Genomic DNA, 115,343 nt, shown 5'->3' with positions numbered 1-115,343 from the left:
GACCAGTTCGACCTTCTTGTCCGCCAGCGTCCGCGCTTCTTCATAGACGTCGGGCATCAGGTACTGGATGCCGACGAGATCGTAGTCGCCGGTCTTGAACTGGGTGTAGAAGACGCTGAAGTCCGGGATGTACTTGAAGATGGCGCCCTTCAGGTGCGGGCCGTCTCCAAAATATTCCGTGTTCGCTTCCAGTTCGACGTGGTCGCCGGCAATGCGGTTCTTCCACTTGAACGGACCGGTGCCGATCGGCGACTGGTCGAACGGCGCTTCGTTCAGATTGGTGATGCCGTCATAGGCATGCTTCGGGATGATCGGCGTCGAGGCCAGGATCGCGGCATAGGGCGCATAGGGACGCTCGAGGCGGAACGTCAGTTCGGTCGGCGAAACGACCTTGAGATCGCGCACCAGCTCGTGACCGGTCTTGCGCCAAGAGGCGAAGTCCGGATTGACGAGCAGTTCGATGTTGAATTTCACGTCTTCGGCGGTGAACGGCTTGCCGTCATGCCACTTGACGCCGTCACGCAGCTTGATCGTCCAGTTCAGGCCGTCAGCCGAAATGCCACCGTTTTCGATCGTCGGAACGGTTTCGGCGAGAACCGGGTGATATTCACCCTTTTCGTCGATTTCGACCAGCGTGTCGTAAAGCGCGGCATGTACGGCCTCATCGGCTTCGATATGCGGCTTGTGCGGATTGAAGACCGTCGGCTCGCCGGTGAAAGCGATGATGACACGGCCTTCCTGGTCCGTGCCTGCGGCACGGGCGACCGAATGGCCGAGCGTCGTCGATGCGAAGGCGGCTGCGCCCGCCAGACCCATCATCTGCAGCGCACGGCGGCGCGTTAGTTCAAACCCAGTAGTTTTCGTCATTTCGCTCCCCTTTACGCTTCGGGAGCAATCTGGCTCCCTCTGCAATCATAGAAATCGTTACGGTCCCTGCGTCGGCGAACGCAGCTCTCGGCGTGCCGGAGCGGCGATAGGTGCCGCTTACAGCCTCCCAAGGATCGGAACCGCTCTTCTTGTGTGGCGCCAATTGTTCACTCGCAATGGTGCAGACTGACCAATGAAAGTATCAATTCGCTCATTCCGTCGCCGTTTCGACCGCGCTGCCCCAAGGTTTGGACATCCCGCGAGTGCGTTCCGCAAAAACCCTTATGGCTCCTCGGGCTCAAAGCCTTGCTCGCGAACCTTGCGCTGGAAACCTTCGTAGGCGCTGCGCAGCAGGCGAAGCAGTTCCTGCCTCTCTTCGGCCGGGATGAAGTCGTAAAACTCGTCTTCCTGCCCCTGAATGACCTGCCGAATTTCCTGCGCCACTTCGCGCCCCTTTGGCGTGATGAAGAGGCCTATGCTGCGTTGGTCCGCATTGTCACGCTGCCGCTCGAGGAGGCCTTCCGAAACCATTTTGTCGAGCATCCGGCCGGTGGCGGGACGGTCGCGCATGAGAAGCGTCGCAATCTCGGAGGGGGTGACGCCCGCAGTTCGGTCGATGACGAGGATGGCGGTGATATGGCCCTTGCCGCGCGCGATCGGAAGATGCGCCATGCGCCGTTCAAGTTCGCGCGTAACCCAGAAATCGAGCGCGCGGATGTAGAAGCTGAACGCCCCCGCGAGAACGTCCTCGCCAAAGCTCACATCCGCCACCTCGTCAAGCGTTGGTTTCATGCTCTCCTGCCCCCTGTTGGAGACAAGTTTTCATATTTAATTGTGTTTTACAACTACTTTGTGAGAGGCGCGCACGGATGATGTCGGATTGTCCCCGGGGGCGGGCGGACGCCGGTGGCGCATCGATGTCCGCTGATCCTCGTCCGGATCGAGTAATTGCTGACCGAATATCAACTAAGTGCTTGAAAACAGCCCAAGCTCGGGAAAACCAAGGGCAACCCCTTGAGGTTTGACAGCCGGCGCATATCCGGTTCGACCTTCGTCAAGGTGAAGACGGCGCTATCGTAGTCTCGCCTACCGCCAATCAAGGCTTTCAAGTTGTTCTCTAAAAGCAAAGCGCAGGAGATGCGATTCGATTGCGGATTGAGCCCAGGCGCGGGTCTCGTCCTTCTCCGCCGTTACCCGCATTCGAAGACCTTCCGCAGTCGCATCAAAGACTGCAATGCCGCCCTCGAAGCGGCATTCGCCGTGGGTATCGGAATAGTCGACCTCGATCTTATGCGCGAAATGCTTGCACATCTGAACGAGGTACTTCGCCCCAAACTCGGTCTCTACATATGCGGTCGCTTCCATCATGCCTCTCTTCCATTCACTGATTGTTGCGCCCTGGGGCGAGGGGATTGCCGTGCGTTCGGCTATCGGATCACGATCAAGGGGCCGATCCGCGTCACTTTCAGGTCCAACGCCTTTCGGATGAACGAAAGCGCGGCGCCCGTGTCTGAAACCGTGATCGTGCCGCTCACCCGCCGATTGGCAACTGCGCTGCCGGCAAGAACGATCCGACCCTGGAAATGTCGGCTCATCTCCTCGACCACGTAGGAAAGCGGCGCGTTTTCGACGGCGAGTTGTCCGCGCTGCCAGGCAAGCGCCACGAGGCCATCGACGGGTTGAACCTTCGTCTTCCCGCTGCCGCGCTCGTATGTTGCCTGCTCGCCCTCGGAAACCTTCAGGGAAGAAGGGTCCGCGCTTTCGAGTTCAACGAGAACGGCGTGTTCCGTGACCGTGACCTCCGTATCGGTCGCGCCGAAGCGGACATCGAAGGCGGTGCCCAGTGCGGTCACGCGCGTCGTCCCTGCTTCGACCGTGAAAGGTCGTTCGGGCGCCGCGGCGACCTGGAAGAACGCCTGACCGCGAAGAAGGCGGATGCTTCGCTGTTTTGCATCGAAGTCGATGGCAATGGCCGACGACGCATTCAACTGCACCGTGGAACCATCCTCGAGAGTGAGAACCGGCATCTCATTCGTTCCGGCCATGGCATCCGCCTGCAGCCGCATCGGGCCGTCCATAGCCAGGAAAATCGCCCCCGCGCAGACGAGAAGAACCACGGACGCCATGACGGATTTGGCCCGACTGCGCGGCTCGAGCCTGAGGCCGCGCAGCGTCGGGTCGGACTGGATCGCCGTCCGGGCATCGCCCATCAAGCCCTCTGCGGCCTGGTAGGTGCGACAGTTTTCGGGGTCGCTCAGCCAGTGCTGGAAAAGGGCCTTGTCATCCCTGGATTGCGCGGGATCGCTGTTGCGCAGAAGCCAGTCGATGGCTTGCCTGTTGCGTTTTCTCTGCGCTTGTATGGCACGGTTGCCCGGCATTCACTTCTCCCGGAGCGTTTCGTCCTGCCAGGTAGACGATTGGCATCGCCCTTTCGGGACTCTTAATCGATCCAGAGAAGGCGGTCGAGGCAATGGGCAAATGCGCGCCGCAGGTGGCGGTCGACCATATTGCGGGAAATCTTGAGTTTCAGCGCAATCTCATCCGGCGAAAGATGATGCAGGCGGTGCAGAATGAAGACGACACGGCGCCGTTCCGGCAGTTCTGCGATAGCCTCGCGGAGGATGGCCACGCGCGCCTCTATTTCGAGCGCCAGATCGGGCGCAGGCCCGAGGCTGGCGACGGCCATGGCCTCCTTCTCCGTTCCGGAGAAAAGGCGCGCCTCCCTGTTTTCCCGCCGCTGTCGGTCGATGCCGAGGTTGATGGCAGACCGGCAGAGAAAGGCTTTTATCGACCGCTTGTTGCGCAGGACGTCGGGCTGAGCGGCAAGCTTGATATAGAGGTCGTGAACCACGTCTCTGGCGGTGGAAAGCGGATGGCCTTTACGGCGAACAGCCCTCGTGATGTCGGCATAATGATCCTCCATCGCTCGGTTCAGGAGGTCGTTGGCGTCAAGGACGTCCCAGGCGAGTGGAGAGGAGGAGCGCGACATCGGCAGTCTGTTCCAGATCCAGGATAATGAACCAAGCTCGGACGAGCCGAACGTTTTCATGGCGATGCAAAATGGCTATCCGTTCGAGAAAATCGCTGCAAGTGCAATAGCTTACAATATTTTCCCCTGGCCGGTGCCAGCGCAATTAAAACAAGACAAAAAAACTCATCTTTATATCTGATTTTGTTGCCAGAATCCCGCACCGCATTGGGTAAGCCGGTACTGCGACCCATGATGAAAAAGCCGGCCGGCGTGGCATTTCCGCAACGCTCTTTCGCGCCGCCAAGCCTGCTATAGCGGCACGCAAAGAGGTGTGCCTGCGACCGGATCGCGGATGATGACCGAGTGGACGCCGAAGACATCGGCAATCGCGGCTTCCGATATCACGTGCTCAGGGCGGCCGGCCGCGGTGATCTTTCCGCCTTTCAGCATAACGATATGCTCGGCATAGCGGGCCGCCTGGTTGAGATCGTGCAACACCGCAATGACTGTCTTGCCGTGATCGCGCACCAGTTTGGTGATCAGGTTCATCAGCTCGATCTGGTGGGCGAGGTCGAGATAGGTTGTTGGTTCGTCGAGCAGCAGCACCTCGCCTTGCTGCGCCAGCGTCATGGCGATCCAGGCCCGCTGCCGTTGACCGCCCGAAAGTCTTTCGAGTGGTGTGTCGGCCAATGTCGTCGTGCCCGTCAGCATCATGGCGTCTTCACACGCCGCCTCGTGTTCTGCAGACCAGCGCCCGAAAAGCGAGCGATGCGGATAACGGCCCTGTTTGACGAGGTCGCGCACCGTCAAACCCTCGGGAGCGACCGGCCCTTGCAGGAGTACGCCCACGCGCTTTGCCATTTCCTTCGTGGAGAGGATGTCGATGCTTCTGCCGTCGAGCAGGATCGTTCCCTTCGTCGGGGCCATGAGCCCGGCGAGAGCCCGCAGGATGGTGGATTTGCCGCTGCCGTTCGGTCCGACGAGTGCTGTGAACCGGCGCTGCGGTACGATGAGATCCAGGTTTTCGACGATGCGCTGTTCGCCGTAAGCGATGGATACCTGCTGGCCGGCGAGCTTCGCCGACATGGTTGCGTCATCCGCGGGCATGCTGGCGCCCCCATAGAAGATAGGCGAAGAACGGCGCGCCGATCAGCGCCGTGACGATTCCGGCCGGCAGCTGAACCGGCGCGAGGGCCAAACGCCCCAAGAGATCGGAGGCCATGACCAGGATCGCTCCGCTGAGAGCGGCAACCGGAAAAATCCTCGCATGGGACGGGCCAACCAGCCGACTGGCGATATGGGGGGCAACAAGACCGACAAAGCCGATCAATCCGGCGGCAGCAACCGCAGCACCGGAAATGAGCGTGCACAGGACGATCATCAAACCCCGAACAAGATCAACCGGCTGGCCCAGGCTTCGCGCCGAGTTGTCCCCGAAGCGGATCACATCCAGCTCGCGAGAAGATATCCAGGCAAAGGCCATCGGCAGGATCAACCAGAAGAACAGCAGGCGAACCTTCACCATGTCGGCTTCGTAAACGCTTCCCGCGAGCCAGATCATCGCGCGCTGGACATCGCCGATCTCCCCGAAGGCCGAAAGGAAGGTGGTAATGGCGCTTGCAAGCGCACCGAGGCCGATGCCGATCAGGATGATCCGCAGCGATGATGTGCCGTTGCGCCACGCCAGAAGATAGACGGCCGCTGCCATGACCACCGCACCGACGAAGCCGGCAATAGGCAGCAGGACCACCGGCGGCCGCGGCATGAGAACGATAACGGCCATCACAGCCGCCGCGGCGCCGCTGTTGATACCGAGAACGCCCGGCTCGGCGAGCGGATTGCGCATGACGGCAAGCATGATCGTCCCAGCCGTCGCCAGCGCCGCGCCGACGAGAAGGGCGAGCAGGAGACGCGGAAGGCGCAGATCGAAAACGATCATCGCGTTCTGCGGGGTTGCGTCCGGCGATCCCGAAAGGGTTTCGAGCAGGTCGCGCCAGGACAGGGATATGTCACCAAGCGCCAGACTTGCAGCGACCAACCCCAGGAGGAGGACGACAAGCAGCGTCGTGAGCCGCATCATACCGCCTCCCCTGCCCGATTTCGTGCCAACCAGAGGAAAAACGGCGCGCCGATCAACGCGATCGTCACGCCGACAGGGAAACTCTGGCTGGCGAAGACCATGCGTCCCGCCGTGTCTGCTGCGATCACGAGCAACGCTCCACCAATCGCGCAGAAGGGCAAGATCCAGCGGTAGTCCACGCCGACCGTCAGCCGCGCGATATGCGGAACAATGAGCCCGACAAACCCGATAGGACCGGCCAGCGCAACGGCGCTGCCGGCAAGCAGAATGACGATGGCGATGGCGACCGCGCGCCAGACCATCGGATTCTGGCCAAGCGACCGGGCCGCATCGGCCCCGAGGCTCAGCGTCACCAGGTGCCGGGCAAGGAAAAACGCCGCAATCAGACCTGTCAGAATATAGGGTGCAACCGCGGCGACCTGGGCGGTGGTGCGCCCCGCCAGGGAGCCCGCCGTCCAAAGGCGAACCGCATCCAGTGTGCTCTGGTCGAAGATCAGCACGGCGCTTGTCAGCGCCGTCAGGAAGGTTGCGACGATAGCGCCGGCTAGAATGAGCCCGGTGGTGGAATGTCCCGCCGGACCGAAAGAGCCAAGCGCATAAACGAACAGCGCCGCGCAACCGGCGCCGCAGAATGCGAACCACATATAGACGTCGCCGGTCCCCGCGCCAAAAAATGTCATCATCAGGACGACGGCAAAGGCTGCGCCGGCATTGATGCCAAGCAGCCCCGGCGAGGCAAGCGGGTTATTCGTCACCGCCTGCATGATCGCGCCGGAGACCGCCAGCGCGCTGCCCGCAACCAGGCCGGCAAGCACGCGCGGCAAACGGATCGTCGTCACAAGCAGATGTTCACGCGAACCATCAAAGCTGAAAAGCGCGTTCCACACGGTGAATGGCGAGATACGCATCATGCCAAGCGTGACCGCCCACATCGACATGCCAACGAGCATGCAACACAGGAAGAGCAAGACAAACAGCCTCTTCCCGTCGTTCGTATCAAAACCGCAGATCATCGATCCGCCAGGATGTAGCGTTCGATGTCATCGAGGATGCGGTTGGCGGAGGCGATGCCGGAAAAGCTCTGCCAAGGCCCACGATCCACCCGGTAGGCGCGGCCGTTCTGCACGGCCGGCAGCAGATGCCAGAGCGGGTTTGCCGTCACCTCTTTCTCGAGCGCGTCGTCCGGTCCATCCTCGAAACCGCTGGCGGAGACATACAGGAGAATGTCGCCGTCGAGATTGGCGAGCTCCTCCCAATCCGGCCGCTTGACGATCGTACCGTCCGTCACCGTCTCGTAGGCGGAGCGCGTCACGCCGGCCTCGCTCAGAACCGAAAAGGGCGCGTAGGCGGCGGGACCGTCGACAAAGACAACGAAACGACCCGGCGCAAAGCGCACGGTCGAAACGGTCACGTCCTTGTCCCTCACCCGCTTTCGGATATCGGCGATGCGCTTTTCGTAGGCAGCGAGTTCGTCATCGGCCGCACCCTCACGGCCGGTGATTTCCGCCAAACGCCGACGATATTGCTTCCAGTCGGTATGATCCAGGAACACCGTCGGGGCGATTTTCGAGATCATCTCGTAGATCGGTGCATGTGCCTCCGAACTGCCGATGATGAGATCGGGCTTCAGGGCCGCTACCCGCTCAAGGCTGGGTTCGCGCGGGTTGCCGAGATCCACCAGCTTTGCGTGCTTGAGGTAATCGAGCACTGCTGCGTCCTGGATACCCATATAGGGCGTTGCGATGACGGGCGCCTTCAGCTCGATGAGGAGACCGAGCGTTATAAGGGGATCGAGCGTGACGATCCTCTTGGCTTCTGCGGGGATACACAGCGGCGCATTGTAGACGCCCTCCGTAACCTCCTTCCCCTGGCACGCGGCGCTGGCCGCGGAGACGGAAAGGAGCAGAAAGACGAGGGCAATATAGCAGCGCAAGACAGGAACCACTTCAGATCGACACAGGAAGGGGATTGCGGGGCTTTGCCCCGCAATCCGAAGCTCAGAACTTTGCCCGCAGGTTCAAGCCGAAGGAACGCCGCGCACCGGCCTGACCGAATGCCAACGCGGCATCCGGATCGACGATGGTGAAGTATTTCTCGTCGGTTAGGTTTTCCGCGAAGGCGGTGATTTCCCAGTTGTCCTTCTTGAAGCCCGCTTGCGCGTTCACGAGGAAACGGGAGTCGATCTTGTACATGCCCTTCGTACCGAACCGCGAATTGTAGTCCGTGGTGTATTTGGCATCCGCACCGATATAGACGCCATTCTCGAACTCATACCGGCCACCGAACCCGACGGTCCATTCCGGTGCTTCCGGGAAAGACTTGCCCGCCTGATCCCCGAGACCGCCATGGTTCCATTCCAGGAACTTGGTGTTCAGGTAACCGATCGACGCAAATGCCGAAAACTGTTCGGTGACCTGATAGGTCGGTTCGATCTCGAAGCCCCAGGCACGCGAGGAGGCGGCATTCTCCGTGACGCGATAACCCGGTATGTCGGAGCGCGGCCGGATTTCGATCTGCTGGTCCGTATACTTCGTGTAGAAGAGGTTGGCGTTGAGCGTCAGCAGGTCGTCGAGCAGCATCCCCTTGTAGGACAGCTCGTAGCTTTGCGAGTATTCCGGATCGTAGGTATCGATCGTGTAGATGGGCGCCTGACTGCGGTTGACGTAGGAGCCGCCCGAACGGAAGCCCTGGGAATAGGTGATGCCGACCTTGTGGTTGTCGCCGAATTCCTTCACCAGACCGACCTTCGGCACGAAGTTCACTTCGTTGAAGGACGAGGTTCCATTTGGCGGCGACCAGACCGGGTCCATCCCGTGGAGGACCATGGAGTTCAGTTCGGTGTTCTTTTCCTTCAGATAGTCCAGGCGGCCGCCGAGGGTCGCAAACCAGGTGGGTGCAAACTCGTACGTCGCCTCGCCGAAGACCGCGAGGTTCGTCGTCACGCGCCTCTGGTCGTCATCGAGCTGGTAAATAACGCCCGGCATGAAGTCGGGATAGGGCTCCGCGATGAAGCGCGACGAGCCGTCAAAGACCTGGTGGCTGCCGAAGACGCCCGCGACCCATTTCCAGCGGTCCGCCTCATAGTTCAGGCGAAACTCCTGGGTGAAGATCGAATCGTCATCCGTGCCCCAGATGCCGGTGACATAACCGGGCGTGTCGCCATCGACCGAACGCCGGTTGTTGATGCCGTACTGGAAGCCCGTCTGCGAGGTGCCGCGCAGCGTGTCGGAGAAGTCATGCGTCACTTCGAGGCCGAGATTGTGGACCTCGGTCCAGCGAAACTCCGTGTAGGTATCGGGATTGTTGTTGAAATCGCCACGGCCGCTGTAGAGGCCGACCAGCCGGTCGTTCGGCCGGTCCTTCGAATAGGAGTAGGTCGCGACCGCGCGGGTTTCCGGCATTTCGGACGGCGTGATGAGCACCTTGGCGCGGATGGTGCCGCTGATATCGGTCGTCAGGTCGTCATAGCCGGCATAGTGCTTGAAGTTCGAATAGCTGACATCGGAACGCGAGCGCTCGAATGCGCCGGCAATGCGAAGTGCGATCTGGTCTTCGACGAGCGGCGTATTCACCATGAAGGCCGTTCCAACAAGATTGTTGTTTCCGACGGTGCCTGAAAGCTCGACCTCCTTGTCGAAGGTCGGATCCTTCGACTTGATATAGACGGCACCCGACATGGCGGCGCGGCCGGAGAGTGTCGACTGCGGGCCGCGATAGACCTCGACCTGCTCGACGTCCCAAAGGTTTCTGGCGCCGAAACGGGCATTGTATCGGGTCTGGAGAATGCCATCGACATAGAGCGAGCCGACCGGCGCGCCGCCCGGAACGAAGCCCTCGGAACTCATGCCGCGGATGACGAAGCCGGAATTGACCGTCGCACTGTCCAGCACGTTGGCAAGCCGGCGATAGGCATCCTGCGTATGCCGGATCTGTCCGTCCCGGATCGCTTGGGAATTGACGATGCCAACGCTGGCAGTTGTGTCGTTCAGTGTCGTCGCCTCGCGTGCGCCATAGAGCGTGATCGCTTCCAGCATGGTCGCATTCTCGTCGATCTGGCCCGTCGTGGCGCCCGTTCCCGTGGGATCGACACTCAGCGTCACCTGATTGCTGCCGGCAAAACGCGCATCGACGCCGGTCCCCGCGAGCACCGTGTTGAGCGCCTGCTCCGGCGTCAGGTTGCCGCGCGCGCCCGTCGTCGATTTTCCTTCTGCAAGCGATGCGTCATAGAGGATCTGCAGGCCTGTCTGGGCGGCAAGACTGTTCAGGGCGGGCGTCAACGCTCCCGCCGGCACCGTGATCGACCGCGCCGCCGTCTGCGACTGCGCAGGCTCCTGCGCGACGGCCGGCATCATCAGGGCATCCCCCAGAACGGCGGTACCCGCTAACAGCACGGCCCGCAGATAGGCCCTGCCGGAAACATTCTTCTTCATCAAAACCCCCAATCGTACGGCGTTCAAGGCGCCGCAGTCCCATCACGACAAGCGGATTGAATCGCGCTCACTGGGTCTGACGATTGGAGTTCTCAATTTGGGACTCGCGGCTTGCGAAAATTAAACCGTCCCGGATAGCGGATGTTCTTCCTGTGCGTTCAAAAGCGGCCGCGTATGGACGCGCTGAACATACGCCCAGGCCCGGGCACGAGCGGTGCGACGTCCACATCTTCATCGAAGACATTCGATACGCTGAACGACAGCGAAAGGTGACGATCTTCCGATTCCCAGCCCGCGCCCATGTCCGTGACGAAGGCGTCATCCATCCACACCGTCTCCCCGGAGGCGCCGTGAACGTCACGGGTGAAGGACATCCTCTTGCCGATGTAGCTTTCCGCGATGAAGAATGTGAACCGCTCCGGGCTCATGTAGTTGAAGCCGATGCGGCCGGTATGTTCGGGTACCGTGGGCAGCCAGTCGTTCCAATCCGGAATCGGGTTTCCACCCCAAATGCGCGAATAGTTCGCAAAGAAGGTGACGCCGCCGCCGATCCAGACGTTCGCGTTCAATGTCAAACGATCGATCTGGGCTTGGGGCAGGTCCAGAGAATAGGAGTAGACTGGGATGCCGACCGAGAGGTTCTCGATATCCTGATGCTGGTACTCGACCGCGGTGAAGAAGCGATCGTTCCATTCCGCATCCCAGCGCAAAATCCCGGTCTTGGTTTCCCCTGAGGCCGGAGGAATGTCTGCTCTGAGGCCCACGATGGTCAGCGGCGAAAGCGTGCTTCGCTCGCTGAGCGGCGTGCGCTCCGCATAGGCCGCTCGCAGATATTGCCCTTCCGCCACTTCCCATGCCGCGCCGATATGCGGATTGAAGCTCGTGTCCTGCGAGCCGTTCTGATCGTACCAATCGAGAAACAGGTTGGCCTCCACCTTTATCTCCGGTGTCAGTTCGGCCATGCCGCCGATCCAGGCGCGGACGTTCTCGCCCTCGACATGGGTTGTTGTGAAAGGATCCCGGACGTTCACGGTCGGATCAAAAATGAAATACCGGAGCAAGGAGGACGATACCTCGTATTCCGACCGACCGCCCTCCACGCCCCAACGCAGGGTGACGTCATCCGTGACCTCGACGATATGCGAGACGCCAAGCTTCAGGGAAAACTCGTCCTCGTTCACGTCCTGATCCTCGCCCACCGGATCAGCGCCTGGCCAGTATCGAACGAGAGAGTTTCGACCGGACCTGTCGATGATCGAGCTGAAGAGCCCGACATTGAGGACATTGTGATACTCGAAAGTGTGGCTCCAGCCGAGAAACATGTCCAAGCCGTCGGCATTGAGCGTGTCTCGGCGGGTTACGTCGAACCCGTCGCTGATGGCGCCGTCGATTGACACTCCGCCTTCGACATGCACGCCGTTCAGGTAGCCGACGATCCGGTCGTCGGGCGTTAGTTGGGCGCCGAACACGGTGAGGGAGTTCAGGTTCTGCGCAGTCTGGTCGGCAAAGGACGGGTTCATGTAGGAGTAAGTGAGATCCGTCGTCAGTGCATAGGGTAGCGGATCATAGCCCAGCTTCTGGTAGCTCGCCGTACCCGTCAACTGGATGTCGCGGCCCATTGTCGTCATGCCGACGCCCACCTCGGTTTCCTCGAAGGGGAACCGGTAGAAAGCTGGCCGGCGGCGGGGGCTGACGATGGCGAGCGGATCGAGCAGTGCGCCCTGGATGTAACCGGAAAACGCGGCATCGTCGCCGGTGTTGGGCTCGGTCACCGCGACGAGACCCGGCGCCGTGGCAAACGGCGACACGCTGCCGGTCAGGTTCTGATCGAAGTAGCTTGCGCCCTGGAACGGATCGAAAGCGCGGTCGCCCCAATAGCGCGCCCATGCATTGAGGGAGGCCGTTCGATAGATGCCGCCGAGCGTCGAGCCGAAATCGTCACTGGCTTCGACCGAGCTGTAGTCGCCACCTCGCGCCCGCGCCCGTGCAACCGACTCCTGACCCAGCTCGATCGCCCGATCCAACTGGTAGTTATAGAGCTCCAGGAGCGCTCGATACTGCGCCATGATCGGCGATGTCGGATCGAGCCTATCGGCAAGCTCGAAAGATTGAGCGGCCGGCTCCATGTCACCGCGCGAGGCATAGGTTGCGCCAAGCGCAATCAGGCCGCGCCCATAGGTGGGATTGGCCGCGGTTGCGCGCAGCATGTCATCAAGCCCGCCATCCGGATCACCGGACTGGAGCTTCGCCCGGCCGCGGTGATAGAGGGCGAGTTCGAAAGAACTGTCACCCGCCAGGGCTTGATCGACCAGGCGGCGTGCCTCGTCGTTGCGCCCTGCATAGAGCAGAAGTCCGGCATAGCTTGCGAGCGTCTCCGGTGCGTCAGGGTCGAGTTCGATGGCCTTGCGATAGGCTGCCTCAGCCTCTCTGGTTGCGAGCCTGCCGACCTGTTCCTGTCCCAGGCTCAGCCAATATTCCCATCTGCCGGGCGAGCTGGCGACCGCTGCCTCCAGGTCGCGCACGGCACCGCGCACGTCGCCCTCCACATGCGATCGATATTGCGCCCGGATATGGAGAAGCGCCGGATCGCGCGCGTCAATCTGCTCCGCCTTGCGAATTGCGCTCAATGCCGCGCCGAAATCAGCCGTTTGCATGGCCCTTTCAGCAACTGCGATCTGCAAACGAATATCGCCGCCAAAGCGTGGCTCAGCCGCTTGCAGAAACTCCATCGCATCGCGGGGAGACTGCAGCATGCCGAGGATCGTCTCCTCGCCCATCAAGGATGCGAAGGAGGACGAAACGGGCCTGGGCTTCGGATAGATGACGGTGGGGTCGGCCAGCGAATGGGCGAAATAAGCGAGGTATCCGGCGCTGATACGGTCTTCGCCGGAAAGGCCTTCCCGCGCCCTGTCAAAAAGCTTCGCGGCCTCGGCATAGCGGCGCGCGCTCGCAAGCACTCTGCCCTCGATATAGTCGAGCCGGGCCCGCTGTGTCGTAGAGAGCGGGCCTGAGCGGGCGGCGGCAATCGCTTCGATCGTGCCGGCTTTGCCATGCTGCTCGAAACTAGCCTCGGCCGCCGCGACCTTGTCCCTGGCGGATGGCAGCGCGTCTCGCGAGAGCCCGAACGCGTCTTCATCGTCGTCGACGGCGCGGCGGCGCGGCTTGACGATCCCGCTCCCGCCGAAGGCCTCGCGAAGGCTGAGATTGTAGAGCATCTGCTGCCTGATATCGCCACCCGCTATCACGACCTTGGACGGCGCGCCGCCGAGGGTGGCAACCGCTGCCTCGCCGGTGGCGACGCTGACCAGGCCGCCGGCATTGGACAGGTCAACCAGGCCCTCGATGACGGTGAGCGTGGTGCGCTCCGCGACGACCGTCATCGTCCAATCCGTTCCGCGGATCGCTGCGGTCGCGGCAGGTGTCTCGACGGTGACGCCGGAGCCCCCGCGCGCTGCGCGACCGTAGAGCTGGCCGCTGCGCAGCTCCAGCGAAACGCCGCCGTCAGCGCGCACATCCTTCACGACGAGAACCGAGTTACGGCCGACCCGGACCTGCGTTCGATCTGCGAAGACCAGGGCGATCTGGCCGATCTCGTTGGTGCGCACAACGTCGCCCGCCTTCACATCCTGACCGATTTCAAGCGGCTGGACGGCGGGTGTTTCGATAAACGAAATGTCCTCGCCGATCCGCGTCTGGATAATCTGCCCGCTGATTAGCGGCGTGCGCGGCTGCGGCTCGGCGAAAGCCATCGCCGGTATCGCAAGGCCAAACGAAATCAACGCCAGCCGCCGGGAATCAGGTCTCATTTTGCCGCACCGCTAATCGAGATCGTAACGAACAGAGCGGCAGCTAGTCGCCGCTATTTACGATTGTCAACGAAAGCGTGAGCAAAGGTCGTGGAAGGACGTGCAGCTTGCTTTATTTGCTCGTCAGTGTTGCGCCATGTCAACGATCCCGCCGGCTGTCGCGGCGCGGCCGGGCCCGCTTCCGGGGCGTTCGAGCTCGTCGTGTTCCCCGGCGCTGGTTATGCCGTTATCTTCCTGCGGCCATACGCAAGCAGGACGAATCCGGAAGCGTACATGAGCAGACCGAACAGTGCGGGCGGCACGGCTACCTCTGGCGAGCGCATCATGGTGATGGCCAAAACCATGCCGATCGCCGCGTTTCGGATGCTGATGGACAAGGCGACCGTTATCGCCTCTGCAGACGACAGGCCCAGCAGGCGCGAGCCAATTAGGCCGACGGCTATTCCGCTGGCAGTCAACCCGATCACGGCCGGTCCGGCGGTGACGAGAATGGCCACCCATCGGTCCTTTACGGAAGCGCCTATCCCGATGATAAGCGCGACCAGTACAAGGACACCGAAGACAGCAACGAGCTTTTCGGCCCGAGCCGCGAAACCGGGAGCCTTGCGTCGTATGCCCATTCCCAGCATGACGGGAAAAAGGATGATCAGAAGCATCATCCCGATGGTGCGCAGGATGGGAAGATGCACCTGCATGTCGCCATCGCCGAAGTAGTCGATTGCGAAGTTCGCGAAGAGGGGGAGCGTCGCAATCGCGACGAGGCAGCCGATTGCGCTGAGCGCGATCGAAAGGGCGACGTCTCCGCGCGCAAGGTAGGAAAACAGGCTGGTTGTCGTGCCGATCGGGCAGGCGGCGGTGATGACCAGTCCGATGGCAATGTCCCGCGGTAAATCGAGTATGACGGCCAGTGCTAGACCGAGAACCGGAAGAATAATGAGGGCGGCCGTAATGCCCCAGATCAAGGCTTTTGGCCGCGTTGCCACACGCTCGAAATCTCGGGGGGAAAGCGTCATGCCGATGCCGGCCATGATGATGAACACGACAGCCGGCAAGCCGATATCAATGAGAGCAGACTGCTCCATGCTGTTTCTCCACCCTAGAGATATGATGCATCCCGTCCACAAACTACCAACGTTGTGTGTGCGAGCCATTAACTCGGATGGCAGGCAATATGGGGTCTCAAATGTGCGGGCGGCGTCTTTTCCCGTTGTGTGCTGAAAACTCAGCTGCCGAGGCGGAACTCGACGTGCTTGCTTGGTTTCTGGCACCGGACCGCGTTGCGGTCCCGGTTGCTCTCTTCCAGGGCATAGTGCAGGGCGGCGTCCTCGGTGACGAAGATGCCGCCGACGCGGCCGAGGCGGTCCTCGACGACCCACCAGCCGTGATGATCGCGCCCTACCGTGAAACGAGGCGGCTCGATAGGGGCTACGGGACGGCGTGGGCGATGGTGCCGGGCGCGGGAACGCATGGATATTCCTTTCGTTGATGGGGACGGCGCGGCTTTGCGCGCTCAAGGATGCGGGAGAAACTGCTGCGCGATGCCGGCGGCGGCGAGGATCAGGCCGACGCGGATCAGAAGCGCTAACATGGGCAGGGGCGGTTTCGGCTGTGGCAAGGCGACGGCAATCGCTGCCGTTTTACGGGATTTCTTGTTGGCCATGTCGGTCGCTCTCAGCTTGCCCTGGCCAGCGGTACGGCGCATTCCGGCAGGCCGACAAGCGCGCTGCGTATGGCCGCCGCTTCCGACGACGTGACCGGCACGAGCGGCAGCCGCACTGTTTCGGAAAGCCCGAGGACGGAGGCAAGCCCGTGTTTGACGGCGGCGGGGTCCGTCATGCCACCAAACGCGGAAAAGAGCGGCGCAAGACGATCCTTCAGATCGAGCGCAAGGTCGACGTTGCGGGTGCGCAGCGCCTGGTGCATGGCGCTCGTCAGGCGCGGCGCGAGGTTCGCCGCAGCCGAAAACGTTCCGCTGCCGCCAAGCACGTTGAAGGCGAAGGCCGTCGTGTCGTGAGCGGAATAGAGCACCAGCCGCTCGCGCAGCTTGCGATCGATCACGGCAAGGCGCGCGATGTCGCCCGATGCGTCGATGAAACCGTGGATGCCGGGAATCTCGCCGAGGGCGACAAGGGTTTCTGCTGTGACGTCCGAGCGGGTCGCAGCCGGATCGGCAAGGACGAGGATCGGAAGCGTGCAGGCTTCGGCCACGGCGCGCATATGCGCGATGATGCCCTTCTGCGTTGGCTTGCTGTAGTACGGCGTGGTGACGATCAGGGCATCCGCGCCCTCCGCTTCCGCATCGAGGGCAAGTGTTATCGTCGCCTCGGTCGCATAGGTGCCGACGGAGGCAAGGACCGGCACGGCAAGGCCGGCGGCCTGCACGACGGTGGCAAGCACGGCCCGTCTCTCCTCGCGGCTCAGTGAGGAGGCTTCGCCAAGCCTGCCGCAGACCGCAAGGCCGGTAACGCCGCTGGCGATCTGCCAGTTGACGAGGGTGGCAAGCCCCTGAAGGTCCACGCCGCCATTTGCAAAAGGCGTGACAAGATCCGTTACGAGACCCTGAACGGGGATACGGCGCCGAAAATCGGGCATGACATGGGTTCCTTTCAATGTTTGACCGGGCGGGAACGGTCGAGCGTCACGAGCGCGGCCATGATGGCCGCCACCCGGTCGATATGGATGGCGACGGCGCGAGGCACGGCCCCATCCGACAGGATGCGGGCGACCCAGCAGCCGTCCACGCTTTCCAGCCGGTCGAGGCGGCAGGCAGGACGTGCGGCGTCGACGAGGGCCTGGCTTGCGGCCACGAGGTCTTCGCGCTCCATCAGCACGCGGAAGAGGTGCCGGAACTCGCTGTCGTCGCGGGCCTCGGCGAGAGACGGTAGGGTTCGCAGGATTTCCCACAGGTGATGTTCGCGCAGGCGCCGGACGTTGGCGATACGGTCCGCAAGCGCTTCGGCCGGTGGGAGATCGGCCTCCGCCGCATAGCGGCGCACGGCGCTTTGCGATGAGGAAAGTTTAGGCATGGAGGACCCCGAAGACCATCGCGGCGGCGAGAAGGAGAGCAACCAGCCCGGCCCAAGCGGCGAGCGGCAGGGCACGCGCCGTGTCATCTCCGCGCGGGGCATTCAGACGGGTCTGGTCGTGCATGCGCACGCGATGATGGAGAAAGATCATCCGCGTCGATAGCGGTGGAAAATGATGGTCCGTCAGTTCTTTGCGCATGGCGGCACCTCTGCTGTGGTTCGCCGTGACCGGCCGCCGGAATGAGGCGTCGATCACGTCGATCTCAAGCTAAGCGCCGGCGGATAGTTTCTCGATTGGAGTGCCGAGGCAAAAAAATAGGAAAAGCATAGGGGAGCCCCTGCTGCTACGGCCGGGTGAGCAGGACGAAGATTTCTTCTGGGCTCCTGGCAGCGCGAATGGCATGGACCGTGGCATCGTCGCGCAGCTGGCGCGCGAAGCAGGAGAGGATGTTGAGGTTCTGCCCTGCGGCGGGCGACAGCAGCAGGACGACGATATCGACAGGAATGTCGTCCACGGCTTCGAAGTCGATCGGCCGGGCAAGCCGGGCGACAATGGCGAGGGTCTTCGGCAGTCCTTCGACCAGCGCGTGCGGAATGGCGATGCCCCGTCCGATGCCGGTGGAGCCAAGACTTTCACGGGCGGAAAGGGCCTTTGCGAGGATGCCCGCCCCTATTCCGGTCTGCCGGGACGCCGTGTCGGCCAGTTGCTGCAGGAGCTTGTGTTTCGACACGGACGACAGGTCCACGACGACGTTCTCCAAAGCGAGATGGTCGCTGAGTTGCATGATAGGCTCCATGATAAAGTGGGGTGCGTCAGCTCGCGTCAACGAGCCTGTAGCCGACGCCGGTCTCGGTGAGAATGTATTGCGGCTGGTCCGGCGTGCGCTCGATCTTCTGCCGGAGTTGGCGGACATAGACGCGCAGATATTGCACGTCGGTCAGGCCGTCCCAGACATGTTCGAGCAGGTAGCGATGGGTCAGCACCCTGCCGGCATGCTGCACCAGGATGCGCAGGATGTCGTATTCCTTCGGTGAGAGTTTCACCTCCTGGCCCGCAACCTTGACGATGCGCTTGACGAGGTCGACGGAGAGCTCTCCGACCTGAAAGACCGGCTTTTCGCCGTGGGTTTGCAAGCGGTGGCGCAGCGCCACGCGGATGCGCGCGACCAGCTCGTTCATACCGAAGGGTTTGGTGATGTAGTCGTCGGCGCCGAGTTCCAGCGCCTTCACGATGCCGGCCTCGTCGGTGCGGCTGGACAGGATGACGATCGGCAGGTCCAGTCCCTCCCCGCGCCATTTGGCGAGCAGGTCATGCCCCGGCATGTCCGGCAGGCCGAGGTCGAGCACGATGAGATCGGGTTTTTCCGATTTGACCATCTCCACCGCCACCTTGGCGTTCATCGCCTCGCTGATGGCGTAGTCCTGCGTGGAGAGCCCGACGCGCAACAGCTTGCGGATCGGCGGCTCGTCATCGACGATGAGAATGCGGACAGCAGTGTTGGTCATTCGTTGCCTCCCAATAGGGGAATTTCAGCCGGAACCGGCATGCGGATCGTGAAGACGGCGCCGGAACGCTCGGTGCGGTTCGCAGCCGTGATCCTGCCGCCCATGGCCTCCACGAAGCCGCGGCAGATGGAAAGTCCGAGCCCCGTACCGGCCCGCACATGGTCGCCTTTGCGCACCCGGTAGAAACTGTCGAAGATGCGCTCGATGTCATCGGGGGGAATGCCGGGGCCTTCGTCAGAGACGCAGAGTAGAACGGCATTGCCGTCCTGCCGGCCGCTGATCTCGATCAGCGTATCCTCGGGCGCGTATTTGGCGGCGTTGTCGATGAGGTTGAACAGTACCTGCTCGAAGAGCACGGGATCGACCCGCAGCATCGGCAGCGTGTGCGGGATGCGCACCTCGATCTTGTGGTGGGAGATGATCTTGCCCGCGCGGGCGAGCGCCGAGCCGACGATGTCGCCGGCATAGTGCCAGGCGTAGTTCGGCTCCATCGCGCCGGAACCGATGCGGGTCATGTCGAGCAGGTTGGCGATGAAGCGGTTGAGCCGCTCGGATTCGTCGATGACGGTGGACAGAAGCTCGCGCCGCGCTTCCTCGTCAAGCTGCGCGCCCATATCCTTCAGCGTGTCCGCCGAGCCCATGATGGCGGCGAGCGGCGTCTTGAGATCGTGCGAAATGGATGTCAGCAGCGCCGTGCGCAACCTGTCTGTTTCCGCCGCGAGCCTGGCGCTGTCCACATCGGAGACCAGTTGGACGCGCTCGATGGCGAGTGCCGCCTGGTCCGACAAGGCATCGAACAGCCGCTGCTGGTCGGGCGTCAGGATAGGCCCCTGCCGGTCGTTGTCGAGGCCGATGACACCGACCGCCTCGCGCCCGGTGCGCAGGGGAAGATAGAGCCGCTTGGCGCCCGGAAGCGTATCGGCGCCGCGGCCGGCCGGACGATTGTGCTCCCAGGCCCATTTCGCCGCGGCGATATCGGCATCGACCAGCGTGTCATCGGGCGGATAGCCGGCTTTGACCACCACCGAACCGCCTTCCGGCAGCAGGATGACAACCCTGACCTTCAGCATGGAGGCAATCTGGAAGGCGGTCGCCCAGAGAACGTCGTCGAGCGTGCCCGTGCCGGCGAGTTTCTTGGAGAAGAGATAGAGGTCTTCCGTCGTGCGCGCGCGCTGCCGGGCGGCGGCGGCCTGGCGCTGCACGGCAGCGGTGAGGTTCGAGGCCACAAGGGCGACACCGAAATAGAAAAACAGCGCCACGAGGCTTTCAGGGTCGCGAACCGTAAAATTGTAGCGCGGTTCCAGAAAGAAGAAGTTGAACGCGAGCGCGCCGAGCACGGAGGCGAAAAGGCCGGCGCCGAGCCCGCCGCGCACGGAGGCCGCGAGCACCGCCATCAGGAAGACAAGCGCCAGGTTTTGCACGTCGAGCGTCTGGTCGAGCGCGATGCCCGCAAGGATCGCAAGCAGCACGAAGACGACACCGAGCAGGTAGGGCCGGACGCTGAAGGGTTGCGGCGCCTGGGCGCTCTTGACGCCGCGCCGCGGCTCGCCCTCCTTCACCTCGCCGGAAATGACGTGCACGCTGATATCGCCGGCATAGCGGATCAGGTCCTGGGTGACGGAGCCATACCAGATTTGCCGCCAGCGTGACCGGCTCGGCCGACCGACGACGATATGGGTGAAGTTGTTGGCATTGGCATAGGCGATGATTTCGCGTGAGGGCGAGAGCGCGGGCAGCGTCACCGTCTCGGCGCCGAGCTGTTCGGCAAGCCGCATGTTGGCAGCGAGCCGATCCTTGTCCTCGTCCGAAAGACTGATTGCCTGCGGCGTTTCGAGATGCAGCACCGCCCAGGGCGCGCGCAGCCGGTCCGCCTGGCGTCGGGCATAGCGCACGAGGCTGGCGCCCTCGTGGCCGCAGTCGAGGCAGACCAGCAGGCGTTCACCTGCCGCCCATGGCCCGGAAATGGCATGGGCCTGCATATGGTTGAGCAATTGCTCGTCGACCCGCTGGGCGGTGCGCCGCAGGGCCAGTTCGCGCAGCGCCGTCAGGTTGCCGGGCGAAAAATAGTTCTCGATCGCGCGCTTGGCCGTCTTCGGCACATAGACCTTGCCGTCGGCGAGCCGCTTGATCAGGTCGTCGGGCGTGATGTCGATGATCTCGATATCGTCGGCCCCGTCGATGATGGAATCCGGAACGGTTTCGCGCACCCGGATGCGGGTGATCTGCGCGACGACGTCGTTGAGGCTCTCGACATGCTGGATATTGAGGGTCGAATAGACGTCGATGCCGTGGGAAAGGATTTCCTGCACATCGAGATAGCGCTTGGGGTGGCGGCTGCCGGGCGCGTTCGTATGGGCGAGTTCATCGACGAGGACGAGGGCCGGCCGACGTGCGAGGATCGCATCGAGGTCCATCTCTTCGAGCCGCTGGCCGCGATAGTCGATCTGATGGCGGGCGATGACCTCGAAGCCCTCGACGAGCGCCTCCGTCTCCTTGCGGCCGTGCGTTTCGACGACGCCGATGACGACATCGGCGCCGTCTGCCCGCCGTGCCCGGCCGGACATCAACATTTCATAGGTCTTGCCGACGCCCGGCGCCGCACCGAGGAAGATTTTCAGGCGGCCGCGCGCGGCCCGCTCGGCGCGGTCCAGCAGGGCGTCTGGCGACGGCCTGTTTTCACTCTTGCGATTGTCGTCCGGCATGACTTTTCACCCAGTTTCTCCGACCGGCCGGCAGGCCGGTCGGAGACGCCCATTTCAGGTTACGAACGGGCCTCGTCAAGCGCCATGTTGAGGCGCAGGACATTCACCACAGGTTCGCCGAAGAAGCCGAACTGCCGGCCTTCGACGTGCTGCTCGACAAGGGCGCGCACCGCCGTCTCGTCCATGGTCCTTGCCTTGGCGACGCGCGCAACCTGGAAATAGGCGGCTTCCGGCGAAATGTGCGGATCGAGGCCGCTGCCCGACGCGGTGACGAGATCGATCGGTACGTCGGCATTCGGATTGCTCGCCTTGGCGGCCTCGTAGTCCGTCTTCACCCGATCGACCAGCTTCTGGCTGGTCGGGCCGAGGTTGGAGCCGGACGAACCGGCGGCGTTGTAGCCGTCGCCAGCCGCCGAGGGCCGCCCGTGGAAATAGGTCTCGCCTGCGAAGGCCTGGCCTATGAGTGTGGAACCAACCACCTGGCCGTCCTTCTCGATCAGGCTGCCATTTGCCTGGGCCGGGAAGACGGCCTGCGCGATGCCGGTCATCGCGGCGGGATAGAGCAGGCCGGTGATGGCAGTGGTGGCGAGGATCATGACGATCGCGGGACGCAGTTGCTTGAACATGGTGTTCGTTCCTTAGACGAGGCCGAGGGCGGTAATGGCGACGTCGATCGCCTTGATGCCGATGAAGGGCACGATGATGCCGCCGAGGCCATAGATGAGAAGGTTGCGGGAGAGCAGAGCACCGGCGCCGACGGCGCGGTATTTCACGCCTCTCAACGACAGCGGAATCAGCGCGATGATGATGAGCGCGTTGAAGATGATCGCCGACAGGATCGCACTCTGGGGGGTCGAGAGGCCCATGATGTTCAAGACGCCGAGCTGCGGATAGAAGGCGAGGAACATGGCCGGGATGATGGCGAAATACTTCGCGATGTCGTTGGCGATGGAGAAGGTCGTCAGCGCGCCACGGGTCATCAGGAGCTGCTTGCCGATCTCGACGATCTCGATGAGCTTGGTCGGGTCGCTGTCGAGGTCGACCATGTTGCCGGCCTCGCGGGCGGCGACGGTGCCGGTATTCATGGCAACGCCAACATCGGCCTGGGCGAGCGCCGGCGCGTCGTTGGTGCCGTCGCCGCACATGGCGACGAGCTTGCCCTTGGCCTGTTCCTCGCGGATGAGCTGGAGCTTGTTTTCCGGTGTCGCCTGGGCGAGGAAGTCATCCACGCCTGCTTCCGCGGCGATCGCCGCCGCCGTCATCGGGTTGTCGCCAGTGATCATCACTGTGCGGATGCCCATGCGGCGCAGTTCGGCGAAACGCTCGCGAATGCCGCCCTTGACGATGTCCTTGAGCTGGATGACGCCGAGCAGCTTGCCGTCGCGTGCAACCGCAAGCGGTGTGCCGCCCGCCTTGGCGATCTCCTCGGCAATTGCCTGCAGTTCGCGCACGACATCCGAGGGCACGGCATTGCCGACATAGGCGAGCACGGCATCGACCGCGCCCTTGCGGATCTGCGATCCCTCGAGATCGACGCCGCTCATGCGCGTCTGGGCGGTGAAGGGCACGAAGGTCGTCTTGAGGCTTGCCATGTCCCGGCCGCGAATGCCGTATTTCTCCTTGGCGAGCACGACGATGGAGCGTCCTTCCGGCGTCTCGTCGGCAAGCGATGCGAGCTGGGCCGCGTCGGCGAGATCCTGCTCGGTGACGCCGCGCACCGGCGCGAAAGCGGTCGCCTGACGGTTGCCGAGCGTGATGGTGCCGGTCTTGTCGAGCAGCAGCGTATCGACGTCGCCCGCCGCTTCCACCGCACGGCCGGACATGGCCAGCACGTTGAAGCGTACGAGGCGGTCCATGCCGGCAATGCCGATGGCCGAGAGCAGCGCGCCGATGGTCGTCGGGATCAGCGTCACGAACAGCGCGACGAGAACGATGACCGGGATCGAGCCGCCGGCGTAGGCAGCAAAGCTCGGAATGGTCGCCGTCGCCAGCACGAAGATCAGCGTCATGCCGGCCAGCAGGATGTTAAGCGCGATCTCGTTCGGCGTCTTCTGGCGCTCGGCGCCTTCGACGAGCGAGATCATGCGATCGAGGAAGGTGGAGCCGGCAGCGGCGGTGATGCGCACCCGGATCCAGTCGGACAGGACCTGGGTACCGCCGGTGACGGCCGAGCGGTCGCCGCCGGATTCACGGATGACCGGGGCGGATTCGCCCGTGATCGCCGCTTCGTTCACCGAGGCGATGCCCTCGACGACTTCACCGTCGGAGGGGATGATGTCGCCCGCCTCGACGAGCACGAGATCGCCGACCTTGAGGCTGGTGCCGGGCACCATCTTGTAATCGGTGGTGCTGTTTGCGGCCAGCAGCTTGGCCTGGGTTTCGCTGCGGGCGCGACGCAGAGAGTCGGCCTGCGCCTTGCCGCGGCCTTCGGCGACGGCTTCGGCAAAATTGGCGAAGAGCACGGTGAACCAGAGCCAGAGGTTGATCTGGAAGGAGAAGCCGAGATCGCCGCGGCCTGTAATGAGGTCGCGCAGGAAGAGCACGGATGTCAGCACCGAGACCGTCGCCACGACGAACATGACCGGATTGCTGGCGAGCGTGCGTGGATCGAGCTTGGTGAACGCGGCACCGATCGCCGGAACGAGAATGCGAGTATCGAGGATGCTCGCGGATTTAACCTGGCTCATAAGAGACTCCAGCGTTGATAGAGGGCGCGGTCAGCCGCGCAGGAATTCGATGATCGAAACGATCGCGATCATGGCGGCCAGCATCACGAGAATGACGTTGGATGCACACCATCGGCGCGGCATTCCGCCCCGGCGTACCGGGGCGGAAGAGGAAGGTCTTGTCACGTGACGCGTCATGGCCGTTCCTCAGAAGGTCTGTCCGGCGAGCATGGCGAGGTGTTCGACCACGGGACCAAGGGCGAGCGCCGGGAAGAAGGTAAGGCCGCCGACGATGAGGATCGTACCGACGAGAAGGCCGACGAAAAGCGGGCCATCCGTGGGGAACGTGCCTGCCGAGGCCGGCACCGTCTTCTTGGCGATCAGCGAACCGGCAATCGCCAGCGCCGGGATGATGACGAGGAAGCGCCCCATCAGCATGCCGAGGCCGAGCGTGATATTGTACCAGGGCGTGTTGCCGGTCAGGCCGCCGAAGGCCGAGCCGTTGTTGGCCGCAGCCGACGTATAGGCGTAGAGGATTTCGGAGAAGCCGTGCGGCCCCGCCGTGCCGATCGACGCGACCGCCGAAGGCAAAACACTCGAAATCGCCGTGAAGACCAGCATGGCGAGCGGCAGGCAGAGGATGGCGAGCACGGCCATCTTCATCTCTTTCGCCTCGATCTTCTTGCCAAGATATTCCGGTGTGCGACCGACCATCAGGCCCGCCACGAAGACGGCGACGACGATGAACAGGATGATGCCGTAGAAGCCCGCGCCGACGCCGCCGACGATGACCTCGCCGAGCTGCATGTTGAGAAGCGGGATGAGGCCGCCCAGCGCCGTGAAGCTGCCATGCATGGCATTGACCGCACCGCAGGAGGCCGCCGTCGTGACGACCGCGAAGAGTGACGACAGGGCGATGCCGAAACGGGTCTCCTTGCCTTCCATGTTGCCGCCCTGCAGGCCGAAGGCGTGCATCAGCGAATTGCCGGAGGCTTCCGCCCAGTAGGTAATGGCGACACCTGCGACGAACAGCACGCCCATGGCGGCGAGGATCGTCCAGCCCTGGCGCTGGTTGCCGACCATGCGGCCGAAGACGTTGGTGAAGGCTGCGCCGATCGCGAAGATCGACACCATCTGGATCATGTTGGAGATGGCATCGGGATTCTCGAACGGGTGGGCGGAGTTCGCGTTGAAGAAGCCGCCGCCATTGGTGCCGAGCATCTTGATGGCAAGCTGCGAGGCGACCGGGCCGAGTGCGATGGTCTGCTTTGCACCTTCCAGCGTCGTGGCTTCCACATATGGGCCGAAGGTCTGCGGCACGCCGAGCGCGACATAGGCCGTTGCCAGCACGATGCAGATCGGCAGCAGGATGTAGAGCGTGGCGCGGGTCATATCGACCCAGAAGTTGCCGAGCGCCTTGCCCGAAGCGCCCGCGAAGGCGCGGATGAGTGCGATGGCGATCGCCATGCCGGTGGCGGCCGAAACGAAGTTCTGCACCGTCAACCCCGCCATCTGGGTGAGGTAGGACATCGTGCTTTCGCCGCCGTAGTTCTGCCAGTTGGTGTTGGCGACGAAGCTGATGGCGGTGTTGAACGACAGTTCAGGGCCGACGGCGGTCATGCCGGCCGGGTTGAGCGGCAGCCCGCCCTGCAGGCGCTGGAGCGCATAGAGCAGCAGCAGACCGGCCAGATTGAACGCCAGCATGGCGAAAGCATAGGTCGTCCAGCGCTGCTCTTCGCGCTCACTGGTCCCGGCCAGCGCGTAGAGGCCCCGTTCGATCGGAACGAGGACGGGGGAAAGAAATGTGCGCTCGCCGGCGAAGACGCGCGTCATGTAGCCGCCGAGCGGTTTGACGAGCGCCACGACGATCCCGCAGAAGAATAGGATTTGCAGCCATCCGATTAGGGTCATGGGAGGAAACTTTCAAAGCCCGGCCGCTTCATCAGAAGCGCTCGGGGCGGATGAGGGCATAGGTCAGGTAAAGGGTGAGGAAAACGGTGACCGCACCGCTGAAGACGTAGTCGAACAGCATGGCGCGCTCCTTACAGCCTGTCGCAGGCTTGGGTGTAGGCAAAGCAGAGGCCGAAGAAGGCGATTGCGGTGCCGATTAGAATGATGTCCATCATCGATCCGGACTCCTTTGTTGTGCACACGCCAAGACAAGCCCGCGTCGCCGCCGGTTGGGCGACGCCGAAGGGGCTTTCTGGCGCGGAGACGATCCCGTCTCGACGCCAGATATGCGTCCGAACCGGATAGGGGTTCGAGAGTGATCGGGGCGGAAAAAAATAGGAATCCTATAGGAATTTCGGCGCGTCACCGAAGGTTGCCTGCGGATCTTGTCGGAATATGCCGGTAAAAATGCCGCCTGCCGCTTGCCCTGGCGCGCCGGTCGGGCCACCTATGGCGGCTTGTCGCTGCTTGTTTTCGGACCCGCCCATGACCGTCGTCGCCGCCTTTTCCTATAAGAACGGAACCCGTGCCAATCCCGTCGAACTTGGCGAAGAGCGCTATGTGGCGGCAGAAGACGAGTTCGTCTGGATCGGCTTGACCGCACCGTCGGAGGACGAGATGGCGAAGCTGAAGGCGATGTTCGGTCTGCATCCCCTCGCCGTCGAAGATGCCTTGAATGGCCGCCAGGTGCCCAAAGTGGAGATCTATGGCGACCAATTGTTCGTGATCGCCAAGACCGCCCATCTGGAAGGCGACAAGATCGCCTATGGGGAGACGTGCATGTTCGTCGGCAAGCGGCACATCATCACGGTGAGACACGGCTCCGCCCGCGCTCACAAGGAGCTTCGCGAACAACTCGAGCAGTCGCCGAAGCTCCTGGAGCACGGGCCGGATTATGTGCTTCATGCGATCATCGACTTCATCGTCGACGGATACCTGCCGATGGTCGAGAAAATGGAAGACAATGTGCTGGCGATGGAAAAGCACATGCTTGCGTCCTTCCTCGAGCGCGAGCAGATCCGCCGGCTGTTTCGCATGCGGCGACAGGTCATCCTCTTCCAGCGTGTGCTGGGGCCGATGGCCGAAATGCTCGGCAAGCTCAGCCATCTCGAGCTTCCCTGCATCGACGACAATGCCAAACCCTATTTCCGGGATGTGCACGACCATATCAGGCGTGTCGAAGTGATGGTGTCGGGGCTTAGGGAGGTGATCACATCGGTTTTCGAGGCCAGCAACCTCCTGGAGCAGCAGCGGCAGGGCACGATCACGCGGCAACTGGCCGCCTGGGCGGCCATCCTCGCCGTGCCGACCGCGATTGCCGGTATCTACGGCATGAACTTCCAGTACATGCCCGAACTTCAAACGCGTTATGGCTATTTTGTCGTCCTGGGGATCATCGGGGTGGCCTGCTCCATCCTCTTCCTGCGTTTCAAGAAGGCCGGCTGGCTCTAGTTTTCGGCTCTGGACCGTGGTTTCGGTGGGAAACGTGCCCATTGCAACGGAATAGCCAAAGACACGATTTGCGTTCCATCTCGCGCTGCACCATATTCGCGCCACCGCATAAACCGACGCCGGAGACGTTTTCAACGTGTCGCACGCCACCTCGCACGATCGCAGTACCGACACCCGAAAGTTTCTCGTTCTTCTCCTCGGCTCGATCGGCGTCGTCTATGGCGACATCGGCACGAGCCCGCTCTATGCCTTTCGCGAGGCCCTCCGGCCATTTGTCTCCGACGGCGTGATCCGCGAGGAGGTCGTCATCGGCCTCATCTCGCTGATGATCTGGACGCTCACCATCATCGTCACCTTCAAATACGTGCTGTTCCTGCTGCGCGCCGACAATGACGGCGAAGGCGGGACGTTGTCGCTGCTGGCGCTGTTGATGAAGAAATCCGGCAGCTACATGCCTGTGCTGTTCTTCGCCGGGGTCATCGGGGCGGCTCTCTTCATCGGCGATGCGATGATCACGCCCGCGCTCTCCGTCATGTCGGCGCTGGAAGGCATGAAACTGGTGACGCCGGCTTTCGCCGACTATGTGCTCCCGCTGTCTGCGGCGATCATGGTGGGGCTTTTCCTCGTCCAGTCGAAGGGCACGGCCGCCGTTTCGAAATTCTTCGGTCCCATCACGGTCGTCTGGTTCCTTGCGATGGCCTGGGGCGGTCTCATCCATATCGGCGACAACTGGACGATCCTGCAGGCCTTGAATCCGCTGAATGCGCTCTGGTTCATTACGCATGCCGGTATTGTGGGGCTCATCGTGCTCGGTGCGGTCTTCCTCACCGTCACGGGCGCCGAGGCGCTCTACGCCGATCTTGGCCATTTCGGCCGCAAACCGATCCAGGTGGCGTGGTTCATCCTCGTCTTTCCGGCACTTGCGCTCAACTATCTCGGCCAGGGCGCCCTCGTGCTGACCCACCCGGAGGCCGTCGAGAACCCGTTCTACCTGCTCTATCCCGACTGGGCTCTGCTGCCGATCGTCATCCTCGCCACCATGGCGACCATCATCGCCAGCCAGGCGGTGATCACCGGCGCGTTCTCATTGGCCCGCCAGGCAGTGCACCTCGGCTTCCTGCCGCGCCTGATGATCAAGTTCACCTCCGAGACCAATACGGGACAAATCTATGTTCCCGCCGTCAACGGCGTGCTGTTCATCGGGGTCATCGTGCTCATCTTCTCTTTCGGCGATTCCGAATCGCTCGCGACGGCCTATGGCATCTCGGTGACGGGTGCGATGGTGGTGACGACGCTGATGGCACACCAGTTCCTGCGGCAGGTCTGGGGCTATTCGGTCGTGACCGCGAGCCTGCTGCTATTGCCGCTGCTCCTGATCGAAGGCGTATTCCTGATCGCCAACCTCACGAAAATCCACGACGGCGGCTGGGTGCCGGTCGTGCTTGCCGTCGCCATCATGCTCGTCATGTGGACCTGGACGCGCGGGTCGAGATACCTCAAGAACAAGATCGCCCAGAGCGATATTCCGCTCACGGATTTCATCGCGGCCCTCGAAAAGAAGTCGAAGCATGCGCCCGCGATCGTATCGGGGACGGCCATCTTCCTGACGAGCGTGCCGGACCGAACGCCTGCCGTTCTCCTGCACAACATCAAGCACAATCACGTGCTGCATGAGCGGAACGTCATCCTCACGGTCTGGACGCAGGACAAGCCCTATGTCCCGGATTCCGAACGCATCCAGATTCAGACCCTCAGCGAGCGTTTCATGCGGATCGACCTGACTTTCGGCTTCATGGAAGACCCCAACGTCACCAAGGCCCTCAGCGCCTGCCGGAAGAAGGGCTTCAAGTTCGAGATCATGAACACCTCGTTCTATCTCGGCCGACGCGTACTCGTGCGCTCGCCCAATGTCGGCCTGCCGGGCTGGCAGGAGCGGCTCTACATCGCGCTTGCCGATTTCGGCATCGATCCCTCCGACTATTTCAAACTGCCCGCCAACCGGGTGGTCGAACTCGGCGAACAGGTTGCGATCTGACGGCTTGACCTCCCGGAGACGAGGTCGGGCGCATCCCTTCATTAGCCACAATGGGGCCGTCGCCGTGTGAGATAGCGCGAGGCCGGGCGGCGGGCAGAGCGGGTCTGCCGCATGGTTGACCTATTAAACTTGACTAAGTTTCTCAACTTAGGCTATGGCGATCTCTCGCAAGGCATGCTCCGGCGCCATCACTCCGCCGCGGGCGCAAGCAGTAGAGGGAACAGGTCGTCTTGAAGGACGGGGACGCGACGGCGTTGCTTTACGCCACCCACAAGCCCGCTCTGGTGCGATACGCCACGCGCATTCTCGGCTCGCGGGAGGCGGCGGAGGATATCGTGCAGGATGCCTTCATCCGGTTTGGCCCCGCCAACACGACCGGCACGGCCGCGGGCCAAACGCTCGCCTATCTCTACCGCATCGTGCGCAACCTCTGCTTCGATGTCATCAAGCGGCGGAAAATCGAGATGAGGGAGCGCGACCGTGAGCCGCCCTATTGGTCGATCCCACGCGCGGTCGAGACACCGGAAGAAAACGTCCTTGTTTCACAGGAGTTGCAGGTGATACGCGACGTGCTCGATGGCTTTCCGCTCGATGTGCGGGTCGCGGTCGAAATGCATCGCTTCGGCGGGCATACGCTGGAGGAGGTGGCGGCTCACCTTGGTGTCTCGGTCGCCACCGCGCATCGCCATGTGCGGGCCGCACTTGTCGAAATTGCGCTTCGCCTTGCCGATGCAACCTCGCGATGACGGCGATATGAAAAAAAATCGCGGCTAAATCGTCCCTACGCAGATATTGATTATTCGGCTAGAACTCGCGCACGGCACGGGGAGCCGGGGCACAGGTAGTATTTTGATCAGGGATGACACAGACGGGCGGCGCGCGATGGAAGAGGCCATGGATTGGCTTCTGCGCCTCAAGGACGAGCCGCAATGTCAGGAGGCCGTCCGCGGGCTTCATGCGTGGCTGGAAGCTTCCGAAGACAACCGCGCAGCATGGCAGGCGGCCCTGCGCACGTGGCAACTGCTCGGCGAAGTCAAGCCGCAATACACCGATCTCTGGTCCGTAAAGCCTGCTGAAAACGTTGTTGCTCATCCGGCCCTGCGTCGGCGTCGCTGGATTGCCGGCGTTGCACTTGCCGCGGTTGCGGCGATCGCAGTCGTTCTCGCCGGTCCTGCCCTGCTTCTGCGCCTTCAGGCGGATGTGATGACGGCAACGGGCGAAAGCCGCCTGGTGACGCTGGCGGACGGGACCGAGGTCAATCTCTCGGGCGGAAGCGCGATTGGCGTGGACATCACGGCGGAAGGGCGTCGGGTGCGCCTGCTCGCAGGCGAGGCTTTCTTCGATGTGGCGCATGATGCCGCCCGTCCGTTTACCGTGAAAGCCGGTGGCGCCAAGGTCGTCGTGCTCGGTACGGCCTTCGATGTGGCGCTCGACCCCTCCTCCACGACGGTGCAACTGGCGCGCGGCGTCGTCGGCCTTTCCGGCGCCGTCGCGTCGTCGGTCACGGGAATGGCGCCGGGCGATATGGCGACGGTCGATCACGATACCGGCGAAATCCTGCATGAGACCGTGCCGGTCGGCGAGATCGGGGCCTGGCGCAACGGACTGCTGTTCGTCAACGACGTTGCCGTGGAAAGCGTCGTCGCACGCCTGCAACGTTACCATCCCGCCTGGATCAGCCTGCCCGACCGGGCGCTTGCCCGGCAGCGGGTGACCGGCCTCTATGACCTGCGCGATCCCGACCGGGCTTTGCGTGCCCTCGTCCAGCCCCTGGGCGGGAAGGTCCGCACGGTGTCCGACTACCTGCGCGTGGTCTCGCGTTTTTAAGCTCACGAAAACTTTTCTGAAAAAATCAAGAAATTCGCACCGGACGTGAAAAAGATTCCGGCGCCGGTCGTCATTGCACCGGGAACGCGCGCCGGGGCGGCGCGTCCAAGGGTTATGACACCGGGGGTAAAATGCGTTTGCATATCGATCGAACGAACGGCGCGCGGGCCGGCGCACGGGTTCGCAATGTCTTCTTTGCCAAGCTGATGGTTTCCACGGCCGCCGCACTTCTCTTCAGCCTGCCGCAGGCCGCGTTTCAGCCGGCCGCGGCGCAGGAAAAGACGGCCCGTGTCGGTACGGTGGCTTTCGACATTCCGGCGCAGTCTCTGGCAAGCGCCTTGAATGCGTTCGGTCGCCAGTCGGGCCTGCAGGTTTCGCTTGCGGCGGCGACGTCGCGAGGCGTGACGTCCAGGGCGGTCAAGGGCAGCTATACGCCGGAGCAGGCGCTTGCTGCGCTTCTCGAGGGTACGGAAGCGCGCCATTCGATCACGCCCGAGGGCACGGCGATCGTGACGCCGAAGCATATTTCGCCGCTCGTCACCGGCTCGGTCGAGGATGGCTCGACAACGTTGCAGCAGGTGACGGTCGAAGGGGAAAGCAACGGTCAGGGCGGTGTCGGCAAGGTCAATATCACGGCCAAGGATCTCGAACGCAAGAACCCGTCAAATCTCCAGGACGTCTTCCGCGAGGAGCCCAGCGTCAAGGTCGGCTCGTCGCTGCCCATGTCGCAGAAGGTCTATGTCAACGGTATCGAGGAAACCAACCTTGCCGTCTCGATCGATGGCAGCCGGCAGAACAACAAGGTTTTCCATCACAATGCGACGACGCTGATCGATCCGGCGCTCCTGAAGGCTGTGAGTGTCGATGAGGGTGTGGCGCCCGCCGATGCCGGTCCGGGTGCCCTTGGCGGCGCCATCGCCTATGAGACGAAAGATGCGCGCGACCTTCTCGACGGCGACGGGTTCGGAGGCTTCGTCAACTCCAGCTACAATTCGAATGGCGGTGTTTTCGGCACCGGTGTTTCCGCCTACGGCCTCCACCAGGGTTTCGAGTATCTCGGCTATCTCAATTTCAGCAGGGGCGGCGAATTCTCCGATGCCAATGGCGACAAGGTACTGGGAACGCGTTCGAACTTCCTGAGCGGCCTCGGCAAGGTTGCCTATGAGTTCGAAAGCGGCGACCGTATCGAGATCAGCCACGAGGGCATCAAGGACAATGCACCCAGGCCCTTCCGCGCCAACATGCGCCATACGGACGGCAGCAAGCCGGGCGAACCCGTTGTCCGCGACTATAGTCTCGACCGAAACAACACGGTCCTGACCTATACCGACGAAACCCCTGAAGGCTGGTGGGATCCGAGGCTTGTTCTTGCCTATGGCACGACCGATGTCGGCACCACGGTTTACCTGCCGCCCGGCAGCGTGCCGGAAAAATATCCGATCGAAGGCATGACATCGACTTTTAACGGCAAGTTTGAAAACCGTTTCCATGTCGGCATCGGTACGGTGACGGCGGGCGTCGACTTCTACAGCGATCGCGCGGAACTGGATGATCTCTTCGATCCGGCGGTGGAAAAGGCGCAGAACGTTGGTGCCTATGTGCAGGCTCGCCTGGAGCCGTTCGACCGCGCACGCCTGTCGTTTGGCGGCCGTGCCGACCAGCAATGGTTTACCGGCACAGGCGGTCAGGAATTCGACAATGCCGGCCTCAGCGGCAACATCTCGGGCGAATACGACATTCTCGAAGATTTCCTGACGGCAAAAGCCGGCTACTCCCATGTGTGGTCCGGCATCCCGCTTGCGGAAAACTTCATCATGAACCCGAACTGGGTGTATCTGCCGGAGCCCGAGCCGGCGACCGCCGACAACTACACGGTGGGCCTCGAGGCCAAGTACAACGGCTTCTCGCTTGAAGGCACCATCTTCCGCACGGACATGGAGAATGTACGGTCGGCACGCTACCGCACCGCCTATACGCCTCGCCATGTGGAATCGGAAGGTTTCTCCATCGCTGCCGGCTACGAGTGGAACGAAAGTTTCGTGCGCGTGAAATACGTCAATACGGATTCGCTGATCGATGGACAGCCGGCGGATTCCGACACCGGTACCTATCTGACGACGCCTGTTGGCGAGATCATTACCATCGCAGCCGCCCATACCTTCTCGGACTATGGCGTCACGATCGGTGGCGACGTCGAATTCGCGCTGAAATATGACAAGCTGCCCGCGGCGCCGGTGGGCGAACCGGCCTACAAGCCCTTCAAGGCCTACCAGGTGTTCAACGCCTATCTCGAATACAAGCCGCCGAGCCACAAGAACCTGACGCTGCGTGCCGACGTGAAGAACATCTTCAACGAGGTTTATGCGGATCGCGCGACCTACGGTCAGGAATTCGGCGTGGTCGATCCGCTTTACCAGCCCGGTCGCTCGTTCCTCGTGAGCCTGCGCGCCACCTTCTGACATCATCGTTCCCGGCGGCGCGGTGCCGCCGGGAACGGACCATCGGAAAGAGGAGGACCCTCCATGGAAGCCACCACCCGATTCGAAACCGAAAACAGCGCAAAATACCTGCAGCAGCTCTGCAAGCATTTCGCCCACAAGGTCGTTGTGACGCTTCGCGAGACCAGCGGCGAGTGCCGCTTTTCCTGCGGCACCTCGGTGCTCACCATCGCGGATAACGGGCTCGACATCCATGTCGCCGCCGCGGACGAAGAGGGCCTTCGCGATACCAAGGCCGTTATCGAGGATCACCTCCTGCGCTTCGCCTTCCGCGAGGCTCCGCCGCCGTTTGTCTGGCGCGCTGTCACCTGAGCGCACGCCCAGTCGTCTGAAATCCCGTTTTCAATTTCGAGCCGGCTTGCCGTATTGCGCGGCGCTGTCGGCCGGCGTTCCAGGTGAACCATGGTTTCTGTACAACAGACTGCCGAAGCGGCAACCTTCCAGAGTTTTGCGAACTGCTACCTTCGCGAGATCAATCCCGGCGTTTCCGCCACCCATCGCGATGGTTTGCGCAGCGTCGAATGCATCGAATGGACGCTGGCCAGCCAGCGCCTCGTGCTTCGCGCCGAAATTTCCTCCCGCTCGCTTTGCGGCCCTCTTCATTTCGGCACGATCTGGACACGTCCGGCGGCGGATCCGCAATGGCGCAGCATCGAACCGATGAGTGCCCTGCCTTTCCTCATCCAGGATGCCGGCCGGCTTTTCGAGGGTGGCAGGCGCGAAAGTGCGCGTGCCTATGAACTCGGCCTGATGCAGCGCGTGCTGCAAAGCTATCAGGGCACGGCGGAGAACCTGGCTGCTGCCCGCCCGCTGGCGGCCGACAGCTTCACCTTCCTCGACGCCGAGCGCGCCATCGCCTACGGCCACTGGCTGCATCCGACGCCGAAGAGTCGCGAAGGCATGAGCTTCTGGCAGCAGGACACCTATGCCCCCGAATTCGCCGGCGACTTCTCGCTACGCTATTTTGCGGCGGCGAACGACCTCGTGCGGGCAGACAGCGCAATCGGCCGGTGCGCGGCGGACATCGTGCGCTCGCTCGCTCCGGATGCGCCGCTTGCCCCGGGTGAAACCCTCCTCCCCATGCATCCCCTGCAAGCCGAGGCATTGCTGCTCGACCCGGCTGTGCAGGCATTGATCAATGACGGCGCATTGCGACCGCTGGGTCCGCGCGGTCCGCGCTTTGCCGCGACGTCTTCCGTGCGCACCGTCTACAATGCCGCCCTGCCCTTCATGCTGAAATTTTCGCTTCCGGTGCGCATCACCAATTCGCTGCGCGTCAACCGGCTGCATGAGCTGAAGGCGGGCATCGCCGTCGCGCGGCTCATCGACCGGGCCGGCATTGCCGGACGTTATCCGGGCTTCCACATCGTTCGGGACCCCGCGCATATCTCGCTCGCCCTGCCCAGCCGGGCCGAAAGCGGCTTCGAGGTGATCGTGCGCGAAAACCCGTTCCGTGCCGGTCGCGACCGGGGCATCGTGACGTTGGCGGCGCTGACGGCCGATCCGCTGCCGGGCGGGGTTTCGTTGCTGGAGGCCGTTCTTCGCCGGCTTTCGACGGGCGGTGAGTGGGATCTCCCCCGCGTTGCGGCCATCTGGTTCGAGCGCTATCTCGACCATGCGCTCGATCCGTTGCTGGCGCTCTACGACGACTTCGGCATCGCGCTTGAAGCACACCAGCAAAACAGCCTGCTCGACCTGTCGAGCGGTTTCCCCTCGGCCTATTACTACCGCGACAATCAGGGCTTCTACCTCGCGGAACGGCATCGCTCATCCCTCGCCCGGCTCGTGCCGGAAATGGAAGAGATCGAAGGCCTCTATTTCCCGGAGGCCGATATCCACGATCGCTTTGCCTACTACGCCATCGTCAACCAGATTTTCTCCGTCATCTCACGCATGGGCCATGACGGCCTCGCCGAGGAGGCAGCGTTGTTGAGGATCCTCCATCGGCGCCTCGAAAACCTGGCGCACGTGCTGACCGGAGCCGGCCGGCGTTTTGCCGAAAGTCTCATTCACGCTCCGACCATTGCCGCCAAGGCGAACTTGAGGGCACGGCTCTTCGGTGTCGATGAATTGCAGGCGGAGGATACCCGCTCGCTCTACCGGCGCATCGAAAACCCGCTGTGGAATGCCGGTGCGGCGGAAAGGCTTGGCCATGCCCTTGCCTCTTGAAGACGTAAACCGTCCCGACGACCGCGTCCTGCGCCAGCTCGTCGCCGCGCTCATCTTCGAAAAGCTCGTGGCACCGGTGCACGACCCGATCCTGCCGGACGGCCTCGTCTGGCACCTTGGCGATCGCGCCTATCGGTGCCGCGCCGCCATCGGTCCTTTCGGTCGCTTGCGCATCCAGCCTTTCTCCGTCGAATGCCGGTTTGCCGATGGTTGGGCTGCGGCTGACCTTGCGGACCTCATCTCGGCTCTGCCGGGCCCTGCGGAAAACCGCGAGAAGCTGCTCTCCGAACTGAACCTGACGGTCGCGTTCGCCCGTTGGAACCGTGAGGAAATCATGCTGCGCGACCGCCGCGCAATGTCCTTTGCCGGTATCGAAGGTGCGCTCGAGGAGGGGCATCCTTACCACCCGTGTTACAAAGCACGCAGCGGGTTCACGTTCGACGACAACCGGGCCTATGGGCCGGAGGCGAGCATGCCTTTCCGCCTCGTCTGGCTGCTCATCGCGCGCCGGCACTTGGGGCAGGCGCTGCCCGCCGAGGAGGAAGCCTTCTGGGTTGCCGAACTCGGTACGGAAACTTTTGCCGAGCTTCAGGCGCGCTGCGCCGGGCTGGGCCTTTCCACTGCCGATTTCGGTTTCGTGCCATTGCATCCCTGGCAATGGGGGCATCTGAAGGATGAACGGCTTGCCGATTGGCTGGCGAGCGGCGAGGCGCATTTTCTCGGACCCGCCGGAGACCGCTATGTCGCAAGCCAGTCCGTCCGCTCGCTGCACAATCTCGACAACCCGCGGCGGGCAAGCGTCAAACTGTCACTCGGCATCGTCAATACGTCGTCGCGCCGCATTCTTGCACCGCATTCCGTCTGCACCGCGCCCGTCCTCTCCGACTGGCTCGGCCGCGTTGTGGCCAGCGATCCCCTGTTTACGGACCGCTATCGGCTGACGATCCTCAAGGAATATGCGGGTATCGTCGCCGATCGCGACGGCCCGCTCGCCGGTGAAATCGCCGTCATCTGGCGCGAGAGCGCGGAGGCGATGGTGTGCCCCGGTGAAGCGGTCGTACCGTTCAATGCGCTTGCCGTGTTCGAGGTTGACGAAAAACCCTTCATTGCACCGTGGCTTGCGCGCCATGGCTTCGACGCATGGTTTTCCCGTCTGATCGAGGTCGCGGTGCTTCCCGTGTGGCACCTGCTGGTGAAGCATGGCATCGCCCTGGAGGCTCATGCGCAGAATATGTTGCTCGTGCATCGCGACGGCTGGCCGGAACGGCTGATCCTGCGCGATTTTCATGAAAGCATGGAATACGCCCCGGCCTTTCTGCGCGACCCGCAGCTTGCACCGGGTTTCGCCGCGCTGAATCCTGTCTATGCGGCCGCCGAGCCGGATGACTACTACTGGACGAATTCGCTCGACATGCTGCGCGAGCTCGTCATGGACACCCTCTTCGTCCACAATCTCACCGACCTCACCCATCTCCTCAAAACCGCCGGCCACGCCACGGAAGATGCGCTTTGGGCACGGATCGCCCAACGTCTCGAAACCTACGCCGCCGAACATGGCCTTGCCGACCGTCAGGCAAAACTCGGTCACCGAGCCCGCACTATCCGCACGGAATCGCTGATGGTGCGCAAGCTGCTCGCGGTGGCGCCCGAATATCACCACGCCATTCCCAATCCCTTTGCGCCCGAGAAACGGGCCACAGGAGGACCCATGCTGCAGATTGACGACCGTGCCTACGGACAGGCCGAATTCGAAGACCGTATCGAGACGATGGCCGAAACGGCCGGTCTCGACCGCGCGGCAGGCGGGCGGCTTGCCGTCTGCTTTCCGGAAACGGCCGACTGGCTGGCCCTCTTCTTCGCCATACGCGCCCGCGGCGCGAGCGTGCTGCCGATCCACCCCGGCACGCCCTACGATGCTGCGCTGAAGCTCGCCCGCACAGCAGGCTGCGACCGGCTCTACTACAACAGCACGATCCCGGAGGAGATCGGCGAGCGCATCGGCGGCGAGGGCCAGCTTCTGCAGATGAGTTCCGGCACGACCGGCGCGCCGAAATGCATTGCCCGCAGCTGGTCGGAGATCGACGCGGAGGTGCGCAGCTATGTCGACACCTTCCGTGAACCGGAAACGATGACCCCCGTCGTCGCCTGCCCGACCACCCACTCCTATGGTCTCATCTGCGGCATCCTCGTCGCGCTGGAGCGTGGCCAGACACCGCTCATCCTCAATACCGCCAACCCGAAATACCTGCTGCGCCGCCTGCGCGAGACCGAACGGCCCTTGCTCTATTCCTCCCCGGCAATCCTGCATACGCTCGCACGCCTGACGCCCGAAGGGGAAAAGCTGCACGCGGTGATGACCTCGGGCACGCTGTTACCGGAAGCCTGGTTCGGCACGATCCGTGCGAAGGCAAACCATGTCTTCCAGCAGTACGGCTGCTCGGAAGCCGGATGCATCGCGATCAATCCGGACCTGACCGCCGCTGGCGACATGGGCTATGTGCTGCCGCACCTCTCGCTGGAAATGGGCGGTTCGGCAGATGCGCCCGGCGAGATCGTCGTGACGCGCAACGGCCGGCCGATCGCCACGCGGGACCTCGGCTACCGGCGCGCCGACGGCATGCTCGTCTTCGTCTCGCGGCTCGACGACATGATCAACGTCTCCGGCCTCAACGTCTATCCGGCCCAGGTCGAGGAGGCCGTCATGACGATGCCCGACGTCACCGATGCGGTCGCCTTCCGCCGCGAAGACCGCTTTGCCGGCGAGCGCGTTGGGCTCGTCTTCTCGGCCAGGACCGCCGCGTCACCACAGGATATCCGCGCCTGGTGCATGCCGCGCCTCGCCTCCCACCAACTGCCGACCGAGATCGTGCAGGTCGATGCGGTTCCGCGTCAGGCGAACGGCAAGATCAGCCGGCGCGAGGTCGCCGCGCGCTTTGCGGCCGGCGCGTTCACCCCGAGCAAGGAGGCCGCCGAATGAGCGAGATCGACATCATCGCCGCTGTTCGCACGGTTCTTGCCGTGCACATGAACCATCCTCATCTTGCGGGCTTTGCGCCGGAGGCGCGGCTCAACGAAGACCTCTATCTCGACTCCGTGCTGATCCTGCAGATCTTTCTCAATCTGGAACTCGAGTTCGGCCTCAGCGTGCCGGAGGAAATCATCAGCCGACAGGACATCGCCACCGTCGCGGACCTCGCTGCCCTCTTGGCTCGCGGCAGTGCGCCCGCCCCGCTGCCCGTGGCAGGAGAAGGCGTGCATGGTGAGCTGGACTACGACATCAAGGTCCATTGCTTCGTCAGTTGCCTCTGCGACGGGTTGAAGAAGCGCAAGCTCGATCACCGGCCGTTCTATTTCGGCATTTGGGATACGCCCTTTGCCGTCAGCGAGCGGTCACAACTGCTCTATCATGGTCCCGGCATCACGCAGGACTTCTTCAAGACCTGGTTCGAACGGCTCTACGGCATCGCTGTCGAGGATTGGTACGACGAGGCTCGTTCAAAGGAGCAGAATATAGAGACGCTCCTGACGCGTGTCGCGCACCGGCCCGCCGAGGGCAGTGTCATGGTTATGCTCGACATGTTCCACCTCCCGGAGCGCGAAAACAAATTCAACCAAAATCCCTTCCCGCATTACCTGATGCTGGAAGAATCGGAAAATCCGGCGATGTTCAGCGTGCTCGACCCGGACTACCGCTGGGAAGGCGAGATCGCCCGCGAGACGGTCTTGAATGCCGTGCGCCAGCCGACGGTCGCCGGCGGCTATTCCTTTGACGGAAGTGCTGCGCATCCTCCGGAGGATGCGGACGTGCGCGCCTATTTCGAAGCCTGCTTCCGCCCGCACGACAATCCGCTCGCCGATCGCCTGCGCGAGATCGTGCGTGTCCACCTCGCCGGCCGCGGCGGGCTGACGCTCGGCGATCTGCCGCTTGCCGTGCGCGAGCTGCCGGTCATCACCATTCGCAAATATGCCTATGAGCACGGCTTCGCCTATTTTTGGCGCGCATTGAAGCTGCCGGCGGCAGAATTCGATCCGTGGTGCGACGAGATCGAGATGCTGATTCAGCTTTTGAAAACCCTGCACTATGACTGCATGAAGCTTGGACAAACGGCAGATACGGGTCTTGCCGCCGCCGTGCTCAGGCGCATCGACGAGATCGACGCGCAGGAGTTCAAGCTGAAGCGAAAGCTCGGCGTGATTTTCGAGCAATGGTGCGCGGAACGCTTCCCTTCCGATCTTGCGCCCGAAGCCCGGAGGGCCACACGATGAGGCTTTCGCTCTGCACCATCACCTTCCGCCATCACCTGATTTCGCTCGACGAGATCGCCGCTTTCGCCTGGGCTAACGGCTTCGACGGGATAGAGCTATGGGGCGTGCATGCCCGCAGCCTCGATCACCGTCCCGAGCGGAATGGCGAATGGCTTGCCGCGCTCGGCCTCGGCGTGCCCATGGTGAGCGATTACCTCCCGCTGGATGCCGAGACCATGGAGTTGCGTCGGCGCATGTTCGCGCTGGTGCGTCTGGCCCGGCGCTGGCAGGCGCGCAAGATCCGCACCTTTGCCGGGAGCAAGGCGAGCGTGCGCACCGATGCGGCGGAACGCCGCCTTATCACCATGCGATTGCGTGAGCTCGCCGCACTCGCCGCCGACCACGGTCTGTCGCTGCTCGCCGAAACGCATCCGAACACGCTTGCCGATTGCGGAGCATCGACACTGCAGTTGGTGGAGCAGGTGGATCATCCGGCCTTCGGGATCAATTTCGATACGCTGCATGTCTGGGAAGGGGGCGATGATCCGGTGGCCTTCCACCAGCTGATCCGGCCGCATGTCCGCCACTACCATTTCAAGAACATTCGCGCCCGCGCTGACCTGACGGTCTTCGAGCCGGCGAATGTCTATGCTCCGGCGGGTCGGCGCGATGGCATGACGCGGCTTTTCGAGGGGGCGGTGGATTATGGGCCCTTCCTGGAAACGCTTGCCGGAGATGGCACGGTCGAGGCCTCGCTGGAGTGGTTCGGTGCCGATTGCCTGGATGTACTGCGTCACGACAGGCAGAAGCTCACGGAAGCCAGCGCCGTCCTGCTCCGTACCGCGAGCTGAATAGCCGGGACAACACGACGCGTTGCCGCCTTCGGCTCGGGCGAGCAGAGCGCCAAGGCGAGACTGGACAATGAACTCGTCGCCCCGACCGCGGCCTGGCAGAAGGGGCAGGTCGTCTGCCTGCCCTCGGGGGATTTCTACATCGCGGCCGGCGGCGCGCGCGCCCATGGTGCGAGCCTTCGACGCGATCCCCAGGGGCTTTGGCGAGGCGAACTGACATCGGGTTCGCCATCTCAATACATCTTGACGGCGCTTCCCCACAGGCGCCGTCCGCGGGGCAGATCTTTCGCTGTCCCTCACCGGAAGCGCGTCCCATCGGGACGCGCTTTTCGCTTTCGAACGCTACGGCTGAAGCCTGATATCCAAGAGCTTCTCGATGGAGCGGATGCCGAGTGCGATCAGTTTCTCGACGCCATCGGGCGACTGGCTGAGCCCGGCCTCGATCCAGAGGCCGTCGAGCATCGCATGAACGACCACGGTGGTGCTTTCCAGCTCTTCGGCCGAAAGCGCGCGCCCTTCGGCGGCAAAGACGGCGGCGATCAGCGGTTCGGTGGCGTGACGCAGCGCCAGGTAGCTTTCCTCGCGTATCGCAGCGATCTCGGGATCGACGCGGCTCTGGCTGACGAACGTTGCCCAGAGCGAAAGCAGCCGTGAGTTGGAGGCGGGTGTGTCGAGCGTGGCGACGATGAAGCGGCGCAGCCGCGCGTGCGGCGTGCCGTCGGTGGCTCTCAGTTCACGCATGGAATTGGTGGAAATCAGCTCGATGGTGCGGCGGTAGGCGGCGAGGATGAGGTTTGCCTTGGCATCGAAATGATGGCGGATGAGGCCATTCGATACGCCAGCCCTCGCGGCAACCGCGCGCACGGACGTGCCCTGGATGCCGAGTTCGGCAATGCATTCCAGCGTCGCCTCGATGAGGTCGCGCTGTTTCCCGCTATCGGGAAAACCGTCGTCGGCGCCTGTCATGTCCACGCTCCCTGCATCTATGCTTCTTATAACGAAAGGGCGATCGGTTTCCAAATTTCCGACTATACACTCGCATAGTCCTATGCAACTGTATAGTCGGACGACAGGCCCTGGGGAGGAAAACCATGCGCGATCCACGTTACGACATCCTGTTCGAGCCGGTGCGGATTGGCCCGGTCACAACGCGCAACCGCTTCTATCAGGTGCCTCACTGTAGCGGGATGGGGCATCGCTACCCCGAAGCGGATCTGTCTCTGCGCCGCATGAAGGCGGAAGGCGGCTGGGGCGTGGTTTCCACGCAGGAAACTGAAATCCACCCTTCCTCCGACATTTCGCCCTCCAATCAGCAGCGCATCTGGGACGATTGTGACGTCGATCGGCTCAAGAAGCTGACCGAGGCGGTACACGAGCATGGAAGCCTTGCGGCCATCCAACTCGTCCACAACGGTATCCACACCGCCAATCGCCTGACCCGCATCGCGCCCTACGGCCCTTCGGACATGGTCGTTGACGTCGAGGATCCCGTGCAGGCGCGCGCGATGGACAAGGCCGACATCGCTGCGTTCCGCAAATGGCACCGCGATGCGGCGCTGAGGGCAAAGCGCGCGGGTTTCGACATCGTCTATGTCTATGCCGGCCACGATATGACGCTGCTCCAGCATTTTCTGCTCGCGCGGCACAACTCCCGAACCGATGAATATGGCGGCAGCTTCGAGAACCGTTTGCGTCTGTTCCGCGAGGTTCTGGCCGATACGCGCGATGCCGTCGGCGACCGCTGCGCTATCGCGGTGCGGTTTGCCGTCGAGGAATTGCTGGGGGCCGAGGGCTTGCAGCATGACGGCGAGGGGCGTGACGTCGTTGCAGCACTGGCGGAAGAGCCCGATCTCTGGGACGTCAATCTTTCCAACTGGTCGAATGACAGCCAGACCGCCCGCTTCTCGCAGGAAGGTTTCCAGGAGGCTTATACCGCCTTCGTCAAGACGGTGACGACGAAACCGGTCGTCGGTGTCGGCCGCTATACCTCGCCGGACGCAATGGTGCGGGCGATCCGCAGCGGCGTGCTCGACCTCATCGGCGCGGCCCGTCCCTCCATCGCCGATCCTTTCCTGCCGAAGAAGATCGAGACGGGCCGCATCGACGACATCAGGGAATGCATTGGCTGCAACATCTGTACTGCGGGCGATAACACGGTCGTGCCGATGCGCTGTACGCAGAACCCGACTATCGGCGAGGAAGCCCGCAAGGGCTGGCATCCGGAAATCATCCCGGCATTCTCAAGGCCGCAATCCGTGCTCGTCATCGGCGGCGGCCCGGCCGGGTTGGAAGCCGCGCGGGCGCTTGCCCAGCGGGGTGCGGATGTCACCGTCGCCGAGGCTGGACGCGAATGGGGTGGCCGGGTAACGAAGGAAGCCAGGCTCCCGGGCCTTGCGACCTGGGCGCGGGTGCGCGACTGGCGCATGACGCAACTGCGTCAGGCCCCGAATGTCGAGCTCTATCTCGATAGCCCGCTCACCGCCGAGGATGTGCTGTCCTACGGGATCCAGCATGTGGCGATCGCGACAGGCGCTCGCTGGCGCACCGATGGCGTCGGTCGGATGCACCGAGCACCCCTGCCCTTCCTGTCCGGCAATCGCGTTGTCGGTGTCGATGCGCTTCTCGACAAGGGGGCGGCGGCCCTTCCGGACGACGGCCCCGTCGTGATCTTTGATGACGACCGCTATTACATGGCGAGCGTTCTCGCCGAAATGATCGCGCTGTTGGGCCGCAAGGTGACCTTCGTCACGCCCGCATCCATCGTCGCGCCCTGGACGGATCACACGCTGGAGCAGCGCCGGGTACAGACCCGCCTGATCGAGCTTGGCATCGACATCGTGCTGTTGCATCAGCTTGGCGATTTCAAGCCAGATGTCTTGAGCGTGGAATGCGTCTATTCCGGAAAACGGCGGGAGATCGACTGTTCCACCGTGGTGCCGGTAACGGCGCGCCTGCCGGTTAACCACCTTTGGCATGGCCTTTCGGCCTGCGCGAAGGCCTGGGCGGATCACGGCATCGAGACCGTGGAACGCATTGGCGACTGCCTCGCCCCCGGCATCATCGCCGCCGCCAATTATGCCGGGCATTTCTACGCCCGAAAACTGGCCGGGACGGAAGCCGAGGATTGCAATGCCTATCGCTGAGCGGGAAAGAGAGCCGCGCGGCTCTTGCCAAGGGCGTGTTGCTGGCGTTTGTTGCGCGCGGAGCCGAAGCGCGCCTTCGGCTCTACATGTGCTTACAGACAGGGTAATGGAATGACGATGCTTGATACTGCGGCGCTCGACCGGGCGCTGAACCGCCTTCCCCATCGGTTTCGCGGGCCGGGAGGCGTGGCCGGTATCGTCAAGGATGGCAAGGTCGTGGCACGTCGCGCCTGGGGTTTTGCCGACATGTATCGCCGGCTGCCGATGACGGCGCAGACGCGCTTGCCGATCTGCTCGATTTCCAAGCAGTTCACCTGCGCCTTGCTGCTCGACCAGTTCGGCGATCCCGCCACGCTGGACGACAAGGTCGGCGAATTCCTGCCCAACTATCGCGAGCGGCTGCCGACAGTTTCGGAACTCTGCCACAATCAGTCGGGCTTGCGCGACTACTGGGCGTTGACGGTGCTGCAGGGCGCCTATCCGGAAAACGAGTTTCGCCGCGAGGATGCCCTGCCGCTCATCGCCAGCGCGAAGACCGGCCATTTTCCGGCCGGCGCGCATTATTCCTACAGCAATGGCAATTTCCGCATTCTCGGTGAACTGATCGAGCGGGGCACAGGCCGCGACCTCGCCGACCTCCTTGCAGAGCGCCTGTTCGTGCCGGCCGGCATGTCCACGGCTGTTCTGTCGCCGAACACGCGCGTGCCGCCCGATGGGGTCATCGGCTATGAAGGCAACGACGATGTCGGCTTCCTCCCGGCGGATAACGGCGTCTACTGGTTCGGCGATGCCGGCATCGCCGCCTCGCTGGACGACATGCTCGCATGGGAATGCCATATCGATGCGACACGGGACGATCCGGGCGGCGTCTACAATCGTCTCTCGGCACCCGCCTTCTATGCAGATGGCGCGCCCGCGACCTACGCCTATGGCCTGCGCCAGGATGTCTATCGGGGCTTGAATTTCACGGGCCATGGCGGAGGCCTGCGCGGCTTCGGCTCCTACCGCATGCATCTGGCGAAGGAGCGTCTGTCGGTGGTCGTCATGTTCAACCACGGTACAAGCGCCTACAACGCGGCAACGATGCTGGTTGACGCCGCGCTTGGCTTGGACACCGCGACGGAAACGATCCCGCCGACGGATTGGGACGGGTTGTGGCTGGACGAAGCACAGGGGCTTGTCGTGCGCACCGTAGCGGATGCCGACGGCGTGAAACTCCACTACGGTCCTTCCGCCACCCGAGCGACCGTTGCACCCGACGGCATCGCGCGTGGACAGGATTTTTCACTCGGCAAGGAAGATGGCCGCCTGCTCATGCTGCGAAGGAGCGAGAATCTCACCGTCTCGGCGCGCCAGCTCGAGCCGGTGGAATGGGCGGATGCGACGCTGATCGCCGGTCGCTACTGGTCCGAAGAGCTGGAGGCCTTTCTGGAGATCGAAGCGCGCGATGGCGCAGCCTTCGCCGTCTTTGAAGGTCTATACGGCAGGGGGCCGATGGAGCGCATGTACGCGTTGGCTGAGGACGTCTGGATCGTCACCAGTCGTCGCGCCCTCGATGCCGCCGCTCCTGGCGACTGGACGGTGCTGATCCAGCGGGATGCCGCCGGTGTGGTAACGGGCCTTTCCGTCGGCTGCTGGCTGGCGCGCGGCGTTACATATCGCCGCGTGATTTAGGCCTCCCATACGCCTATCGAGAAAAAACTGCGTGGAGACGCATTTCGCGATTGCTAATCCTCGCTCCACTTAATATGTTGTTAAGTGAGGAGTGAGGCTATGGGCGACATCGCGGTAGCGACGAAGAATCAGGCCGTCATCGGCGAGAAGGTCAAGTCCTTCCGCACGGCCCGACGCATGTCGCTGCGGGCGCTGGGGGATGCGACGGGCACCACCGCGAGTTTCCTCAGTCAGCTGGAACGCGGCCTTAGCGGTGTGAATATCAGTACGCTGATGCGTATCGCCGGTGCGCTCGGCATTAGCCTTACGGACCTTTTCGACGACGGCTCGCCGGCGGTCGGCCGCGTCTTGCGCAAGGACGAGCGTCCGGCCCTGCCGCCGGCGGAGGGCTATCGCAAGATGCTTTTGTCGCGGCGGCCGATCCGCGACATGGAAGTCTATATCGGCGAGTTCGATCCGGGTGGCTCGACGGGTGAAAAGCCCTATAGTCACGGGGATTCACAGGAACTGTTCTTCGTTGTCCGCGGCGAGGTTGAACTCACCCTCGGCGACGAGCGTCATGTGCTGTCGTCCGGTGACAGCATCGAATATCCAAGCTCGGTTCCGCACAAGACCGTCAATATCGGCACGGAAACCGCTGAAGTCATCTGGATGATCGCGCCGCCCACCAGCGTCGCCGATGATCTCGACAAATACCTGCCCCGGCCCGGCTCGTAGCCCCGGCAGGAACAACGTAACGCGAGCGCTACTGGGAGTATCAACATGAAGAGATTTGCGAGGGCTTTGGCCCTGACGATGACGTGCGCCCTGGCGTTGCCGGTATTCGCACAGGACAAGCCGGTCGCCGGCGAAATCAAGGAAGGCTCGCTCAAGGGCAAGACCCTGACCTTCGTTTCCTATGGCGGCATCTATCAGGACGGCCAGGTCGCGGCGCTCAAGGAATTCGTCGACAAGTCCGGCGTGACGCTTTTGAATGACGGCCCGACCGAAATCGCCAAGCTGAAGGCGCAGGTCGATGCCGGTAACGTGACCTGGGACGTGGTCGATACCGCCGACCTGCCGCCCTACGTGCATTGCGGCACGCTGTTCCAGAAGCTCGACTTCTCCAAACTCGACGTCTCCAAGATTCCGCCTGGCCAGGTCGGCGAATGCTCGGTTCCGGCGATGAACTACGGCGTCGTCCTGATGTACAAGAACGAGACCTACAAGGATAACCCGCCGAAGAACTGGGTCGATTTCTTCGATACGGAAAAGTTTCCGGGTTCGCGCGCCATCGATGGCTCGGGCGATCCGACCGGTGGCCTGATCGAGCAGGCCTTCAAGGCGGCTGGCGGCGATCCGAAGGCGATGACGCCTGACGATATCGAGAAGGGCATCCAGAAGCTGCGCGATCTTGGTCCCGACACGATCTACTGGAAGACCGGTGCGGAGAGCCAGCAGCTCGCCGAATCCGGCGAAGCCGACATGATCATGATGTGGACCGGACGTGCCATGACCGCCGTGAAGAACGGCGCCGCCTATACGCCGGTCTGGCAGGATTGGCTGGTCGTGATGGACCAGATGACCATTCCGGTCGGTGTCAAGGATACGGATGCGGCCTACGCGCTGCTCAACGCCTATCTCGGTGCGAACGCTCAGGCGGTGCTCACCGAAAAGACCTCCTACACGCCGATCAACTCGGACGCCAAGCCGAAGGTCGATGATGCGACGGCCGCCTTTCTCACCTCGACGCCGGAGCGCAACGCGCAGGGCTACCAGCAGAACATTCCGTTCTGGGTGAAGAATTTCGACCTCGCCGCCGAAAAGTGGAACGCGCTTCTCTCCGGCAACTGAGCCGCTGATTGACCGCAGGCCCGGTTTTGGCCGGGCCTGCTTCCAACACGGGAGATGTCCATGACCGCCACGCCCGATGAAGGTTTGCGGACCGGCCCCGCCGCCGGTTCCGGCCAACCCGTATTCCTTTCACGTTTCCGGCCGCGCGGTGCGGTCTGGCTTGCAGCACCCGCCGTTCTGGTGCTACTCGTCGTGCTCGCCTATCCGCTCGGCATCGTCGTGTGGCGTTCCTTCACCGATCCCGCACCCGGCATCGAAAACTACGTCTGGTTCTTCCAGTCCGCGGTGAACCGCACGGTGCTGCAACGCACCTTCATCGTCGCCGGCTGGGTCACGCTCGTTTCCCTCGTCTGCGCCTATCCCTACGCCTACGCCATGACCATCGTCGGCAAGAACATGCGGCTGGCGCTCATTCTGTGCGTGCTCGTGCCCTTCTGGCTGAGCGGCGTGGTGCGCACGCTCGCCTGGGTCATCCTGCTGCAGGATTCCGGCGTCATCAATTCCATCCTGCGAGGCCTCGGCCTGTCGCCGGTCAAGCTCATCCGCACGTTGCCGGGCGTCATCATCGGCATGACGCAGGTGCTGCTGCCCTTCATGATCCTGCCGATCTATTCCGTGATGAAGGGCATCGACACGCGCCTGTTGCAGGCCGCCCGCAGTCTTGGCGCAAAACCCTGGAAGGCCTTCCTGCAGATTTATATGCCGCTGTCGCTGCCGGGCGTCTATGCCGGTGCGATCATCGTCTTCATTCTGTCACTCGGCTTCTACATCACGCCGGCTTTGCTCGGCGGACCGCGCAGCATCCTGTTGTCTTCGCTGGTGCAGAACCAGGTGCTGAGCCTGCTCAACTGGGGACGCGGCGGCGCGATGGGTGTGGTGCTCCTCATCGCCACCTTCGTGCTTCTCGCCCTGGCGGCCCCGCTGATGCGCCAGAAGCATACGTCCTCGCGCAGGGAGGCTTGACGCCGTGCCTTCGTTCTCCCGCATTCTGCTCGGTCTTTTCTGCCTGCTCGTCGCGATCCTGCTGCTCGCGCCGACGCTAGTCGTGATCCCGATGTCGTTCAACGGCAACAAGTCGCTGGCCTTTCCGCCTGTCGGATTCAGCTGGCAATGGTACGAGAACTTCTTCAGCAACCCGGACTGGACGACGAGTTTCACCAATTCGCTGATCGTCGCCCTCATCGTTGCCGTGGTCGCGACGGTGATCGGCACGCTCGCCGCCTTCGGCGTCACCCGCGCGGCGGCGCGGACCGGCGGGTTGCTGCGCGCCCTGCTGATCACGCCGATGGTCGTGCCGGGCGTGGTGCTGGCGATCGGCATCTACGCGGTCTATCTCGATGCGCATCTCGTCGGCACCGTTACCGGCTTCGTGCTGGCCCATACCATGCTCGCCATTCCCTTCGTGCTCATCGCCGTGCAGGCGAGCCTCGAAGTCTTCGATCGCCGGCTGGAGACTGCCGCTTCGAGCCTGGGCGCCGGGCGCTTGACGGTGTTCCGAACGGTGACGCTGCCGCTGATCCTGCCGGGCGTCCTCTCCGGCGCGCTTTTCGCCTTCATCACCTCGTTCGACGAAATCATCGTCGCGCTGTTCATCACCAGCCCCTATCTCAAGACGCTGCCGGTGCAGATCTACTCGTCGATCACGCGCGACGCCGATCCGACCGTCGCCGCCGTCGGCACGCTGCTCTTCATAGCCACGTCGCTCATCATCATTGCCGGCCTGCTCCTGGGCATGCGCCGTGGAAGGACCTGACCATGACCGCACCCCAACGCTCCGCCGGTGCCGCGATCGAAATCCGCAAGGCCTCGAAACACTACGGTGCCTTCACGGCGCTCAAGGATATCGATCTCCACATCCGACCTGGCGAATTCATGACGCTGCTCGGTCCTTCAGGCTCCGGCAAGACCACGACGCTGAACCTGATCGCCGGTTTCACGGACATCAGCTCCGGCGCGCTGGAGATCGGCGGCAAGAGTGTCACCGGCCTGCCCTCGCACAAGCGCAACATCGGCGTGGTCTTTCAGCACTATGCGCTTTTCCCGCACATGACGGTTGGCAAGAACGTCGCCTATCCATTGTCCCTGCGCGGCATCAAAGGGGACGACCGTGAGAAACGTGTCAGGCGCGCGCTCGACATGGTGAAGATGGCCGATTTCGCCCATCGTTACCCCAACGAACTCTCTGGCGGTCAACAGCAGCGCGTGGCGCTCGCCCGCGCGCTTGTCTTCGATCCGCCGCTTCTCCTGATGGACGAGCCGCTCGGCGCGCTCGACAAGAAGCTGCGCGAATGGCTGCAACTCGAGATCAAGCGCATCCACCGCGAACTCGGCACCACTTTCGTCTACGTGACGCACGATCAGGAAGAGGCGCTTGTCCTCTCCGACCGCATCGCCGTATTCAATGGTGGTCGCATCGAGCAGATCGGCACAGGCCGCGAACTCTACGACAATCCAGCCACGCTCTTCGTCGGCCGCTTCATCGGCGAGTCTACCGTGTTGCGCGGCGTAGCGGAAGCGTCTGGCGACAATACGATCGTGACCATCAGCGGCCAGAAGATCCTTGCGCATGGTCGTCTTGCCGGCGATGCGCGCCCGGTCATCCTGCTGCGGCCGGAACGCGTGGCGTTGAAGCGCCCGGGCGTTGATGCGATCACGGGGGAAAACCGCCTCACCGGCACGGTGGCCGAAGCCATCTATCTAGGCTCCGGCTCGAAATACGAGGTGCGGTTGGCGGATGGCACCACTGCCGTCGCGCGCAGTCCGCTTGGCGCCGTCGATTTTGCCATCGGCGACACCGTCGATATCGCCTTCCTGCCCTCCGATCTCATCCTCCTCCCAGATGACGCCAGCGCCGACGTGACGCTGACCTGAACCCGAAAGCACTGCCATGGACGTCAAGACCAACGGTAACATTTCCTTCTGGTATGCCGATATCGGCGGTATACCCCAGAAGCGCCCTGCCCTTCCCGGCGATCGCGAAGCCGATGTCTGCATCATCGGGGCCGGCTATACCGGTCTGTGGACCGCCTATTACCTGAAGAAGGCCGACCCCTCGCTCAACATCGTCATCGTCGAGCGGGAATTCGCGGGCTTCGGCGGATCGGGCCGCAACGGTGGCTGGCTGTCGGGCGGCTTCAGCTGGTCGCGCGAAAAATATCTCAAGACCTCCAGCCGCGGCGCCGTCGTCGACATGCAGCGCGCCATGGCCGGCACCGTCGACGAGGTGATCCGCGTCACGGAGGCCGAAGGCATCGACGCGGATATCCTGCGCGTCGACAATATTACCTTCGCGACCAACACGCCGCAGCTCGAACGCGCCCGCGAGGAATACCAGTTCTATCTCGACTGGCAGATGCCGGCGGAGCGCATCGAAATGCTGTCGGCAGAGGCTGCGGCAAAGCGCATCCGGGTTGCCAATGTCCTGGGCGCCTTCGTCATTCGCGACATGGCGCGCGTCCAGCCGGCCAAGCTGGTGCGCGGTCTTGCGAAGGTAGTGGAAGGGCTGGGTGTCTCGATCTTCGAGGGTACTTCCGTCACGGGCTTCGAAAAGGGCCGCGTCGAAACCGATCGTGGCGTGGTGCGCGCGCCGGTCATCATCCGTGCGACGGAAGGTTTCACCGCCGGTCTACCGGGGCACGAACGCACCTGGCTGCCGCTCAACAGCGCGCAGATCGTCACCGAACCGGTGCCGGAGGCGCTGTGGAGGGAGATCGGCTGGGAAGGTCATGAACTGCTTGGGGATGCTGCGCACGCCTATTGCTATGCCCAGCGCACCCGTGAGGGCCGCATCACCATGGGTGGGCGCGGGGTGCCCTATCGCTTCGGTTCGGCGACAGACGTCAACGGCCAGACGCAGCAGGCGACCATCGACCAGCTTCACGGTATCCTCACGCGTCTGCTGCCGCAGACGAAATCGCTGAAGATCGACCATGCTTGGTGCGGCGTGCTCGGCGTGCCGCGCGACTGGTGCACGACGGCGGGCTTCGACCGCGAGAGCGGCATCGGTTGGGCTGGCGGTTACGTCGGGCTTGGCGTTTCCAGCACAAACCTTGCCGGCCGCACGCTGGCCGACCTCGTGCTTCGCCGCGATACGGAACTGACAGGCCTGCCCTGGGTCAACCGCACCGTGCGCAAGTGGGAGCCGGAACCGTTTCGCTGGCTCGGCGTGCATTCCATGTACCAGCTCTACCGCATGGCCGACGAGCGCGAATTCGCCGGCCTGCAACACACGTCCGAACTCGCGGCCCTGGCAGACAGCATCACCGGCCACTGACCCCTATTCAAAGGATTTTCCCATGATTAGTTTTGAGAATTTCGGCGACCTCCTGAAGCTCGACATCGGCGCTTTCACGGCCAAGCCCACCTCCATCGAAGGCGACCAGACGGAGGCGACGCTGGTGCTTTGGACCAGTGCGCACGAGAAGATGGAAACCGGCATCTGGGAATGCACACCCGGCCGGTTCACCGCCGACCGCAGCCAGAATGCCGAAGTCTGCCACCTGCTCACCGGCCGCGTCACGCTGCACAACAGCGACGGCACGTCGCGTGAGATCGGTGCGGGCGAGATGTTCGTGCTGCCGCTCGGCTGGCGCGGCGAATGGACGATCCACGAACAGACCCGCAAGATCTACACGATGCTTGCCAGCGACGCCTGACGGGCCTGATCGCATTGGGAGGAGGACACTCTATGACTGAAGCCGACCTTTCGCGCGGAGCGGTCGCGCACGCGCCATCCGCGTTTCCGCATCTGTTCCAGCCGCTGAAGATCCGCGGTGCGGAATTGAAGAACCGGATCATGTCCACCGGCCACGATACGACGCTGCCGACGGACGGCCTCGTCAACGAAGCCCTCCTCGCCTACCACGCCGCCCGTGCCAAGGGCGGCGTCGGCCTCATCGTCAGCCAGGTGGCGGGCGTGCACGAGACGGCGCGCTATACCTCGCACATGCTGATGGCGACGGAGGACGACTGTATCGACGGCTATCGCCGGCTTGCCGATCTCTGTCATGCCGAAGGCTGTGTGCTCTTCTCACAGCTCTTTCATCCCGGCCGCGAAATCATGGAAGGTGGCGACGGTCTTCTGACTGTTGCCTATGCCCCGTCGGTTACGCCGAACGAACGGTTTCGCGTCATGCCTCGCGCGCTCGACAAGCGCATGATCGACGAGATCGTCACCGGCTATGCGTCTGCGGCCCGGCGCATGCATGCGGCCGGCGTCGATGGCGCCGAATTCGTGGCAAGTCACGGCTACCTGCCGGCACAGTTCTTCAATCCGCGCGTCAACCGCCGTGAAGATGGTTATGGCGGCTCGCTGGAAAACCGGCTGCGTTTTGCCGAGGAAGCGCTTGCGGCGATGCGTGCGGCGACGTCGGAGGACTTCGTCATCGGCATGCGCATCAGCGCCGGTGAACGCGACGAAGCGGGCCTTGCCAATGACGAAGCGCTGGAAATCTGTCGTCGGCTGGAGCCGATGCTGGACTATGTGAGCATTACGACAGGTACGTCCGCCTCGCTCGGCGGGGCCGTGCATATCGTGCCGCCGATGGCCTACCGTGCCGCCTATCTCGCGGGTGACGCGGCGCGATTCCGCAAGGCGCTTGGCATTCCCGTCTTTGTGGCGGGCCGCATCAACCAGCCGCAGGAGGCAGAGGCGGTGATTGCCGGCGGTTCGGCGGATGTCTGCGGCATGACGCGCGCAATGATCTGCGACCCCGAGATGCCCGGCAAGGCGCTGGAGGGGCGCATGGACGACATCCGGGCCTGCATCGCCTGCAACCAGGCCTGTATCGGCCACTTCCATCGGGGTGTGCCGATCTCCTGCATCCAGCATCCCGAAACCGGCCGCGAGCTGAAATTCGGCTCGCTCGAGCCGGCCGCCCGCCCGAAATCGGTCATGGTCGTCGGCGGTGGACCTGCCGGCCTGAAGGCGGCATCCGTTGCCGCAGCGCGCGGTCACAGGGTGACGCTCTACGAGGCCGCAAGCCAGTTGGGCGGCCAGGCGCTGCTTGCCCAGCAACTCCCGCGACGCTCGGAATTCGGCGGCATCGTCACCAACCTTTCCCACGAGGTGGCGCTCGCCAATGTGCGTGTGGAACGCGGCATCCGCGTCGACAGGGCGCTGGTCGAGGCGGAACGGCCGGATGCCGTCATCCTCGCCACCGGTGCAAAACCCTATCGGCCGGAGCTTCCGCTTGATGACAGCGTCCAGGTCGTCGATGCCTGGCAGGTCCTGCGCAAGGAGGTGAAGACCGGCAGCCGCGTCGTCGTGGTCGACTGGCGCTGCGACTGGATCGGTCCCGGCATCGCCGAACTTCTCACAAACGAAGGCTGCAGTGTCGATCTCGCCGTGAACGGCACGCATCCGGGTGAGTTGCTGCCGCTTTACGTGCGCGACAACATCGCCGCCGAACTGCACCGTATCGGCGTGCGGGTGACGCCCTATGCCCGTCTCTACGGCTGCGACGGCGGCACCGTCTACATGCAGCACACGACGAGCGACCAGCCGATCCTCTTCGAGGGTGTCGACACGCTGGTGCTGTGTCTTGGGCACGAGCCGGTCGACGAACTCTCCGGCATCCTGCGCGATCTCGTGCCGGAAGTGCACATCATTGGCGACGGCCTTGCCCCGCGCACGGCGGAGGAAGCGGTCTACGAGGGGCTGAAAGTGGCGGCCAGGCTGTGAGGGCGGTTACAGGCTCGGTGGCGCGAGAAACTGATAATAGGCCCAGACGAGAGCAATCACGACGACAACAGCGAGCCAGACCAGTCCCTTTTTCGGTCCCGGCGCGACAGGCTTCTTCTCCTGCTTCGGTTTGCGGGGTTCGAATTTCAGAACATTGTTGTCGTTCAAGGCGTCCTCCGTCGCGCTGCGAGTCGGCAAGAGACTTAGCGGCCATGAGGGGCCGGCTGCAAGCATCCAGTTGTCGAAAAGATCGTTCAGCCCGGATTGCCGAGCGCACCGATCCGTTCGAAGTGGCCGCGGCCGAGATGACCGGTGCCATCGCGGATATCGGCGGCGATGGCAGCCTTCAGGGCTTCGGCATCTTGTGCGACGATGGCGATCAGAGCTTCGGCATGGCGGTCGACCTGATAGTCGGCCGAAAAGGCCTCGCCCGCACGACGCATGAACGGACCAAGACGCAGCCAAAGGGACTCGATGAGAGGCAGGGTGATCGTGCCCGGGCATGCTTCGTAGAGGCAGCGATGGAAGTCGAAATTGGCTTCGACCAGCCGACCGAAATTGCGCACGGCGAGCGCCTGATCTGCCTGCTGATCGAAAGCACGCAGACGCGCCAGCCTCATGCCGTCGATGAAGGGCATGGCGCGTTCGGCCGCGCGGGTTTCCAGCGCGATACGCGCCTCCAGCACCTCCTCGAAGCGCTGTGGATCGAGGTCCGGTACCCGAACGCGACGGTTGTCGAGAAGCTCCAGCGCACCGTCGGCGACGAGCCGGTGCAGGGCCTCGCGCACCGGCATGGCGCTGACGCCCAGCGCCTCGGCAAGGCCGTTGATCGTCACCGGTTCCCCCGGCTCGAACTGACCTGTCATGATGTTTCGCCGCAACACGCGGTACACCCATTGCTTGGCAGATTCGGACGCTTCCCTCCCGGCTGCGACCAGCATGCTGATACCCTCCCGTCTGTCGGACCCGGCGGCGCCGGTTATCGTCTCTGAGCTGAATTCTCTGGGCTTTGCACGCAGAACTGATAATCTCGCAAAGCTCAAAATGACCCTTTACAGATTTGATCAAATTATGGTTTGTTGTGATCATAAGCAAGACAAGCCTATCACATAAGAGCCGTGATCAGCGGCCGGACAGAGGATAGCCGGCGATGTGGGCAGAGGACGCTCGGGGCACGCCGGTCGAAAAACGGGGAACCAATGACTGACACCCGAACGACCGCGGCCCATGGCGGCGCCATAGGCCTGCATGGCATCAAGAAATGGTTCGGCACCTTCCAGGCCGTCGACAATGTGTCGCTGGAAATCCGCTCGAACGAATTCTTCACCCTTCTCGGCCCCTCGGGCTGCGGGAAGACGACCCTTCTTCGCATGATTGCGGGTTTTGAGCTGCCGACCGAAGGTCAGGTGTTGCTCGATGGCGTGGATATTTCCCGCCTCCTGCCCAACCAGCGACCGGTCAATACCGTTTTCCAGAACTATGCGCTCTTTCCGCATCTGACCGTATCCGAAAACATCGGTTTCGGCCTGAAGATGCTCGGTAAGCCGAAGTCGGAAGTCGATAGCGTCGTCAAGGACATGCTGAAGCTTGTTCACCTCGATGGGCGCGGCAACAATCCCGTCACGCAGCTCTCCGGCGGTCAGCAGCAGCGTGTTGCGCTGGCGCGCGCTCTTGCGCCGCGGCCGAAGGTGCTGCTGCTCGACGAACCGCTTTCCGCGCTCGATCTGAAACTGCGCAAGTCCATGCAGATGGAGCTGAAGCGGCTTCAGCTCGAGACCGGCATCACCTTCGTCTTCGTCACGCACGACCAGGAAGAAGCGTTGACCATGTCCGACCGCATCGCGGTCATGTCGACGGGCACGGTCCGTCAGGTCGGTTCGCCCTGGGATATCTACGATCGTCCGGCCGAGCGCTTCGTCGCCGACTTCATCGGCGAGACGAACTTCCTCGAAGCGGACGTCATTTCAGTGTCGGGCGAAAGGGCCCGCGTGCGGCTTTCCTCCGGCGCCGAGATCAATGCGACCTATCCTGAAGGCATCACGCCGAAGGGCAAGGTCACCATCGTCGTCCGCCCGGAACATGCCCGTCTCGGTTCACCCGGTTCAGGCATGCTGGAAGGCGTGCTCGACGACATCGTCTATCTCGGCACGGACAACCATTTCCACGTCAAGGTCGATGGCGGCAGCACTTTCATCGTGCGCCAGCAGAATGCCAAGAGCGGCCCCTGCGGCTTCTCGGAGCAGGATCGCGTGGGCATCGCCATCAATGACGACGTTGCCCAGATATTGAGGGACTAGCCATGACGGTCAGCCCTCAAGAGGTCAGCGAACAGCGACAAAAGAAAGAAATCAGGGATCGCTGGTTTCTCAGCGCCCCCGCCCTCATCCTCATCGTGTCGGCCAGTGTCGGCCCGCTCGTCATCGTGTTGCTCTATTCCTTCCTCGCGCCCGGCAACTATGGCGATGTGAAGTGGGAATTCTCGACCGAGGGCTGGTTCAACGTTCTCTTCAGCCGCGACATCTTCGACGATACGGTCTCGCTGGCGGATGCCCATTTCCTGATCTTCTGGCGGAGCGTCAAGCTTGCCTTCGCCACGACGGTCTTCTGCCTGATCTTCGGATTCCCGACGGCCTACTTCATTGCGACGCGCGCGCCCCACAATCGCTCGCTCTGGCTGTTCCTGATCACCATCCCGTTCTGGACGAACATGCTCATCCGCACCTTCGCCATCCAGGAGGTGATCCGCTCGGAAGGCATCATCAACACGCTGCTGTTGAAGATCGGCCTCATCTCGGCGCCGATCCAGATGATGTTCACCGACTTCGCCATCATGCTCGGCATGACCTATGTCTTCCTGCCGCTGATGGTGTTGCCGCTTTATGCAAGCCTGGAAAAGCTGGATTTCCGTCTGATCGAGGCTGGCTATGATCTCTACGCCTCGCGTTTCGGGGTGCTGTGGCGGATCGTCATTCCGCTTGTGAAGCCGGGCATCATCGCCGGTTCCATCCTCGTCTTCGTGCCGGCGCTCTCGTCCTACGTGGTCCCGCGCGTTCTCGGCGGCGGCAAGAACCTGATGGTCGGCAACCTGATCGAGCTGCAATTCGGGCAGGGACGAAACTGGCCGCTCGGCGCGGCGCTGTCGGTCACGCTCGTCATCATCGTGCTCTTCGCGATGCTCTACTATGTCCGCAATGCATCGAAGTCCGGAGGCAGCGCCCATGGCTAAGTCCTTCTCGATCAAGCGCCAGCCGGGCTTCGCGACCATTGCGATGTTCTGCTTCTTCCTGCTCTACCTCCCCATCGCGACGCTTGTCGTCTATTCCTTCAATTCCGGCATGTCGATCGCCACCTGGGAAGGCTTCTCGCTGCGCTGGTTCGAAAGCGCCTGGAACAACCAGCAGGTCGTTGAAGCCTCCTGGCGTTCGCTGCAGATCGCCGCTGTCGCCGCGGTCATTGCAACGGCCTGCGCGACGCTGGCGGCCATCGCCACGACGCGCACCGGCCCCTATCGCGGCCTGACCTTCAAGTATTCCGTCATCAATATGCCGCTCCTGGTGCCGGAAATCGTTACGGCCGTGGCGCTGCTTATCCTGTTCTCGCGCGTCAAAGTTTGGACGGGGTATTCCGGCCTCGGCTACCTCATCGTCGCCCACGCGGCCTTCTGCGTACCCTTCGCCTATATGCCGATCCGGGCGCGTCTCGAAAGCATGGATCTCTCGCTGGAAAAGGCTGCGGCAGACCTTTACGCCTCGTCGTTCCAGACCTTCCGTTATGTCACGCTGCCGTTGCTGTGGCCCGGCATTCTCGCTGGCCTGATGCTCGCTTTCGTCATCTCGCTCGACGATGTCGTCATTACGGAATTCGTGAAATCCGGCGGACAGGACACGCTGCCGACCTACATGCTCGGCCAATTGCGCCGTGTCGTGACACCGGAGATGAATGCCATCTCGACAGTCTTCCTTGTTCTGTCGCTGGCGATCGTCACCCTCTTCTTCTTCCTGAGCCGCACGCCTCAGAAAGACAACGAATAGAAAAAGGAGAACAGCCGATGAAAATGAAACTGGGATTGATGGCACTTGCTGCTGGCATGATGGCCTCCACCGCCATCGCGCATGCGGAAGGCGAACTCAACATCTTCAACTGGGGCAACTATACCAGCCCCGAAATGATCAAGAAGTTCGAGGAAGCCCACAAGGTCAAGGTGACGATCACCGACTATGACTCGAACGATACCGCGCTCGCCAAGGTTCGCCAGGGCGGCCATGGCTTCGACATCGTTGTCCCCTCGGCAAGCGTGATGCCGATCTGGATCTCGGAAGGTCTGCTGCTGCAGTCCGAACCGAACCAGATGGAGAACTTCAAGAACGTCGACGAGCAGTGGGTCAAGGTTCCCTTCGACGAAGGCCGCCACTACTCCGTTCCGTGGCTGTGGGGCACGACGGGCGTGACCGTCAACAAGGGCGTCTATGCCGGCGATATCAACACCTCCGCCATCTTCCTCGATCCGCCGGCCGAACTCGTCGGCAAGGTCAACGTGATCCCGGAAATGTCCGACGTCATGCATATGGCCGTGACCTATGCCGGCGGCGAGCCCTGCACGGGTGACCTGGCGATCCTGAAGAAGACCCGCGACATCCTCACGGCCGCCAAGCCGAAGTGGATTTCCATGGACTACGGCAACATCGAGAAATATTCCAAGGAAGACCTGGCGGCCGGCGTGAACTGGAACGGCGCTTCCTTCCGCGCTCGCCTGCAGAACGAGAAAGTCACCTACGGTTATCCGAAGGAAGGCTACCCGGTTTGGATGGACAACGCGGCCATCCTGAAGGACGCCAAGAACGTCGATAACGCAAAACTCTTCCTGAACTTCATCATGGATCCGGAAAACGCCGCCATGCTCTCGGCCTTCGGGCGCTATGCGAACGGCATCAAGGGCTCCGAGCCGTTCATGCCTGCCGACATGAAGGATGCACCGGAAATCCGGATCCCGGACGAACTGAAGGCTGCCGGTAAGTTCAACCTCGCCTGCCCGCCGGAAGTCCAGGAACTTTACACCAAGATCTGGACCGAACTGCAGAAGTAAGCGGTTTTACCGCCAAAAGAGGACAGCCCACGCGGGAAGGTCATGCGCCTTCCCGCGCCTTGGCTGAATTTTCATGATCAAGACCTTTAAGGACAGGCACGGCTTTGCCCGCGCCGATGTGACGCTCGCCAATTGGCGCACTTCCCCCTTCAGCCGCTGGACCTTCCAGAACGTGCGCGACTTCGTGCCGACGGCCGTGATTGCCGCCGAAGCGGTCGTCGCGGAACGACCGTTCGCCAGCGATACGTTCCTGGACGAGGCGATGGAAACCGGCCTTGCCGGCGCCGAAACCGCCCGCGCCTTTCTGGAATTCGCCCACACGGATGCCTTCGTGATGATGCGCAAGGGCGAGATCGTCGCGGAATATTATGCCGCACATGCCAATCCCGATGCGCCGCATCTCGTCTTTTCCATTTCCAAGTCGCTGACGGCGGTCGTCTCCGGGATCCTGGAGGCCGACGGTATTCTCGATCCCGATCGCCCGGTGACGGATTATCTGCCGGAAGCCAAGGGCAGCGTCTATGGTGACTGCACCTATCGCGACGTGCTCGACATGCGTGTCAGCCTCGATTTCGAGGAGGCCTATCTCGACCCCTATGGCGCTTTCGCGCGCTATCGCCGCTCGATGCTCTGGAACCCGCCGATGCCGGATGCGGAGCCTGAAAACCTGGCCGCCTTCCTGCTCACGCTGCAAAAGGCCGAGCGCCCGCATGGCGGTCCGTTCTACTATGCGTCGCCAAATGCCGACCTGCTCGGCGTGATCATCGAGCGCGTCACCGGCGCCCGCTTCGCGGACCTCACCGCCGATCTGCTCTGGAAGCCGATGGGCGCCAAGGGCCTCGCCGATATCACGGTCGACGCGATCGGCACGCCTCGCACCGCGGGTGGCGTTTCCATGACGGCACGCGACCTTGCCCGTCTTGGTGAACTCCTGCGCAACGATGGCGCTCGTGACGGCCAGCAGATCATCCCGGTTGCCTGGATCCGCGACATGCAGGAGAACGGCGACAGGCAAGCGTGGCAGCTGGGCCGTAATGTCGACCTGCCGAACGGGCGCTACCGCAGCCAATGGTATCAGTCCGGCGAAGCCGACCACGCCTTTTGTGCTATCGGCATCCACGGCCAGTGGCTCTATGTCGATCCCAGCACGGAAACGGTCATCGTCAAGTTCTCCTCCCAGCCAGAGCCGCTGGGCGACGAGGAGAACCAGGACATCTTCACGTTCTTCCGCGCGCTCTGCCGCCGGACAATCTAGATAACACCGAGGAAACACGCCATGCAGACCGAAGCGAGCTTTATCATCCGCAATGCGCGGGTGTTGACGATGGACGAGGCGAATCCGCGTGCGAGCGCGGTTGCCGTTTCCGGAAACCGCATTCTGGCCGTTGGTTCCGAAGCCCAGATCGATGCCTTTTCCGGCCCCGATACGCATGTGATCGATGCCAAGGGCGCGACGGTCCTGCCCGGCTTCAACGAGGCGCATATGCACATTTTCGGCGGTTCCGCCGAGCTGCGCGAACTCTCGCTTTACGGAATGAAGGGCTTTGATGCGCTGGATAAGGCGTTGAAGGCCTATGCCGAAGAGTATCCGGAACGCCAGTTGCTGATCGCCCAGCACGCCGACTACACGATCCTTTCCGACGACGAACGCGTGACGCGCCATCACCTCGACCGCATCCTGCCGGACCGTGCCGTGCTGATCTTCGCTCCGGACCATCACACCGCCTGGGCGAACACGCTCGCACTGAAGCTCGGCGGTATCCTTGAAGGCCGCGATGTCGGTGTGGGCAACGAGATCGTCATGGGCGACGACGGGCTTGCCAGTGGCGAATTGCGCGAAAGCAACGCCATCCGCCCGGTTTCCTCGCTCAGCGAAACGGGTGGCCGCGAAATGCTCGGCGTCGGCACGGGCGGCGATCCGGAGCACGTGACGACGGAAGAGCGCGCCGGCGATATCGATATCCTCAAGGAAGGTCTGGCCTACGTCGCGTCGCTCGGCATCACGTCGCTGCAGAACATGGACGGCAGCCTCTACCAGCTGGAAATGCTCGACGAGATCGAGAAGACGGGCGGTCTGCCGGTGCGCGTGCGCATGCCCTTCCACATGAAGAACTTCATGCCGCTTTCCGACCTCGAGACCAAGGCGGCCGCGTGGCGCGAACGTTTCAACTCGGATCGCCTGCGCTCGGACTTCGTCAAACTGTTCATGGACGGCGTGACGGAATCCGGAACCGCCGTCTTCGTCGACGACTATTGCCACCAGCCGGGCCTGAAGGGTGATCCGCTCTTCTCGCAGGAACACTTCAACGACGTCGCCATCGCCTCCGACAAGCTCGGCCTGCCGGTTGCCGTGCACGCCATCGGCGACGGTGCGGTGCGCATGGTGCTGAACGGCTACGAGGCTGCCATCGAGGCGAACGGCATGCGTGACAGCCGCAACCGCATTGAGCATATCGAGGTCGTGCATCCCGACGATATCAAGCGCTTCAAGGAGCTCGGCACCGTCGCTTCCATGCAGCCGACCCACCCGCCGGGCAGCGCCGGCCTGCCGCTGGAACCGTATCTCTCCTATATCGGCGAGGACCGCTGGCCCTATGCCTTTGCCTGGCGCACGTTGGTCGACGCCGGCGCCGAGATCGTGTTTGCCACAGACTGGCCGGTCTCCCCGCTCGATCCGATGAACTGCATCCAGTGCGCCATGTCGCGCGAGGTCTGGAAGGACGGCATGAAGGACGAGCGGCTTTCACTGCACGAGACGCTTGCCGCCTATACGAAGAACGGCGCCTGGGTTGAGTTCATGGAAGACCGCAAGGGGGTTCTGAAGCCCGGCTATCTCGCCGATATCGTCGTGCTTTCGGCCGACGTCGAGGCAACCGACTTCACGAAGCTCGCAACGGTTCGCCCCGTCACCACCATCTGCGACGGCCGGATCACCTATCAGGCCTGATCTGGAAAAGAGGCCCTATCGGGCAGACCGAATCCATGCGATAGGCCGGGCATTCAACCGCCCGGCCTTTTCATGTACATCGCTGAAATTCTCGCCCTGTCCGCCGCCGTCTGCATTGCGATGAGCGGCATGCTCGTCAGCGAATTGCAGGGCCGCCTGCCGCTCTTCGATCTCGCACGCCTGCAGATGGGCGCCGCCTTTCTGATGACGGCCGCCGTTTCGCTTCTCCTTGGCGGCTGGCGCACCGTGGAACTCTGGCAATTCGGCTATCTCGCGGTTTCCAGCCTCTTCGGCATCGTCATCGCCAGCACGACCTATTTCGCGACGATCTACACGGCCGGCCCGCGCACCACGGCCCTTCTCTTCTCGCTCGCTTCACCTTTCGCGGTGGTGCTCGGCTATTTCTTTCTGGGCGAAACCCTGTCGGGCCAGCAGGGCATCGGCATCGCCTGCGTTCTTTCAGGCATCCTGCTGGCGATCAGCGGCCGGTCGTCCTCAAAAGCCAAGGTGGAGCGAACGCCCTGGCTCGGTATCGTGCTGGGTGTCGTTACCGCTTTCGGACAAGCGCTCGGCAGCCTCGCCGCGCGGCCGGCCATGGTTGGCGGCGTCGAGCCCTTTACGGCCATGGCGGTCCGGTCCGGCCTTGCGGCGCTGTTCTTCCTGTTGTTGATGGCCGTGCCGCATCCGGCGCTGAAACCGGCGTCGAACATTGCGAAGCGATCGCTGGGTTTTGCTGTCGGTTCCGCCTTCCTCGGCGTCGGCCTCGGCATGTCGCTCCTGATGGCGGCGCTGGCGCATGGCAATGTCGGGGTCGTCACAACGCTCTCGTCGATGACGCCCATCGTCATCCTGCCCATGGTCTGGGCGCGCACCGGCATCTCGCCGTCGGCTCCCGCCTGGATCGGTGCGGCGCTGGCGGTGGCCGGGACTGCCTTGATCAGCCTCTAGCTCGGGCGGCCGAGATCGACGAGATAGGTGTTTTCCGCCCGTGACCTGGCATAGTCCTCGGGACGGATTTCCGCAAAGAGCAGGGTTTCGCCTTCAGCCGGCGCTTCGGCGAGCAGCTTGCCGTCGGGTGCAGCGATACGCGACAAGCCTGCATAGGTGAAATTGTCGTCGGCGCCGCAGTGGTTGATATAGGCGACGAAGACCTGGTTTTCGAAGGCACGCACCTGGATCATGTGATTGGCGATGAAGGTGCCGGAGGAGCCCTTGGGCAATGCGGTGGGAACTACGACCAGGTCGGCACCGGCAAGCGCAAGACGGCGCACGTTTTCCGGAAATTCCACGTCGTAGCAGATCAGCATGCCGAGCCTGATGCCGCCGAGTTCCACCATGACGGAGGCGGGCGTGCCGGGCTTGAAGACGTTGCGTTCGTATTCGCCGTAGAGATGGGATTTGCGGTAGACGGCATTGGTGCCGATGCCGTCGGTGAAGAGCGCGCTGTTGTAGGTCAGCGTGCCCTCCTGCTCGGCAAAGCCGGCCACGATGGCGATCCCGTTGTCCCGCGCAATCGCGCTGAGGCGTTCGGCCACCGCGCCCGTCGCGGGAGAGGCGAGTTTTTCGAACGCCGCCTCGCCTGCCCCGTAACCGGTGACGGCAAGCTCCGGCACGATCAGCAGCTTGGCGCCACCCCCGGCCGCATCGGCGGCGGCGGCCGCGATGCGCTCCATATTCGCCTCGCCGTCACCGGCAATCGCATGCATCTGAAGGGCGGCGATCCGCATGGTTTTCTAGTCCTTTGACGACATGGCGCCGAGCAGCTTCGGCAGGTCGCCGAAGCGCGCGACGAGGCCGAAGATCGTGGCCGCGATCGCCACGAAGAGGATCGTGACCGAGGCCATGGTCGGCGTATAGCCGTAGCGCAGCGCATTGAAGATCTTGATCGGCAGCGTTTCCATCGTGAAGCCGATCGTCATATAGGCAACGATATACTCGTTGAGCGACAGCACGAAGGCGAACGCATAACCGGAGATCAGGTAGGGCAGGATCAGCGGCAGGACAACCGTGCGGAAGATCGTGCGGTCATCGGCGCCCATCGTCGCGGCGGCTTCCACCAGCGAGCGGTCGATGGAGGAAAAGCCGAGCGACAGCGTCACCAGCGGCAGCGTCACGAAGAAGATCGCATGGCTGATGACGGCGGTCGCCGGCTGGCCGTAGAAGCCCGTCGCGGCCCAGAAGGTGAGCAGGCCGAGCGCCGTGATAACAGGCGGTAGCGTGAACGGTGCGATACCGAGCAGCTGGAAGATATTTGCCCAGGGCGCATGGCGCCGCCAGAGGAACCAGGCGAGCGGCAGTGCGATCAGCAGTGCGACGGCGGCCGAAAGCGCCGCCAGCGTGATCGAGGCGAAAAGCGCGTTGCGCCACTCGACATTGGCGAAAATCTCGCCGTACCAGCCGAGCGAAAAACCCTTCGGCGGGAAGGCCAGATCCTGCTTCTCGTTTACGGATACGCCGGCAACGACGATGAGCGGCAGCGACAGGAAGAGGCCGACGAGGCCGAAATAGACCTTTTGCAAAAGACCGTTCATGCGGCTTCTCCCTTGCGGCCGGCAATGACCGTGAGTGCGACGAGGCCGAGTGTCACGAGCACGAGGAAAACGGCCATGGCGGCGGCGAACGGCATGTTGGACTGGTAAATCGCCTGGTCGGTGATGAGCACCGAAAGCGTCCAATGCTGCGGCCGGCCGAGGATCTGCGGCAGCAGGTAGGAGCCGAGCGCGAAGATGAAGACCATGATCAGCGTGGCGACGATGGTGTTTCTGAGTGCCGGTACGACGACGGTGAAGAAGGATTTGACCGGCGAAGCGCCGAGCGTGCGCGCGGCCTCCGTCAGGGTCGGGTCGAGCCGCACCAAGGCGGGATAGAGCACGAGCACGGTATAGGGTAGCGCCTGGTAGGTCATGGCCGTCAGCACCGCACCGAAACTCGGGTTCAGCGCCACCGGTTGATCCATGATGCCGAGCATCACGAGAAGATTGGTGATGCCGGCAGTGCGTGAAAACAGCGTCGACCAGGCAAAGCCGATGATGACTTCCGAAAGCGACAGGATCGACAGCAGCGCGACCAGCCAGAGCACCTGCGTCCGGCGTTTCGCGCGCGAAAGCAGGTAGGTGAAGGGCACGGCCAGCACGACGCAGCAGATGGCGACAGTGACCGCCAGGAACAGCGAGAAGCCGAGCACCTTGCCGAAGAACAGGCTGAGGAACCGGGCATAGTTGTCGAAGACGAAATCCGGTGTGTAGAAGCCGGACGGATCGCGCCGGAAGAAGGAAACGGCGATCATCGTCGCGAAGGGCACGACGAAGAACACGATCAGCATGCCGGCGGGGAAGACCAGCGGGCCATAGTCGGTGAGTTTTTGCGGGGCTTCGCGTCTCATGACTTCAGCACCACGCAGTCATCAGGGTTGAGCTGGATCCCGACGGACTGGCCGACGCTGACGTCCGGCCGGGCATTCGGCATGGAGACGGCGACGATCTGCTTGCCGGCGGCTTCCACGAAGGTCTCGATCGTGCCGCCGAGATCGCGCACGAAGGTGACGGTACCCGTGACCGGCGCGTTGCCGGGCGCGGTGAGATGCACGTCTTCCGGACGGACCGAAATAATGCCGGACTTGAGGCCTGCTGGAACCGAGAGGCCGGGGATTGCGGCGCCGAGCACGTGCGCACCGGCGCCATCGGCGCTGAAATCGATGAGGTTTGTCATGCCGATGAAGTCGGCAACGAAGGTGTCGGCGGGCCGGCGATAAATTTCCACCGGAGCGGCGGCCTGGCGGATTTCGCCACTGTTCATCACGACGACCGTGTCGGCCATGGTCATGGCTTCACGCTGGTCGTGGGTGACGACGATGGTGGTGATGCCGAGCCGCTGCTGGAGCTGGCGCAGTTCCACCTGCATGGCCTCGCGCAGCTTGGCGTCGAGGGCCGAAAGCGGCTCGTCGAGCAGGAACAGTTTCGGCGAGATGGCAAGCGCGCGGGCAATTGCCACACGCTGGCGCTGGCCGCCGGAGAGTTTTGCGACAGGGCGGTCGGCATAGCCGGTGAGGTGGATCATCGAAAGAAGCTCGTCGACGCGCTTCTTCTGCTCCTCCTTGCCAACGCCGCGGATGCGCAAGGAGTAGGCGATGTTTTCGCCGACCGTCAGGTGGGGGAAGAGCGCCAGCGACTGGAAGACCATGCCGAGGTCGCGCTTGTGCGTGGGAACGTTGGTGATGTCCTTGCCGTCGAGCTTGATCGCGCCGCTGGTCGGCAGGTCGAGACCGGCGACCATGCGCATCAGCGTGGTCTTGCCGCAGCCGGACGGGCCGAGAAGGCAGACGAAGGTGCCATGCGGCACGGTAAGTTCTACATTCTTCACGGCCGTGAACTGGCCGAACTGCTTGACGATATTCTGGAGGGTCAATCCGGACATTGGGGCTCCGCTCGGCGCTGACGGGTTGGAGACCGGCCGGCTATCGAAGCCGGCCGGTCGTTTTCAGGAAAGGCAGGGATCAGCCTGCGATCATTTCCGTCCACTTCTGGTTCAGCCAGTCGGCCTTGGTCGTATAGAGGTCGTAGCGCGGGATGATCGGATCGATATCCGAGGACACCGCCGCGAACTCTTCGGCCGTGAGGTCGATGAGGTCGCGTTTGACGGTGGGCGCGGTGCCGACCTTGCGCGACAGCAGCGCCTGGATCTTCGGCTGGCTCATGTAGTTGATGAAGATGTGGGCTTCCTCGACCTTGCTCGAAGCGCGCGACAGCGCCCAGCAACCGGAGTCCATGATGCCGCCTTCCTTCGGGAAGGTAGAGCGCACAGGCTGGCCGTCAGCGGCGGCAAGGCCCGTTACGTCGTGGTAGTACTGGCCCATCGGGATTTCGCCCGACTTCAGCGACTGCTCGAACTGGGCTTCGTCACGGTACCACAGGCGAACGTTCGGCTTGACCTCGGCGAGCTTTTCGAACGCCTTGAGGAGACCTTCCTCCGTGTCGAGCGCGTTGGTGCCGCCGAAATGGGTCTTGGCGGTCACTTCCAGCAGGAACGAGTTGGAAACGAGTGCCAGCAGGCCGAGCTTGTCGGCGTTTGCCGGATCCCAGAGGGCCGTCCAGGAGGTCGGAGCTTCCTTGAAGACATCCGTGTTGGTGACGAGCGTGATGTACCAGGCAACGGCGCCGACGCCGGCGAGGCGGCCATCCGGATATTTGTTGACGAAGTGATCGATGAGGTTCGACAGATTCGGGATCTTTGCCGCATCGAGCGGCGCCCAGAGTTCGGTCGACTGGCCCTTCAGCATGGCGACCTGCGACATCATGGAGACGTCGGCCGGAGCCTGGCCGGCCTTGGCGGCCTGTTCGAGCTGGACGAGCCAGGCTTCACCGGTCGGCTCGGCGATCGATTCGACGGCGATGCCGGTCTCCTTGGTGAAATCCGCAAAGATGTTCTTGTCGAAGGAGTCCTTGAAATAGCCGCCGTAGACGCCGACCTTCAGCGACTTGTCCTGCGCACGCAGGATCGCCGGCATGGCGAGCAGCGAGGCGCCGGCAACGCCGGCGCCCAGCACGGCGCGGCGGCTGACATTGGTCTTGAGGATGTCACGCATAGTGGTCTTTCTCCTGTTAGGCCGACCGGTTGATCCGGCCGGAGCGTTCCCGTTGTTGCTATTCTACGTCAGGCCGTCCGCGCCACGGAAGGGCTGAAAACCATTAGGCTGAGAATTTCGAACAGAACCTGCGCGCCGGCATGCGCGCTGTTGGTCGTCGCGTCATATTGCGGCGCGACTTCCACCACATCGCCGCCGACGAGATTGATGCCCTTGAGGCCGCGGATGAGCTCCAGAACCTCCCGCGTGGTGAGGCCGCCGATCTCGGGCGTGCCAGTGCCGGGCGCAAAGCTCGGGTCGAGGCTGTCGATATCGAAGGAGAGATAGGTCGGGCCGTCGCCGACGATGGCCTTCGCCTTTTCGATGATGGCGGGAATGCCCAGACCGCTGACTTCTTCCGCGTGGATGACGGTCATGCCGGACTCGTAGGAGAACTCCCAGAGATATTCGGAGGAACCGCGGATGCCGATCTGGATGGTGCGGGTCGGGTCGAGCACGCCGTCGAGCACGGCGTTGCGGAACGGGCCGCCATGGTGGAATTTCGTCTGGTCGAACATGCCGCCCGTATCGCAATGGGCGTCGATATGGATCATGCCGACCGGCTGCTTCTTGCCGACCGCTTTCATGATCGGATGGGTGATCGAATGGTCGCCACCGACCGCAAGCGGAATCACGCCGGCATCGACGATCTGGTTGAAGCGCTTCTCGATGTCGTCATGGCTGAGTTCGAGGCGGTAGCGGCTCTGGAAGGGCACGTCACCGATATCGGCCACGCGCAGTTCCTGCACCGGCGCGCAATCGAGGACATGGTTGTAGGGGCCGATGCGCTCGATGGTGCGCATGGCGCGCGGCCCGAAACGCGAGCCCGGGCGGTTGGTGACGCCGAGATCCATCGGCACGCCGGTGATGGCGACCTGCAGGTTGCCGAAATCGGGCTCGTTGGCATCGACCTGCATGTAGGGCGCGGAGAGGAATGTCGGGACGCCGGCGTAGGGCGCAAGGCGCGTCCCGTTCTTGGTGAAGATCTTGTCGGCGACCTTGCGGAAGGCGGGATCGAACATTTCGCCGCCATGGCTTGCGCCGTATTTCGCCTTGAGTTCGTCCAGCTTGCTGCCGCTCATCGTGTCTACCTCATTTCATTAGAAAATGTGAAGGCAGACCGGGGGCCGGTGCAGAAGTCTTCTATTTTGTTCCCCCGGGGCTTTGCCCTCGTTCTTCATAGTATCGTAATAAAACGACTGGAAAAGCAATTGACATTGTTATAGCGATTAGCGTGAGAAAAACTAACATATCGGGCTCTCCGTTCCATGGCCGCGCGTCTTCCGCCGCTCAACCCCCTTCGCGCCTTCGAGGCGACCGCCCGTCGCGGCGCCGTGTCGGCCGCCGCGCGGGAATTGAATGTCACCCACGGCGCGGTGAGCCATCAGATCAAGGCGCTCGAGGAGGCGCTGGATACCGTACTGTTCGAACGCGGCGGCAAGCGGCTGAAGCTGACGCCGCAGGGCGCGCTGCTGTTGCCCGCCGTCACCAATGCCTTCGGAGAGATTGCGGCGGCGACCGCCCTGATGAAGCAGCCGGTGACGAGCGGCGACCTCACCGTCACCTGCGTGCCGGCCCTGCTCTCGCTCTGGCTCATCCCGCGTCTCAACACCTTCACGGACCAGTTCCCCGGTGTGCGCGTCACGCTGATCGCCGCCAACGATCCGGAAAACCTGCGTTCGCTCGATACCGATGTCAGCGTACTCTATGGCGACGGCAACTGGCCGGACTACTGGACCCGGCTCTGGTCGCGTCTGGACCTCTTTCCGATCGCCAGCCCCACTTTGCTCAACAGCCGCCCGCTTCGGTCGCTGCGCGACCTTTCCGACCATACGCTTTTTCATGGCGATGACGGGCGCGAATGGAGCACCTGGCTTTCGGCGGCCGATGCGATCGATATCGTGCGCGGCCGCCAGCATTTCATGAGCGATGCGCGGCTTTCCACCGAGGCGGCCCTGCACGGCCAGGGTATCGCGCTTGGCGACACGATCACCGCCAGCCATTTGATCGCGCGCGGCGAACTGGTTGTGCCGTTCGATCTCACGGTGCCGGCCAATGACGCGTTCTATGTGGCCTGCCGGCAATCCGCGCGGCAGGCGCCGATCGTTAAGGTCTTCATCGAGTGGCTGTTCTCCTCGCTCGAGGAAAGCATGCCCGAGCCACAGACTTCCGCACGTATGCTGCTGCGTGGCCGCGGCGCCCGTGCGGCCGAACCCTTTCGCCCGATCCCGGCCAAACGCCGGACCGCGTCCAACCCCCAGCGCAAGACCCGCGCCTGATCTTTGACGGAAATGACCATGCCTCGCTTCAACCCGCTCGTCGAAACCCTTGCCGCCCCGCCGATCCCGCATGTCTTCGCCTGGGGCGATGCCTATGACGGCCGCAGCGGCCCGATGATCGATTTCTCGCAGGCCGTGCCCGGCTATCCGCCCCACCCGGAGATGCTGCGCCTGCTTGGCGAGTACGCCGCTTCACGCGCCTATACCGGTTACGGTCCGATCGAGGGCGAGGACAGCCTTCGCAAGGCCTATGCGGATCATCTTTCCGGGACCTACGGCCTGCCGCTTGCCGCCGGCAACGTCCATGTGACGGCCGGCTGCAATCAAGCCTTCATCTGTGCTGCCATGGCGATCGCCGGGGCCGGAGATGCCGTGCTGATGACGGACCCCTACTATTTCAACCAGGAAACCACGCTTGCCATGCTGGGCATCAAGACGCGGTTTGCCGCCTGCGATGCGGCCAATGGCTTCCTGCCGGATATCGGGACGATCGCGGCGGCGATCACGCCGGATGTAAGGGCGCTCGCGCTTGTGTCGCCGAACAATCCGACGGGTGCGGTTTATCCCGTGGCGCTGCTGTCGGAGATCTATGATCTCTGCGCGTCCCGCGGCATCTGGCTGATCCTCGACGAGACCTATCGCGACTTCCTGCCGGCAGGCGCAGGACGCCCGCATGATCTCTTCGGCCGCACAGGCTGGGAGAACACGCTGATCAGCCTCTACAGCTTCTCGAAATCCTTCTGCATTCCCGGTCATCGCCTCGGCGCGATCACGGCGGGTGCCGATGTGGTCGAGCAGGTGGCGAAGATCATGGACAATCTGCAGATTTGTCCGCCGCGGTCGGCACAGGCGGCCGTCGCCACCGCGCTGCCGCTGCTGGCGGAATGGAGGCAGGAAAACCGGCTGGAGATCGCGCGCCGTGTCGAGGCGCTGCTCGCGACGATGGCGGGCGCACCGGCCTGGCGGGTCGGTGCTGTCGGTGCCTATTTCGCCTTCATCGGCCACCCCTTCGAAGGCGTGTCGTCTGCCCGCGTGGCGGAAAAACTCGCCAAGGAAGCCGGGATTCTTTGCCTGCCGGGAAGCTATTTCGGCGCGGGTCAGGAGGGCTATCTGCGATTTGCCTTTGCCAATGCCGACACGCAGACAATCGGATTGCTGAGGGAGCGCCTCAATCGATTCGCGATGGACTGATCGCGGTAAATCCTCTTTCGGTTGAGTTAAGGCGTACTGAAATAAACTCAGGGCGTCGAGCCCGACTTGAAAATTCGCAAAATCATTCCTCGTCCCTTGATTGCAAGTGGAATATTCCTGCAATCGCGTATCAGGTGCCTTGCGTCATCCGCGCGGGGTTCTATGGTCATGCGCGGGCCGCACGCCGGAATTCTTCCGGCGCCGGGGAAAGGTGGCCAAGCTATGGAAAAGATAAGCGAAACTTATGATGCTCCATCAGTAGAGGGGTTGGATGCGTCTGCGGTCTCTCAAAGCGTTGCGCATCAACTTCGTCGAGCGCACAGCCAGTTCATGCAGCGGTTCCTTCACCACTTCTCGGTGGTGAGCCTGCGCCCCACGGAATACAGCGTGCTGGCGTTGATCGCCGAAAACCCAGGGCGTAAACAATCTGAAATTGCGGCGGCACTTGGTATTCAGCGCGCGAATTTCGTGTCGCTTATGAACGATCTCGAGGGACGATGTCTGACGGAGCGGCGGAGCGCTCCGAACGACCGCCGCTCCCACGCGCTCTATCTGACGGTGTCAGGCGAAAACCTTCTGAACCATGCCCGGCGTGCCGAGGCCGATTTCGAGGCGGATTGCCTGGAGCGATTGGGGGGCGCGCGCGCCCGCGATCAGTTTCTGGCGCTTCTTTCGCGGCTTTTCAGTTGATCGGAATCATCCCCGCGGGGCTTGACCTTGCCATGGGGGAAGGCTTCAGCATGCTTGGGCAAATCAGGAGACTGCCCATGAGCGCCACGCATTCCTTCACCGTATCGGACATGACCTGCGGCCACTGTGCCAAGACCATTACCAGCGCCGTGCTGGGTGCCTACCCGGCTGCGAAGGTGGAAATCGACCTTCCCTCCAAGCGCGTTTCGGTCGAAAATGCCGGTGACCGCGCCGCCGTCGCGTCCGTCATCGAGGCGGAAGGGTATTCGCCGGTCGTAGCAGACTGAAGGCAAAAACCGCTTGACCTTGACATGATGGGAAGGTGCACGATCTATCTAAGTTGAGGCCATACCCCCCTCGGTCCACTCCCGGGCTGAAGGGGGTGGCCTCGGGATAGAAGGCGCATCATGCTCACCACAATACCGCCGGCAGACCGGCAGACGATCAAGCTTTCCATCTCCGACATGACCTGTGCGTCCTGCGTGCGCCGGGTCGAGAAAGCTATAGAGAAGGTGCCGGGCGTGTCCGGCGCCGCCGTCAATCTCGCGACGGAGAAAGCCGATGTGATCTTCACAGGCGCACCGGATGCCGCGGCCGTGGCCGAAGCCGTGCGCAAGGCAGGTTATGGTGTTGCCGAGGAGGTGTTCGAATTTCCCGTCGAAGGGATGACCTGCGCGTCCTGCATCGGTCGCGTCGAGAAGGCGCTGAAGGCCGTTCCGGGTGTGCTGGATGCGGCCGCCAATCTCGCTCAGGAGCGAGCCCGCGTGCGCGTCCTAAAGGGCGCCGCCGCCTTTGAGGACTTTGCGGCGGCCATCGAACGGACAGGCTACAGGGCGATCCGTGAAACGGAGACGGCCCCTGCCGAGGAGGATCGTCGCGCGGCAGAAGCCAGAACCCTGCGGCGCGACCTCGTGATCGCCGCGATCCTGACGGCGCCGCTCTTCGTGATGGAGATGGGCGCGCATGCCTTCCCGTCCTTCGGCCACGTCATCCATGAAACCTTGGGCATGCAGACGAGCCGCGTCATCCAGTTCGTACTGGCGACGCTGGTCCTTCTGGGACCGGGCCTGCGTTTCTTCCGCAAGGGCATTCCAAGCCTGCTGCGCCTGGCGCCCGACATGAACTCGCTCGTCGTCATCGGCACATTTGCCGCCTGGAGTTTTTCGACCGTTGCCACGTTCGCGCCGGCCCTGCTGCCGGGCGGTACGGCGAATGTCTATTTCGAGGCGGCAGCCGTCATCGTGACGCTCATCCTCGCCGGCCGCTATCTTGAAGCGCGCGCCAAGGGGCGCACCGGTGAGGCGATCCGGCATCTGGCGGGTTTACGGGCCAAATCCGCGCGTGTCCTGCGCGATGGCAGGGCGGAAGACGTGCCGCTGGAAAGCGTCGTTCCCGGCGATATCGTGCTGGTGCGGCCGGGCGAGAAGGTGCCCGTCGATGGCGAGGTGACCGAAGGCAATTCCTATATCGACGAATCGATGATCACCGGCGAGCCCATGCCCGTCGCCCGCACTGCCGGCGATACGGTCACCGGCGGCACGGTCAACACGACGGGCTCCCTCACCTTCCGCGCCACCCGTGTCGGCGCCGACACCGTGCTGTCGCAGATCATTCGCATGGTCGAGGACGCACAGGCGGCGAAACTGCCGATACAGGCGCTGGTCGACCGCGTCACGCAATGGTTCGTTCCCGCCGTCATGGGCGTCGCGCTCCTCACCTTCGGTATCTGGCTCGCCTTCGGGCCGAGCCCGGTTCTGGCCCATGCGCTGGTCAACGCCGTCGCCGTGCTCATCATCGCCTGCCCCTGCGCCATGGGGCTTGCGACGCCGACATCCATCATAACGGGCACCGGCCGTGCCGCCGAACTCGGTGTGCTTTTCCGGCAAGGCACGGCATTGCAAACGCTGGAGGGAACGCAAATCGTCGCCGTCGACAAGACCGGCACGCTGACCCTCGGGCATCCGACGCTGACGGAGATCGTGCCGGCGCAAGGGTTTTCGCGCCGTGAGGTCCTGTCGCTGGTCGCCGCCGCCGAGGTGCATTCCGAACACCCGATCGCCGCCGCCATCCATGAGGGAGCGGTTGCGGAGGGAGTTGATATTCTCGCTGCCGGCGATTTCAGGGCTATTTCCGGCCAGGGGATTTCCGCCGTCGTTTCCGGCCGCAGGGTCGAGGCCGGTTCGGTCGGTTTCCTGTATTCCCTTGGCCTCGACGTCGCCGGCTTCGCCGATGACGCGGAGCGGCTGGCTGCCGAGGGTGCCTCGCCGCTCTATGCAGCCATCGACGGCAGGCTCGCCGCCCTCTTTGCCGTGACGGATCCGGTCAAGCCGACGACGAAGGATGCGGTTGCCGCGCTGAAGGCGCTCGGCATCGAGGTCGCGATGATCACTGGCGACAATCGCCGTACGGCGGAGGCTGTCGCGGCCACGCTCGGTATCGACCGGGTGATGGCCGAGGTTCTGCCGGACGGCAAGGTTGCGGCCGTGAAGGCACTCTCTGCCAATGGTGCGAAGAAGGTCGCCTTTGTCGGCGACGGCATCAACGATGCACCGGCACTGGCCGCCGCCGATACGGGCATCGCCATCGGTACCGGCACGGACGTCGCCATCGAAAGCGCTGACGTGGTGCTGATGGCCGGCGACATGCGCGGTGTCGCCATCGGCATCGCGCTGTCGCGGGCGACGATGCGCAACATCAGGCAGAACCTGTTCTGGGCCTTCGGCTACAATGTCGCGCTGATCCCCGTCGCCGCCGGTTTCCTTTATCCGGCCTTCGGCATTCAGTTGTCGCCGGCGCTGGCCGCGGGCGCCATGGCGCTCTCCAGCGTCTTCGTCATCTCGAATGCGCTGCGCCTCAAGCGCTTCAAGCTGCCGTTCCAGAAGGGAGAGCTGGCATGAACATCGGCGAAGCGGCGGACGCCACGGGCGTCACCGCCAAGATGATCCGTCACTACGAGCAGATCGGCCTCATCCGCGAGGCCGGCCGCACGGGTGCCGGCTACCGCACCTATGGCCCCAAGGATCTTTCGACGCTGTCCTTCATCCGGCGGTCGCGCGATCTCGGTTTTTCGATTGCCCAGATCCGCGATCTCCTGACGCTTTGGCAGGATCGGGCCCGGGCATCGGGTGACGTGAAGCGTATCGCCGGTGCCCATATCGATGAAATGAAGCAGAAGATGCGCCTGCTGCAGGAGATGGTGCACACGCTGGAGCACCTCTCCGCCCACTGCCACGGCGACGACCGGCCGGATTGTCCGATCCTCGAGCAGCTCGCGACCGGCAAGGCCGAGGACGGTTGCTGCTAGAGCATTTTCCAGCCGAAGCAAGACCGCTTCGGCGTCGGAAACAAACCCTTGTAGCAATACCTGCAAACCGGCGTCTGCCCGTATTGCGTTGGATCAGGCGGCGGCGGAAAGGTGCTCGTGCACGGCGAGCCAGCGGCCTGCGGGGGTGCGCGAAAAGACGATGGTTTCGCGCTCGTTGTTCTTCACCGTCTCTCCGCCGACGGACACGTCCGTCTCGACGGCGTGGGTGAAGATCGCGACATCGCCCACGAGTTGAACCCTGCGGTCCGTCGAGCGGCAGGCCAGCACGCGAAAACCGTCCCGTTCCTCCCAGAGCGCCCACTCCGCCTCATAGGCCGCACGACCCTCGAGCGGTCGGTCGAGATTGTAGAAGAGGAAGGTCGCTTCCGGCGCGAAGGCGGAGAAATAGGCATCGCGGTCATGCCGGGAAAAGGCGCCGACCAGTGCGTCGGCGGCGGCAAGGACGGTGGATTCCATGTCAGTCATAGGTGCCTCAAACGATCTTGACGGTGCTGATGAGCGCGGCGATCGGCTCGTGCTGCGCGTTGACGCGGGCCTTCAGCTCCTCGATCGGCATGGCGTCCACCTTGCAGAACTCCATGAACATCATGTTGAGGTTGTTGAAGAATAGCTCGCCCATGACCTGCACGTCGATGCTGGCATGGACAACGCCGCGGGTCTGCAGCGTCTGCACGAGCTGCACGACCTGTGCGCAGAGCTGGGCGTCGAGTTCCGTATAGCGGCGGGAAAGTGGCGTTTCCGGCTGTTGGATGGAGATCGCCATCGCGGTGCGCCACATCTCCTTGGAGAGGTAGAACAGCGAGTGGTCGTAATATTGCTCGATCAGCGTGCGCAGCGCCTCCGCAACGTTGAGCGGTGGATTGGCGACGATCCGAGTGCCCGCTTCCAGCACTTCCGTCACTTCCATCGCCACGGTCGCAACAAGGATGTCGCCCTTGTTCTGATAGTAGTTGTAGAGCGTGCCGACGGAGACTTCCGCCATTTCGGCGATGTCCTCGATACGGGCGCTGTCATAGCCCTGCTCGCGGAACAATGTCGTCGCGGATTCGAGAATGCGGCGGGTCTTGTCCGCCTTCTGTTTCGCGCGCAATCCGGCCATCAGAACCTCCGTTGGAATCTCCTCAAAAATGAGATTGACTTAAAAAATGAACTCGTTCAATCTTTTTCTCAAGGCGTCGCAACGAGCGCCATTCGCCAGGGCCAAAAGCCTTCAGCCAGAGGGAAAGATGATGAAAAGAACCGTTTCCGGTGGGTTTGCCCGCCGCATGCTGCTTGCCACCGCCGCCGTTTCGCTCCTGCCCGCCGGTGCGAGTGCGCAGGACGAACTGAATGCGCTCGTCTGGTGCGACCACACCGATCCGGCGCTTGTCGAGCCGTTCGAGAAGGCCAACAACGTCAAGGTCAATCTCAAGGAATACGAGGGCACGGGTGCTGCGATCTCGATCATCGAGCAATCCCGCCCCGGCGATTGGGATGTGCTGGTCATCGACGCCGTCGACGTACCGCGCGCCATCGACATGGACATCCTCGGTGAAATGCCGGCCGACAAGCTGCCGCTCAACGATCTCTTCCCGGAAGTGCGCATGGACGCGACGACGACCAAGGGCGGCAAGGTCTACGCGGTCACCGAAAAATTCGGCTACAACACGATTTCCTACGACAAGACGAAGGTCGACCCGGCCGATATGGAAGACCTCTCGGTGGTCTGGTCGGACAAGTACAAGGGCCGTATCGCGCTCTATGACTACTATCTCCCGATGGTTGGCCTGACGGCTGTCGGCATCGGCAAGAAGACCGCCGATCTCAAGCAGGACGACCTGCCGGCGATCAAGGAAAAGCTCTTCGAGATGAAGAAGGTCGCCCGCCAGGTGAGCGACGTCGTCGCCTCGCAGACCGCATTGGCGACCGGGGAGGTCGATATCGTCGTGGGCGGCGGTGAGTGGCTGACGGCCGGCCTCTCGGCGGAAAAGCCCAATCTCGACTGGACGATCCCCAAGCAAGGAGCGCTGCGCTGGGCACAATCGATCGGCGTCTTCAAGGATTCGGAAAAGCAGGATCTCGCGCTGAAGTTCGTGCAGTACATCGTCAGCCCCGAGGGCCAGGCACGGCTTGCGACCTCCGCCTGCTACTGGGCGATGCCGGCCAATGCCAAGGCGGGTGCGCACCTGACCGACCAGCAAAAGACGGCGCTTCGCTGGGACAAGCAGCCTGAATATCTGAAGAACTCGCAACTCTATCCGGTGGCGGACGCCGACATGGACGCCGCGATGCAGGATATCTGGACGGAAACGCTCCAGCAGTAAGCTTGATGCGGTGGACCACCCTCCCCTCCGGGGGAGGGTAACGCCCAACGTTCCCCCTCTGAAATACGCTGGAATTCGATCCGCGCTGGGCTAGGCTGCAGCGTCAACGGAGTGTCATGCCCATGGCCGCCACAGCCTTAGAACGCACGGAGCGCCGCAAGGCCTGGGCCTTTGCCCTACCGGCGCTGCTCTGGACGGGGTTCTTCTTCCTGGTGCCCTTCGCCTATATGGCGGCGATCAGTTTCTGGACGCGGCAGGGGCGCGAGATCGTCGCGACCTGGACGCTCGACAACTACGTCGCCTTTTTCGGGAAAGCCCATTTCTTCAAGGGGCTTGTCGTGTCGCTGGAAATCACGGCGACAGTGACCGTCATTTCCATCCTGCTCGCCTATCCGCTGGCCTGGATCATCGCCGAGCGTGTCCCGAAGAAATGGCAGCGCGTCGCCCTCATCATGGCGATCCTGCCGTTCTGGACGTCCTATGTGGTCCGCTCCTATTCGTGGCTTCTGGTGCTTTCCAAGGGCGGCGTCGTCAACCAGGCGCTGCTGTGGCTCGGCATCGTCGCCGAACCGCTGGAGCTTTCGGCAAACCGTACCGGGACGGTCATCGGTTTTGTGCATTTCTTCGTCATGCTGCTGACGCTGACGATCTACGCCAATCTCATCCAGCTTTCGCCGAATTACCGCCGCGCCGCGGCCGACCTCGGCGCAAACGCCTTCCAGACCTTCTGGTTCGTCGTGCTGCCGCTGACGTTGCCCGGCATCATGGTCGGCGCGTTCCTCACTTTCGTGCTGTGCATCGGCGATTACATCACGCCGCAGATCCTCGGGGGCAATAACGAACTGGTACTGCCCCAGGTCATCATGCTGCAACTTGGAAGGCGGGCGGATTTCCCGATGGCGGCAGCCCTTTCGCTCGTGCTGATGGTCGTCGTCACGCTTGCCTATATCGCCTGCGCTCGTTGGCTCAAGATGGAGAGGACCTGACCATGCGCCACCTTTCCACCGCCCTTGCCGCCCTTTATGCGGGCCTCATCTACCTCTTCATCTTCCTGCCGGTCGTCGTGCTGGTGCTCTTCTCCTTTCAGGATGGCAGCCTGCCGGTGCCGCCGTTGAACGGACTGACGCTGCGCTGGTACGAGGCGATTTTCGCCGATGGAAAGCTGATGGCGGCGCTTGGAAACTCGCTGCTCGTCGCGGTGATCTCGTCTGCCGTCGCCTGCGTTCTCGGTTTCCTCGCGGCCTATGCCTTTGCCCGCTATACGCTGCCTGCATCCGGCCTTCTGCGCGGCCTCATCGTCGCGCCGATGACGGTCAGCACGCTGATCATCGGGCTTGGTCTGCTCTCGATGCTGAACATCTCCGGTCTCAGGCTTTCGCTCGTCACCGTCGGCATCGGCCATGTGGTGATCAACCTGCCGCTCTGCTTTGCCATCATCTACGCGTCGATGGGCGGGCATCAGGTGAACATCGAGCGGGCGGCACGCGACCTCGGCGCCAAGGACTGGCAGGTCATGCTGCTTGTCACCGCACCCATGCTGCTGCCGTCGATCCTGGCCGCCTTCTTCCTGTCCGTCACCTTCAGCTGGGATGAGTTCATCGTCGCGTTCCTGCTGTCGCGCTTCGACGTGACGCTGCCGGTGGAAATCTGGAGCATGCTGCGATCCGGCCTCGACCCCAAGACGAACGCCATCGGCAGCATCGTCTTCCTCATTTCCGTTGCGTTCCTCGTCGTGATGGAATTCACCGTCTTCCGCAAAACCGGGAAATCCTCATGACCGCCGACCTTTCCATCCGCAATGCCACCAAGGTCTTCGGTGCATTCCGGGCACTCGACGATGTCTCGCTCGATATCGCCGCCGGCGAGTTCATCGTGCTGCTCGGCCCCTCCGGTTGCGGCAAGACCACCCTGCTCTCCATCCTCGGCGGTTTCATCGAACCGACCTCCGGGATGATATCGATTGGCGGGCGCGATATGACACATGTCTCGCCTGCCAAGCGCCCGACGACGACGATGTTCCAGGATTATGCGTTGTTCCCGCATATGTGCCTGCGCGACAATGTCGGCTTCGGCCTCAGGATGCGCGGCATGGGCAAGGCCGAACGCTTCGAGAAGGCTTTCTCCTATCTGGACCTCGTCGGGCTCAAGGCGTCATCCGCCAAGAAGCCGCATGAATTGTCCGGCGGCCAGCGCCAGCGTGTCGCCCTCGCCCGGGCGCTTGCCGTCGATCCCGACGTGCTGCTGCTCGACGAGCCGCTCGGTGCGCTCGATCTGAAACTGCGCCGGCAGATGCAGGATGAGCTGAAGGCTATCCAGAAGCGTGTCGGCACGACCTTCGTCCATGTCACGCACGATCAGGAGGAGGCGATGGCGATCGCCGACCGTATCGTCGTGATGAACAAGGGGCGAATCGAGGATGTCGGTACGCCGGCCTCGATCTATATGCGCCCGCGCTCGCTGTTCTCGGCCGGCTTCATGGGCGAGGCCAATTTCCTGCCGGCCAGGGTGCTTGGCGCATCCGGGGGCGAGGTTGAGGTGGAAACGGCGCTTGGCCGCGTCGTCCTCCCCGCTTCCGCCTTCACATCCGGTCACCCGGTGGCGGGTCGTGCGGTCACGCTCTGCATCCGCCCGGAGCATTTCCGCAGCGCCAATGCGGATGCGCCGACCGTGTCGCTCGGCCGCGGACGTATCACCGGCAGCGCCTTCTTCGGCACGCATCATCGTTGCCATGTATCGGCCGACGGCACGACGCTTACCGCGCATCTACCCCAGACCGACAGTCCTGAAGTCGGTGCCGAGCTTGACCTTCGGCTGAAGGCGGATAGCATCGTCGTGCTTGAGGACGGAGCGGGAGTGTAAGGTCTATGCGGCGCATCCGCCCCGAGGATTGGTACAGCGTGCGTCGCATCGACGACGACGTGACCTCGATCTCGGAACCCTATATCCAGGAGTTCTATCGCTGCAATATCTGGCATGTGCGCGGTCGTGACCGAGACATGCTGGTCGATAGCGGCATGGGCGTCGTTTCTCTCACCGCGTGGGTGCCGCTGGTGACGGAGCGAGATCTGATCGCGGTGGCGAGCCACACCCATTTCGACCATATCGGCTGCCATCACGAATTCGAATGCCGCGCCGTGCATTCGGCAGAGGCCGATCTTCTCGCCAATCCGACGCGGGAAAACACGCTGGCCGATCCCTATGTCACGGACGAAATCTTCGATGCGCTACCACCCGAGCCCTATTGCTCGAAATGCTACGCCGTGAAGAAGGCGCCGGCGACGCGCATTCTCGAAGATGGTGACGTGATCGACCTCGGCAATCGCCATTTCGAGGTCATCCACACGCCGGGCCACTCCCCAGGGGGTATTGCGCTCTACGAAAAGGCAACGGAAATTCTGTTCTCCGGCGACATCGTCTATGACGGTCCGCTGATCGAGGATACCTATCATTCCGATGGGATTGACTATATCGCCTCGATGGAGCGGCTCCTGACCCTGCCGGTGCGGCTGGTGCACGGTGGCCATTTTCCAAGTTTCGGCGGCGAACGCTACCGCCAGCTCATCAAGGGCTGGCTCGATGAAAAACAGAAGTGACGGGAGAAAAGCATGCTCGACAAACGCAAATTCTACATCGACGGGCAGTGGGTGGATCCGCTGAAGGCCAATGACCTCGCCGTGATCAATCCGGCGACGGAAAAGCCGATCGCGGTCATCACCATGGGCACCGCGGCCGATATCGACCGCGCCGTCGCCGCTGCCAAGATGGCGTTTGCGACCTATAGCCAGACCAGCGTCGAGGAGCGCCTTGCACTGCTCGAAAAGCTGCTCAAGATCTACAAGCGCCGCTATGAGGAGATGGCACGCACGATCACGCTGGAACTCGGCGCGCCGATCTCCATGAGCACCGAGCAGCAGGCGGATGTCGGCGTCGGCCACCTCCAGGGCTTTATCGACGGCCTGAAGCGCCTGAAGGCCCGCGACGTGCTGCCGAACGGCGACGTTGTGCGCCGCGAGCCTATCGGTGTGTGTGGTCTCATCACGCCGTGGAACTGGCCGATCAACCAGATCGCGCTGAAGGTCGTGCCGGCACTGGCGACGGGCAGCACCTGCGTGCTGAAGCCCTCGGAGTTCACGCCCCTTAACGCCCTGCTCTATGCGGAGATGGTGCACGAGGCCGGCTTCCCTGCGGGCACGTTCAACCTCGTCAACGGCGACGGTCTCGAATGCGGTGCTGCCCTCTCCAAGCACAAGGACGTCGACATGATGTCCTTTACCGGCTCCACCCGTGCCGGCATCGCCGTCAGCAAGGATGCGGCCGAGACGGTCAAGCGCGTGACGCTGGAACTCGGCGGCAAGTCGCCGAACCTCGTCTTCGCCGACGCTGATCTCGAAGATCGCGTTGCCGGCAGCGTGCGCGAATGCTTCAACAATTCCGGCCAGTCCTGCGACGCGCCGACCCGCATGCTCGTCGAGCGTTCCGTCTATGACAAGGTTGTGGAAATCGCCGAGCGCACCGGCAAGGAAGCCCGCGTCGGCAATCCGGAAGAGGCTGGCGAGCATATCGGCCCGCTCGTCTCGCACATCCAGTTCGGCCGCGTTCAGGCGCTGATCGAGGCGGGCGTGGCGGAAGGTGCGCGCGTGCTCGTCGGCGGTCCCGGCAAGCCAGAGGGTTTCGAGACCGGCTATTTCGTCAAGCCGACGATCTTCGCCGACGTCAACAACGACATGCGCATCGCCCGCGAAGAAGTGTTCGGTCCCGTGCTGTCGATCATCCCCTTCGACACGGAAGAGGAAGCGATCGCGATCGCCAACGACACCGCCTACGGCCTCGCCGCCTATCTCCAGACCGGCAATCCGGATCGCGCGGAGCGCGTCGCTGCGCGTCTGCGTGCCGGCATGGTGCATATCAACGGCGGTCCGCACCGTTATGGCAGCCCCTTCGGCGGCTACAAGCAGTCGGGTAACGGACGCGAGGGGGGCCTGTTCGGCCTCGAGGACTTCCTCGAAGTGAAGACCGTTCACCGGCCCGATGCGGCCTGACGGTTTTTGCTGACAATTGCGAAGGCGGCGCTCGAAAGGGCGTCGCCTTTTTACATGCTTCCAAAAGTTTCCGATCAAATCGACACGCACTGGCTGGTTCAAGGCGGCCCGGTCTGATAGCCCCGCTGCTTTCGTGAATGATCGGACTGCCGCCGTGCCCAGGACTGCCTCCTCCCCGAACACCCGCCTTGCCGTTGCCGCTCTCCTGTTGGGCGGCATGGCCATCGGCGGTTCGCCGATCTTTGTGCGGCTCTCGGAAGTGGGGCCGCTGGCGACGGCGTTCTGGCGTGTCTCGCTGGCGCTGCTGCCGTTCTTCCTGATGTCCCGCCTGGGAAAGCAGAGTGACGAGCAGCCCTCCGACCTGCGCGACTATTTCTTCCTGTTGCTGCCGGGCGTCTTTCTCGCCGCCGATCTCGTTGCCTGGCACCTTTCCCTGCACATGACTTCGGTCGCCAATGCGACGCTGCTTGCCAACCTTGCGCCGGTCTTCGTGACCCTCGGTTCGTGGCTGTTCTTCCGCGTCCGCATCACGCCGATCTTTTTGACCGGGCTTGTGATCGCACTCATCGGCATCGTCGTGTTGAAGGGTGGGCCCCAGGCGCTCGGCGGCGGGCAGTTGGCGGGCGATGCGACGGCCGTCACGGCCGCCTTCTTCTACGCCTGTTACATGCTGGCGCTGGGCCATGTCCGCGCCCGGTTCTCGGCGCCGCGCATTCTCGTCTGGACAACCATTGCGGCCACCGTCTGCATGTTGCCCATCGCCTACTTTTTCGAAGACGGCCTGATGCCGGTGACGCTGTTCGGCTGGGCCATGGTGGTCGGCCTTGCCTTCATCAGCCATGTCGGCGGCCAGGGGCTTTTCACCTACGCGCTTGCCTATCTGCCGACGGCCTTCTCATCGCTGACGCTTCTGCTCCAGCCGGTCGTCGCGGCTCTTCTCGCCTGGATCGTGCTGTCGGAACCGCTCGGCATGCTGCAGGCGGTCGGCGGCCTCATCATTCTGGCCGGCATCCTGATCGCCCGCCGCGGCTGATGGTCGACTTCAAGGTTGCGTCGCATTTGATGCAGCCATCAAAATTGCTGACTGGATCGCCTGCGCGGAATGTGTCACAGCCGCAGCATCCCGAGACCGAGTTCCCCGACATGACCGATATCGCAGCCCCCTCTTCCGCCACCGGCACCGCGCGTCTTGGCGTGCTGCTGATGCTGCTCGGCATGGTCATGTTCTCGTTGAACGACGTGCTCGGCAAGTGGCTGGTCGCCACCTATTCCGTCGGCCAGCTGATGCTGATCCGCAGCATCGCCGCGCTCGTCGTGCTGGCGCCGTTCTTCTGGCGTGTCGGCTGGCGGCGGCTGATAGAGGTCGAGCGGCCCAAGCTGCACCTGTTGCGCGCCTTCCTCTTCGCATTCGAGGCGTCCGGCTTCTACTTCGCCGTCGCCTATATGCCGCTCGCCGATGCCATGACCTATTGGCTCGCCGCCCCCATCTATGTCGCAGCGCTTTCGCCGTTGATGCTGGGAGAAAAGGTCGGCTGGCGGCGCTGGACGGCAATCATTATCGGTTTCGTCGGCGTCATCATCGCGCTGGAACCGTCGAAGGACAGTTTCACGCTGCCGGCCCTCATCGCACTTGCCGGCAGTATGGCGTTCGGCCTGGCTATGGTGCTCGGCCGCTCGCTGCGCGCCACGCCCGATACGACGCTGGTCTTCTGGCAGATCGCCGGCGCGGCCGTCTTTTCCGGTATCTGGTGCCTCACCGATCCCGCCGGCTGGGCGCCGGTGAGCAGCATCGATTTCGGTCTGCTCAGCCTGCTCGGAATCGTCGCCATGAGCGCGCATATGCTGGTCAACCGGTCGCTGAAGCTTGCCGATGCCTCAACGGTAGTGCCGCTGCAATACACGCTGCTGATCTGGGCGGTGCTCTTCGGCTGGATGTTCTTCGGCGATGCACCTCGCCCGGCCATGCTTGTCGGCGCCGTCTTCATCGTCGCCTCCGGTCTCTTCATCTTCTTCCGCGAGCAGCAGCTCAAGCGCCGCGGCTGATCACTTGTATCGTCCGTGGCGCTGCAGGACCTCGATCTTGTAGCCGTCCGGATCGGTGAGGAAAAAGAAGCGGGCGAGCAGCCCACCATCGCGGTTGAACGCGACGATCTTGCCGGGTGCAAGGCCGAGGTCCGTGACGCGGGCATGTTCCGTATCGAGGTCATCCACGGAGACCGCGAAATGGCCGTAGCCGTCCCCGAGCTGGTAGGGTTCTGCACGGTCCTTGTTGATCGTCAGCTCCAGCTCGAATTCGCTTTCCGCATTGCTGAGATAGACCAGCGTGAAGGTTTCGAAATCAAGCCGTTCGGCAACAGAAAGACCCAAAGCCCTCTGATAGAAATCGACGGATCGTGCCTCTTCAAGCACGCGGATCATCGAATGGATGGACTTTGCCATGGCTCTCTCCCGTTCGTTCGTTTCGTGCCGCTACGAAACCCATGGATGGCGCCGCGTCAAGGTCAGAAGGTCGGTGGGGTGTTGATCCAGATGAGCACCGTCTCGCCGTGGTGACGGTTGCGCCAGGCATGACGCCGGGCGCTTTCGAAATAGAGGCTGTCGCCGGGGCCGAGGTCGTGGAATTCCTGGCCGTCGAGCACCATCTCGATGCGGCCGGAAAGCACGTGCACGAATTCCTCGCCTTCGTGTTTGTAGGCGCCGTCCGAGGAGGCGCCGGGGGCCAGAACGAAGCGGTGGCAATCCATCATGTTGCGCCCGTCGGCCAGGACCTGCACCGTCACGCCGGGAGACGTCTCGGGCCAGAATTTCCATTCCCCGGCACGGACGACGGAGCGATTGTCGCTCTCTTCCTCACCGGAAAGTTTTGAGACGGTCGTGCCGTAATATTCCGCGAGATCATGCAGCACGCGAAAGGTCACGCCCTGGGAGGTGCGCTCGAACGTGGAAAGCACGGAAGTTGCGATGCCGATGTCACCGGCGACCTGCTCCAGCGTTTTGCCCGCGTCGTGCCGGAGGCTGCGCAGCTTGCGGCCGACACCCTGCGGCGTGTCGCCTTCGGTGGCGGTGCTGTCGATGGCGGGATCCTCCGCCTCCAGCGCTTCGCGTATCGCGGCCGGATTGAGCCCGCGTTCGGTACGATACCAGGCGATACGCTTCAGCCGGACGACGTCGTCGGCGCTATATTGCCTGTGCCCGGTCTCGGAACGGCCGGGAATGACGAGCCCCTGCGTTTCCCAAAGCCTGAGTGTCGAGGCGGAAACGCCGGCGAGCCGCGCGGCCTCCGCCACCTTGTAGTGCACCGGTTCCTCGGAACCCATCGCGCCAATCCCTGATTCTGTATATGGTTTCTTATAGCACTCGCCACGTCGGGTCCGGCCCGAAAAACCGTCGCATTGTCCGCGTAAAATGCCGGTTGCATTCTTGCAGAAAAAATGTAGGAATTCCACTTGATACTTGCAGAAAAAATGTAAGTTAAAGCGATTTCAGCAAAAGTGCGAAGCGGTTTTGCGCTCGGAATCGCGGTGAGACCAGAACGAAACGAAGCCTCCAGATTCAGGATAGCGCCATGACCGCCACGACCCTTACCGATCGCAAGAACGCCGCCATTTCGCGCGGCGTCGGCATGACCACGCAGATCTATGCAGATCGCGCGGAGAATGCGGAAATCTGGGACAAGGAAGGCAACCGCTACATCGATTTCGCCGCCGGTATCGCCGTGGTCAACACCGGCCACCGCCATCCGCGTGTTATCGAAGCCGTCAAGAACCAGCTCGACCGCTTTACGCACACCTGCCACCAGGTCGTGCCCTACGAAAACTATGTCGAGCTCGCCGAACGCCTGAACTCCATCACGCCCGGCAACTTCGCCAAGAAGACGATCTTCGTCACGACCGGTGCCGAAGCCGTTGAAAACGCTGTGAAGATCGCCCGCGCCGCCACCGGCCGCCAGGCGGTCATTGCCTTCACCGGCAGCTTCCACGGCCGCACTTTCATGGGCATGGCACTGACCGGCAAGGTCGTACCCTACAAGGTCGGTTTCGGCGCCATGCCGGCCGATGTCTATCACGCGCCGTTCCCGGTCGAGATGCATGGCACGACGGTCGAGCAGTCGCTTTCCGTTCTGAAGAAGCTGTTTGCCGCTGACGTCGACCCGAACCGCGTCGCCGCGATCATCGTCGAGCCGGTCCAGGGCGAAGGCGGCTTCTATCCGGTACCGGTCAGCTTCATGAAGGCGCTGCGCGAAATCTGCGACCAGCACGGTATCCTGCTCATCGCTGATGAAGTGCAGACCGGCTTTGCCCGTACCGGCAAGCTCTTCGCCATGGAACACTACGGCATCGCAGCTGACCTGATGACGATGGCCAAGGGCCTTGGCGGCGGCTTCCCGATCGCCGCCGTCACCGGCCGCGCCGAAATCATGGATGCACCCGGCCCCGGTGGCCTCGGCGGCACCTATGCTGGCAGCCCGATCGGTGTCGCGGCGGCCCATGCCGTTCTCGACGTCATCAAGGATGAGGATCTCTGCAACCGCGCCGAAAATCTCGGTGCGCGCCTCAAGCAGCGTCTCGCCTCCCTGCAGGACAAGATCCCCGAGATCGTCGATATCCGTGGTCCGGGCTTCATGAATGCCGTCGAGTTCAACGACGTCGCGACGAAGCAGCCGAGCGCCGAATTCGCCAACAAGGTGCGCCTGAAAGCCCTCGAAAAGGGGCTGATCCTGCTCACCTGCGGCGTGCATGGCAACGTCATTCGCTTCCTCGCACCGATCACCATCCAGGACGAGGTTTTCGCCGAGGCGCTCGACATCCTCGAAGCTGCGATGATCGAAGCCCGCGCCGCCTGATCGGCGGCGCAACCGCCCAAACAACATCTCCCAAGGCGGCACCCGGAGCATATGCTCCGGGTGAATGCCTTTTCATTGCCGAAAGGAACGAAATCATGGCCTTCTACGATGCTCTCACCCGGCACCTGAAGTCGACCGAATTCCTGCGCGATGCAGGCTATGTCAATGGCAACTGGATCGGCGGCAACGGCGCCGAGACCTTCGACGTCTTCAACCCCGCGACCGGCGAAAAGCTTGCGACCCTGCCGGAAATGGGTGCGACCGAGACGGCTGCTGCGATCGACGCCGCCTACAAGGCGCAGGCCGTCTGGGCCGCCCGCCCGGCCAAGGACCGCAGCGTGCTGCTGCGCAAGTGGCACGACCTGATCATCGCCAATGCCGACGAACTCGCCGCCATCCTGACTGCCGAAATGGGCAAGCCCCTGCCGGAAGCCAGGGGTGAAATCCTCTACGCCGCCTCCTATGTCGAATGGTATGCGGAGGAAGCCAAGCGCATCAACGGCGAGACGATCCCTGCCCCGTCCGTCGACAAGCGCATGCTCGTCATCAAGCAGCCGGTCGGCGTCGTCGGCACGATCACGCCGTGGAACTTTCCGGCCGCGATGATCGCCCGCAAGATTGCTCCGGCGCTCGCCGTCGGCTGCACGGTGGTCTCCAAGCCCGCCGAGCAGACGCCGCTTTCGGCAATCGCCCTTGCCGTGCTGGCGGAAAAGGCCGGCATTCCGGCCGGTGTCTTCAACGTGATCCTCGGCACAGACGGCCCGGCGATCGGCAAGGAACTCTGCTTCAACCCGAAAGTCCGGAAAATCTCCTTCACGGGTTCGACGGAAGTCGGTCGCATCCTGATGCGCCAGTGCTCCGACCAGATCAAGAAGGTGAGCCTGGAGCTCGGTGGCAACGCACCCTTCATCGTGTTCGACGACGCCAATCTCGACGCGGCCGTCGAAGGCGCGATGGTGTCGAAGTACCGCAATGCGGGCCAGACCTGCGTCTGCGCCAACCGTATCTACGTCCAGTCGAATGTCTATGACGCCTTCGCCGAGAAGCTGGCGAAGAAGGTCGCCGAGCTTTCTGTCGGCAACGGTTTTGACAAGGGCGTAACCATCGGCCCGCTGATCGAGGAAGCGGCCATCGACAAGGTCGAGGCTCATATCGCCGATGCGGTTTCCAAGGGCGCCACCGTCGTTGCTGGCGGCAAGCGGATCGCCGGCAACGGCACTTTCTTCGAGCCGACGGTGTTGAAGGGCGTTGCCCGTGGCATGACGGTTGCCCGGGAAGAAACCTTCGGTCCCGTCGCCCCGCTCTTCCGCTTCGACACGGTCGAGGATGTCATCGAGCAGGCCAACGACACCGAATTCGGCCTTGCCGCCTACTTCTTCGCCGGCGACCTGAAGAAGGTCTGGAAAGTCACGGAAGCGCTGGAATACGGCATGGTCGGTGTCAATACAGGCCTCATCTCCTCCGAAGCCGCTCCTTTCGGCGGCATCAAGCAGTCCGGTCTCGGTCGCGAAGGCTCGGCGCATGGCGCGGACGACTATCTGGAGCTGAAATACGTCTGCATGGGCGACGTCGCCTGATGAACCAAAAGATCGCCCCGTCTCGTGCGGGGCGATCTTTCTGCGAATCAATATCCGTCCTGGCAAACCAGCTCTACATTCACGAGGGGTAAGCCGGTCGACCACCTCTCGCGCCGAAAGATCAGGCGCCTTTCACCGCTTCCGGATGCGCTGCCTTGAAAGCCGGCAATGCGCGGCAATTTTCGGCGATACGCCTTACCTGCGTGAGGTCGGCGATATCGACGCCCCAGCGTTCTGCGTTGTAGACCTGCGGTGCGAGGCAGAAGTCCGCCATGGACGGGGTATCCCCGTGGCAGAAGAAGCCTGTTGCCGGGTCGCTCAGCAGCACGTCGACAGCGGCAAGGCCCTCGCCGATGAACTTCCTCATCCAGGCGATACGGACTTCGTCTCCTCCCCCGGTGATTTCCATGACATGGCCGATGATGCCCGTGTTGCAGACGGCGTGGATTTCCATGGCGATGGCATAGGAAAGTGTACGCACGCGCTGCCGTCCGAGCGGGTCGGCGGGCAGGAAACGCGCCTGAGGGCGCGTTTCTGCTAGATATTCGATGATCGAAAGCGATTGCGTCAACATGTGCCCGTCGATTGCAAGCGCCGGCACGAGGCCCTGCGGGTTGCGGGCGCGGTGGTCTGCGGAACGCTGGGCGCCCGCGAGCAGGTCGACGGATTCCCGACGATAGGCAAGGCCGAGGCTTTCGAGTGCGATGCGCACGCGATAGCTTGCGGACGAGCGCCAGTAGTCGAAAAGCACGATGTCATCGCTCACGGCTTCAATCCTTTTCGTATTTCTCGACCGTCTGCTCGATCGCGCCGAAGATCGAATGGCCGGTCTTGTCCTTCATCTCGATGCGCACGATGTCGCCGAATTTCATGAAGGGCGTTTTGGGCGCACCTGTCGAAATCGTTTCGATGGTGCGGAGTTCGGCAATGCAGGAATACCCAGCGCCGCCCTCCGAAACCGGCTTTCCGGCCCCGCCATCGAGCTTGTTGGAGACTGTACCGGAACCGATGATCGTGCCGGCGACGAGCGGCCGGGTTTTTGCCGCATGGGCGATGAGCTGGCCGAAATCGAAGGTCATGTCGATACCGGCATCGGCTCGGCCGAAGGCCTTGCCGTTCAGGGAGACGAGAAGCGGCAGGTGCAGCTTTCCATCCTTCCAGGCATCGCCCAATTCGTCGGGCGAAACGGCGACCGGGGAGAAGGCCGAAGACGGTTTGGACTGGAAGAAGCCGAAACCCTTGGCGAGTTCGGAAGGAATGAGGCCGCGCAGCGACACGTCGTTGACCAGCATGACGAGCTTGATGGCATCGCGCGCTTCCTCGACACTTGCGCCCATCGGCACGTCATCGACGATGACGGCGATCTCGGCCTCCATGTCGATGCCCCAGGTCTCATCGGCTGCGACAATCGGATCGCGTGGTCCCAAAAAGCTGTCGGAACCACCCTGGTACATCAAGGGGTCGGTCCAGAAGCTCTCCGGCATGTCGGCATTGCGGGCCTTGCGCACCAGTTCGACGTGATTGACATAGGCAGAACCATCCGCCCAAGCATAAGCACGCGGCAGCGGGGAGGTCGCGTCGTGCTCGTGAAAGCGTGCGGTCGGCTGTGCGCCGGTTTCGAGCCCCTCGGCGACGCGCTCCAGCCGCGGCGCAACATGCTCCCAGTCATCCAATGCGTTTTGCAGGGTGCGGGCAATGTGGCCCACTTCCGAGCAGCGCGTCAGGTCGCGCGAAACGACGACCAGCCGGCCGTCACGGGTGGAATTCTTCAGCGTCGCAAGTTTCATGCGTGTCTCTCCCGATCTTGTTTGCAGCCGTCGGATCGTGTCATCTTCCGGCTACCTGCCTCCACCCTCGTGCGCCGCTCCCCGCGGCGCATCGCATTCTTCAAGGAAATCCCGCGTGAACCGCACGGCTCGAAATTCCCTGCTGATCGTCGTAGCCTTCATCGCCGCGACGGCCGCCATCCTTTATACGATGGGTCAGCCGCTCATCTGCAAGTGCGGATATGTCAAACTCTGGCATGGCGTCGTTATTTCTTCGGAAAACTCGCAGCACCTGTCCGATTGGTACACGCCGAGCCACATCATTCACGGCATCCTGTTTTTCGGCTTCTTCACGTTGATCCTGCCCAAGGCGAGCATAAACGTGCGTCTTACGCTATCGCTGATCGTCGAATGCGCGTGGGAGATCCTCGAAAACACCGACATGATCATCAATCGCTACCGAGAGTCGACCATCTCGCTCGACTATTTCGGTGACAGCGTCATCAACTCGAGCGCCGACATCCTCGCGATGGTCGTCGGCTTCTTCCTGGCGTCTCGCCTGCCGGTCTGGGCAAGCGTTGCTATCATCGTGATCTTCGAAGCCACAACCACCTATCTGATCCGCGACGGCCTGACGCTGAATGTCCTGATGCTCGTCTGGCCGCTGGAAGCGGTGAAAACCTGGCAGGGTGGCTGAGCCTATTTGATGCGCGACGCACCGTCGCGCGCGAGACAATAGCGAATCACGAAAGAGAGAGCCGGTATGGACGGCCCCACTTCCCGTATTCGCCCGAACGAATCGCGGGACGCCCATTGGCGGTCGGGCGTCAATACGCCAGGCTGCAAATTATTGATGCGCCACGGCTTTCCCGTGCTGTACATCCGCGCCGCTAGCCTTGCCCTTCCTTCCGAATCGGTTCTAAATGCGATTTAAATTGCCAAATAGGCTTTGAAACGCATTTTGAGATTAGCGACATGAATATGGCTGCAATGTTCGGGCAGGCAATTTCCGAGGTCGATCAACTGATCATTGGTCAGGCGCACGAGCTGTCGGACAAGCTGAAGCAGCATCGGCTGGAAATGTTTCCGCCCGTTGCGCAAAAGACCCTGCGCCAGTTTCAGCTGAGCGAGGCGGCGCATTTCCTTGGCGTCACCAGTGGCTATCTGCGCAATCTCTCCCTGGAATCCAAGGGGCCGCTGCCGCAGGTAACGCCGTCCGGACGCCGGTCCTATTCCGCCGACCAGCTCCAGGAGATGCGCAAGTATCTGGAGCAGAACAGCCGTGGCCAGCGCTACGTTCCTCATCGAAAGGGCCGCGAGCATCTGCAGGTCGTGGCCGTCGTGAATTTCAAGGGCGGTTCCGGCAAGACCACGACGACGGCGCATCTGGCGCAGCATCTCGCGCTCACCGGTCACCGCGTTCTCGCCGTCGATCTCGACCCACAAGCCAGTCTTTCGGCAATTCATGGTTTCCAGCCGGAATTCGATGTCAACGAGAACGAGACGCTCTACGCAGCCATCCGCTACGACGACCAGCGCCGGCCGCTGAAGGAAATCATTCGCAAGACGAATTTTCCAGGCCTCGATATCGTGCCGGGCAATCTCGAACTCATGGAGTTCGAGCACGATACGCCGCGCGTCCTGGCACAGGGCAACCGGGGCGATTATGGCCGTATCTTCTTTGCCCGCCTCGACGAGGCGCTGTCCTCCGTCGCCGACGATTATGACGTAGTGGTCATCGACTGCCCACCGCAGCTCGGTTTCTTGACGATGAGCGCGATCTGCGGCGCGACGGCGGTGCTGATCACCGTGCATCCGCAGATGCTTGACGTCATGTCGATGTGCCAGTTCCTGCAGATGCTCGGCGAGGTGTTGAACACGCTGAAGAGCGCGGGTGGCAACATGAACCTGGATTGGCTGCGCTACCTCGTCACCCGATACGATCCGGCGGACGGACCGCAGACCCAGATGGTCGCCTTCATGCGCTCGATGTTCAAGCAGCATGTGCTGACCAGTCCGATGGTGCGCAGCGTCGCGATCGCCGACGCCGCGCTGACCAACCAGACGCTTTACGAAGTCGACCGCAGTCAGTTCACCCGCGCGACCTATGACCGCGCGTTCGAGTCCATGGAAGCGGTCAATTCGGAGCTCGTCGAACTGATCCATAAGGCATGGGGGCGTTGATATGGCGCGCAAGAACGTTCTTTCCAATCTGATGGCCCCTGCCAACGACAAGTTGACGCCGGTAAACCCGGTGGCGGAAGAGCAACGCCAGCATGTCACCTACAAGGGCATCGGAGCACTCGGCGCGGTGACGCGCAGCATCGATGCACTTGCGGCGAAGGCGGATGCGGCCAAGGAGATCGAAGCAAAGCTGACGGCCGGAGAGGTCGTCATCGAGCTTGAGCCAGATCAGATCGAGGATTCCTTCGTTTCGGATCGCCTTGCTCATTCCGACCAGCAGTTTCAGGAGCTGGTGGATGCAATGCGTGTGCGCGGCCAGGACTCGCCGATCCTCGTGCGTCCGCACCCGACAAAGGACGGCGTCTATCAGATCGCCTTTGGCCATCGCCGCGCAAAGGCGGCGCGCCTGCTCGGCCGCCCGGTGCGCGCGGTAGTCAAGGCCCTTACCGACCGCGACCACGTTATCGCGCAGGGCCAGGAAAACAGCGCCCGCGCAGACCTCTCGTTCCTGGAGCGTGCGACCTTTGCCGGTGAACTGGAAAGTCGCGGTTTTGATCGTGAGACGATCATGGCCGCACTCAGTATCGACAAGACGACAGTTTCAAAAATGTTGTCGGTTGTGAACAGGATTCCGAAGGCGGTGCGAACCGGCATCGGCCCAGCGCTCGCCATCGGCCGCGATCGTTGGCACGAGTTGGCGACCCGTTTCAACGAGCCGGCCAATGAGGATAGGGCCGTCGAATTCCTCGGGCGGGAGCGGATCAGGGTTCGCGCGCCGGAGGAGCGTTTCAATCTTGTGAGCGGTCACCTCTCCAAGGCCGAAACGCCGACAAATGCCGTCAAACCCGCCCCCGCCGCGTGGGAGCGCAAGGATGGCTCGATCCGCGCCAGCATCAAGGGCAATGGCCGCCAATACACGATTGCTCTGAAAGCTGCGGAAGCCGCGGCTTTCGGCGCCTATATCACGCAGAACCTGGATCGCCTCTACGATGCGTACCGGGCTGAAAAGAAACAGAAATCGGGAGATTGATCCGCAAAAGAAAAAGGCCCCCTCAACGTTACCGTCGCGGAAGCCCTTCTCATCGTTTAGCAGCCTGAGAGTCGCACTTCCCCGAATCACAGTCAAGCGTTTTTGGCATCGGCTTTCGATGAAGGGGTCTCTTTTGCCTTTTTGAAGGTGAAGAGACATGGAAACGGACGGTATAACGACGCCCTTCGGGCAGCGAGCGATGACGCTTGGCATGTTGGCAAGCCAGGCCATTGCCAAGACGGTCTCGCCGGAAGCGAGCATCGACAAGTGGAAGCTCTATCGCTGGCTCTGTGAAGCCCGGCCTAAGCTGCGTGTCAGCGATCGGGCGCTCTCCGTGCTGAACGCGCTGATGAGTTTCTATCCGAAGACGGAGCTTTCGGGCAGCGACAGCCTGGTCGTCTTCCCTTCCAATATGCAGCTTTCCCTGCGTACGCATGGCATGGCGGAAACGACGCTACGCCGGCATCTCGCCGCACTGGTCGAGGCCGGTCTCCTGACGCGACGCGACAGCCCCAACGGCAAACGATATGTCCGCCGCGACAGGGGAGGGGAGATCGGGGAAGCTTTCGGCTTTTCGCTGACCCCCCTCCTCGCGCGGGCAGGGGAGATCGAACAGCTTGCGGCAGCAGTTACTGCCGAACGACTGCTGCTGCAACGTCTTCGCGAACGCATCACGCTTGTTCGCCGTGACATCGTCAAACTGATAGAAACCGCATTGGAAGACGGCCTTTCCGGTGACTGGATGCAGTTTGAAGCCGAATATCGTGTGCAGATACTCGGCCTGCCGCGAGTGGCAACGCCAGAAATCCTGACGCCGATCCTCTCAGCGCTCGAAGACTTGCGGTCGGAGATACTCAAGTGCATGGAACATCAGATTATTTTACATAATCCGGCTGGCTATCCCGGCCAAACTGAGCGGCACAAACAGAATTCAAAACCCGAATCCACCTCTGACTTTGAACCTCGCTTCGAAAAGAAGCAGGGCGGAAAGGCTGAATTCCAATCGGAGACGCTGGCGACGGCTGATACCACAGCGGAAGCGAAATCCGGAGATGCCGGTGAACCGGTGCTTGGCGTTGGCAGCGCGAGGACGGACAGACATCAGCGCGCCCCAACGCCCGGGGCGGACCCGCTGAAACCCTATCCCCTCCCCCTTGTTTTGCAGGCCTGCCCGGAAATTATTCCGTTTGGTCCTGGCGGGACGATCTCTAGCTGGCGGGATCTGATGACGGCGGCCGTCGTGGTTCGCTCGATGCTGGCGATCAGCCCGTCTGCGTATGAGGATGCCTGCGCAGTGCTTGGGCCGGAAAATGCGGCGACCGTGATCGCCTGCATTCTGGAGCGTTCGGGGCACATCAATTCGGCGGGCGGCTATCTGCGGGATCTCAGCCGACGCGCGGAACGCGGTGAATTCACGCTCGGTCCGATGCTGATGGCGCTCGCGCGGGCGAACGGCACGCCTGCCAAACGTGCGGGATGATCACAAATCGGCACAGTGAATTCGGCTTTGGAAACCGCATGTTAACCATGCAATCCGTAATCATGGGGGGAAGACAAGGAAGCTCGAATCAATGCCCCCCTACGCCTCCGCTCAGATGCGCCGCCGTTTTGTTCCAGTTGATACGGGGCCGGTTGTCCCCTTCCCCGCTGAGCGCCGCACGGCAAAAATTCGTCATTGCGCCGGCGAGCTCGATGGCTTGCAGGGCGAGGATGCGCGGCTTTATTGGCGAAAGGTCTGCCGCGAGCTGGCAGACGAAATGCGCAAGCTCGGATCGAGCGACGATAGCGCCCGCGCCGCGGTGTTCGCTTTTCAGGACGAAGTGCAGCAGGAGCTCTTCCGTATGCACCATGCGGAAGATGTTTGATCGCCAGGATCAGATAAGGCCTGTTGCGCTCGTCGCAAGGCCGAGCGAAAAGATGACCAGAAAAACGGCCGCAATCCGGTAGACCAGCCGGGGCTGCACGATCGGAGCTTGGCCGACCAGGCTGCCGAGCGCGAGAAAGCTCGTTCCTGCCGCCGCGACAAGCAGACAAAAAAGCCCGAGCGCCGGTGCTATCTCCAACAGTGGACCATGCGGCATGATGACGAGCCCGATAATCGGCGCTTTCGGATTGAGCGTCGTGGTCAGAAAAACCTGACTGACGGTCACAGGCTTCGCAGTCCCCTCCCCTTCCTGCTTTGCGGAAACACGCCATAGCCGAACGGCGAGAAGAAGAACCCAGCACGACGCGAGGATGCGCAGCGCGGCGGCCAGCGTGGGGCGGCCCTCAAAAAGGGCGGCGGCGACCGTGGCCAGGGGTAGGACCACGGCGAGATAGCCGAACAATTCGCCAAGAAGCAACGGCAGGCTTTTACGAAAACCGTTTGCGGCCGCGCCCACTGTCAGCAGGGTGTTGGTCGGGCCTGGTGTCAGGAGCAAAGCGAGGATGGCGAAGATGAACAGGCTGTCCGGCATTGGTGGTTCCTACGAAAGGCGCGATCGCCGTTCCCCTTCCTATGTCTCCTCCTGTAGAGCAACCTTGATCTCCGTCAAGAGGTTCAACTGCTCGCAAGATCACCCTTTCCCTCATCCATATGTCCCGCTAGGAACAGAAGGGCATTTTTGCAGAGGGAACACGATGACCGATATGATCGAGGACGATATTCGCCGACTTGAAGAGCAGGAACGGCTCCTGCGTTTTACCCGGCTCAGCCCGGACGATGCCTGGGTCCTCGGCAACCATGTGCGGGAAACGGCGCTTGCCATTGGCGCGGGCGTCGCGATCGACATTTCCCTGCGCGATCGGCTCCTCTTCCATTGTGTTCTTCCGGGCACTTCCACTGACAATGTCGAGTGGATTCGCCGCAAGCGAAATACGGTGCTGCGGCTTTGGCATTCGTCTTATCTGGTCGGTCGCCGTCTCGCACTAACGGGTCGCGACCAGGAAGAGGCGCACAATCTCCCGCTATCAGACTTTGCCGTGCACGGCGGTAGCTTCCCGCTTTTCGTCGCTGATCTCGGATGTGTTGGCGCGGTGACTGTTTCCGGCGTGCCGCAGCGGACGGACCATGCGATCGTGACAGATGCGATCGCCGCCTTCCTCAAGGTGGACCTCGGGGACAGCCGCCTGCCGGACTGACCCCTCCCCTCTAGAAATGGGGTAAAGGGCTGCGTAGGATGGGCCGGCCGGAGTGTTTCGGCCGGTGGAGGAGAGGAGCCCCCATTCCGTGAAAGTGCGTCATGCCCTGGCGTTCGCGATCTTGCCGATCGCCATCGTCCTTGCGATCCTGCAAGGCGGAACGCTGATGACGCGCAGTTACATGGATGAAGCGTCGTTGCAGGCCGGCTCCGCTCTGCGCCTCGCTGTCGCAGCGCTCGGCGGTCATCTCAGCCGATACGAACCGCTGCCCGCATTGATCGCCGACCATGACGATATCGAAGCGCTTCTTCAAAAGCCTGGCGATCCGGTCCTTCGCCGAGTGGCAAATGATTACCTGAAGGAAATCAATGGATTGCTGGAGTCGTCGGATATCTATGTGATGACGCCTGACGGCAATACGATAGCGGCCAGCAACTATGACAGGCCGGCGACCTTCGTCGGGCAGAACTTTCACTATCGTCCCTACTTCCAGGATGCGATCAAGGGACGGCAGGCTCGCTTCTTTGCGCTCGGAACCACGTCACTGAAGCGAGGCTACTATTTCTCCTCGCCCGTGGAGGTTGGCGGAAAGATCCTCGGCGTCATCGTCTTCAAGGTGGATATCGATTCCATCGAAACATCCTGGCGGGGTGGTGAATACAAGATCTTCGTCGCCGACCCCGAGGGGATCATCTTCATGACGGGGAGCCCGGAATGGCTCTATACCGGCGTTCTACCTTTGGATGCATCTCGCCTCGCACGCACGCAGGCCTCCCGCCGATACGCCGAGGCGCAGCTACGCCCCCTCCCCGTGACCGAAACGGTTTACCACGGTCAACATCTGATGCGCATTGCCTCCGACGGGGTAAGCCGGGAATATCTGCGACTTTCTCACTACATGCCTGAAGCGGATTGGACGGTGAACGTCCTTCTCGATACGGCGTCGGTGCGAACACAAGCGCGCACGACCTTGATTGCCGTTTTGCTTTTCATTTGCCTGACCGGACTTGGTGGCGCCGTGCTTTGGCAGCGCCGCGCCCGAGTGGTCGAACGCTTGCGCCTGCAGGAGGAAACCCAAAACGAACTCGAGCGACGGGTCGAGGAACGCACCGCCGATCTGGCACGGGTCAACGAACAGATAGAACTGGAAATCGCGGAGCGCCGTTTGACCGAGCAGGAACTGCGCAAAACCCAGGCCGATTTGATTCAGGCCGGAAAACTCGCTGGGCTGGGCCAGATGTCGGCCGCGCTCTCGCATGAATTCAATCAGCCTCTCGCCGCGGCAAAGACTTATGCGGATAGCGCCGCTCTGTTGATCGACCGAGGCCGTGTGCCGGAGGCGCAGGATAATGTGCGGCGTATTTCCAGCCTGATCGATCGAATGGCTTCTATAAGTCGGCACTTACGTAATTTCGCCCGCAAGCCCAATGAAAAACTCGGTTCGGTTCTACTCTCCGACGTCATTGCGGACACGCTTGAAATCGTTACGCCCAGGCTCAAGGCGGCTGATGCGCAGCTGAAGCTTCACGTAGAGAAACAAGGATTAGCGGTGCTGGCGGGGCCGGTGCGGTTGCAACAAGTTCTGGTCAACATCATCAGCAACGCGGCGGACGCAGTCGAGGGGTTGGAGAACAGGGACATCGTGCTTTCGGCCGACCAGGTTGACGGGCGCATTGTCATTACAGTGCGGGATCATGGACCGGGCGTGCCGGCGGCTATAGCCGAGCGGATCTTCGATCCCTTCTTCACCACGAAGGGCGTGGGCAAGGGGCTAGGCCTGGGGCTCTCTATTTCCTACAATATTATCAAAGACTTCGGCGGCGATCTGGCGGTCACCAACCATCCGGACGGCGGTGCGGTCTTCCGCGTGGTGCTCGCCCCGGCCGGTATCGCTCGCGAGGCGGCGGAATGAAGGGCCCCCATGTCCTCTTGATCGACGACGATGAAGAGATGCGCCGCTCGTCTGCCCAGGCTTTGGAACTCTTCGACTTCGTGGTCGAGACGTTTTCGGCAGCCGAACCGGTTCTGGAGCGTGTCGGCTATTCTTTCGATGGTGTCGTGGTCAGCGATATCCGCATGCCCGGCATGGATGGCATGACGCTGCTCCAGCGTGTCCGCGAGGTCGATCCGGAAGTGCCGGTCATTCTGGTGACGGGACACGCGGACGTGCAGCTCGCGGTCAGCGCCATGCGCGCCGGCGTCTATGACTTCGTTGAAAAGCCGTTTGCCGCCCAGCATCTGGCTGTCGTCATTCGACGCGCGATGGACCGGCGCAGCCTCGTTCTGGAGAACCGCCGTCTGCGCGCCGTCGCCGGAAAGCGCGATGATATCGAGGCGCGCCTGCCCGGCCGCACCCAGATCATGGTCGATCTGCGCTACAGGCTCCGGGCTATCGGCGCGACCGACGCGGACACCTTGATCATCGGTGAGACAGGTGTCGGGAAAGAAGTCGTGGCCCGGGCGTTGCACGACATCAGCGGCCGCGCCGGCCGGCCGTTCATTGCGATCAACTGTGCGGCCCTACCCGACAATCTTATCGAGAGCGAATTGTTCGGCCATGAGGCTGGCGCCTTTCCGGGTGCCGTTCGTCCTCGCTACGGTAAGTTCGAACATGGCCGGGGCGGCACGATTCTGCTCGATGAAATAGGCTCTATGCCCTTCGATTTGCAGGCAAAATTCCTCCGCGTGCTGCAGGAACGCGTCATCACGCGCCTGGGTTCGAACGAGCCGGTCCCGCTCGACGTGCGTTTTATTGCCACCAGCAAGGTTGACCTTGATGCGGAGGTCGCCGCCGGTCGCTTTCGTGCCGACCTATTCTATCGCCTGAATGTCGCGACCCTCCATGTGCCGGCTCTGTCGCAACGTCTGGCCGATATCCCCCTCCTCTTCCTTCAGCTCGTGCGCGAAGCCGCGGCACGTTATATGCGCAGCGATATCGACGTCGCGCCGGAGCTGTTGACCGAGATTGCCGCGCGCGGCTGGCCCGGTAACGTCCGGGAGTTACGCAATGCCGCCGACCGCCTGGTGCTCGGCCTCCCCGCGACGCCGGAGGAAAACCAGCCCGATGCGGGGCCGCAGCGTCTCGCAGACAGGGTCGCATCGTACGAACGCGGGTTGATCGCCAGTGCGCTGGCCGCACATGGCGGAAGCCTCAAACCGGTTTACGAACAGCTCGGCGTGTCGCGAAAGACGCTTTACGAGAAGATGCAGAAATACGGGCTGGACAAATATGCCGGGTCCGACGCCTTTCAGGACGACGCCTGACGGTGATTGGGTGGATTTCCACCCATGGATAGCCTCCATTGTCCCCGAAGACACCCATTCTGCCTAGGTTTACCGCCGTAAACTGGCCGTCAACCCCTCGGTTGGCTTGTTCCAGGCGCGTGTTGCTTCACTCTCGGGACAACCAGAATCGGTGCGGGAGGAGCTGCATCGGCTGGTCATTTCATCTCGGGAGGATTTGATGAAGACCTTGAAAGCCCTGTTCGGCCTGTCCGCTGTTCTTGCAACCAGCCTGCTCGCGACGGCCGCGTTCGGACAAACCTATCCGGAACGCACGATCACCATGGTCGTGCCCTTCTCCGCCGGCGGCCCCACCGACACGGTCACACGCCTCGTTGCCGAGGCCATGTCGAAGGACCTTGGCCAGCAGATCGTGGTGGAGAATGTCGGCGGCGCGGGCGGAACGCTCGGCGCAGGGCGTGTCGCGAGCGCGGACCCTGACGGTTATACGCTTCTCTTGCACCACATTGGCATGGCAACCAGCGCCACGCTGTATCGCAAGCTCGCCTACGAAACCCTGAATGCTTTCGAATATGTCGGTCTCGTCACCGACGTTCCCATGACCATCGTCGCTCGCAAGGACCTGGAGGCGACCGACCTCAAGGGTTTGGTCGAGTACATGAAGGCGAACAAGGACACAGTGACGGTTGCCAATGCCGGCATTGGCGCAGCGTCGCATCTGTGCGGCATGATGCTGATGAGTGCGCTTCAAACACAGTTTACCACCGTTCCCTACAAGGGCACTGGCCCTGCCATGACCGATCTGCTCGGCGGCCAGGTCGATGTGATGTGCGACCAGACCACCAACACCACGAAGCAGATCCAGGGCGGCACCATCAAGGCCTATGCCGTGACCTCCCCCGCCCGGCTGGGTAATCTACCCGATGTGCCGACGGCGGAAGAAGGCGGACTGCCGGGCTTCCAGGTCGGTATCTGGCACGGCATCTACGCGCCGAAGGGCACGCCCGCGGAGGTGACGGATAGGCTCTCGAAGTCCCTGCAGCTAGCGCTGAAGGACCCGAATGTCGTCGCCCGTTTTGCCGAATTGGGCACGGCCCCCTCCTCCGACGCCGACGCCACGCCGGCTGGATTGAAGGCCAAGCTGGAGAGCGAAATCGCTCGCTGGAAGCTCGTCATCGAGGCGGCGGGCCAGTACGCCGACTGATCCTGTTTGCGAAATGGAATCGTGACGGCGGTAAACGCCGTTGCGATTCCTGACGGCGCGCGATCTTTCCGCGATCACGGAGGAGGGGATTTCATGAAAAACCTGCAGTTCGACAGTATCAATGCGATATGCGGCCTGACCTTTATCGCCCTTGGCAGCTTCTTTATTTATCAATGCTTTACACTGGAGCTGGGCACGGCGTTGCGTATGGGCCCCGGCTATTTTCCGCTTGTTCTGGCGGTCATTCTCACCCTTCTCGGCGTTGTCGTCCTGGTGCAGTCAACGCGGGTTCAGGGCGAGCCGATCGGGCCGATTGCGTTGCGCGGCATGCTTTTCATTCTGCCGGCTCCGGTCTTTTTCGGGTTGACGGTGCGCGGTCTCGGCTTCGTGCCTTCGCTGTTCTTCGCGGCACTCATTGCTGCTTTCGCTTCCAGCCGCATGAAGCCCGGCATGGCGGTGGTTCTCGCGGCCGCCATCACGCTCTTCTCGGTAGCGGTGTTCAGCTACGCCCTCGGTCTGCCGTTCGAGCGGTTCGGCCCCTGGACACGGCTCTAGGAGGCCTGACATGGATCTTATCAACAATCTGGCGCTTGGTTTTTCCACGGCCGCCTCCCCCGCGAACCTCGCGTTTTGCCTGATCGGTGTCCTTCTCGGTACGTTGATCGGCGTGCTGCCCGGCATCGGCGCCACGGCGACGATCGCCATGCTCCTGCCCATCACCTTCCAGTTGGAGCCGGTATCCTCGCTGATCATGCTTGCGGGCATCTATTACGGTGCGCAGTACGGTGGTTCCACCACTGCGATCCTGATCAATATGCCGGGCGAGTCCTCGTCTGCCGTGACCGCCATCGACGGCTACCAGATGGCGCGCAAGGGCAGGGCGGGCGCCGCGCTGTCCATTGCCGCGCTGGGTTCGTTCTTCGCCGGCACGGTCTCCACGTTCCTCGTCGCGATCTTCGCCCTCCCCCTGACGGCCATCGCGCTGAAGTTCGGTGCGGCGGAGTATTTTTCGCTGATGGTCGTTGGCCTCGTTTCTTCGATCGCGCTTGCTCACGGCTCCATCGTCAAGGCGCTCGCCATGGTCGCGCTGGGCCTGCTGCTCGGCCTTGTCGGCACGGATATCTATACGGGGACGCCGCGGTTTACCCTGGGCATCCGGGAATATGCCGACGGTCTCAATTTCGTCGCCGTTGCAGTGGGCGTCTTCGGCATCGCGGAAATCCTGCGCAATCTCGAAGGCGAAAAGAACCGCACCGTGTTGATGGCCAAGGTGTCCGGGCTTTGGCCCACCAAAGACGATTTCAAGCGTATGGCCGCCCCGGTTCTGCGCGGAACGGTCATCGGTTCGGCACTCGGTATCTTGCCGGGGGGAGGGGCCATTCTCGCCGCCTTCGCCTCCTACACGGTGGAAAAACGCGTCTCGGACCATCCGGAAGAGTTCGGTCATGGTGCCATTGCCGGCGTTGCAGGCCCGGAATCGGCCAACAATGCCGGTGCGCAGACATCCTTTATCCCATTGTTAACACTTGGAATTCCCGCAAACCCGGTGATGGCGCTGATGGTCGGCGCAATGATCATTCAGGGCATCGTGCCCGGCCCGAACGTCGCGACCGAACAGCCGACCCTGTTCTGGGGCATCATCGCCTCCATGTGGATCGGCAACCTGATGCTCGTGGTGCTGAACCTGCCGTTGATCGGCCTCTGGGTAAAGCTGCTGACGGTGCCCTATTATGTGCTCTTCCCGATCATCATGGCGTTCTGCTCCATCGGCGTCTACAGCGTGAACACCAATGTCTACGACCTCTACGCGGTCGCGCTGTTCGGTCTCGGCGGCTATCTGCTGGTGAAACTGCGCTGCGAGCCTGCGCCGCTGCTGCTCGGCTTCGTGCTTGGCCCGCTGCTGGAGGAGAACCTGCGGCGTGCCATGATCCTGTCGCGGGGGGACCCGACGACGTTCGTGACACGACCGATCAGCGCGATCCTGCTGGCTATCGCGCTCGCGGTTCTCGTCGTCGTCTTCCTGCCGTCGGTCAAGAAGAAGCGCGAACAGGTGTTTCAGGAAGAAGATTGAGCATCGTTCAAAGCGATGGCGGGAAGGGGCGGCCAAGCAGGCCGCCCCTTCTGCTTTGCGACGATATTGCAATGCGGCGACGGTCGGGATAAAACTTGACAAAAAGGTGAAGGAATATTGGGCGACGCAATGACGTTCCAGCCGCGCATGCAAAACAAGATCGAAGGATTTTCGGTGGTCGGCGGGCTGAACCGGCGGCACTGGAACGGTATCGTGGCGGATGTCTGGGACGTCGAATGCGCGCCGCATGCCGGCGGCTACTATGTCGGACGGGATCCGCGGCTGTTCATCCTCCTCGACAAGCGAGGGCCGGGCGCCTCCCGCACCCGGCTTTCGCCGGGTGGCGTGGAAACCATCGGCGATTGGGCAAGCCGCCCGATTTCGTTCATCCCTGCCGACTTCGAGCTCTGGGCCGATCTAGCCGATCATCGGTTCCTGCGCCATCTCGACCTGCATTTCGACGTGGAAACGATCAGCCGGCGGCTCGCCGAGGACCTCGATCCCGAGCGCCTCGTGACGCCGCAACTCTTCTTTGCCGACAGCAAACTCCTGTCGCTCGCGCAGTTGATCGCGGCCGAATGCACCAACCCGCAACCGTTGCATGACCTCTATGGCGACGGGCTCTCTCTGGCGCTGATCATCGATGTGATGAAGCTTGCCAAGGCGCCCGGCCGCAAGCGCAGCAAGCTTGCCGCCTGGCAGCTGCGCCGCGCGACGGACTTCATTGAAGAAAACTGCTTGCGCAACATTCGGCTGGAAGAGATCGCCGGCCTCATGGGCCTGTCGCAATCCCATTTCAGTCACGCCTTCAAGGCATCGACGGGCATCGCTCCGCATCAGTGGCAGGTGAATGCGCGGCTTCGGCATGCCAAGCATTTGATTCTCAAGGGGGAGCAGTCCCTGACCGAAATCGCGGCCGAAACCGGCTTTGCCGATCAGGCACATTTCACGCGGGTTTTCCGGAAGAATTTCGGAACGACGCCGGCGTATTGGCAGAAGGCGAATGCTGCCTGATCTCTGGTTGCGAGCGAATCTTCGCCGCCCGGAAAATTGCCCAAGAACGTTCTATTTTCGCGGAATGTGACAATCCTGGTCCTTAAAATTGAGTTAATCACTCATCTTATCGTATCCGGCCCGGAGAGGGGACGGCGTGAGTGGGGTGCCCGCAATGATGAAGACGACGAAGAATACGCATGCTCTGAGGCTGGCTTTGGCCTGCGGAACGGCCGCAATTGCCTTGCTGGCATCGGCCTCGGCCTTTGCGCAGGACGCCGATGGTGCGACCCGGCTTGAGGAGATCCGGGTCGAACAGGGCGATCCGAATGGGAGTGCCGCAGAAACGGGCGTGGAGCCCGTGCGGGGGATCGTTGCGAAATCAACGCGGAGCGGCATGAAATCGACCACTGCGCTGACCGAGGTGCCCCAGTCGGTCACCGTCGTCGGTCGTGAGCAGATCGACGACCAGAGCCCGCAGAAGATAGACGAGGCGCTGCGCTACGTCGCAGGTGTCAGTACATCTACCTATGGTACCGACGCTGACACGGACTGGTTCTTCATCCGTGGCTTCCAGGCCGAGCAGACCGGCGTTTTTCTCGACGGGCTTTCGCTTTTCCAGACCGGCTTCGGCACTTTCCTCGTCGATCCCTTCTTCCTTGAGCGCATCGAAGTCATCAAAGGACCCAGCTCCGTACTTTACGGCAGCGGCAATCCCGGCGGTTTCGTCAATATGATCAGCAAGCGGCCGACCGAAGAGCCGCTTCGTTATGTGGAAACCGGCATCAACAGCTTCGGCAATGGCTATCTCGGCCTTGATTTCAGCGACAAGCTCGGCAGCAGCGATGTCATGAGCTATCGCGTCACCGGCAAGATTTCCGGTGGCGGCTGGCAGACGGACCACGCCAAGGATTTTCGCGGCACGATCGCGCCGAGCCTGACTTGGAGCCCGGATGATGCGACCAGCCTGACGATCCTCAGTTCGTACCAGAACATCGACCTGACGCACACGAGCACCGGTTTCCTGCCCTATGTCGGGACGGTCGTGGACTCGCCGAATTTCGGGCGCATCCCGCGTGATTTCTTCTACGGTGATCCGGACTTCGATACTTACGAGCGCCAGCAGGCGATGATCGGCTACGAGTTTGAGCACTCGTTCGACAACAACTGGACGGTCCGTCAGAACGTTCGTTACGCGAACGTTTCGCTGCACGAGGATGCGCTGTATGCCAACGGTCCGTCCTTGGTCGACCCGACCAAGATTGCCCGCTATCGGTTCGCGCACGACACCGATGTCGGTCTGTTGACGGTCGACAACCAGCTCGAGGGTGAATTCGCCACCGGCGCCCTTCAGCATAGCCTGCTCGTCGGCCTGGACTACCGCCATTACAACATCGACCAGGTTCAGGCGACCGGCGGATTTGTCCCGGGGGATCTGGACATCGATCCGCAAAATCCCGTTTACGGTAATGTTGTCCTGCCCGGACTTTTCGACCCCTATGCGGATAACGAATTCAAGCGGGACCAGGTCGGTATCTATGCACAGGACCAGATCAAGTTCGGCGGCGGCTGGATCGCGACGCTGAACGGGCGCTACGACTTCGTCTCCACGAAGATCGACGACCGCACAGCGGCGGCGCTTGGCTCCACCGATACCGACAACGGCAAGTTCACCTGGCGCACGGCGCTGGCCTACGAATTTTCCAACGGCCTGACGCCGTATGTAAGCTATTCGACGTCCTTCAACCCGGCGACGTCTGTCGATCCGGACAATGGATTGCCAGACCCGGATGTGGGCAGGCAGTGGGAAGCCGGCGTGAAGTACCAGCCGGACTTCATGGACGCGATTTTCACCGCTGCCTATTTCGACATAACACGGGAAAATGTCGTCAAGTCTGAATTTGACGGGAAGCGGTTCCTGACGCGATACTACGCTATCGGCGAAGTGGATGTTCGCGGGTTCGAAGCCTCGGCCCAGGCGAATGTGACGGAAGGTCTCAAGGCGATTGCCGCCTTTACCTATCTCGACATGAAGGTCGTCAAGGACCTTCGGCCGGAACTCGTCGGTAACACCCCGGTGCAGGTTCCCGACCTCACCGCATCCTTCTGGCTTGACTACTCGTTCCAGAACGACGCCCTCAGCGGCTTGAGCGTCGCTGCCGGTGTCCGCCATGTGGGCAAGTCCTGGGCAGATGACGCCAACACGTTGAGAGTGCCGTCCGCCACGCTGGTGGACGCGGCCATCCGCTACGAAAAGGATAACTGGTCGGTGGCATTGAATGCGTCGAACCTGTTCGACAAGCGTTACGTTGCGTCCTGCCAAAGCGCAGTGAGCTGCGGCTATGGCGCAGGCCGCACGTTCATGCTCAAGGCAAGCACCTCGTTCTGATAGATCGAAGCGGTCCCGAAAGACAAAACCCGGCGAATCAATCGCCGGGTTTTTAGTTTACTGCAGGCAACTTAGTGGGTGAGGGTAATGGTCACGCCGGCGGTCTTGAGGGCCGTTGCGACATCGCGCGGCGGGGCCTTGTCGGTGAAGAGGTCGGTGAGGGCTGCAAAGTCGCAGACGCGCACCAGGCCCTGCCGGCCGAACTTCGTATGGTCGGTAATAACGACGGCGCGGCGGCCCTGCGCCACCACGGCGCGGGCGAATTCGGCTTCCTCCAGATCATAGTCCATGATGCCGATCGTGGCGTCGATCGCGCCCGTCGATATGACGGCGTGGCCGACTGTGAAATGGCTGATGAACTCGATGGCCGAAATGCCGAAGGCCGCGCCATTGTCGCTGCGCAACTCGCCGCCCGCCATATAGACGCGATTGTCGTTGACCGTCGAAAGCGTGCGGGCGATGTCGGAGGAATTGGTCACGACCGTCAGTCGCCTGTGGCCGAGCAGCTCGCGGGCGAGATAACTCGTCGTGGTTCCCGTATCGAGCATGATTGAATCGCCGTCGCGGATCGTCGCGGCGACCGCGATGGCGATCGCCTTCTTCGCATCGCTATTTTCGCGCATGCGTTTTTCGAATGGTGCTTCACCGAGTATGGAGGGCAGCGCCACGGCGCCGTGCATCTTCACCACTGCGCCGTTTGTCGTCAGCGGTTTGATGTCCCGCCGCACGGTTTCGAGCGAAACGTCGAGTTTTTTGGCGAGATCGGCGATCGTCACCGTGCCGTCCTGCTGGAGAAGCCGGAGGATGTCGTTATGGCGCTTGGAATGGTTCATGTCTTTTGGTCCGCGGCGACGTTGTTCCCTTCATAATCTTCTCGAAGCCATCTGGCAAGAAAGCCGCAAAATCGGTCACAAAAACAGAAAAAGCCACATTTGAGGATTGACACCCGCTTTCATCCTGCATGAGATTGTCGACGCGGGGCGACCAACAAGACCAATAGGGAACGGCGCTCCGGCAAGGCACGCGGTACATCCGCGCGGCCGCTTGGGGAGAGCGTTGATGGACGGACACGTCGAGCTCAGCCGCGCCGTGGAGGATCGCATTCGTGCGATGCCCTGCTGGCACGGCCGGATCGGGATTGCGCCGCTGAAGGGCGGCATCAGCAACGAGAGCTACGTCGTCAGCGATGGCGCCGGGCGCCATGTCGTGCGCTTCGGCAAGGACTACCCGTTCCACCACGTGTTTCGCGATCGCGAATTGATGACGGCGCGGGCGGCGCATGCGGCCGGATTCGGGCCGGAGGTGCGCTATGCCGAGCCCGGCATCATGGTGTCCGCCTATCTCGGGGCGAAAACCTATGGGGCAGGGGAGGTCGTCGCGGAACGGCGGCGCGTTGCCGATCTGCTTCACCGTTTCCACACGCAGATGCCGAAGGAAATCAGCGGCGCCGCCTTCCTCTTCTGGCCCTTTCATGTGGTGCGTGACTACGCTCGCACGCTGAAGGCCGGCAATAGCCGCATGGCGCCGCATCTGCCTGGCTACCTCGCGCTGGCGGACGAGCTGGAGGCCGCGCAGGCTGCGCTGCCCATCGTCTTCGGTCACAACGATCTTTTGCCGGCTAACATTCTCGACGACGGCGAGCGGCTCTGGCTGATCGATTTCGAATATGCCGGCTTTTCCACCGCCATGTTCGATCTGGCCGGCGCGACCTCCAATGCGGGGCTTTCGCCTGAAGAGGCGGAGGATTTTCTGGACGCCTATTTCGGGAGCGCCACGGATCCGGCAATCCGCCGCTCGCATGCCGCCATGCAATGCGCTTCGCTGCTGCGCGAGGCGATGTGGAGCATGGTCTCGGAGCTGCATCTCACCGCGCCCGGCGCCGACTATGTCGGCTACACCTCGGACAATCTCGCCCGCCTCGACAAGGCGCTCGACCACTACAGATCGCAATACGGGAAACCACACACATGACCCTGCCATCCCATGCCGAGATCGTTGTCATCGGCGGCGGCATCATCGGCTGCTCGACGGCCTATCACCTGGCGCGCGACCACAAGGCGGACGTGGTCTTGCTGGAGCAGGGTACGCTGACGTCGGGCTCCACCTGGCATGCGGCAGGCCTGGTCGGGCAGCTGCGTTCCTCGGCCTCCATTACCCGCGTGCTGAAATACTCCGTCGATCTCTACAAGGGCCTCGAGGCGGAAACCGGCCTTGCCACTGGCTGGAAGATGAGCGGCTGCCTGCGCCTTGCCACCAACCAGGACCGCTGGACCGAGTTCCGCCGCCTCGCCACGACCGCCAAGAGCTTCGGCATGGACATGCACCTGCTGACGCCGCAGGAGGTCAAGGCGATGTGGCCACTGATGGAGGTCGGCGATCTCGTCGGCGCCAGCTGGCTGCCGACGGACGGGCAGGCGAGCCCCTCCGACATCACTCAGTCGCTCGCCAAGGGTGCCCGCATGCATGGCGCGAAGATCGTCGAGAACGTGCGCGTCACGGGCTTCGACATGGAGGACGGCCGCATCCGCGGTGTGCGCACCACGCACGGCGATATCGCTTGCGAGAAGGTCGTCAACTGCGCCGGCCAGTGGGCGCGGCAGGTGGGCGCGATGGCCGGCATCAACGTGCCGCTGCAGCCGGTCAAACACCAGTATATCATCACGGAAAAGGTGCCCGGCCTTTCGACCGACGCGCCAACCATCCGCGATCCCGATCGGCGAACCTACTTCAAGGAGGAGGTCGGCGGGCTCGTCATGGGCGGCTACGAGCCCAACCCGCAGCCGTGGACGACCGGCGATGTGCCGGACGAATGGGCCTTCCGCCTGTTCGACGACGATTTCGACCATTTCGAGCAGCATATGGGCGAGGCGATCGCCCGCGTGCCGGCGCTCGAAAACGTTGGCGTCAAACAGATGATCAACGGTCCCGAGAGTTTTACGCCCGACGGCAATTTCATCCTCGGCGTGGCACCGGAATGCAGGAACATGTTCGTCGGCGCCGGCTTCAATGCCTTTGGTATTGCTTCCGGGGGAGGGGCGGGCTGGGTGCTGGCGCAATGGGTCGTCGACGGAGAGGCGCCGCTCGATCTCTGGGTGGTGGATATCCGCCGCTTTGCCGGCATGCACCGCGACCGCCAGTGGGTGCTCGACCGCACGTTGGAGGCCTATGGCAAGCATTACACGATCGGTTTTCCGCACGAGGAATACGAGAGCGGCCGCCCGCGCGTCGTCTCGCCGCTCTATGAGCGCCTGAAGGCGCATGGCGCGGTGTTCGGCTCTAAACTCGGCTGGGAGCGGCCGAACTGGTTTGCGCCCGAGGGAACGGAGCCGAAGGATATCTACTCCATGGGACGGCAGAACTGGTTTGCCGCCGTGGGCGACGAACACCGCCATGTGCGCGAGGCCGTCGGCATCTTCGACCAGTCGTCTTTCGCCAAATACGAGATGACGGGGCCGGATGCACTGAAGGCGCTCGACTGGATCTGCGCCAACGATGTCGGCAAGTCGGCCGGGCGCCTGACCTACACGCAGCTCCTCAACACCCGGGGCGGCATCGAGGCGGACCTGACGGTGGCGCGCCTTTCGGAGGAGAAATTCTACATCGTCACGGGCACCGGCTTCCGCACCCATGATCTCGGCTGGATTGCGGACCATATTCCGGCCGGTCTCGACGTATCCTTGCGCGACGTCACCGAGGATTTCGGCACGCTCTCGCTGATGGGCCCTAAGGCGCGCGGCGTGCTCGCCGCCGTCACGGATGCGGATGTCTCCAATGCCGCTTTCCCCTTCGGCCATGTGCGGGAAATCGACATTGCCGGCCATAATGTCCGCGCGCTGCGCGTCACCTATGTCGGCGAACTCGGCTGGGAGCTGCATGTGCCGATCGCTGCGATCGGATCGGTCTTCGATGCGCTGATGACGGCGGGCGCGCCTTTCGATATCCGCCCTGTCGGCTACCGCGCGCTGGAATCGCTACGCCTCGAGAAGGGCTATCGCGCCTGGGGCTCGGATATCACGCCAAACGATACGCCCTTCGATGCCGGTCTCGGCTGGGCGGTGAAGCTGCGCAAGAATACCGACTTCCTCGGCCGCCGGGCGCTGGAAGGCGTGCAGGGCGAGCCGCGCAAAAAGGCCTTTGCCGGCTTCACGGTCGATAATCCCGATATCGTGCTCGTCGGCCGCGAGACGATCCTGCGCAATGGGGAGCCCGTCGGCTACCTTACCAGTGGCGGCTACGGCTACACGCTCGGTAAAAACATCGGCTACGGCTATGTGCGCCGCGCCGAAGGCATCGACGACAACTTCCTTGGTGACGGCGACTATGAACTCGTCGTCGCGATGGAGCGCACGCCGGCGAAAATTCATCTGGAGCCGCTCTACGACCCGGCAACTGCGCGGGTGAAGGCCTGAAACATGGGAAGGAGGGGCGGAAGGCCCCTCTTTTTTTATCTACGCATGGCGGCTTTCGGGCGCTCAGAGGCTCGCTGGCGCGTTTTTGTTTCTCGACGAGGAAAGGGGCTCAGGCAAGGGGCGTGCCTGCGTCTGGCGGCCTGTGAGCGCCTTTCGCGGGCCTGTCCCATCCCCTTTGTTGCTCTCGCCCTTTGCTCCTGCGATCTCCGATACCGGCATCACCCCACGCAGGCTTATCTGACGACCGCAGGACGACGTTGGACTTGGCGTCTGCTATCGCTTGTGTGAAAGATATTTCAGCGCTCGGCCTTGATTTCAGTTCGATAACATGAAATATATTTCATTGTGTGAATTATATTGACACGTAATGTGCAATACGGTTAGCTGCTCATACCGGACTTCGAGGAGGAAGCCGGTCTTCACTGAGATCAGCGGCGTCGAAACCGACGCCCACGGGCTTTTTGGGAGGGGCTTTTGCGCCCCGAGGAGGACACTTGCGCACTTTTTTCACGACGACCGCCATGGCGGTCCTTGCGACCACGCTTTTTGCCGGCGCTGCCGCGGCTGAAACGGAAAATCCGTTCCGCTGCAAGCCGGGCGAAAAATACGTCATGAACGTCATGGTATCGGGCGTCGAATACTGGTTCCCGGTCTATGAGATGTTCAAGCAGGCCGGCCAGCAGCTCGGCTGCGAGACGGAATATACCGGCACGCCGGAATATGACGTCAACAAGCAGATCGCCACCTTCGACCAGGCGCTCGCACAGAACCCGGCCGGTATTCTCGTTCATCCGATGAACTCCGACCCGTTCATCGAGCCGATCAACCGCGCCATCGACCAGGGCACGGCCGTCGTGACGTTTGCCGCCGACTCGCCGCTGTCCAAGCGCGTTTCCTTCATCACCTCGGACAACAACCGCGAAGGCTCCTATGCAGCCGACGCGATCGCCGAGAAGATGGGCGGCAAGGGCGAATATGCGGTCCTGGAAAATCCGGGCCAGGACAATCACGACAAGCGCATCACGGCCTTCATCGCCCGCATGGAAGAGAAGTGGCCGGACATGAAGCTGGTCGGCCGCGCGGCCTCCAACCAGGATCCGACCAAGGCCTATCAGGGCCTGTCGAGCCTCATTCAGGCCAATCCGAACCTCGGCGCGGTCTTCATGCCGGAAGCCAACTCGGCGATCGGCGCGGCACAGGCCAACAAGGAAGCCGGCGGCAAGGTCCTCGTCATGTGCGCCGACGTCAACGCCAATATCCTCGACATGATCAAGGCCGGCGAAGTCTTCGGTTCGATCAACCCGAACCAGGGCATGCAGGGTTACATGGGCTTCATGCTGCTGTGGCTCGCCAAGCACCCGGAACTCATCGACCCGATGAACGACGCCAAGCGCTCGGGTTTCAACCCGATGAGCATTCCGGTCGTCGACAACGGCCTGTCCATCGTGACCGCTGAAAACGCCGACGACTTCTACTGGGACAAGTACCTGAAGCGCCGCGGCACCAAGGGTATCGAGGAGTAATCTCCCGAGCGAATACCATCCGCGTCTAACGGCGCGGATGGTCTCGGAAGGAGTAGGAGGAAGACGATGGCGGAGCCGGTGCTCACCATTCATGGCGTGACCAAGCATTTCGGAGCGGTGAAGGCGTTGACGGATGTCGACTTCACGCTCGAACGCGGCGAGGTCCATGCGCTCTGCGGCGAAAACGGTGCCGGAAAGTCGACGCTGATGAACATCATCGCCGGCGTCCTGCAGCCAACCGAAGGCGAAGTTCGCGTCGACGGCCAGCCGGTGCGCATCGCTTCCCCTGCCGTCGCCCAGTCGCTCGGCATCGGCCTGGTGCATCAGGAAATCGCGCTCTGCCCAGATGCGACGGTGGCCGAAAACATGTTCATGGCGGCCACCAACCGCCGCCGCTCGCCCTTCATGAATTATGGCGCGCTGGAGCGGGACGCGCAGAAGGTCATGAACCGGCTCGCCGCCATCGACGTTCGTCGCAAGGTCGCCGACCTGCCGATTTCCAGCCAGCAGCTCGTCGAGATCGCCAAGGCGCTGACGCTCGACTGCCGCGTGCTGATCCTCGACGAGCCGACCGCAGCCCTCACAGAAACCGAGGCGCAGCAGCTCTTTTCGATCATTCGCGACCTCAAGGCCAACGGCATCTCGATCATCTATATCAGCCACCGCATGGCCGAGATTTTTTCTCTCTGCGACCGCGTGACGGTGTTCCGGGACGGTCGCTATGTCTGCACCGATCGCATCGCGGACGTCACGCCCGACGATGTGGTGCGCCGCATGGTGGGTCGCGAGATCACGCAGCTCTATCCCGACAAGCTCGGTGCCAGCGAAGCGTCCGATGAAACCATCCTTGAGGTTGACGGCATCGGCGACGGCTTGCGCTTCCGGGATGTCAGCTTCGACTTGCGCAGGGGCGAAATCCTCGGCATCGGTGGCCTGATCGGTTCCGGCCGCACGGAGATCGCCGAGGGCATTTGCGGCCTTCGCCCGCGCACCACGGGTGCGGTGCGGCTGCATGGCGCGGTGCAAAAGATCAATTCCTATTCCGATGCGGTGAAGGCCGGCGTCGTCTATCTCTCGGAGGACCGTAAGGGCTCCGGCGTGTTTCTCGACATGTCCATCGCGCAGAACATTTCCGTGCTGGATCTGAAGGCGCTGACAAACGCCGCCGGCCTCCTGAACGGCCGCGCGGAAACGGTGCTGGCGGAAGATTTCGCCAAACGGCTCGCCGTGCGCATGAGCGGTGTCGAAGCGCCCGTCAAATCGCTGTCCGGCGGCAACCAGCAGAAGGTGGCGATTGCCAAGCAGCTGGCCGTGAAGCCGAAGGTCATCGTGATGGACGAGCCGACGCGCGGCATCGATGTCGGCGCAAAGACCGAAATTCACCGCCTGCTGCGCGATCTTGCGCGCTCGGGCATCGGCATCATCGTCATATCCTCGGAAATGCCCGAACTGCTCGGCCTTTCCGATCGCGTTCTGGTCGTCCGGGAGGGACGTATCGCAGGCGAACTCGGTGCGGACGAAATGTCGGAGGAGGCCGTGATCCGTCTTGCCTCGGGGCTCGGCGCGGCGAAGGCGGCAGACCATGCCGCGTGAAGACAAAGTGGGAGAGAGGGAAATGGCAATCGACACGATGGCGGGGGCAGCACCCAAAACATCGTCCTTCAAGCGTATCGGCACGATGCGCGAGGCCGGGCTGATCGCGATCATTCTGGCGCTTGGGCTCATCATGAGCTTTGCCTCGCCGCACTTCCTGACGCTCGGCAATTTCCGCGCCATGCTGATGAGCTTTTCTGTCGAAGGCATCGTTGTCGTCGGCATGACGATCCTGCTCATCGTCGGCGGTATCGACCTTGCCGTCGGATCGGTCGTCTGCTTCGCGATGGTGCTGTCGGGCTCGCTCTTCCTTGCCGGGCTGGATCCCTGGACGGCCTCGCTGATCGGCATCCTTGCCTCAAGCGCCATCGGCGGCATCATGGGCTTCTTCGTGACGGTCGTCGGTCTCAACCACTTCATCACGTCGCTGGCGGCCATGGTGATCGTGCGCGGCCTCTGCCTCATCATCACCAAGGGCACGCCGCTCTCGCTCTTCACGCTGCCGGCC

The 115,343-nt window shown here is 62.6% G+C and carries 102 protein-coding genes (2 of these 102 running past the window's edge); 62 read left to right on the top strand and 40 right to left on the bottom strand.

The window, feature by feature from the left end:
* From MUO32_RS03900 to MUO32_RS03825, 16 genes are all read right to left on the bottom strand, one after another.
* A protein-coding gene (locus tag MUO32_RS03900) for a peptide ABC transporter substrate-binding protein (protein WP_257946913.1) crosses the window boundary here: on the bottom strand, positions 1 to 867 show its 5' portion. It extends 795 nt beyond the left edge of the window; the window shows 867 of its 1,662 coding nt (coding positions 1-867); the start codon lies at positions 865 to 867; the stop codon falls past the left edge of the window.
* Between the two features lie 282 nt (positions 868 to 1,149).
* Positions 1,150 to 1,659 carry a MarR family winged helix-turn-helix transcriptional regulator gene (locus MUO32_RS03895; protein ID WP_257946912.1) on the bottom strand — a complete coding sequence of 170 codons (510 nt, stop codon included), beginning with the start codon at positions 1,657 to 1,659 and terminating at the stop codon, positions 1,150 to 1,152.
* Positions 1,660 to 1,953: 294 nt separating this feature from the next.
* The gene (locus MUO32_RS03890) at positions 1,954 to 2,235 is read right to left on the bottom strand and encodes a DUF2218 domain-containing protein (RefSeq protein WP_257946911.1); all 282 of its coding nucleotides are present in this window, start codon (positions 2,233 to 2,235) and stop codon (positions 1,954 to 1,956) included.
* A gap of 59 nt (positions 2,236 to 2,294) precedes the next feature.
* Entirely contained in the window at positions 2,295 to 3,245 is a 951-nt protein-coding gene (locus MUO32_RS03885) for a FecR family protein (RefSeq protein ID WP_257946910.1), read from the bottom strand.
* A 62-nt stretch (positions 3,246 to 3,307) separates the two neighbouring features.
* Positions 3,308 to 3,856 carry an RNA polymerase sigma factor gene (locus MUO32_RS03880; RefSeq protein WP_257946909.1) on the bottom strand — a complete coding sequence of 183 codons (549 nt, stop codon included), beginning with the start codon at positions 3,854 to 3,856 and terminating at the stop codon, positions 3,308 to 3,310.
* A gap of 291 nt (positions 3,857 to 4,147) precedes the next feature.
* Complete coding sequence (locus MUO32_RS03875) at positions 4,148 to 4,945, bottom strand: ABC transporter ATP-binding protein (protein ID WP_257946908.1); 798 nt, start codon at positions 4,943 to 4,945, stop codon at positions 4,148 to 4,150.
* On the bottom strand, positions 4,932 to 5,918 hold the full coding sequence (locus MUO32_RS03870) for an iron ABC transporter permease (protein ID WP_257946907.1): 987 nt from the start codon (positions 5,916 to 5,918) through the stop codon (positions 4,932 to 4,934). The genes MUO32_RS03875 and MUO32_RS03870 overlap by 14 nt, the downstream gene beginning before the upstream one ends.
* On the bottom strand, positions 5,915 to 6,856 hold the full coding sequence (locus MUO32_RS03865) for an iron ABC transporter permease (protein ID WP_257946906.1): 942 nt from the start codon (positions 6,854 to 6,856) through the stop codon (positions 5,915 to 5,917). Before MUO32_RS03865 ends, MUO32_RS03870 begins: the two co-directional genes overlap by 4 nt.
* Positions 6,857 to 6,927: 71 nt before the next feature.
* Positions 6,928 to 7,851, bottom strand: coding sequence for an iron-siderophore ABC transporter substrate-binding protein (locus tag MUO32_RS03860; protein WP_257946905.1), 924 nt, complete (start codon positions 7,849 to 7,851; stop codon positions 6,928 to 6,930).
* Positions 7,852 to 7,915: 64 nt separating this feature from the next.
* Positions 7,916 to 10,348 carry a TonB-dependent receptor gene (locus MUO32_RS03855; protein WP_257946904.1) on the bottom strand — a complete coding sequence of 811 codons (2,433 nt, stop codon included), beginning with the start codon at positions 10,346 to 10,348 and terminating at the stop codon, positions 7,916 to 7,918.
* A 158-nt stretch (positions 10,349 to 10,506) separates the two neighbouring features.
* On the bottom strand, positions 10,507 to 14,154 hold the full coding sequence (locus MUO32_RS03850) for a FecR domain-containing protein (protein WP_257946903.1): 3,648 nt from the start codon (positions 14,152 to 14,154) through the stop codon (positions 10,507 to 10,509).
* Positions 14,155 to 14,372: 218 nt separating this feature from the next.
* A complete protein-coding gene (locus MUO32_RS03845; RefSeq protein ID WP_257946902.1) occupies positions 14,373 to 15,236 on the bottom strand; it encodes a bile acid:sodium symporter family protein in 864 nt (287 codons plus the stop codon).
* A 140-nt stretch (positions 15,237 to 15,376) separates the two neighbouring features.
* Positions 15,377 to 15,622 (bottom strand): hypothetical protein, encoded by a 246-nt coding sequence (locus MUO32_RS03840; RefSeq protein WP_257946901.1) that lies wholly within the window; start codon positions 15,620 to 15,622, stop codon positions 15,377 to 15,379.
* A 42-nt stretch (positions 15,623 to 15,664) separates the two neighbouring features.
* Positions 15,665 to 15,814: a hypothetical protein gene (locus MUO32_RS03835; RefSeq protein ID WP_257946900.1), complete on the bottom strand. Its 150-nt coding sequence runs from the start codon at positions 15,812 to 15,814 to the stop codon at positions 15,665 to 15,667.
* A gap of 11 nt (positions 15,815 to 15,825) precedes the next feature.
* A complete protein-coding gene (locus tag MUO32_RS03830; protein WP_257946899.1) occupies positions 15,826 to 16,746 on the bottom strand; it encodes a dihydrodipicolinate synthase family protein in 921 nt (306 codons plus the stop codon).
* A gap of 14 nt (positions 16,747 to 16,760) precedes the next feature.
* Complete coding sequence (locus MUO32_RS03825) at positions 16,761 to 17,180, bottom strand: hypothetical protein (protein ID WP_257946898.1); 420 nt, start codon at positions 17,178 to 17,180, stop codon at positions 16,761 to 16,763.
* Between MUO32_RS03825 and MUO32_RS03820 the strand changes: the two genes are divergently transcribed.
* Complete coding sequence (locus tag MUO32_RS03820; RefSeq protein WP_257946897.1) at positions 17,179 to 17,343, top strand: hypothetical protein; 165 nt, start codon at positions 17,179 to 17,181, stop codon at positions 17,341 to 17,343. The two genes, MUO32_RS03825 and MUO32_RS03820, sit on opposite strands and share 2 nt — an antisense overlap.
* 181 nt (positions 17,344 to 17,524) lie before the next feature.
* On the opposite strand, the gene MUO32_RS03815 is transcribed toward MUO32_RS03820, so the two are convergent.
* The 7 genes from MUO32_RS03815 to kdpF all read right to left on the bottom strand — a co-directional run bounded on the left by MUO32_RS03815 (position 17,525) and on the right by kdpF (position 26,086).
* Positions 17,525 to 17,965 (bottom strand): PTS sugar transporter subunit IIA, encoded by a 441-nt coding sequence (locus MUO32_RS03815; protein ID WP_257946896.1) that lies wholly within the window; start codon positions 17,963 to 17,965, stop codon positions 17,525 to 17,527.
* Positions 17,966 to 17,993: 28 nt separating this feature from the next.
* Positions 17,994 to 18,686 (bottom strand): response regulator transcription factor, encoded by a 693-nt coding sequence (locus tag MUO32_RS03810; protein WP_257946895.1) that lies wholly within the window; start codon positions 18,684 to 18,686, stop codon positions 17,994 to 17,996.
* Positions 18,683 to 21,388 carry a sensor histidine kinase KdpD gene (locus MUO32_RS03805; protein WP_257946894.1) on the bottom strand — a complete coding sequence of 902 codons (2,706 nt, stop codon included), beginning with the start codon at positions 21,386 to 21,388 and terminating at the stop codon, positions 18,683 to 18,685. The genes MUO32_RS03810 and MUO32_RS03805 overlap by 4 nt, the downstream gene beginning before the upstream one ends.
* A 59-nt stretch (positions 21,389 to 21,447) precedes the next feature.
* Positions 21,448 to 22,014, bottom strand: a complete 567-nt coding sequence (gene kdpC / locus MUO32_RS03800; protein ID WP_257946893.1) for a potassium-transporting ATPase subunit KdpC — start codon at positions 22,012 to 22,014, stop codon at positions 21,448 to 21,450.
* Positions 22,015 to 22,026: 12 nt separating this feature from the next.
* Positions 22,027 to 24,075, bottom strand: a complete 2,049-nt coding sequence (gene kdpB, locus MUO32_RS03795) for a potassium-transporting ATPase subunit KdpB (RefSeq protein WP_257946892.1) — start codon at positions 24,073 to 24,075, stop codon at positions 22,027 to 22,029.
* A 186-nt stretch (positions 24,076 to 24,261) separates the two neighbouring features.
* Positions 24,262 to 25,965, bottom strand: coding sequence for a potassium-transporting ATPase subunit KdpA (gene kdpA, locus MUO32_RS03790; RefSeq protein WP_257946891.1), 1,704 nt, complete (start codon positions 25,963 to 25,965; stop codon positions 24,262 to 24,264).
* A gap of 31 nt (positions 25,966 to 25,996) precedes the next feature.
* Entirely contained in the window at positions 25,997 to 26,086 is a 90-nt protein-coding gene (gene kdpF, locus MUO32_RS03785) for a K(+)-transporting ATPase subunit F (RefSeq protein ID WP_244761761.1), read from the bottom strand.
* A gap of 404 nt (positions 26,087 to 26,490) precedes the next feature.
* Here kdpF and corA point away from each other — a divergent pair, with 404 nt between their 5' ends.
* From corA to MUO32_RS03735, 10 genes are all read left to right on the top strand, one after another.
* A complete protein-coding gene (corA, locus tag MUO32_RS03780; protein WP_257946890.1) occupies positions 26,491 to 27,456 on the top strand; it encodes a magnesium/cobalt transporter CorA in 966 nt (321 codons plus the stop codon).
* Positions 27,457 to 27,592: 136 nt separating this feature from the next.
* The gene (locus tag MUO32_RS03775; protein WP_257946889.1) at positions 27,593 to 29,491 is read left to right on the top strand and encodes a potassium transporter Kup; all 1,899 of its coding nucleotides are present in this window, start codon (positions 27,593 to 27,595) and stop codon (positions 29,489 to 29,491) included.
* Positions 29,492 to 29,721: 230 nt separating this feature from the next.
* Positions 29,722 to 30,237, top strand: a complete 516-nt coding sequence (locus MUO32_RS03770) for an RNA polymerase sigma factor (protein WP_257946888.1) — start codon at positions 29,722 to 29,724, stop codon at positions 30,235 to 30,237.
* Positions 30,238 to 30,385: 148 nt separating this feature from the next.
* Positions 30,386 to 31,318 carry a FecR family protein gene (locus MUO32_RS03765; RefSeq protein WP_257946887.1) on the top strand — a complete coding sequence of 311 codons (933 nt, stop codon included), beginning with the start codon at positions 30,386 to 30,388 and terminating at the stop codon, positions 31,316 to 31,318.
* 131 nt (positions 31,319 to 31,449) lie between these two features.
* Entirely contained in the window at positions 31,450 to 33,777 is a 2,328-nt protein-coding gene (locus tag MUO32_RS03760; protein ID WP_257946886.1) for a TonB-dependent receptor, read from the top strand.
* A 63-nt stretch (positions 33,778 to 33,840) separates the two neighbouring features.
* Positions 33,841 to 34,128, top strand: coding sequence for a DUF2218 domain-containing protein (locus MUO32_RS03755; RefSeq protein WP_257946885.1), 288 nt, complete (start codon positions 33,841 to 33,843; stop codon positions 34,126 to 34,128).
* A 90-nt stretch (positions 34,129 to 34,218) separates the two neighbouring features.
* Positions 34,219 to 35,985, top strand: coding sequence for an IucA/IucC family siderophore biosynthesis protein (locus tag MUO32_RS03750; protein WP_257946884.1), 1,767 nt, complete (start codon positions 34,219 to 34,221; stop codon positions 35,983 to 35,985).
* Positions 35,969 to 38,962, top strand: coding sequence for an IucA/IucC family protein (locus MUO32_RS03745; protein WP_257946883.1), 2,994 nt, complete (start codon positions 35,969 to 35,971; stop codon positions 38,960 to 38,962). Before MUO32_RS03750 ends, MUO32_RS03745 begins: the two co-directional genes overlap by 17 nt.
* Positions 38,959 to 40,251: a DUF6005 family protein gene (locus MUO32_RS03740; protein WP_257946882.1), complete on the top strand. Its 1,293-nt coding sequence runs from the start codon at positions 38,959 to 38,961 to the stop codon at positions 40,249 to 40,251. Before MUO32_RS03745 ends, MUO32_RS03740 begins: the two co-directional genes overlap by 4 nt.
* On the top strand, positions 40,248 to 41,081 hold the full coding sequence (locus MUO32_RS03735) for a sugar phosphate isomerase/epimerase (protein WP_257946881.1): 834 nt from the start codon (positions 40,248 to 40,250) through the stop codon (positions 41,079 to 41,081). Before MUO32_RS03740 ends, MUO32_RS03735 begins: the two co-directional genes overlap by 4 nt.
* 342 nt (positions 41,082 to 41,423) lie before the next feature.
* Here the strand turns inward: MUO32_RS03735 and MUO32_RS03730 are convergent, their stop codons facing one another.
* Positions 41,424 to 42,047 (bottom strand): TetR family transcriptional regulator C-terminal domain-containing protein, encoded by a 624-nt coding sequence (locus MUO32_RS03730; protein WP_257946880.1) that lies wholly within the window; start codon positions 42,045 to 42,047, stop codon positions 41,424 to 41,426.
* A gap of 125 nt (positions 42,048 to 42,172) precedes the next feature.
* On the opposite strand from MUO32_RS03730, the gene MUO32_RS03725 reads away from it, so the two are divergent.
* The 10 genes from MUO32_RS03725 (at position 42,173) to MUO32_RS03680 (ending at position 54,413) form a co-directional block, all read left to right on the top strand.
* Positions 42,173 to 44,224: an FAD-dependent oxidoreductase gene (locus MUO32_RS03725; protein ID WP_257946879.1), complete on the top strand. Its 2,052-nt coding sequence runs from the start codon at positions 42,173 to 42,175 to the stop codon at positions 44,222 to 44,224.
* Positions 44,225 to 44,335: 111 nt separating this feature from the next.
* The gene (locus MUO32_RS03720; protein ID WP_257946878.1) at positions 44,336 to 45,898 is read left to right on the top strand and encodes a D-aminopeptidase; all 1,563 of its coding nucleotides are present in this window, start codon (positions 44,336 to 44,338) and stop codon (positions 45,896 to 45,898) included.
* 99 nt (positions 45,899 to 45,997) lie between these two features.
* A complete protein-coding gene (locus MUO32_RS03715) occupies positions 45,998 to 46,615 on the top strand; it encodes a helix-turn-helix domain-containing protein (RefSeq protein ID WP_257946877.1) in 618 nt (205 codons plus the stop codon).
* 45 nt (positions 46,616 to 46,660) lie between these two features.
* Entirely contained in the window at positions 46,661 to 47,731 is a 1,071-nt protein-coding gene (locus MUO32_RS03710; protein WP_257946876.1) for an extracellular solute-binding protein, read from the top strand.
* Between the two features lie 60 nt (positions 47,732 to 47,791).
* Positions 47,792 to 48,694 carry an ABC transporter permease gene (locus tag MUO32_RS03705; RefSeq protein ID WP_257946875.1) on the top strand — a complete coding sequence of 301 codons (903 nt, stop codon included), beginning with the start codon at positions 47,792 to 47,794 and terminating at the stop codon, positions 48,692 to 48,694.
* A 4-nt stretch (positions 48,695 to 48,698) separates the two neighbouring features.
* Entirely contained in the window at positions 48,699 to 49,484 is a 786-nt protein-coding gene (locus tag MUO32_RS03700; RefSeq protein WP_257946874.1) for an ABC transporter permease, read from the top strand.
* Between the two features lie 2 nt (positions 49,485 to 49,486).
* The gene (locus tag MUO32_RS03695; RefSeq protein WP_257946873.1) at positions 49,487 to 50,602 is read left to right on the top strand and encodes an ABC transporter ATP-binding protein; all 1,116 of its coding nucleotides are present in this window, start codon (positions 49,487 to 49,489) and stop codon (positions 50,600 to 50,602) included.
* A gap of 16 nt (positions 50,603 to 50,618) precedes the next feature.
* A complete protein-coding gene (locus tag MUO32_RS03690; RefSeq protein ID WP_257946872.1) occupies positions 50,619 to 52,004 on the top strand; it encodes an FAD-binding oxidoreductase in 1,386 nt (461 codons plus the stop codon).
* A 22-nt stretch (positions 52,005 to 52,026) separates the two neighbouring features.
* Positions 52,027 to 52,386 (top strand): cupin domain-containing protein, encoded by a 360-nt coding sequence (locus tag MUO32_RS03685; RefSeq protein WP_257946871.1) that lies wholly within the window; start codon positions 52,027 to 52,029, stop codon positions 52,384 to 52,386.
* A gap of 32 nt (positions 52,387 to 52,418) precedes the next feature.
* Entirely contained in the window at positions 52,419 to 54,413 is a 1,995-nt protein-coding gene (locus tag MUO32_RS03680; RefSeq protein WP_257946870.1) for an FAD-dependent oxidoreductase, read from the top strand.
* 6 nt (positions 54,414 to 54,419) lie between these two features.
* Here the strand turns inward: MUO32_RS03680 and MUO32_RS03675 are convergent, their stop codons facing one another.
* Together MUO32_RS03675 and MUO32_RS03670 are read right to left on the bottom strand one after the other, a co-directional pair.
* The gene (locus MUO32_RS03675) at positions 54,420 to 54,581 is read right to left on the bottom strand and encodes a hypothetical protein (protein ID WP_257946869.1); all 162 of its coding nucleotides are present in this window, start codon (positions 54,579 to 54,581) and stop codon (positions 54,420 to 54,422) included.
* A gap of 86 nt (positions 54,582 to 54,667) precedes the next feature.
* Entirely contained in the window at positions 54,668 to 55,354 is a 687-nt protein-coding gene (locus MUO32_RS03670) for a GntR family transcriptional regulator (protein ID WP_257946868.1), read from the bottom strand.
* 258 nt (positions 55,355 to 55,612) lie between these two features.
* On the opposite strand from MUO32_RS03670, the gene MUO32_RS03665 reads away from it, so the two are divergent.
* The 7 genes from MUO32_RS03665 (at position 55,613) to MUO32_RS03635 (ending at position 63,391) form a co-directional block, all read left to right on the top strand.
* Positions 55,613 to 56,710 (top strand): ABC transporter ATP-binding protein, encoded by a 1,098-nt coding sequence (locus MUO32_RS03665; RefSeq protein ID WP_257946867.1) that lies wholly within the window; start codon positions 55,613 to 55,615, stop codon positions 56,708 to 56,710.
* Positions 56,711 to 56,712: 2 nt separating this feature from the next.
* Positions 56,713 to 57,639: an ABC transporter permease gene (locus tag MUO32_RS03660; RefSeq protein ID WP_257946866.1), complete on the top strand. Its 927-nt coding sequence runs from the start codon at positions 56,713 to 56,715 to the stop codon at positions 57,637 to 57,639.
* On the top strand, positions 57,632 to 58,444 hold the full coding sequence (locus tag MUO32_RS03655) for an ABC transporter permease (protein WP_257946865.1): 813 nt from the start codon (positions 57,632 to 57,634) through the stop codon (positions 58,442 to 58,444). The genes MUO32_RS03660 and MUO32_RS03655 overlap by 8 nt, the downstream gene beginning before the upstream one ends.
* A gap of 17 nt (positions 58,445 to 58,461) precedes the next feature.
* A complete protein-coding gene (locus MUO32_RS03650; RefSeq protein WP_374708584.1) occupies positions 58,462 to 59,496 on the top strand; it encodes an extracellular solute-binding protein in 1,035 nt (344 codons plus the stop codon).
* A 73-nt stretch (positions 59,497 to 59,569) separates the two neighbouring features.
* Positions 59,570 to 60,751 (top strand): serine hydrolase, encoded by a 1,182-nt coding sequence (locus MUO32_RS03645; RefSeq protein ID WP_257946864.1) that lies wholly within the window; start codon positions 59,570 to 59,572, stop codon positions 60,749 to 60,751.
* Between the two features lie 21 nt (positions 60,752 to 60,772).
* Complete coding sequence (locus MUO32_RS03640; protein ID WP_257946863.1) at positions 60,773 to 62,443, top strand: amidohydrolase; 1,671 nt, start codon at positions 60,773 to 60,775, stop codon at positions 62,441 to 62,443.
* Positions 62,444 to 62,515: 72 nt separating this feature from the next.
* A complete protein-coding gene (locus MUO32_RS03635; RefSeq protein ID WP_257946862.1) occupies positions 62,516 to 63,391 on the top strand; it encodes a DMT family transporter in 876 nt (291 codons plus the stop codon).
* Here the strand turns inward: MUO32_RS03635 and MUO32_RS03630 are convergent.
* From MUO32_RS03630 to speB, 6 genes are all read right to left on the bottom strand, one after another.
* Positions 63,388 to 64,170 carry a carbon-nitrogen hydrolase family protein gene (locus tag MUO32_RS03630; protein WP_257946861.1) on the bottom strand — a complete coding sequence of 261 codons (783 nt, stop codon included), beginning with the start codon at positions 64,168 to 64,170 and terminating at the stop codon, positions 63,388 to 63,390. The two genes, MUO32_RS03635 and MUO32_RS03630, sit on opposite strands and share 4 nt — an antisense overlap.
* Before the next feature lie 6 nt (positions 64,171 to 64,176).
* Positions 64,177 to 64,974: an ABC transporter permease gene (locus MUO32_RS03625; RefSeq protein ID WP_257946860.1), complete on the bottom strand. Its 798-nt coding sequence runs from the start codon at positions 64,972 to 64,974 to the stop codon at positions 64,177 to 64,179.
* Positions 64,971 to 65,825: an ABC transporter permease gene (locus MUO32_RS03620; RefSeq protein ID WP_257946859.1), complete on the bottom strand. Its 855-nt coding sequence runs from the start codon at positions 65,823 to 65,825 to the stop codon at positions 64,971 to 64,973. The genes MUO32_RS03625 and MUO32_RS03620 overlap by 4 nt, the downstream gene beginning before the upstream one ends.
* Positions 65,822 to 66,856 (bottom strand): ABC transporter ATP-binding protein, encoded by a 1,035-nt coding sequence (locus MUO32_RS03615; protein WP_257946858.1) that lies wholly within the window; start codon positions 66,854 to 66,856, stop codon positions 65,822 to 65,824. The genes MUO32_RS03620 and MUO32_RS03615 overlap by 4 nt, the downstream gene beginning before the upstream one ends.
* 79 nt (positions 66,857 to 66,935) lie before the next feature.
* The gene (locus MUO32_RS03610) at positions 66,936 to 68,024 is read right to left on the bottom strand and encodes a PotD/PotF family extracellular solute-binding protein (protein WP_374708583.1); all 1,089 of its coding nucleotides are present in this window, start codon (positions 68,022 to 68,024) and stop codon (positions 66,936 to 66,938) included.
* A gap of 68 nt (positions 68,025 to 68,092) precedes the next feature.
* Positions 68,093 to 69,145, bottom strand: coding sequence for an agmatinase (speB, locus tag MUO32_RS03605; protein WP_257946857.1), 1,053 nt, complete (start codon positions 69,143 to 69,145; stop codon positions 68,093 to 68,095).
* A gap of 186 nt (positions 69,146 to 69,331) precedes the next feature.
* On the opposite strand from speB, the gene MUO32_RS03600 reads away from it, so the two are divergent.
* From MUO32_RS03600 to cueR, 6 genes are all read left to right on the top strand, one after another.
* Positions 69,332 to 70,342 carry a LysR substrate-binding domain-containing protein gene (locus tag MUO32_RS03600; protein ID WP_257946856.1) on the top strand — a complete coding sequence of 337 codons (1,011 nt, stop codon included), beginning with the start codon at positions 69,332 to 69,334 and terminating at the stop codon, positions 70,340 to 70,342.
* A gap of 18 nt (positions 70,343 to 70,360) precedes the next feature.
* Positions 70,361 to 71,533, top strand: coding sequence for an aminotransferase (locus MUO32_RS03595; RefSeq protein WP_257946855.1), 1,173 nt, complete (start codon positions 70,361 to 70,363; stop codon positions 71,531 to 71,533).
* Between the two features lie 222 nt (positions 71,534 to 71,755).
* Positions 71,756 to 72,223, top strand: a complete 468-nt coding sequence (locus tag MUO32_RS03590; protein WP_257946854.1) for a MarR family winged helix-turn-helix transcriptional regulator — start codon at positions 71,756 to 71,758, stop codon at positions 72,221 to 72,223.
* A gap of 77 nt (positions 72,224 to 72,300) precedes the next feature.
* Positions 72,301 to 72,510, top strand: coding sequence for a heavy-metal-associated domain-containing protein (locus MUO32_RS03585; RefSeq protein ID WP_257946853.1), 210 nt, complete (start codon positions 72,301 to 72,303; stop codon positions 72,508 to 72,510).
* A 120-nt stretch (positions 72,511 to 72,630) separates the two neighbouring features.
* Positions 72,631 to 75,120, top strand: coding sequence for a heavy metal translocating P-type ATPase (locus MUO32_RS03580; protein WP_257946852.1), 2,490 nt, complete (start codon positions 72,631 to 72,633; stop codon positions 75,118 to 75,120).
* Positions 75,117 to 75,527 (top strand): Cu(I)-responsive transcriptional regulator, encoded by a 411-nt coding sequence (cueR, locus tag MUO32_RS03575; protein WP_257946851.1) that lies wholly within the window; start codon positions 75,117 to 75,119, stop codon positions 75,525 to 75,527. Before MUO32_RS03580 ends, cueR begins: the two co-directional genes overlap by 4 nt.
* A 93-nt stretch (positions 75,528 to 75,620) precedes the next feature.
* On the opposite strand, the gene MUO32_RS03570 is transcribed toward cueR, so the two are convergent.
* Positions 75,621 to 76,013: a nuclear transport factor 2 family protein gene (locus tag MUO32_RS03570; protein WP_257946850.1), complete on the bottom strand. Its 393-nt coding sequence runs from the start codon at positions 76,011 to 76,013 to the stop codon at positions 75,621 to 75,623.
* A gap of 7 nt (positions 76,014 to 76,020) precedes the next feature.
* Positions 76,021 to 76,647, bottom strand: coding sequence for a TetR/AcrR family transcriptional regulator (locus tag MUO32_RS03565; protein WP_257946849.1), 627 nt, complete (start codon positions 76,645 to 76,647; stop codon positions 76,021 to 76,023).
* 130 nt (positions 76,648 to 76,777) lie between these two features.
* On the opposite strand from MUO32_RS03565, the gene MUO32_RS03560 reads away from it, so the two are divergent.
* From MUO32_RS03560 to MUO32_RS03520, 8 genes are all read left to right on the top strand, one after another.
* Positions 76,778 to 77,851, top strand: coding sequence for a spermidine/putrescine ABC transporter substrate-binding protein (locus MUO32_RS03560; protein WP_257947162.1), 1,074 nt, complete (start codon positions 76,778 to 76,780; stop codon positions 77,849 to 77,851).
* Between the two features lie 122 nt (positions 77,852 to 77,973).
* Positions 77,974 to 78,837 carry an ABC transporter permease gene (locus MUO32_RS03555; protein ID WP_257946848.1) on the top strand — a complete coding sequence of 288 codons (864 nt, stop codon included), beginning with the start codon at positions 77,974 to 77,976 and terminating at the stop codon, positions 78,835 to 78,837.
* Positions 78,838 to 78,839: 2 nt separating this feature from the next.
* Positions 78,840 to 79,628, top strand: a complete 789-nt coding sequence (locus MUO32_RS03550) for an ABC transporter permease (RefSeq protein ID WP_257946847.1) — start codon at positions 78,840 to 78,842, stop codon at positions 79,626 to 79,628.
* The gene (locus tag MUO32_RS29365; protein WP_374708582.1) at positions 79,625 to 80,710 is read left to right on the top strand and encodes an ABC transporter ATP-binding protein; all 1,086 of its coding nucleotides are present in this window, start codon (positions 79,625 to 79,627) and stop codon (positions 80,708 to 80,710) included. Before MUO32_RS03550 ends, MUO32_RS29365 begins: the two co-directional genes overlap by 4 nt.
* 5 nt (positions 80,711 to 80,715) lie before the next feature.
* A complete protein-coding gene (locus tag MUO32_RS03535; RefSeq protein WP_257946846.1) occupies positions 80,716 to 81,444 on the top strand; it encodes an MBL fold metallo-hydrolase in 729 nt (242 codons plus the stop codon).
* Between the two features lie 12 nt (positions 81,445 to 81,456).
* The gene (locus tag MUO32_RS03530) at positions 81,457 to 82,890 is read left to right on the top strand and encodes an aldehyde dehydrogenase family protein (protein ID WP_257946845.1); all 1,434 of its coding nucleotides are present in this window, start codon (positions 81,457 to 81,459) and stop codon (positions 82,888 to 82,890) included.
* A gap of 154 nt (positions 82,891 to 83,044) precedes the next feature.
* The gene (locus MUO32_RS03525) at positions 83,045 to 83,923 is read left to right on the top strand and encodes a DMT family transporter (protein ID WP_257946844.1); all 879 of its coding nucleotides are present in this window, start codon (positions 83,045 to 83,047) and stop codon (positions 83,921 to 83,923) included.
* A 110-nt stretch (positions 83,924 to 84,033) separates the two neighbouring features.
* Positions 84,034 to 84,933: a DMT family transporter gene (locus tag MUO32_RS03520; protein WP_257946843.1), complete on the top strand. Its 900-nt coding sequence runs from the start codon at positions 84,034 to 84,036 to the stop codon at positions 84,931 to 84,933.
* Here the strand turns inward: MUO32_RS03520 and MUO32_RS03515 are convergent, their stop codons facing one another.
* Both MUO32_RS03515 and MUO32_RS03510 read right to left on the bottom strand, forming a co-directional pair.
* Positions 84,934 to 85,329: a VOC family protein gene (locus MUO32_RS03515; protein ID WP_257946842.1), complete on the bottom strand. Its 396-nt coding sequence runs from the start codon at positions 85,327 to 85,329 to the stop codon at positions 84,934 to 84,936.
* A gap of 62 nt (positions 85,330 to 85,391) precedes the next feature.
* Positions 85,392 to 86,207 (bottom strand): MerR family transcriptional regulator, encoded by an 816-nt coding sequence (locus MUO32_RS03510; RefSeq protein WP_257946841.1) that lies wholly within the window; start codon positions 86,205 to 86,207, stop codon positions 85,392 to 85,394.
* Between the two features lie 248 nt (positions 86,208 to 86,455).
* Here MUO32_RS03510 and MUO32_RS03505 point away from each other — a divergent pair, with 248 nt between their 5' ends.
* The gene (locus MUO32_RS03505; RefSeq protein ID WP_257946840.1) at positions 86,456 to 87,733 is read left to right on the top strand and encodes a 4-aminobutyrate--2-oxoglutarate transaminase; all 1,278 of its coding nucleotides are present in this window, start codon (positions 86,456 to 86,458) and stop codon (positions 87,731 to 87,733) included.
* A 95-nt stretch (positions 87,734 to 87,828) separates the two neighbouring features.
* Positions 87,829 to 89,310, top strand: coding sequence for an NAD-dependent succinate-semialdehyde dehydrogenase (locus tag MUO32_RS03500; RefSeq protein WP_257946839.1), 1,482 nt, complete (start codon positions 87,829 to 87,831; stop codon positions 89,308 to 89,310).
* A gap of 121 nt (positions 89,311 to 89,431) precedes the next feature.
* Here the strand turns inward: MUO32_RS03500 and maiA are convergent, their stop codons facing one another.
* Positions 89,432 to 90,076: a maleylacetoacetate isomerase gene (gene maiA, locus MUO32_RS03495; protein ID WP_257946838.1), complete on the bottom strand. Its 645-nt coding sequence runs from the start codon at positions 90,074 to 90,076 to the stop codon at positions 89,432 to 89,434.
* A gap of 4 nt (positions 90,077 to 90,080) precedes the next feature.
* Positions 90,081 to 91,097 carry a fumarylacetoacetate hydrolase family protein gene (locus MUO32_RS03490; RefSeq protein WP_257946837.1) on the bottom strand — a complete coding sequence of 339 codons (1,017 nt, stop codon included), beginning with the start codon at positions 91,095 to 91,097 and terminating at the stop codon, positions 90,081 to 90,083.
* A 115-nt stretch (positions 91,098 to 91,212) separates the two neighbouring features.
* Here MUO32_RS03490 and MUO32_RS03485 point away from each other — a divergent pair, with 115 nt between their 5' ends.
* The 5 genes from MUO32_RS03485 to MUO32_RS03465 all read left to right on the top strand — a co-directional run bounded on the left by MUO32_RS03485 (position 91,213) and on the right by MUO32_RS03465 (position 96,155).
* Entirely contained in the window at positions 91,213 to 91,773 is a 561-nt protein-coding gene (locus tag MUO32_RS03485) for a DUF2585 domain-containing protein (protein ID WP_257946836.1), read from the top strand.
* A gap of 278 nt (positions 91,774 to 92,051) precedes the next feature.
* Positions 92,052 to 93,260, top strand: a complete 1,209-nt coding sequence (gene repA / locus MUO32_RS03480; protein WP_257946835.1) for a plasmid partitioning protein RepA — start codon at positions 92,052 to 92,054, stop codon at positions 93,258 to 93,260.
* A 1-nt stretch (position 93,261) separates the two neighbouring features.
* Positions 93,262 to 94,290: a plasmid partitioning protein RepB gene (gene repB / locus MUO32_RS03475; protein ID WP_257946834.1), complete on the top strand. Its 1,029-nt coding sequence runs from the start codon at positions 93,262 to 93,264 to the stop codon at positions 94,288 to 94,290.
* 157 nt (positions 94,291 to 94,447) lie between these two features.
* Positions 94,448 to 95,770, top strand: coding sequence for a plasmid replication protein RepC (gene repC / locus MUO32_RS03470; RefSeq protein WP_257946833.1), 1,323 nt, complete (start codon positions 94,448 to 94,450; stop codon positions 95,768 to 95,770).
* A 91-nt stretch (positions 95,771 to 95,861) separates the two neighbouring features.
* Complete coding sequence (locus MUO32_RS03465) at positions 95,862 to 96,155, top strand: DUF6074 family protein (RefSeq protein WP_257946832.1); 294 nt, start codon at positions 95,862 to 95,864, stop codon at positions 96,153 to 96,155.
* A gap of 9 nt (positions 96,156 to 96,164) precedes the next feature.
* Here MUO32_RS03465 and MUO32_RS03460 read toward each other — a convergent pair whose 3' ends face one another.
* Positions 96,165 to 96,746: a LysE family translocator gene (locus MUO32_RS03460; protein ID WP_257946831.1), complete on the bottom strand. Its 582-nt coding sequence runs from the start codon at positions 96,744 to 96,746 to the stop codon at positions 96,165 to 96,167.
* Between the two features lie 163 nt (positions 96,747 to 96,909).
* On the opposite strand from MUO32_RS03460, the gene MUO32_RS03455 reads away from it, so the two are divergent.
* The 8 genes from MUO32_RS03455 (at position 96,910) to MUO32_RS03420 (ending at position 107,310) form a co-directional block, all read left to right on the top strand.
* Positions 96,910 to 97,410, top strand: coding sequence for a heme-degrading domain-containing protein (locus tag MUO32_RS03455; protein WP_257946830.1), 501 nt, complete (start codon positions 96,910 to 96,912; stop codon positions 97,408 to 97,410).
* Between the two features lie 88 nt (positions 97,411 to 97,498).
* Positions 97,499 to 99,322, top strand: coding sequence for a sensor histidine kinase (locus MUO32_RS03450; protein WP_257946829.1), 1,824 nt, complete (start codon positions 97,499 to 97,501; stop codon positions 99,320 to 99,322).
* Complete coding sequence (locus tag MUO32_RS03445; RefSeq protein WP_257946828.1) at positions 99,319 to 100,674, top strand: sigma-54 dependent transcriptional regulator; 1,356 nt, start codon at positions 99,319 to 99,321, stop codon at positions 100,672 to 100,674. Before MUO32_RS03450 ends, MUO32_RS03445 begins: the two co-directional genes overlap by 4 nt.
* A gap of 199 nt (positions 100,675 to 100,873) precedes the next feature.
* The gene (locus MUO32_RS03440) at positions 100,874 to 101,857 is read left to right on the top strand and encodes a tripartite tricarboxylate transporter substrate-binding protein (RefSeq protein WP_257946827.1); all 984 of its coding nucleotides are present in this window, start codon (positions 100,874 to 100,876) and stop codon (positions 101,855 to 101,857) included.
* Between the two features lie 93 nt (positions 101,858 to 101,950).
* A complete protein-coding gene (locus MUO32_RS03435) occupies positions 101,951 to 102,412 on the top strand; it encodes a tripartite tricarboxylate transporter TctB family protein (protein ID WP_257946826.1) in 462 nt (153 codons plus the stop codon).
* Between the two features lie 10 nt (positions 102,413 to 102,422).
* Positions 102,423 to 103,928 carry a tripartite tricarboxylate transporter permease gene (locus tag MUO32_RS03430; protein WP_257946825.1) on the top strand — a complete coding sequence of 502 codons (1,506 nt, stop codon included), beginning with the start codon at positions 102,423 to 102,425 and terminating at the stop codon, positions 103,926 to 103,928.
* 129 nt (positions 103,929 to 104,057) lie between these two features.
* Positions 104,058 to 104,942 carry an AraC family transcriptional regulator gene (locus MUO32_RS03425; RefSeq protein WP_257946824.1) on the top strand — a complete coding sequence of 295 codons (885 nt, stop codon included), beginning with the start codon at positions 104,058 to 104,060 and terminating at the stop codon, positions 104,940 to 104,942.
* Between the two features lie 157 nt (positions 104,943 to 105,099).
* The gene (locus MUO32_RS03420) at positions 105,100 to 107,310 is read left to right on the top strand and encodes a TonB-dependent siderophore receptor (RefSeq protein ID WP_257947160.1); all 2,211 of its coding nucleotides are present in this window, start codon (positions 105,100 to 105,102) and stop codon (positions 107,308 to 107,310) included.
* A gap of 71 nt (positions 107,311 to 107,381) precedes the next feature.
* On the opposite strand, the gene MUO32_RS03415 is transcribed toward MUO32_RS03420, so the two are convergent.
* Positions 107,382 to 108,143 carry a DeoR/GlpR family DNA-binding transcription regulator gene (locus tag MUO32_RS03415; RefSeq protein WP_257946823.1) on the bottom strand — a complete coding sequence of 254 codons (762 nt, stop codon included), beginning with the start codon at positions 108,141 to 108,143 and terminating at the stop codon, positions 107,382 to 107,384.
* A gap of 226 nt (positions 108,144 to 108,369) precedes the next feature.
* Here MUO32_RS03415 and MUO32_RS03410 point away from each other — a divergent pair, with 226 nt between their 5' ends.
* The 5 genes from MUO32_RS03410 to MUO32_RS03390 form a co-directional block, all read left to right on the top strand.
* A complete protein-coding gene (locus tag MUO32_RS03410) occupies positions 108,370 to 109,281 on the top strand; it encodes a choline/ethanolamine kinase family protein (protein ID WP_257946822.1) in 912 nt (303 codons plus the stop codon).
* Positions 109,278 to 111,719: an FAD-dependent oxidoreductase gene (locus MUO32_RS03405; protein WP_257946821.1), complete on the top strand. Its 2,442-nt coding sequence runs from the start codon at positions 109,278 to 109,280 to the stop codon at positions 111,717 to 111,719. Before MUO32_RS03410 ends, MUO32_RS03405 begins: the two co-directional genes overlap by 4 nt.
* Positions 111,720 to 112,213: 494 nt before the next feature.
* Positions 112,214 to 113,242 carry a substrate-binding domain-containing protein gene (locus MUO32_RS03400; protein WP_244761833.1) on the top strand — a complete coding sequence of 343 codons (1,029 nt, stop codon included), beginning with the start codon at positions 112,214 to 112,216 and terminating at the stop codon, positions 113,240 to 113,242.
* A 66-nt stretch (positions 113,243 to 113,308) separates the two neighbouring features.
* Positions 113,309 to 114,835: a sugar ABC transporter ATP-binding protein gene (locus MUO32_RS03395; protein ID WP_257946820.1), complete on the top strand. Its 1,527-nt coding sequence runs from the start codon at positions 113,309 to 113,311 to the stop codon at positions 114,833 to 114,835.
* Between the two features lie 22 nt (positions 114,836 to 114,857).
* On the top strand, positions 114,858 to 115,343 hold the 5' end (the start) of the coding sequence (locus tag MUO32_RS03390) for an ABC transporter permease (RefSeq protein WP_257946819.1). 504 nt of this gene lie beyond the right edge of the window; 486 of the gene's 990 nt are visible here — the first part of the coding sequence; the start codon lies at positions 114,858 to 114,860; the stop codon falls past the right edge of the window.

The organism is Shinella sp. CPCC 101442 (genome assembly GCF_024704725.1).
GTDB lineage: Bacteria > Pseudomonadota > Alphaproteobacteria > Rhizobiales > Rhizobiaceae > Shinella.
This window is presented reverse-complemented; position numbering and strand designations above follow the sequence as displayed.

Coding starts and splice junctions, on each gene's coding strand:
- MUO32_RS03895 (WP_257946912.1), bottom strand. CDS start 1,659: ATGAAACCAACGCTTGACGAGGTGGCGGATGTGAGCTTTGGCGAGGAC.
- MUO32_RS03890 (WP_257946911.1), bottom strand. CDS start 2,235: ATGATGGAAGCGACCGCATATGTAGAGACCGAGTTTGGGGCGAAGTAC.
- MUO32_RS03885 (WP_257946910.1), bottom strand. CDS start 3,245: ATGCCGGGCAACCGTGCCATACAAGCGCAGAGAAAACGCAACAGGCAA.
- MUO32_RS03880 (WP_257946909.1), bottom strand. CDS start 3,856: ATGTCGCGCTCCTCCTCTCCACTCGCCTGGGACGTCCTTGACGCCAAC.
- MUO32_RS03875 (WP_257946908.1), bottom strand. CDS start 4,945: ATGCCCGCGGATGACGCAACCATGTCGGCGAAGCTCGCCGGCCAGCAG.
- MUO32_RS03870 (WP_257946907.1), bottom strand. CDS start 5,918: ATGATGCGGCTCACGACGCTGCTTGTCGTCCTCCTCCTGGGGTTGGTC.
- MUO32_RS03865 (WP_257946906.1), bottom strand. CDS start 6,856: ATGTCGATGTGGGCGGTCACGCTTGGCATGATGCGTATCTCGCCATTC.
- MUO32_RS03855 (WP_257946904.1), bottom strand. CDS start 10,348: ATGAAGAAGAATGTTTCCGGCAGGGCCTATCTGCGGGCCGTGCTGTTA.
- MUO32_RS03850 (WP_257946903.1), bottom strand. CDS start 14,154: ATGAGACCTGATTCCCGGCGGCTGGCGTTGATTTCGTTTGGCCTTGCG.
- MUO32_RS03845 (WP_257946902.1), bottom strand. CDS start 15,236: ATGGAGCAGTCTGCTCTCATTGATATCGGCTTGCCGGCTGTCGTGTTC.
- MUO32_RS03840 (WP_257946901.1), bottom strand. CDS start 15,622: ATGCGTTCCCGCGCCCGGCACCATCGCCCACGCCGTCCCGTAGCCCCT.
- MUO32_RS03835 (WP_257946900.1), bottom strand. CDS start 15,814: ATGGCCAACAAGAAATCCCGTAAAACGGCAGCGATTGCCGTCGCCTTG.
- MUO32_RS03830 (WP_257946899.1), bottom strand. CDS start 16,746: ATGCCCGATTTTCGGCGCCGTATCCCCGTTCAGGGTCTCGTAACGGAT.
- MUO32_RS03820 (WP_257946897.1), top strand. CDS start 17,179: ATGGAGGACCCCGAAGACCATCGCGGCGGCGAGAAGGAGAGCAACCAG.
- MUO32_RS03825 (WP_257946898.1), bottom strand. CDS start 17,180: ATGCCTAAACTTTCCTCATCGCAAAGCGCCGTGCGCCGCTATGCGGCG.
- MUO32_RS03815 (WP_257946896.1), bottom strand. CDS start 17,965: ATGCAACTCAGCGACCATCTCGCTTTGGAGAACGTCGTCGTGGACCTG.
- MUO32_RS03810 (WP_257946895.1), bottom strand. CDS start 18,686: ATGACCAACACTGCTGTCCGCATTCTCATCGTCGATGACGAGCCGCCG.
- MUO32_RS03805 (WP_257946894.1), bottom strand. CDS start 21,388: ATGCCGGACGACAATCGCAAGAGTGAAAACAGGCCGTCGCCAGACGCC.
- kdpC (WP_257946893.1), bottom strand. CDS start 22,014: ATGTTCAAGCAACTGCGTCCCGCGATCGTCATGATCCTCGCCACCACT.
- kdpB (WP_257946892.1), bottom strand. CDS start 24,075: ATGAGCCAGGTTAAATCCGCGAGCATCCTCGATACTCGCATTCTCGTT.
- kdpA (WP_257946891.1), bottom strand. CDS start 25,965: ATGACCCTAATCGGATGGCTGCAAATCCTATTCTTCTGCGGGATCGTC.
- kdpF (WP_244761761.1), bottom strand. CDS start 26,086: ATGCTGTTCGACTACGTCTTCAGCGGTGCGGTCACCGTTTTCCTCACC.
- corA (WP_257946890.1), top strand. CDS start 26,491: ATGACCGTCGTCGCCGCCTTTTCCTATAAGAACGGAACCCGTGCCAAT.
- MUO32_RS03765 (WP_257946887.1), top strand. CDS start 30,386: ATGGATTGGCTTCTGCGCCTCAAGGACGAGCCGCAATGTCAGGAGGCC.
- MUO32_RS03760 (WP_257946886.1), top strand. CDS start 31,450: ATGCGTTTGCATATCGATCGAACGAACGGCGCGCGGGCCGGCGCACGG.
- MUO32_RS03755 (WP_257946885.1), top strand. CDS start 33,841: ATGGAAGCCACCACCCGATTCGAAACCGAAAACAGCGCAAAATACCTG.
- MUO32_RS03750 (WP_257946884.1), top strand. CDS start 34,219: ATGGTTTCTGTACAACAGACTGCCGAAGCGGCAACCTTCCAGAGTTTT.
- MUO32_RS03745 (WP_257946883.1), top strand. CDS start 35,969: ATGCCCTTGCCTCTTGAAGACGTAAACCGTCCCGACGACCGCGTCCTG.
- MUO32_RS03740 (WP_257946882.1), top strand. CDS start 38,959: ATGAGCGAGATCGACATCATCGCCGCTGTTCGCACGGTTCTTGCCGTG.
- MUO32_RS03735 (WP_257946881.1), top strand. CDS start 40,248: ATGAGGCTTTCGCTCTGCACCATCACCTTCCGCCATCACCTGATTTCG.
- MUO32_RS03730 (WP_257946880.1), bottom strand. CDS start 42,047: ATGACAGGCGCCGACGACGGTTTTCCCGATAGCGGGAAACAGCGCGAC.
- MUO32_RS03725 (WP_257946879.1), top strand. CDS start 42,173: ATGCGCGATCCACGTTACGACATCCTGTTCGAGCCGGTGCGGATTGGC.
- MUO32_RS03720 (WP_257946878.1), top strand. CDS start 44,336: ATGACGATGCTTGATACTGCGGCGCTCGACCGGGCGCTGAACCGCCTT.
- MUO32_RS03715 (WP_257946877.1), top strand. CDS start 45,998: ATGGGCGACATCGCGGTAGCGACGAAGAATCAGGCCGTCATCGGCGAG.
- MUO32_RS03710 (WP_257946876.1), top strand. CDS start 46,661: ATGAAGAGATTTGCGAGGGCTTTGGCCCTGACGATGACGTGCGCCCTG.
- MUO32_RS03705 (WP_257946875.1), top strand. CDS start 47,792: ATGACCGCCACGCCCGATGAAGGTTTGCGGACCGGCCCCGCCGCCGGT.
- MUO32_RS03695 (WP_257946873.1), top strand. CDS start 49,487: ATGACCGCACCCCAACGCTCCGCCGGTGCCGCGATCGAAATCCGCAAG.
- MUO32_RS03690 (WP_257946872.1), top strand. CDS start 50,619: ATGGACGTCAAGACCAACGGTAACATTTCCTTCTGGTATGCCGATATC.
- MUO32_RS03685 (WP_257946871.1), top strand. CDS start 52,027: ATGATTAGTTTTGAGAATTTCGGCGACCTCCTGAAGCTCGACATCGGC.
- MUO32_RS03680 (WP_257946870.1), top strand. CDS start 52,419: ATGACTGAAGCCGACCTTTCGCGCGGAGCGGTCGCGCACGCGCCATCC.
- MUO32_RS03670 (WP_257946868.1), bottom strand. CDS start 55,354: ATGCTGGTCGCAGCCGGGAGGGAAGCGTCCGAATCTGCCAAGCAATGG.
- MUO32_RS03665 (WP_257946867.1), top strand. CDS start 55,613: ATGACTGACACCCGAACGACCGCGGCCCATGGCGGCGCCATAGGCCTG.
- MUO32_RS03660 (WP_257946866.1), top strand. CDS start 56,713: ATGACGGTCAGCCCTCAAGAGGTCAGCGAACAGCGACAAAAGAAAGAA.
- MUO32_RS03655 (WP_257946865.1), top strand. CDS start 57,632: ATGGCTAAGTCCTTCTCGATCAAGCGCCAGCCGGGCTTCGCGACCATT.
- MUO32_RS03650 (WP_374708584.1), top strand. CDS start 58,462: ATGAAAATGAAACTGGGATTGATGGCACTTGCTGCTGGCATGATGGCC.
- MUO32_RS03645 (WP_257946864.1), top strand. CDS start 59,570: ATGATCAAGACCTTTAAGGACAGGCACGGCTTTGCCCGCGCCGATGTG.
- MUO32_RS03640 (WP_257946863.1), top strand. CDS start 60,773: ATGCAGACCGAAGCGAGCTTTATCATCCGCAATGCGCGGGTGTTGACG.
- MUO32_RS03635 (WP_257946862.1), top strand. CDS start 62,516: ATGTACATCGCTGAAATTCTCGCCCTGTCCGCCGCCGTCTGCATTGCG.
- MUO32_RS03630 (WP_257946861.1), bottom strand. CDS start 64,170: ATGCGGATCGCCGCCCTTCAGATGCATGCGATTGCCGGTGACGGCGAG.
- MUO32_RS03625 (WP_257946860.1), bottom strand. CDS start 64,974: ATGAACGGTCTTTTGCAAAAGGTCTATTTCGGCCTCGTCGGCCTCTTC.
- MUO32_RS03620 (WP_257946859.1), bottom strand. CDS start 65,825: ATGAGACGCGAAGCCCCGCAAAAACTCACCGACTATGGCCCGCTGGTC.
- MUO32_RS03615 (WP_257946858.1), bottom strand. CDS start 66,856: ATGTCCGGATTGACCCTCCAGAATATCGTCAAGCAGTTCGGCCAGTTC.
- MUO32_RS03610 (WP_374708583.1), bottom strand. CDS start 68,024: ATGCGTGACATCCTCAAGACCAATGTCAGCCGCCGCGCCGTGCTGGGC.
- speB (WP_257946857.1), bottom strand. CDS start 69,145: ATGAGCGGCAGCAAGCTGGACGAACTCAAGGCGAAATACGGCGCAAGC.
- MUO32_RS03600 (WP_257946856.1), top strand. CDS start 69,332: ATGGCCGCGCGTCTTCCGCCGCTCAACCCCCTTCGCGCCTTCGAGGCG.
- MUO32_RS03595 (WP_257946855.1), top strand. CDS start 70,361: ATGCCTCGCTTCAACCCGCTCGTCGAAACCCTTGCCGCCCCGCCGATC.
- MUO32_RS03590 (WP_257946854.1), top strand. CDS start 71,756: ATGGAAAAGATAAGCGAAACTTATGATGCTCCATCAGTAGAGGGGTTG.
- MUO32_RS03585 (WP_257946853.1), top strand. CDS start 72,301: ATGAGCGCCACGCATTCCTTCACCGTATCGGACATGACCTGCGGCCAC.
- MUO32_RS03580 (WP_257946852.1), top strand. CDS start 72,631: ATGCTCACCACAATACCGCCGGCAGACCGGCAGACGATCAAGCTTTCC.
- cueR (WP_257946851.1), top strand. CDS start 75,117: ATGAACATCGGCGAAGCGGCGGACGCCACGGGCGTCACCGCCAAGATG.
- MUO32_RS03570 (WP_257946850.1), bottom strand. CDS start 76,013: ATGACTGACATGGAATCCACCGTCCTTGCCGCCGCCGACGCACTGGTC.
- MUO32_RS03565 (WP_257946849.1), bottom strand. CDS start 76,647: ATGGCCGGATTGCGCGCGAAACAGAAGGCGGACAAGACCCGCCGCATT.
- MUO32_RS03560 (WP_257947162.1), top strand. CDS start 76,778: ATGAAAAGAACCGTTTCCGGTGGGTTTGCCCGCCGCATGCTGCTTGCC.
- MUO32_RS03555 (WP_257946848.1), top strand. CDS start 77,974: ATGGCCGCCACAGCCTTAGAACGCACGGAGCGCCGCAAGGCCTGGGCC.
- MUO32_RS03550 (WP_257946847.1), top strand. CDS start 78,840: ATGCGCCACCTTTCCACCGCCCTTGCCGCCCTTTATGCGGGCCTCATC.
- MUO32_RS29365 (WP_374708582.1), top strand. CDS start 79,625: ATGACCGCCGACCTTTCCATCCGCAATGCCACCAAGGTCTTCGGTGCA.
- MUO32_RS03535 (WP_257946846.1), top strand. CDS start 80,716: ATGCGGCGCATCCGCCCCGAGGATTGGTACAGCGTGCGTCGCATCGAC.
- MUO32_RS03530 (WP_257946845.1), top strand. CDS start 81,457: ATGCTCGACAAACGCAAATTCTACATCGACGGGCAGTGGGTGGATCCG.
- MUO32_RS03520 (WP_257946843.1), top strand. CDS start 84,034: ATGACCGATATCGCAGCCCCCTCTTCCGCCACCGGCACCGCGCGTCTT.
- MUO32_RS03515 (WP_257946842.1), bottom strand. CDS start 85,329: ATGGCAAAGTCCATCCATTCGATGATCCGCGTGCTTGAAGAGGCACGA.
- MUO32_RS03510 (WP_257946841.1), bottom strand. CDS start 86,207: ATGGGTTCCGAGGAACCGGTGCACTACAAGGTGGCGGAGGCCGCGCGG.
- MUO32_RS03505 (WP_257946840.1), top strand. CDS start 86,456: ATGACCGCCACGACCCTTACCGATCGCAAGAACGCCGCCATTTCGCGC.
- MUO32_RS03500 (WP_257946839.1), top strand. CDS start 87,829: ATGGCCTTCTACGATGCTCTCACCCGGCACCTGAAGTCGACCGAATTC.
- MUO32_RS03490 (WP_257946837.1), bottom strand. CDS start 91,097: ATGAAACTTGCGACGCTGAAGAATTCCACCCGTGACGGCCGGCTGGTC.
- repA (WP_257946835.1), top strand. CDS start 92,052: ATGAATATGGCTGCAATGTTCGGGCAGGCAATTTCCGAGGTCGATCAA.
- repB (WP_257946834.1), top strand. CDS start 93,262: ATGGCGCGCAAGAACGTTCTTTCCAATCTGATGGCCCCTGCCAACGAC.
- repC (WP_257946833.1), top strand. CDS start 94,448: ATGGAAACGGACGGTATAACGACGCCCTTCGGGCAGCGAGCGATGACG.
- MUO32_RS03465 (WP_257946832.1), top strand. CDS start 95,862: ATGCCCCCCTACGCCTCCGCTCAGATGCGCCGCCGTTTTGTTCCAGTT.
- MUO32_RS03460 (WP_257946831.1), bottom strand. CDS start 96,746: ATGCCGGACAGCCTGTTCATCTTCGCCATCCTCGCTTTGCTCCTGACA.
- MUO32_RS03455 (WP_257946830.1), top strand. CDS start 96,910: ATGACCGATATGATCGAGGACGATATTCGCCGACTTGAAGAGCAGGAA.
- MUO32_RS03445 (WP_257946828.1), top strand. CDS start 99,319: ATGAAGGGCCCCCATGTCCTCTTGATCGACGACGATGAAGAGATGCGC.
- MUO32_RS03440 (WP_257946827.1), top strand. CDS start 100,874: ATGAAGACCTTGAAAGCCCTGTTCGGCCTGTCCGCTGTTCTTGCAACC.
- MUO32_RS03435 (WP_257946826.1), top strand. CDS start 101,951: ATGAAAAACCTGCAGTTCGACAGTATCAATGCGATATGCGGCCTGACC.
- MUO32_RS03430 (WP_257946825.1), top strand. CDS start 102,423: ATGGATCTTATCAACAATCTGGCGCTTGGTTTTTCCACGGCCGCCTCC.
- MUO32_RS03425 (WP_257946824.1), top strand. CDS start 104,058: ATGACGTTCCAGCCGCGCATGCAAAACAAGATCGAAGGATTTTCGGTG.
- MUO32_RS03420 (WP_257947160.1), top strand. CDS start 105,100: ATGAAGACGACGAAGAATACGCATGCTCTGAGGCTGGCTTTGGCCTGC.
- MUO32_RS03415 (WP_257946823.1), bottom strand. CDS start 108,143: ATGAACCATTCCAAGCGCCATAACGACATCCTCCGGCTTCTCCAGCAG.
- MUO32_RS03410 (WP_257946822.1), top strand. CDS start 108,370: ATGGACGGACACGTCGAGCTCAGCCGCGCCGTGGAGGATCGCATTCGT.
- MUO32_RS03405 (WP_257946821.1), top strand. CDS start 109,278: ATGACCCTGCCATCCCATGCCGAGATCGTTGTCATCGGCGGCGGCATC.
- MUO32_RS03395 (WP_257946820.1), top strand. CDS start 113,309: ATGGCGGAGCCGGTGCTCACCATTCATGGCGTGACCAAGCATTTCGGA.